At 62.0% G+C, this 112,825-nt stretch carries 100 protein-coding genes and 1 pseudogene (1 of these 101 cut by a window edge); 57 read left to right on the top strand and 44 right to left on the bottom strand.

All coding sequences use genetic code 11. The features are described 5' to 3' along the window. From Q5H89_RS15645 to Q5H89_RS15635, 3 genes are all read left to right on the top strand, one after another. Positions 1-835, top strand: the 3' portion of a protein-coding gene (locus Q5H89_RS15645; protein ID WP_305020282.1) for a HAMP domain-containing sensor histidine kinase. It extends 575 nt beyond the left edge of the window; only the last 835 of its 1,410 coding nucleotides appear in the window; its start codon lies off the left edge, out of view; its stop codon occupies positions 833-835. 243 nt (positions 836-1,078) lie between these two features. Beyond that, positions 1,079-2,710 (top strand): SulP family inorganic anion transporter, encoded by a 1,632-nt coding sequence (locus Q5H89_RS15640; protein ID WP_305020281.1) that lies wholly within the window; start codon positions 1,079-1,081, stop codon positions 2,708-2,710. A gap of 60 nt (positions 2,711-2,770) precedes the next feature. Further along, positions 2,771-3,562: a carbonic anhydrase gene (locus tag Q5H89_RS15635; RefSeq protein WP_369810667.1), complete on the top strand. Its 792-nt coding sequence runs from the start codon at positions 2,771-2,773 to the stop codon at positions 3,560-3,562. Between the two features lie 63 nt (positions 3,563-3,625). Here Q5H89_RS15635 and Q5H89_RS15630 read toward each other — a convergent pair whose 3' ends face one another. The 3 genes from Q5H89_RS15630 to Q5H89_RS15620 form a co-directional block, all read right to left on the bottom strand. Then, positions 3,626-4,594 (bottom strand): hypothetical protein, encoded by a 969-nt coding sequence (locus Q5H89_RS15630; RefSeq protein ID WP_305020280.1) that lies wholly within the window; start codon positions 4,592-4,594, stop codon positions 3,626-3,628. Positions 4,595-4,629: 35 nt separating this feature from the next. Beyond that, positions 4,630-7,308 carry a DNA gyrase/topoisomerase IV subunit A gene (locus tag Q5H89_RS15625; protein ID WP_369810671.1) on the bottom strand — a complete coding sequence of 893 codons (2,679 nt, stop codon included), beginning with the start codon at positions 7,306-7,308 and terminating at the stop codon, positions 4,630-4,632. A 504-nt stretch (positions 7,309-7,812) separates the two neighbouring features. Then, positions 7,813-9,726: a DNA topoisomerase IV subunit B gene (locus Q5H89_RS15620; RefSeq protein ID WP_305020278.1), complete on the bottom strand. Its 1,914-nt coding sequence runs from the start codon at positions 9,724-9,726 to the stop codon at positions 7,813-7,815. Between the two features lie 228 nt (positions 9,727-9,954). Here Q5H89_RS15620 and Q5H89_RS15615 point away from each other — a divergent pair, with 228 nt between their 5' ends. The 3 genes from Q5H89_RS15615 to Q5H89_RS15605 all read left to right on the top strand — a co-directional run bounded on the left by Q5H89_RS15615 (position 9,955) and on the right by Q5H89_RS15605 (position 13,378). Next, complete coding sequence (locus Q5H89_RS15615; RefSeq protein ID WP_305020277.1) at positions 9,955-11,199, top strand: AI-2E family transporter; 1,245 nt, start codon at positions 9,955-9,957, stop codon at positions 11,197-11,199. 109 nt (positions 11,200-11,308) lie between these two features. Further along, complete coding sequence (locus Q5H89_RS15610) at positions 11,309-11,770, top strand: ferritin-like domain-containing protein (protein WP_305020276.1); 462 nt, start codon at positions 11,309-11,311, stop codon at positions 11,768-11,770. A gap of 126 nt (positions 11,771-11,896) precedes the next feature. Continuing rightward, positions 11,897-13,378, top strand: a complete 1,482-nt coding sequence (locus tag Q5H89_RS15605; protein WP_305020275.1) for an exonuclease domain-containing protein — start codon at positions 11,897-11,899, stop codon at positions 13,376-13,378. 15 nt (positions 13,379-13,393) lie between these two features. Here Q5H89_RS15605 and Q5H89_RS15600 read toward each other — a convergent pair whose 3' ends face one another. The 4 genes from Q5H89_RS15600 to sdaAB all read right to left on the bottom strand — a co-directional run bounded on the left by Q5H89_RS15600 (position 13,394) and on the right by sdaAB (position 18,264). Next, positions 13,394-14,257 (bottom strand): phosphatase PAP2 family protein, encoded by an 864-nt coding sequence (locus Q5H89_RS15600; protein ID WP_305020274.1) that lies wholly within the window; start codon positions 14,255-14,257, stop codon positions 13,394-13,396. Positions 14,258-14,330: 73 nt separating this feature from the next. Then, on the bottom strand, positions 14,331-15,740 hold the full coding sequence (locus Q5H89_RS15595) for an efflux RND transporter periplasmic adaptor subunit (protein WP_305020273.1): 1,410 nt from the start codon (positions 15,738-15,740) through the stop codon (positions 14,331-14,333). A gap of 143 nt (positions 15,741-15,883) precedes the next feature. Then, positions 15,884-17,425, bottom strand: coding sequence for a TolC family protein (locus Q5H89_RS15590; protein ID WP_305020272.1), 1,542 nt, complete (start codon positions 17,423-17,425; stop codon positions 15,884-15,886). A gap of 161 nt (positions 17,426-17,586) precedes the next feature. After that, positions 17,587-18,264: an L-serine ammonia-lyase, iron-sulfur-dependent subunit beta gene (gene sdaAB / locus Q5H89_RS15585; RefSeq protein WP_305020271.1), complete on the bottom strand. Its 678-nt coding sequence runs from the start codon at positions 18,262-18,264 to the stop codon at positions 17,587-17,589. 182 nt (positions 18,265-18,446) lie between these two features. Between sdaAB and Q5H89_RS15580 the strand changes: the two genes are divergently transcribed. Continuing rightward, a complete protein-coding gene (locus Q5H89_RS15580) occupies positions 18,447-19,442 on the top strand; it encodes a tryptophan 2,3-dioxygenase family protein (RefSeq protein WP_305020270.1) in 996 nt (331 codons plus the stop codon). A gap of 590 nt (positions 19,443-20,032) precedes the next feature. Here Q5H89_RS15580 and Q5H89_RS15575 read toward each other — a convergent pair. From Q5H89_RS15575 to Q5H89_RS15565, 3 genes are all read right to left on the bottom strand, one after another. Further along, positions 20,033-21,661 carry an acyl-CoA carboxylase subunit beta gene (locus Q5H89_RS15575; RefSeq protein WP_305020269.1) on the bottom strand — a complete coding sequence of 543 codons (1,629 nt, stop codon included), beginning with the start codon at positions 21,659-21,661 and terminating at the stop codon, positions 20,033-20,035. A 158-nt stretch (positions 21,662-21,819) separates the two neighbouring features. Beyond that, positions 21,820-22,833, bottom strand: a complete 1,014-nt coding sequence (locus Q5H89_RS15570) for an MlaD family protein (RefSeq protein WP_305020268.1) — start codon at positions 22,831-22,833, stop codon at positions 21,820-21,822. Between the two features lie 140 nt (positions 22,834-22,973). Beyond that, positions 22,974-23,798: an N-acetylmuramoyl-L-alanine amidase family protein gene (locus Q5H89_RS15565; RefSeq protein WP_305020267.1), complete on the bottom strand. Its 825-nt coding sequence runs from the start codon at positions 23,796-23,798 to the stop codon at positions 22,974-22,976. A gap of 133 nt (positions 23,799-23,931) precedes the next feature. Here Q5H89_RS15565 and Q5H89_RS15560 point away from each other — a divergent pair, with 133 nt between their 5' ends. Beyond that, positions 23,932-26,901 carry a putative LPS assembly protein LptD gene (locus Q5H89_RS15560; RefSeq protein WP_305020266.1) on the top strand — a complete coding sequence of 990 codons (2,970 nt, stop codon included), beginning with the start codon at positions 23,932-23,934 and terminating at the stop codon, positions 26,899-26,901. 142 nt (positions 26,902-27,043) lie between these two features. On the opposite strand, the gene Q5H89_RS15555 is transcribed toward Q5H89_RS15560, so the two are convergent. After that, on the bottom strand, positions 27,044-27,580 hold the full coding sequence (locus Q5H89_RS15555) for a 2'-5' RNA ligase family protein (RefSeq protein WP_305020265.1): 537 nt from the start codon (positions 27,578-27,580) through the stop codon (positions 27,044-27,046). Positions 27,581-27,693: 113 nt separating this feature from the next. Beyond that, complete coding sequence (locus Q5H89_RS15550) at positions 27,694-28,812, bottom strand: hypothetical protein (RefSeq protein WP_305020264.1); 1,119 nt, start codon at positions 28,810-28,812, stop codon at positions 27,694-27,696. A gap of 118 nt (positions 28,813-28,930) precedes the next feature. On the opposite strand from Q5H89_RS15550, the gene Q5H89_RS15545 reads away from it, so the two are divergent. The 4 genes from Q5H89_RS15545 to Q5H89_RS15530 all read left to right on the top strand — a co-directional run bounded on the left by Q5H89_RS15545 (position 28,931) and on the right by Q5H89_RS15530 (position 33,349). Beyond that, a complete protein-coding gene (locus Q5H89_RS15545; protein ID WP_305020263.1) occupies positions 28,931-31,249 on the top strand; it encodes a hypothetical protein in 2,319 nt (772 codons plus the stop codon). Positions 31,250-31,290: 41 nt separating this feature from the next. Then, on the top strand, positions 31,291-32,025 hold the full coding sequence (locus Q5H89_RS15540) for a dioxygenase family protein (RefSeq protein WP_305020262.1): 735 nt from the start codon (positions 31,291-31,293) through the stop codon (positions 32,023-32,025). Positions 32,026-32,139: 114 nt separating this feature from the next. Beyond that, entirely contained in the window at positions 32,140-32,670 is a 531-nt protein-coding gene (locus tag Q5H89_RS15535) for a hypothetical protein (RefSeq protein WP_305020261.1), read from the top strand. Then, positions 32,645-33,349, top strand: a complete 705-nt coding sequence (locus Q5H89_RS15530) for a pirin family protein (protein WP_305020260.1) — start codon at positions 32,645-32,647, stop codon at positions 33,347-33,349. The genes Q5H89_RS15535 and Q5H89_RS15530 overlap by 26 nt, the downstream gene beginning before the upstream one ends. Positions 33,350-33,499: 150 nt before the next feature. Here the strand turns inward: Q5H89_RS15530 and Q5H89_RS15525 are convergent, their stop codons facing one another. Further along, complete coding sequence (locus Q5H89_RS15525; RefSeq protein WP_305020259.1) at positions 33,500-35,941, bottom strand: bifunctional YncE family protein/alkaline phosphatase family protein; 2,442 nt, start codon at positions 35,939-35,941, stop codon at positions 33,500-33,502. A gap of 269 nt (positions 35,942-36,210) precedes the next feature. Here Q5H89_RS15525 and Q5H89_RS15520 point away from each other — a divergent pair, with 269 nt between their 5' ends. Beyond that, complete coding sequence (locus Q5H89_RS15520; RefSeq protein WP_305020258.1) at positions 36,211-38,148, top strand: ABC-F family ATP-binding cassette domain-containing protein; 1,938 nt, start codon at positions 36,211-36,213, stop codon at positions 38,146-38,148. A gap of 87 nt (positions 38,149-38,235) precedes the next feature. On the opposite strand, the gene Q5H89_RS15515 is transcribed toward Q5H89_RS15520, so the two are convergent. From Q5H89_RS15515 to Q5H89_RS15505, 3 genes are all read right to left on the bottom strand, one after another. Beyond that, positions 38,236-38,568, bottom strand: coding sequence for a hypothetical protein (locus Q5H89_RS15515; protein ID WP_305020257.1), 333 nt, complete (start codon positions 38,566-38,568; stop codon positions 38,236-38,238). Positions 38,569-38,725: 157 nt separating this feature from the next. Beyond that, complete coding sequence (locus Q5H89_RS15510) at positions 38,726-39,625, bottom strand: alpha/beta hydrolase (RefSeq protein ID WP_305020256.1); 900 nt, start codon at positions 39,623-39,625, stop codon at positions 38,726-38,728. Positions 39,626-39,777: 152 nt separating this feature from the next. Then, positions 39,778-40,104, bottom strand: coding sequence for a cupin domain-containing protein (locus Q5H89_RS15505; RefSeq protein ID WP_305020255.1), 327 nt, complete (start codon positions 40,102-40,104; stop codon positions 39,778-39,780). A gap of 131 nt (positions 40,105-40,235) precedes the next feature. Here Q5H89_RS15505 and Q5H89_RS15500 point away from each other — a divergent pair, with 131 nt between their 5' ends. Both Q5H89_RS15500 and Q5H89_RS15495 read left to right on the top strand, forming a co-directional pair. Next, the gene (locus Q5H89_RS15500; RefSeq protein WP_305020254.1) at positions 40,236-41,579 is read left to right on the top strand and encodes a type IX secretion system plug protein; all 1,344 of its coding nucleotides are present in this window, start codon (positions 40,236-40,238) and stop codon (positions 41,577-41,579) included. A gap of 241 nt (positions 41,580-41,820) precedes the next feature. Further along, the gene (locus Q5H89_RS15495; RefSeq protein ID WP_305020253.1) at positions 41,821-42,069 is read left to right on the top strand and encodes a hypothetical protein; all 249 of its coding nucleotides are present in this window, start codon (positions 41,821-41,823) and stop codon (positions 42,067-42,069) included. 172 nt (positions 42,070-42,241) lie between these two features. On the opposite strand, the gene Q5H89_RS15490 is transcribed toward Q5H89_RS15495, so the two are convergent. Beyond that, positions 42,242-43,066 (bottom strand): polyphosphate kinase 2 family protein, encoded by an 825-nt coding sequence (locus Q5H89_RS15490; RefSeq protein WP_305020252.1) that lies wholly within the window; start codon positions 43,064-43,066, stop codon positions 42,242-42,244. Between the two features lie 174 nt (positions 43,067-43,240). Between Q5H89_RS15490 and Q5H89_RS15485 the strand changes: the two genes are divergently transcribed. Both Q5H89_RS15485 and Q5H89_RS15480 read left to right on the top strand, forming a co-directional pair. Next, positions 43,241-44,251, top strand: coding sequence for a membrane-binding protein (locus Q5H89_RS15485; protein ID WP_305020251.1), 1,011 nt, complete (start codon positions 43,241-43,243; stop codon positions 44,249-44,251). Positions 44,252-44,336: 85 nt separating this feature from the next. Further along, positions 44,337-45,161 (top strand): Fpg/Nei family DNA glycosylase, encoded by an 825-nt coding sequence (locus Q5H89_RS15480; RefSeq protein ID WP_305020250.1) that lies wholly within the window; start codon positions 44,337-44,339, stop codon positions 45,159-45,161. On the opposite strand, the gene Q5H89_RS15475 is transcribed toward Q5H89_RS15480, so the two are convergent. The 6 genes from Q5H89_RS15475 to Q5H89_RS15450 form a co-directional block, all read right to left on the bottom strand. Beyond that, entirely contained in the window at positions 45,158-45,433 is a 276-nt protein-coding gene (locus Q5H89_RS15475) for a hypothetical protein (RefSeq protein ID WP_305020249.1), read from the bottom strand. The two genes, Q5H89_RS15480 and Q5H89_RS15475, sit on opposite strands and share 4 nt — an antisense overlap. 136 nt (positions 45,434-45,569) lie before the next feature. Further along, on the bottom strand, positions 45,570-46,973 hold the full coding sequence (locus tag Q5H89_RS15470; protein ID WP_305020248.1) for a radical SAM protein: 1,404 nt from the start codon (positions 46,971-46,973) through the stop codon (positions 45,570-45,572). A gap of 34 nt (positions 46,974-47,007) precedes the next feature. Next, positions 47,008-47,553, bottom strand: a complete 546-nt coding sequence (locus Q5H89_RS15465; protein WP_305020247.1) for a YcxB family protein — start codon at positions 47,551-47,553, stop codon at positions 47,008-47,010. Between the two features lie 27 nt (positions 47,554-47,580). After that, positions 47,581-48,342, bottom strand: coding sequence for a prolipoprotein diacylglyceryl transferase (locus Q5H89_RS15460; protein ID WP_305020246.1), 762 nt, complete (start codon positions 48,340-48,342; stop codon positions 47,581-47,583). Positions 48,343-48,371: 29 nt separating this feature from the next. Beyond that, complete coding sequence (locus tag Q5H89_RS15455) at positions 48,372-48,596, bottom strand: hypothetical protein (RefSeq protein WP_305020245.1); 225 nt, start codon at positions 48,594-48,596, stop codon at positions 48,372-48,374. Positions 48,597-48,805: 209 nt separating this feature from the next. Then, positions 48,806-49,804, bottom strand: a complete 999-nt coding sequence (locus Q5H89_RS15450; protein ID WP_305020244.1) for an aldo/keto reductase — start codon at positions 49,802-49,804, stop codon at positions 48,806-48,808. Positions 49,805-50,170: 366 nt separating this feature from the next. Between Q5H89_RS15450 and Q5H89_RS15445 the strand changes: the two genes are divergently transcribed. The 4 genes from Q5H89_RS15445 to Q5H89_RS15430 all read left to right on the top strand — a co-directional run bounded on the left by Q5H89_RS15445 (position 50,171) and on the right by Q5H89_RS15430 (position 52,914). Further along, the gene (locus tag Q5H89_RS15445) at positions 50,171-50,653 is read left to right on the top strand and encodes a hypothetical protein (RefSeq protein WP_305020243.1); all 483 of its coding nucleotides are present in this window, start codon (positions 50,171-50,173) and stop codon (positions 50,651-50,653) included. Between the two features lie 99 nt (positions 50,654-50,752). Next, the gene (locus Q5H89_RS15440) at positions 50,753-51,439 is read left to right on the top strand and encodes an SCO family protein (RefSeq protein WP_305020242.1); all 687 of its coding nucleotides are present in this window, start codon (positions 50,753-50,755) and stop codon (positions 51,437-51,439) included. A 2-nt stretch (positions 51,440-51,441) separates the two neighbouring features. Beyond that, complete coding sequence (locus Q5H89_RS15435) at positions 51,442-51,873, top strand: c-type cytochrome (RefSeq protein WP_305020241.1); 432 nt, start codon at positions 51,442-51,444, stop codon at positions 51,871-51,873. Between the two features lie 42 nt (positions 51,874-51,915). Beyond that, positions 51,916-52,914 carry an enhanced serine sensitivity protein SseB C-terminal domain-containing protein gene (locus Q5H89_RS15430; protein ID WP_305020240.1) on the top strand — a complete coding sequence of 333 codons (999 nt, stop codon included), beginning with the start codon at positions 51,916-51,918 and terminating at the stop codon, positions 52,912-52,914. 171 nt (positions 52,915-53,085) lie between these two features. Here Q5H89_RS15430 and Q5H89_RS15425 read toward each other — a convergent pair whose 3' ends face one another. Continuing rightward, entirely contained in the window at positions 53,086-53,640 is a 555-nt protein-coding gene (locus tag Q5H89_RS15425; RefSeq protein ID WP_305020239.1) for a DUF2062 domain-containing protein, read from the bottom strand. Between the two features lie 167 nt (positions 53,641-53,807). Here Q5H89_RS15425 and Q5H89_RS15420 point away from each other — a divergent pair, with 167 nt between their 5' ends. Both Q5H89_RS15420 and Q5H89_RS15415 read left to right on the top strand, forming a co-directional pair. Beyond that, entirely contained in the window at positions 53,808-54,722 is a 915-nt protein-coding gene (locus Q5H89_RS15420; protein WP_305020238.1) for a YihY/virulence factor BrkB family protein, read from the top strand. An 80-nt stretch (positions 54,723-54,802) separates the two neighbouring features. After that, entirely contained in the window at positions 54,803-56,239 is a 1,437-nt protein-coding gene (locus Q5H89_RS15415; protein WP_305020237.1) for a DEAD/DEAH box helicase, read from the top strand. A gap of 90 nt (positions 56,240-56,329) precedes the next feature. Here Q5H89_RS15415 and Q5H89_RS23285 read toward each other — a convergent pair. The 3 genes and pseudogenes from Q5H89_RS23285 to Q5H89_RS15400 form a co-directional block, all read right to left on the bottom strand. Then, positions 56,330-56,518: pseudogene (locus Q5H89_RS23285) on the bottom strand (hypothetical protein); the annotation flags it as partial. A 192-nt stretch (positions 56,519-56,710) separates the two neighbouring features. Further along, positions 56,711-57,793: an SGNH/GDSL hydrolase family protein gene (locus Q5H89_RS15405; RefSeq protein WP_305020236.1), complete on the bottom strand. Its 1,083-nt coding sequence runs from the start codon at positions 57,791-57,793 to the stop codon at positions 56,711-56,713. A gap of 15 nt (positions 57,794-57,808) precedes the next feature. Beyond that, positions 57,809-59,803 (bottom strand): sialate O-acetylesterase, encoded by a 1,995-nt coding sequence (locus Q5H89_RS15400; RefSeq protein ID WP_305020235.1) that lies wholly within the window; start codon positions 59,801-59,803, stop codon positions 57,809-57,811. A 169-nt stretch (positions 59,804-59,972) separates the two neighbouring features. On the opposite strand from Q5H89_RS15400, the gene Q5H89_RS15395 reads away from it, so the two are divergent. The 9 genes from Q5H89_RS15395 to Q5H89_RS15355 all read left to right on the top strand — a co-directional run bounded on the left by Q5H89_RS15395 (position 59,973) and on the right by Q5H89_RS15355 (position 67,897). Continuing rightward, on the top strand, positions 59,973-61,274 hold the full coding sequence (locus tag Q5H89_RS15395; RefSeq protein ID WP_305020234.1) for a sugar MFS transporter: 1,302 nt from the start codon (positions 59,973-59,975) through the stop codon (positions 61,272-61,274). A 26-nt stretch (positions 61,275-61,300) separates the two neighbouring features. Continuing rightward, positions 61,301-62,311, top strand: coding sequence for a glycoside hydrolase family 43 protein (locus Q5H89_RS15390; RefSeq protein WP_305020233.1), 1,011 nt, complete (start codon positions 61,301-61,303; stop codon positions 62,309-62,311). A 32-nt stretch (positions 62,312-62,343) separates the two neighbouring features. Continuing rightward, positions 62,344-62,712 (top strand): low molecular weight protein tyrosine phosphatase family protein, encoded by a 369-nt coding sequence (locus Q5H89_RS15385; protein WP_305020232.1) that lies wholly within the window; start codon positions 62,344-62,346, stop codon positions 62,710-62,712. 27 nt (positions 62,713-62,739) lie between these two features. Further along, the gene (gene lpxD, locus Q5H89_RS15380; RefSeq protein ID WP_305020231.1) at positions 62,740-63,780 is read left to right on the top strand and encodes a UDP-3-O-(3-hydroxymyristoyl)glucosamine N-acyltransferase; all 1,041 of its coding nucleotides are present in this window, start codon (positions 62,740-62,742) and stop codon (positions 63,778-63,780) included. 129 nt (positions 63,781-63,909) lie between these two features. Continuing rightward, positions 63,910-65,307 (top strand): bifunctional UDP-3-O-[3-hydroxymyristoyl] N-acetylglucosamine deacetylase/3-hydroxyacyl-ACP dehydratase, encoded by a 1,398-nt coding sequence (locus Q5H89_RS15375; RefSeq protein ID WP_305020230.1) that lies wholly within the window; start codon positions 63,910-63,912, stop codon positions 65,305-65,307. A 111-nt stretch (positions 65,308-65,418) separates the two neighbouring features. Then, a complete protein-coding gene (lpxA, locus tag Q5H89_RS15370) occupies positions 65,419-66,225 on the top strand; it encodes an acyl-ACP--UDP-N-acetylglucosamine O-acyltransferase (RefSeq protein WP_305020229.1) in 807 nt (268 codons plus the stop codon). Continuing rightward, the gene (locus Q5H89_RS15365) at positions 66,225-66,851 is read left to right on the top strand and encodes an ABC transporter ATP-binding protein (RefSeq protein WP_305020228.1); all 627 of its coding nucleotides are present in this window, start codon (positions 66,225-66,227) and stop codon (positions 66,849-66,851) included. Before lpxA ends, Q5H89_RS15365 begins: the two co-directional genes overlap by 1 nt. Before the next feature lie 20 nt (positions 66,852-66,871). Next, positions 66,872-67,432, top strand: coding sequence for a Uma2 family endonuclease (locus Q5H89_RS15360; RefSeq protein WP_305020227.1), 561 nt, complete (start codon positions 66,872-66,874; stop codon positions 67,430-67,432). Between the two features lie 111 nt (positions 67,433-67,543). Next, entirely contained in the window at positions 67,544-67,897 is a 354-nt protein-coding gene (locus Q5H89_RS15355; protein WP_305020226.1) for a hypothetical protein, read from the top strand. A gap of 68 nt (positions 67,898-67,965) precedes the next feature. On the opposite strand, the gene Q5H89_RS15350 is transcribed toward Q5H89_RS15355, so the two are convergent. Together Q5H89_RS15350 and Q5H89_RS15345 are read right to left on the bottom strand one after the other, a co-directional pair. Further along, a complete protein-coding gene (locus Q5H89_RS15350) occupies positions 67,966-69,516 on the bottom strand; it encodes an aryl-sulfate sulfotransferase (RefSeq protein WP_305020225.1) in 1,551 nt (516 codons plus the stop codon). A gap of 163 nt (positions 69,517-69,679) precedes the next feature. Next, entirely contained in the window at positions 69,680-70,492 is an 813-nt protein-coding gene (locus Q5H89_RS15345) for a DUF4197 domain-containing protein (RefSeq protein ID WP_305020224.1), read from the bottom strand. A gap of 116 nt (positions 70,493-70,608) precedes the next feature. Between Q5H89_RS15345 and Q5H89_RS15340 the strand changes: the two genes are divergently transcribed. The 15 genes from Q5H89_RS15340 (at position 70,609) to Q5H89_RS15270 (ending at position 86,152) form a co-directional block, all read left to right on the top strand. Next, the gene (locus Q5H89_RS15340) at positions 70,609-71,874 is read left to right on the top strand and encodes a competence/damage-inducible protein A (protein ID WP_305020223.1); all 1,266 of its coding nucleotides are present in this window, start codon (positions 70,609-70,611) and stop codon (positions 71,872-71,874) included. A 49-nt stretch (positions 71,875-71,923) separates the two neighbouring features. Next, complete coding sequence (locus tag Q5H89_RS15335; RefSeq protein ID WP_305020222.1) at positions 71,924-72,430, top strand: hypothetical protein; 507 nt, start codon at positions 71,924-71,926, stop codon at positions 72,428-72,430. Between the two features lie 119 nt (positions 72,431-72,549). After that, a complete protein-coding gene (locus Q5H89_RS15330) occupies positions 72,550-73,899 on the top strand; it encodes an AMP-binding protein (RefSeq protein WP_305020221.1) in 1,350 nt (449 codons plus the stop codon). Between the two features lie 142 nt (positions 73,900-74,041). After that, positions 74,042-75,118: a 2Fe-2S iron-sulfur cluster-binding protein gene (locus Q5H89_RS15325; protein WP_305020220.1), complete on the top strand. Its 1,077-nt coding sequence runs from the start codon at positions 74,042-74,044 to the stop codon at positions 75,116-75,118. A gap of 99 nt (positions 75,119-75,217) precedes the next feature. Then, entirely contained in the window at positions 75,218-76,276 is a 1,059-nt protein-coding gene (locus Q5H89_RS15320; protein WP_305020219.1) for an AI-2E family transporter, read from the top strand. 80 nt (positions 76,277-76,356) lie between these two features. After that, entirely contained in the window at positions 76,357-77,313 is a 957-nt protein-coding gene (paaA, locus tag Q5H89_RS15315; protein WP_305020218.1) for a 1,2-phenylacetyl-CoA epoxidase subunit PaaA, read from the top strand. Positions 77,314-77,491: 178 nt separating this feature from the next. Further along, the gene (gene paaB / locus Q5H89_RS15310) at positions 77,492-77,779 is read left to right on the top strand and encodes a 1,2-phenylacetyl-CoA epoxidase subunit PaaB (protein WP_305020217.1); all 288 of its coding nucleotides are present in this window, start codon (positions 77,492-77,494) and stop codon (positions 77,777-77,779) included. A gap of 11 nt (positions 77,780-77,790) precedes the next feature. Next, entirely contained in the window at positions 77,791-78,585 is a 795-nt protein-coding gene (paaC, locus tag Q5H89_RS15305; RefSeq protein WP_305020216.1) for a 1,2-phenylacetyl-CoA epoxidase subunit PaaC, read from the top strand. Next, the gene (paaD, locus tag Q5H89_RS15300; protein ID WP_305020215.1) at positions 78,579-79,094 is read left to right on the top strand and encodes a 1,2-phenylacetyl-CoA epoxidase subunit PaaD; all 516 of its coding nucleotides are present in this window, start codon (positions 78,579-78,581) and stop codon (positions 79,092-79,094) included. Before paaC ends, paaD begins: the two co-directional genes overlap by 7 nt. A 156-nt stretch (positions 79,095-79,250) precedes the next feature. Then, complete coding sequence (locus Q5H89_RS15295; RefSeq protein WP_305020214.1) at positions 79,251-80,033, top strand: enoyl-CoA hydratase-related protein; 783 nt, start codon at positions 79,251-79,253, stop codon at positions 80,031-80,033. Positions 80,034-80,135: 102 nt separating this feature from the next. Further along, positions 80,136-81,296 carry a 3-hydroxyacyl-CoA dehydrogenase NAD-binding domain-containing protein gene (locus Q5H89_RS15290; protein WP_305020213.1) on the top strand — a complete coding sequence of 387 codons (1,161 nt, stop codon included), beginning with the start codon at positions 80,136-80,138 and terminating at the stop codon, positions 81,294-81,296. Beyond that, positions 81,293-81,739, top strand: coding sequence for a PaaI family thioesterase (locus Q5H89_RS15285; RefSeq protein ID WP_305020212.1), 447 nt, complete (start codon positions 81,293-81,295; stop codon positions 81,737-81,739). The genes Q5H89_RS15290 and Q5H89_RS15285 overlap by 4 nt, the downstream gene beginning before the upstream one ends. A gap of 49 nt (positions 81,740-81,788) precedes the next feature. Further along, complete coding sequence (gene pcaF, locus Q5H89_RS15280; protein ID WP_305020211.1) at positions 81,789-82,997, top strand: 3-oxoadipyl-CoA thiolase; 1,209 nt, start codon at positions 81,789-81,791, stop codon at positions 82,995-82,997. Positions 82,998-83,163: 166 nt separating this feature from the next. Continuing rightward, positions 83,164-85,227 (top strand): phenylacetic acid degradation bifunctional protein PaaZ, encoded by a 2,064-nt coding sequence (gene paaZ, locus Q5H89_RS15275; protein ID WP_305020210.1) that lies wholly within the window; start codon positions 83,164-83,166, stop codon positions 85,225-85,227. A gap of 169 nt (positions 85,228-85,396) precedes the next feature. Then, entirely contained in the window at positions 85,397-86,152 is a 756-nt protein-coding gene (locus Q5H89_RS15270) for an enoyl-CoA hydratase/isomerase family protein (protein ID WP_305020209.1), read from the top strand. A gap of 223 nt (positions 86,153-86,375) precedes the next feature. Here the strand turns inward: Q5H89_RS15270 and Q5H89_RS15265 are convergent, their stop codons facing one another. Further along, positions 86,376-86,852 (bottom strand): hypothetical protein, encoded by a 477-nt coding sequence (locus Q5H89_RS15265; protein WP_305020208.1) that lies wholly within the window; start codon positions 86,850-86,852, stop codon positions 86,376-86,378. A gap of 41 nt (positions 86,853-86,893) precedes the next feature. Then, positions 86,894-88,705 carry an ABC transporter ATP-binding protein gene (locus Q5H89_RS15260; protein WP_305020207.1) on the bottom strand — a complete coding sequence of 604 codons (1,812 nt, stop codon included), beginning with the start codon at positions 88,703-88,705 and terminating at the stop codon, positions 86,894-86,896. Between the two features lie 110 nt (positions 88,706-88,815). Between Q5H89_RS15260 and Q5H89_RS15255 the strand changes: the two genes are divergently transcribed. Further along, positions 88,816-89,487, top strand: a complete 672-nt coding sequence (locus tag Q5H89_RS15255; protein ID WP_305020206.1) for a porin family protein — start codon at positions 88,816-88,818, stop codon at positions 89,485-89,487. A gap of 240 nt (positions 89,488-89,727) precedes the next feature. Further along, positions 89,728-90,027 (top strand): hypothetical protein, encoded by a 300-nt coding sequence (locus Q5H89_RS15250; RefSeq protein WP_305020205.1) that lies wholly within the window; start codon positions 89,728-89,730, stop codon positions 90,025-90,027. A gap of 86 nt (positions 90,028-90,113) precedes the next feature. Here Q5H89_RS15250 and Q5H89_RS15245 read toward each other — a convergent pair whose 3' ends face one another. Together Q5H89_RS15245 and Q5H89_RS15240 are read right to left on the bottom strand one after the other, a co-directional pair. Beyond that, a complete protein-coding gene (locus tag Q5H89_RS15245) occupies positions 90,114-90,575 on the bottom strand; it encodes a hypothetical protein (RefSeq protein WP_305020204.1) in 462 nt (153 codons plus the stop codon). Between the two features lie 87 nt (positions 90,576-90,662). After that, on the bottom strand, positions 90,663-91,052 hold the full coding sequence (locus tag Q5H89_RS15240; protein WP_305020203.1) for a hypothetical protein: 390 nt from the start codon (positions 91,050-91,052) through the stop codon (positions 90,663-90,665). 469 nt (positions 91,053-91,521) lie between these two features. Here Q5H89_RS15240 and Q5H89_RS15235 point away from each other — a divergent pair, with 469 nt between their 5' ends. The 4 genes from Q5H89_RS15235 (at position 91,522) to Q5H89_RS15220 (ending at position 94,855) form a co-directional block, all read left to right on the top strand. Then, a complete protein-coding gene (locus tag Q5H89_RS15235) occupies positions 91,522-92,121 on the top strand; it encodes a hypothetical protein (RefSeq protein ID WP_305020202.1) in 600 nt (199 codons plus the stop codon). 19 nt (positions 92,122-92,140) lie between these two features. Next, positions 92,141-92,881, top strand: coding sequence for a hypothetical protein (locus tag Q5H89_RS15230; protein WP_305020201.1), 741 nt, complete (start codon positions 92,141-92,143; stop codon positions 92,879-92,881). 115 nt (positions 92,882-92,996) lie between these two features. Continuing rightward, on the top strand, positions 92,997-94,478 hold the full coding sequence (locus Q5H89_RS15225; protein WP_305020200.1) for a dihydrolipoamide acetyltransferase family protein: 1,482 nt from the start codon (positions 92,997-92,999) through the stop codon (positions 94,476-94,478). Positions 94,479-94,639: 161 nt separating this feature from the next. Next, on the top strand, positions 94,640-94,855 hold the full coding sequence (locus tag Q5H89_RS15220) for a hypothetical protein (protein ID WP_305020199.1): 216 nt from the start codon (positions 94,640-94,642) through the stop codon (positions 94,853-94,855). A gap of 20 nt (positions 94,856-94,875) precedes the next feature. Here Q5H89_RS15220 and Q5H89_RS15215 read toward each other — a convergent pair whose 3' ends face one another. After that, positions 94,876-97,017, bottom strand: coding sequence for a S9 family peptidase (locus Q5H89_RS15215; RefSeq protein WP_305020198.1), 2,142 nt, complete (start codon positions 97,015-97,017; stop codon positions 94,876-94,878). 194 nt (positions 97,018-97,211) lie between these two features. Next, positions 97,212-99,842, bottom strand: a complete 2,631-nt coding sequence (locus Q5H89_RS15210; protein ID WP_305020197.1) for a valine--tRNA ligase — start codon at positions 99,840-99,842, stop codon at positions 97,212-97,214. 175 nt (positions 99,843-100,017) lie between these two features. Here Q5H89_RS15210 and Q5H89_RS15205 point away from each other — a divergent pair, with 175 nt between their 5' ends. After that, positions 100,018-100,380, top strand: coding sequence for a hypothetical protein (locus tag Q5H89_RS15205; protein WP_305020196.1), 363 nt, complete (start codon positions 100,018-100,020; stop codon positions 100,378-100,380). 79 nt (positions 100,381-100,459) lie between these two features. Further along, on the top strand, positions 100,460-101,122 hold the full coding sequence (gene aat / locus Q5H89_RS15200; RefSeq protein ID WP_305020195.1) for a leucyl/phenylalanyl-tRNA--protein transferase: 663 nt from the start codon (positions 100,460-100,462) through the stop codon (positions 101,120-101,122). Between the two features lie 161 nt (positions 101,123-101,283). Here the strand turns inward: aat and Q5H89_RS15195 are convergent, their stop codons facing one another. Next, on the bottom strand, positions 101,284-101,634 hold the full coding sequence (locus Q5H89_RS15195; protein WP_305020194.1) for a 4Fe-4S binding protein: 351 nt from the start codon (positions 101,632-101,634) through the stop codon (positions 101,284-101,286). Between the two features lie 133 nt (positions 101,635-101,767). Between Q5H89_RS15195 and Q5H89_RS15190 the strand changes: the two genes are divergently transcribed. Then, positions 101,768-102,784 carry an acyl-CoA reductase gene (locus tag Q5H89_RS15190; RefSeq protein WP_305020193.1) on the top strand — a complete coding sequence of 339 codons (1,017 nt, stop codon included), beginning with the start codon at positions 101,768-101,770 and terminating at the stop codon, positions 102,782-102,784. Between the two features lie 93 nt (positions 102,785-102,877). After that, complete coding sequence (locus Q5H89_RS15185; protein WP_305020192.1) at positions 102,878-103,183, top strand: hypothetical protein; 306 nt, start codon at positions 102,878-102,880, stop codon at positions 103,181-103,183. Positions 103,184-103,373: 190 nt separating this feature from the next. Here Q5H89_RS15185 and Q5H89_RS15180 read toward each other — a convergent pair whose 3' ends face one another. The 8 genes from Q5H89_RS15180 to Q5H89_RS15145 form a co-directional block, all read right to left on the bottom strand. Further along, complete coding sequence (locus Q5H89_RS15180; protein ID WP_305020191.1) at positions 103,374-104,243, bottom strand: nucleoside phosphorylase; 870 nt, start codon at positions 104,241-104,243, stop codon at positions 103,374-103,376. Between the two features lie 169 nt (positions 104,244-104,412). Continuing rightward, positions 104,413-105,354 carry an oxygen-dependent tRNA uridine(34) hydroxylase TrhO gene (gene trhO, locus Q5H89_RS15175; RefSeq protein WP_305020190.1) on the bottom strand — a complete coding sequence of 314 codons (942 nt, stop codon included), beginning with the start codon at positions 105,352-105,354 and terminating at the stop codon, positions 104,413-104,415. Positions 105,355-105,459: 105 nt separating this feature from the next. After that, a complete protein-coding gene (locus Q5H89_RS15170) occupies positions 105,460-106,092 on the bottom strand; it encodes a NeuD/PglB/VioB family sugar acetyltransferase (RefSeq protein ID WP_305020189.1) in 633 nt (210 codons plus the stop codon). 68 nt (positions 106,093-106,160) lie between these two features. Further along, the gene (locus Q5H89_RS15165) at positions 106,161-107,447 is read right to left on the bottom strand and encodes a hypothetical protein (RefSeq protein ID WP_305020188.1); all 1,287 of its coding nucleotides are present in this window, start codon (positions 107,445-107,447) and stop codon (positions 106,161-106,163) included. Then, the gene (locus Q5H89_RS15160; protein ID WP_305020187.1) at positions 107,444-108,760 is read right to left on the bottom strand and encodes a DUF2851 family protein; all 1,317 of its coding nucleotides are present in this window, start codon (positions 108,758-108,760) and stop codon (positions 107,444-107,446) included. Before Q5H89_RS15160 ends, Q5H89_RS15165 begins: the two co-directional genes overlap by 4 nt. A gap of 3 nt (positions 108,761-108,763) precedes the next feature. Next, on the bottom strand, positions 108,764-109,186 hold the full coding sequence (locus Q5H89_RS15155; protein ID WP_305020186.1) for a hypothetical protein: 423 nt from the start codon (positions 109,184-109,186) through the stop codon (positions 108,764-108,766). A 75-nt stretch (positions 109,187-109,261) separates the two neighbouring features. Next, positions 109,262-109,906, bottom strand: a complete 645-nt coding sequence (locus Q5H89_RS15150; protein WP_305020185.1) for a LolA family protein — start codon at positions 109,904-109,906, stop codon at positions 109,262-109,264. A gap of 105 nt (positions 109,907-110,011) precedes the next feature. Next, positions 110,012-112,825: FtsK/SpoIIIE family DNA translocase (locus Q5H89_RS15145; protein WP_305020184.1), on the bottom strand; the 2,814-nt coding region annotated here is incomplete at its 5' end.

Below are 112,825 nucleotides of genomic sequence, written 5' to 3'. Positions count from 1 at the left end.
ACGGCGCATGGTGGGCGAGGTCGATGGCATTACGGCCACGGACTTGAGCCGGCGCCTGACCCAGGCCGAGGGTCCGGCCGATGAGCTAGGCCACCTAGCCCAGCGCTTCAACCGCCTGCTCGACCGGCTGGAGTCGGCTTTCGTGGGCCAGCGCACGTTTGTGCGCGATGCTTCGCACGAGCTGCGCGCGCCCCTCACGGCCCTCATCGGCGAGTTGGAGGTGGCTCTATTACCCGCCGAGCGCCCGCCGGCCGATTACCGCCGCACCCTGCAAAGCACCCTCGATGCTGCCCGCCAGCTCAGCAGCCTCACCAACGGCCTGCTGCAAATAGCCAGGGCCTCCGGCGACCCCTCGCAAGTACCCATGGCCCTGGTGCGCCCAGATGAGCTGCTGCTGCAAGCCCACGAGCAGATACTGCGCCGCCACCCCACCTGCCGCGTCGATTTGGAGCTGAGTGATGAGGTTCTGCCCGCGGTATGGGGCAACGAGGCCCTGCTGCTGGCCGCCATGCTCAACGTGCTCGATAATGCCTGCAAGTATTCGGCCGGGGCGGCTGCGCCAGTGCTGGCTAGCCTGCGCCTAGCCAGCACTGGCTACCTACGCCTGCGCGTGCAAGACCACGGCCCCGGCCTCAGCCCCGCCGATTTGGAGCAGGTATTCGTGCCCTTTTTTCGGGCGGCGGCGGTGCGCAACCTGCCGGGGCACGGCATTGGGCTGCCGCTCACGGCCCAGATTATGGCCCTGCACGGCGGCCTGGTGCGCGTAGACAGCCAGCTGGGCCACGGCACCAAGGTGTGGCTGGAGTGGCCGGCATCGCCGCTGGCGCTGGCCTAGCGGCGCGGCTTTTCACTGGTGTGGGGCAGCCATTGCCCCGCAGCGGCCAGGGCATACCGCTAGCCCGTCAGGGGGCACAAGATGGCGCTCCTGACGGGCTTTTAATTAATGGTAGCTAGCGCATTATACACTTTAATTTCTTTTTAATTTCACTTTAACTTCATCTTAATTACGCCCTCGTATTCTTGTGTCCCTATTCCCGCCCTAGCGGCTCGTCAGCCACTGCTTTTTATGCCCACTTCTATGCCTCAGGTCACTTCTATTCCGAGCCGCACTGGTGCGCCGGTAGCGCCCACGGGCGGAGTAGCTACTCCGCCCCCACCCAGCCGGTTTAGCACGCTGGGGCAAGATGCGCCGGCGGGGCTAGTGGTGTTTCTGGTGGCGCTGCCGCTGTGCCTGGGTATTTCGCTGGCGTCGGGGGCACCGCTGCTGGCGGGCATGGTGGCGGGCATCGTGGGCGGGCTGGTGGTGAGCGTGCTCAGCGGCTCGGCCGTGAGCGTGAGCGGGCCGGCGGCCGGCCTCACGGTAGTGATGCTGTCGGCCATTTCCACGCTGGGGTCGTGGCCGGCGGTGCTAGCGGCTACGGTGGTAGCGGGCGGCATTCAGCTGTTGCTAGGGGTGGCGCGGGCGGGTATCATTGCCCTGTACTTTCCGGCGGCCGTTATTCGGGGCATGCTGGCGGCCATTGGTATTATCCTGATTTTAAAGCAGCTCCCCCACTTTGTGGGTGCCGACACCGACTATTTCGAGGACATGGACTTTTTGCAGTTCAATGGCCTGAACACGTTCTCGGCCCTGGGGGCGGCCCTGCGGCATATCAGCCCGGGCTCGGTGCTGATTGGCGCATCATCGCTGGTGCTGCTCTTGCTCTGGGACAGCCCGCCGGTGCGCCGGCAGCCCTGGGCGCGGCTGGTGCCGGGGGCGCTGGTAGTGGTGCTGTCGGCCGTGGCCCTCAACCACCTGCTGCGCACCGTGGCCCCCGACTGGCAGGTGCGCCCGCAGCACCTGGTGAAGCTGCCCGTGGTAACGTCGCTCGCCCAGCTCACGAGCGAGATGACGTTTCCCGATTTCAGCGCGTTGCGCCGCCCGGCTACCTACGGCGTGGCCTTCACCATTGCCATTGTGGCCTCGCTCGAAACGCTGCTCAGCATTGAAGCCGTTGATAACCTCGACCCGCAAAAGCGCCACACGCCCACCAACCGCGAGCTGCTGGCCCAGGGCGCCGGCAACATTCTCAGCGGCTTGCTCGGCGGGCTGCCGCTCACGGCGGTTATCGTGCGCTCGTCGGCCAATATTGCGGCGGGCGGCCAAACCAAGCTAGCTGCTTTCCTCCACGGCATTCTGCTGCTGGTGAGCTTGTTATTCTTAGGCAAAGTCCTGAATATGATACCGCTGGCGGCCCTGGCGGCGGTGCTGCTGCTGGTGGGCTTCAAGCTGACCAAGCCAGCGCTCTACCGCCAGCAGTGGCGGCTGGGCTGGGCGCAGTTTGGGCCGTTTATCATCACCATTGCGGCGGTGCTGTTCACCGATTTACTTAAGGGCGTGAGCATTGGGCTGGTGCTAGGCTTCTTCTTCATTCTGAAGGACAACGCTAAGGCCGGCTCCTACCTGCGGCGCGACGAAACGGCCGATGAGGAATCTGACCTGCTGCACCTGCGCCTGCCCGAGCACGTATCTTTTCTCAACAAAGCCAGTATTGTAACCACCCTTGAGCAGCTGCCCACCGGCAGCCGCGTAGTGCTCGACGGCACCCGCTCCGATGTCATCGACCAGGATGTGCTGGAGGCCATCGAGGCTTTTCGGCAGGCGGCGCCGGCGCGGGGCATTGCCCTGGAGCTGCGCGGCATTAGGCCGGTGGTGCTGGGTGGCCACTAGGCCACCTTATCGGTTTTTCGCTTCGTAATTTTCTTATCTTTTCCGCTTCTTCCCTGCTTTATGGCTGCTACTTCGCTTTCGCGCCCTACCTCTTCCTCGACGGGCATCGCCGATATTCTGGCCAATAACCGCCAGTGGGTGGCGACCAAAAACGCCGAAGACCCCGAGTTTTTCAAGCGCCTGGCCGACGGCCAGAAACCAACCTACCTGTTCATTGGCTGCTCCGACTCGCGGGTGCCGGCCTCGGGCATCACGGGCACGGGGCCAGGCGAGATGTTTGTGCACCGCAACATCGCCAACATGGTGGTGCACGCCGACATGAACCTGCTGAGCGTGCTGCAATACGCCGTAGAAGTGCTAGGGGTGCAGGACATTCTGGTGGTGGGCCACTACGGCTGCGGCGGCGTGGCCGCGGCGGCGGCCAACAAGCAATATGGCCTGATTGACAATTGGCTGGTGAACATCCGCGACGTGGTGCGCCTGCACGAAACCGAGCTGCTGCGCATCACCGACGAAAAGCAGCGCCTGCGCCGCCTTGTGGAACTCAACGTGATAGAGCAGGTGCAAAACCTGACCAAAACCAACATCATCCAGAATGCCATGCGCGGCGATAACCCGCCCCGCCTGCACGGCCTCGTCTATGACATCGCCGACGGCGTGCTCAAGGACCTGCAAGTGAATGCGGCTAACACTATCAGCCGGCTAGCCCACATTTACAGCACCGAGGTGAAGCCGCTGGCCGATGCCGGCCAAGCGCCCGAGCCGCCCACCAAAGAGGAAGATTCGAGCAGCTACGAAGGTCCGCAGCACGACCCTGGCCAGCAATCGACCCCGGAGCTAGCCACCGCCTGAGCGGGCTAGCTAGCTGATTTTGAACACCACGGCCCGGCTATGATGATAGCCGGGCCGTGGTGTTTATTGGTCATTTGCGCTCGTGGCGGGGCGTGCGGGCAGGTGCTCGTACCAGCGGGCGTGCAGGCGGTCGCGGCGGGCGGCGGCGCGCAGCAGCGGTGGCAGTAGCTGCTGGCACAGGCGGTTCATGGTCAGGTCTTCGCTCGTGTAGGTGGGCAGCTTAATGGCTTCCTGCAGCACGGCAATGGCGCGGCGGCGGCGGCCCTGGTACTTATACATGCGCGCCAGGTCGTAGCAATACTGAATGCGGCCGGGGTCGAGCTGGCGGGCTTTTTCCAGCGCATCCATCGCCTTCTTCGACGTAGCGCCCTGCGGATAACCGCCCAGGAAAATGCGCGAAAACGTTTTTTCGAGCACATTGTAGTGCGCCACGCGGTAGTACCAGCGGCCCAGCAGCTGCCAGGCCTCGGGCAGGTCGGGCCGGCGCTCGGCAGCCAGAAACACGTGCGAGCGCAGCTGTTTGAACAGCCGCAGGCGGTCGCGGGCGCTTATCAACCCGGCCTCGCTGAAGAGGGCTAGCGCCATCGCATAGTTGCTCTCGCCGCCCTCGGGCTGCAAGGCCAGGGCGCGGTCGGCGTACTGGTGGGCGGCGTCGAAATACGCTTTTTTGCGGGTTTCATCCGAGTAGCGGTTGCCGATGCTCACGCTGAGCACGGCGGCCCGCCACAAGCTCTCGTAGTGCTGGCCATTCAGCTTGAGCGCCGCCTGGTACTGGGCCAGCGCCTCCGAGTCCTTGTACTGGCTTTGCAGGCTGGCAGCCTGGCGCAGGTGCTGGCGCAGGGCCACCGAGTCGGGCGCGGGCGAGGCATTAACCTTCGGCTTGGGCCGGGGGCCTAGCTCGGCAGCTTCGGGCGTGGCGGGCGGCGAGGGCTGCGACGTAGTAGTCGATTTCTGCGCCCGGGCCACGGGCAGGCCCCCTAGCCCCCCCAGGCTCAGCATTGCTACTACTACTATCGGGCGAACCACAGCCATAGCGTTATCAACGGGCTAGCCAGCAAGCTAGTGCCTTAAAACAAACCGAGCTGCGCCTTGGGCCGCCGCAGCAGCGCCTGCGACTGCGCCACTTCCTCGTCGGTTATTTCTACGTTCACGTTGGCCGGGGGGGCGGCCTCGGCTTCAGGGCTAGCCTCGCTCCCGCCCTCGGGCTTGGCGGGGCCGCGCTTTTTGGCCTCGCGGCGCACGGGCTCGGGGCCTTCGTCGGTGAGCAGGTTCAGGCCGTGGATTTTGAAGTAATTTAGCTTGTTACCCATTGCCTTCCAGCCTTTTACCTCAATAAACTGGTCTAATCGAATTTTCTCGTTTTCCTTGTCGGCCTTTTTATCACGCTGCACTTTCACTTCCACCTCGGGCTCGGCAAAGGTGCTGGCGGCCAGCAGCTTCGAGCCCTTGCTTTCGGAAATAAACGTAAAGCGCTTATCCAAAGTCGTCGTTTCGATGTGGAAGCGCTTGACGTAGTGCAGCTTGGCTTCGCCATCCACGTACACGGCGCTGACCACCGTATCTGGCTCCAGCTTGCGCAGTATCAAGATGTTAGGCACGTCGAAGTGCGTGGCCGTGGAGGGCGCCGTCAGCTCATACGAGCCATCTTTGTACACCACCAGCACCACGTGCTCGGTATCGAAGGCACCCAGGTAGCGGCCGTGCCCGGTGTGATTGAGCTTGCCTACCACGCTGTCGAAGAACACCTCGCGCCCGCCCAGCGTGCTGTCGCCCAGCGACTTCTGGGTTATTTTCTTAATCGGCTGCTTGGTCACGATGTTGCCCATCGAACCCTTGCCTTTGATGGCCAGCTCGGCAAAATCAAACTCAAACTGCTTGACCCTGGCCGGCGCCTTGTCCGAGAGCTGAATGGCGACGGTTTCGCTTTCCGAGTTAGGATTTGCCGTGAGGTACAGCGTTTTCGTGCCCTTAGTACCCTTGGTGAGGTCATACGCCTTGTCGCGCGTGATGCCCGACACCAGAAAGCGCTTGGCAAAGCTGATGCCGCTAGCCCCGTCCACGTACACCATGTTGTACACCAGCCGGTCGTCGTTCTTATTATAGACGCCCACGTGCAGAATGTCCTTGCCCACGAAGGTCTTCTCCGCAATTTTGGTCACCACAAACGTGCCGTCGCGCTTGATGGCGATGATGTCGTCGAGGTCCGAGCAGTCGCAGATAAACTCGTCTTTCTTCAGGCCGTAGCCCACGAAACCATCCTGGCGGTTCACGTAGAGCTTCTGGTTGGCGATGGCCACTTTCTGGGCCGTCACCACATCGAAGGTGCGCAGCTGGGTTTTGCGCCCGCGCTTCTCGCCATACTTTTTCAGCAGGCTTTCGAAATACCCAATGGCGTAGCGCGTGAGATTGGCCAGGTTGTCGGCCACCTCGGCTAGCTCGGCGTCGAGCTTCTGAATATATTCCTCGGCCTTGAAGCCGTCGTATTTCGAGATGCGCTTGATGCGGATTTCGGTCAGGCGCGTGAGGTCGTCCTCGCTCACCGGGCGCCGGATAACGAGGCGCGTATCGCTAGTCTTCATTTTCTCGCCTTCCACCCGCACAAACTTCCTGAGGCCCGCGTCGATGGTTTCAAGAATCTGCTCCCAGGTTTCGCACTCCTCTATTTTGCGGTAGATGCGGTTTTCGATGAAAATCTTCTCCAGCGAAGCGCTGTGCCACTTTTCCTCTAGTTCCTGCTGCCTGATTTCCAGTTCACGCTCCAGCAGGCGCACGGTTTTGCCGGTGCTCAGGCGCAGCATGTCCTCCACACCCACGAAGCGCGGCTTGTCGTCGATGATGACGCAGGTATTGGGCGAAATCGAAATTTCGCAGTCCGTGAAGGCGTACAGCGCGTCGATGGTGAGGTCGGGGCTGATGCCAGGCGGCAGCTGCACCTGAATCTCCACCTCGGCAGCGGTATTGTCTACTACCTTCTTAATCTTGATTTTATTCGCCTCGCTCGCCTTCACAATGCTCTCCATGAGCGCCGTGGTGGTGGTACCGTACGGAATGTCGCGGATGATGAGCAGCGTCTTGTCAATCTTCTCAATCGTGGCCCGCAGCCGGATTTTGCCGCCCCGCTGCCCACTCTGGTAGTTGCTGATATCGGCCAGGCCGCCCGTCGGGAAGTCGGGGTAGAGCCGGAATTCGCGCTTGCGCAGCACGTCGATGCTCGCCTGGCACAGCTCGCGAAAGTTGTGCGGCATAATCTTGGTGCTCAGGCCCACGGCAATGCCTTCCACGCCCTGCGCCAGCAGTAAAGGAAACTTTACGGGCAGCGTGGTGGGCTCGCGCTTGCGGCCATCGTAGCTCATCTGCCACTCCGTAATGTCGGGGTTGAACACGACTTCGAGGGCAAACTTGCTGAGGCGCGCCTCGATGTAGCGCGGCGCGGCCGCCGAGTCGCCGGTGCGCACGTCGCCCCAGTTGCCCTGCGTTTCGATGAGCAGGTCTTTCTGGCCCAGGTTCACCATTGCGTCGCCGATGCTGGCATCGCCGTGCGGGTGGTACTGCATGGTTTGGCCAATCACGTTAGCCACCTTGTTGAAGCGGCCGTCGTCCATCTCGTTCATGGCGTGCAGGATGCGCCGCTGCACGGGCTTCAGACCGTCTTCCACGGCGGGCACGGCCCGCTCCAGAATCACATAGCTAGCGTAGTCCAGAAACCAGTTCTGGTACATGCCGCGCACGTTGTTGAGGTCGTGAATGACCTCGCCGGGGGCAAACTTACTTTCTTCCTCCGCCTCTTCGGCCGCTTCCTGGGGCGAGTCGGGCTCGGCTTCCGTCTCCGTAAAGTCTTCGTCAACAAGCTCTTCCTCTGCTCCAAACAGTGTTTCGGCTACCTGCTGCGTGGCGGCGTGGGCCAGGGCTTCGTCGGCAGCATCCAGGTCGGGCGGAGCCGCAGCGCTCAAGTCAAAGCTTAGCGAGTCGCCCGGCTGCAAGTAGTCGGGTTCGGAAGCATCGGGTGCGGTAGAGTCAAAAATAGCCACAGGAAAAAACGTAAAATCGGCAAGCTGCCGTCAAAAGTACCGTAAAAATTGGCGCTAAGCACCATTTTAGCAAGGCTGCCCCCCAGCAGAAAGTTCCCAATAATATTAGCCAACCCGCAACCGGCAGAGACTAAACCAACTGGTAAAAACCCCGACGGGTGCGCGAAAAGCCCCCGCCCGGTAAGCGGACAGGGGCAGTAATTTCGGGGCTAGCCGACGCACTTACGCCAGCGCGATTTCGGCCACCGGCAGCACGTCGCTCGTCACCAGGTCTTTTTCCAGGCGCAGGTTGTCGATGATGAATTCCTGGCGGGCAGGCGTATTCTTACCCATGTAGTAGGCCAGCACCTGCTGAATGGAGCGGTCGGATTGCAGAATGACGGGCTCCAGCTTGATGTTCTCGCCAATGAACTTGCCGAACTCGTCGGGCGAAATCTCCCCTAGCCCCTTAAAGCGCGTTACCTCGGGGTTGCGGCCCAGCTTGCGCATGGCCTCCTGCTTTTCGCTTTCGTTGTAGCAGTAGATGGTTTCCTTCTTGTTGCGCACCCGGAACAGCGGCGTTTCGAGAATGTACACGTGGCCGTTGCGCACCAAATCGGGGAAGAACTGAAGGAAGAACGTGAGCAGCAGCAGCCGGATGTGCATACCATCCACGTCGGCATCGGTGGCCACTACCACGCGGTTGTAGCGCAGGCCTTCGAGGCCTTCCTCAATATTGAGGGCGTGCTGCAAGAGGTTAAATTCCTCGTTCTCATACACAATTTTCTTCTTGAGGCCGAAGCAGTTGAGCGGCTTGCCGCGCAGGCTGAACACGGCTTCCAGCTCCACGTTGCGGCTCTTGGTGATGCTGCCGCTGGCCGAGTCGCCCTCCGTAATGAAGAGCGTAGTGAGCTGTTCTTTTTCGGCGCCATCCTTCACATTTTCGCCCAAGTGGAAGCGGCAGTCACGCAGCTTGCGGTTGTGCAAGTTGGCCTTTTTGGCGCGCTGGTTGGCTAGCTTTTTCACGCCGGCCATATCCTTGCGCTCGCGCTCACTCTGTTCGATGCGCTTGCGCAACGCCTCGGCGGCTAGCGGGTTTTTGTGGAGGTAGTTATCGAGATGTTCCTTCACAAAGTCCAAAATGAAGCCGCGCACCGTGCGGCTGCCCTCCGGCTCCATATTGATGCTACCCAGCTTGGTCTTGGTCTGGCTCTCAAACACGGGCTCTTGCACCCGTATTGAAATCGCGCCAATAATACTGGCCCGGATATCGGCCGCGTCGTATTCCTTTTTATAATGCTCGCGCACGGTCTTTACCACCGCCTCGCGCAGGGCTGCCAAGTGGGTGCCGCCCTGGGTGGTGTACTGGCCATTCACAAACGAGTAATACTCCTCGCCGTAGTCGTTGCCGTGGGTGAGGGCTAGCTCGATGTCTTCGCCTTTGAGGTGAATGATGTCGTAGCGGCGGGTATCGGCGTCGGTTTTATCGCGCAGCAGGTCGAGCAGACCATTATCTGACACGAACTTCTGCCCGTTGTAGTAGATGGTGAGGCCCGCGTTGAGATAGCAGTAGTAGCGAATCTGGTTTTCGAGAAACTCCGGGATGAAGCGGTAATTCTTGAAAATCGTATCGTCGGGCTGGAAGGTAATGAGCGTACCGTTGCGCTGGCTGGTTTTGATGGGCGCCGGGTCGTTCAGCAGCTGGCCCTGCGAGAACTCGGCCGCCTTGAGCTGGCCTTCGCGCACGCTCTGCACTACAAAGCTGCTGCTGAGCGCATTCACGGCCTTGGTACCCACCCCGTTGAGGCCCACCGACTTCTGAAAAACCTTGCTGTCGTACTTGCCGCCGGTGTTGATTTTGCTCACCACATCCACCACTTTGCCCAGCGGAATGCCCCGGCCGTAGTCGCGCACCTGCACCCGGCTTTCTGAGATTTTAATCTCGATGGTGCGGCCGTAGCCCATCACGTGCTCGTCGATGCAGTTATCAATTACTTCCTTGACCAGCACATAAATACCGTCGTCGTAGGCCGAGCCATCACCGAGCTTGCCGATGTACATGCCCGGCCGCAGGCGAATGTGCTCGCGCCAGTCGAGCGAGCGGATACTGTCTTCGTTGTAGTTGTGGGCGGGGGCAACGGGTAGGGTGGCACTCATAAGAATAATTCGGGATGGGCCCAATGGCCAGGTAAAATAACGCCAAAAATAGCAGCTCGCCCGCATTCACTCAGCCAGCCAACTTAGTTTTCTCAGCCAATTTCATTAGCTAACAGCGGGGTGCCTGCCCTGGTTCGCCCTAGCCACGGCCCAACGCGCCGGGCCCGTTTGCGTAAGCGGGCCAACCACCACTGTTTCAATAATTAGCCCCCTAGCTTATCCACCCCAATGTTACCTCCTGCCAATCAGTTTAATACCCCGCGCAACGTACCGTCGCCGACGCTCAATCACGCGCCCGCCCAGGTAAAGCAGTCGCCGATAGTGCACTATTCAATGCTGCTCGTGGGGCTATCGCTGCTCGTATTTGTGCTGCACAAGCTCGACGATTTGTTTCTGCCGCTCATCTACGCAATTCTGCTGTCGCTGCTGCTCATGCCGTTCGTGACGAAGCTCGAGAAGTGGAAGTGGCCGCGGATACTCGCCATCGCAACGGCCATTCTGGTAGTTTTGGTAAGCATCGTGCTCCTGTTCGGCTTTTTTGGTATGCAGATAGTGGATTTGCGCAGTGAGCTGCCCCTTATTCAGGAAAAGCTAGGGGTCCTTTTTGACCAAACGCAGCAGCAGCTAGCCCAGAAGTTTCACTTCAAGCCCATGAGCCACGAGCAGGTAATCGACAGCTCGCTTGATGCCGTGCAGAAGCAAGGCAGTAAGTACCTGACTTCCACGCTAAGTACCACGCTGGGCGTGCTGAGCACCGTGACGCTGGTGCCTATTTACATCTTTTGCTTTTTGTATTACCGCGACCACCTGCGGCAGTTCATGTTCCGCTTTGTGGAGCCCGACAAGCGCACCACAGTGCTGCACACCGTCGATAATATTCAGCACGTAGTGCAGGGCTATATGACTGGCTTGCTGACGGTTATCGCCGTAGTGTCGGTAATGAATGCCGTAGGGCTGCTGCTGCTGGGCGTGAAGTATGCCCTGTTTTTCGCCGTTTTTGCCTCGGTGTTGGCAGTCATTCCCTACATCGGTATCACGGTGGGCTCTATTATTCCGGCCCTCATCACGTTTGTCGAAACTGGCTCGGTGGCCCACGGGCTAGGGGTAATTGGCGTGTTTATGTTCGTGCAGGTTATTTCCGACAACATCCTCTCGCCCCTCATCACGGCCTCGAAAGTGAGCCTAAACCCGCTCACGGCCATTATTGCCCTCATTTTGGGCGCACAGCTGTGGGGCACCCCGGGTATGATTTTGAGCGTGCCGCTATCGGCCGTTATCAAGGTGGTGCTCGATGCCAACAAAAACACCGAGGCCTGGGGCTTTTTGCTGGGTGATGTGAGCGACGGCGAAACCACCACGAAAGACCCCAGCGACGACCGGGGCTTCCTGGCCAAGCTCTGGGACCAGGTGCGCGGCAAGCGCCCGCCACTAGCCCCCGAGCCGCAGCTGCCGCGCATGCCCGGCGTCCGCTAGGCCAGATTAGGCACGCAACCCTGGCCGGGCAGTTACGCGTATAGCCCGCAGCTGCCAGCTAGTATCTGGCATTCTTTCCTTTCCACAACTTCCCTAAGCTTTAGAAATCATGGCTAACGAAACCATCTCCCGCGCCCTTACCGACATCCTCAACCTGAACCGCACTTCGGTAAAAGGCTACCAGGAAGCTGCTGAAGAAGTAAAAAGCGCTGACCTTAAGTCGAAGCTGAGCGAGTTTTCGCAGCAGCGTGCTGGCTTTGTGTCAGACCTCGAAGGCTACGCCAAGCAATATGGCATCGATGCCAAAGATGATAACACGATTGAGAGCCTGGCCACCGATGCCGCCGCCGCCGTGCACCGCGGTTGGATTAATATTAAGTCGGCCATCACGGGTCAAAACGATTCGGCCGTGCTCGAGGCTGCCGAAACCGGCGAGGCTTCGGCCCTGAAAGCCTACGAAACGGTGCTGTCGTCGAACGACGTGCCGGCCGGCGCCAAAACCGTATTCCAGCAGCAGCACGATGCCATTCTGCAAGCCAAAAACTGGCTGACCCAGAACAAGAGCAAGTAATTGCTAGCCTCTTAAGAAGCGAAAAGGCCCGCCGGAGCAATCCGGCGGGCCTTTTTTTGCGGCCGGGCGGCAACTAACCCCGTCCCTAACTTTGTTAGCACTGCTCGCCCTCCTACTCCTGCGCTTTTGTACGCCATCATTGACCTTGAAACCACCGGCGGCCAGCCGGCCAACGACCGCATTACGGAGCTTGCCATCTTCGTGCACGACGGCCAGCGGGTGGTTGACTCCTACACTACGCTCATCAATCCCGGCCGGGCCATTCCGCCCTTCATCACCCAGCTCACGGGCATTACCAACGACATGGTATCCGATGCGCCGCGCTTTCACGAAGTGGCCCGCAAAGTGGTGGAAATGACCGAGGGCTGCGTGTTTGTGGCCCACAACGTGCGGTTTGATTATTCTTTTCTGAAGAAAGAGTTTGCTGACCTGGGCTACAACTACTCGCGCAAAACGCTGTGCACGGTGCGCCTGAGCCGCTCGCTCATCCCGGGGCAGCCTAGCTACAGCCTCGGCAAGCTGTGCCAGAATATTGGTATTCCGCTCGAAGGGCGGCACCGCGCCGCCGGCGACGCCGAGGCCACGGCCATCCTCTTCGACCGCCTCCTCAAAATAACCCAGGCCAGCGACGCCCAGGAGGCCAGCGATGCCGACGCCCTGGCTAGGGTAGATGCCCTGGCCCCCGCTGGCCGCAGCGCCACCGCCCCGGAAAAAAAGCCCAGCCCGCGGCGCGTGGCCGCCATGGCCCAGGCCATCAAAACGGCCCTGCTGCCGCCGCTCATCACCCCCGAAAAAGTGGCCTCGCTGCCCCAGGAAACGGGCGTGTATTACTTCCACAACGAGGCTGGCGAGGTTATCTACGTGGGCAAAAGCATCAACATTTACAAGCGCATTCAGCAGCACTTTGCGGTCGATGTAAAATCGCGCAAGAGCCTGGATTTCAAGAATTCCATCGCCGACATTACCTGGGAGCTGACGGGCTCGGAGCTGGTGGCGCTGCTCTACGAGTCGCACCTCATCAAGCAGCTCAAGCCGGCGTATAACCGGGCGCAGCGGCGCTCGGTGTTCCCGGCCGGCATCTACCTCAAAACCGACGACAACGGCTACAAGTGCCTGTACTACGGCCGCGCCGACGCCCGCAATTCGGAGATTCCCATCATCGCACTTGGCAATCAGTACAAGGCGCAAGGCTTTCTCTACCACAAGGTTGCCAAGTACAACCTATGCCAAAAGCTGTGCGGACTTTATAAAACCCAGGGCGCGTGCTTCGACTACCAGGTGCACCGCTGCCAGGGCGCCTGCGTGGGCCAGGAAGCCCCCGAAACCTACAACCTGCGCGTAGATGCCGCCATCGACAGTATTACGTATGAACACGAGTCGTTCGTGGTAATCGGCCCCGGCCGCCGCGCCGAGGAGAAGTCTTTAGTCGTGATTGAGAACGGCCGCTACGTAGGCTTCGGCTACGTGGATGAGACATTTACGGCGCGCAAGCTGCGCGATTTTCGCGACGCGGTGCAGCCCTACGCCGATAACAAGGATGTGCAGCAGATTATCCGCAACCACGTGCGTACCAAGCGCAAAGGCGAGCAGGTGAAGGTGTTTGGCTAGCAGGAAAGCAGTGGGCTACCTGGCCTGCCAGCTCAGGTACACCCCTAGCCCATTGCCGGGCAGCATGGTGGGGCTGAGCTGCCACTCGCCCTTAGCTGGTAGTGGCGGGGCTAGCCCCACGCCGGGCCGGTCGGCAGGGTGGCGGCCCCAGCGGTGGCGGTGGCTGAGGTAAGCCAGGTGCGCGGCCAGAATGCCGTAGCCCGCGCCCGCAAACACGTCCGATTCCCAGTGCTTGTTGTTCAGCATCCGAAAGGCGCCCACGGTGGTGGCCACGGCGTAGGCACCCACGCCGTACCACTGGCTTTTATCGCGCAGCTCGGTGTGCACAATGCTGGCGGCCAGAAACGCCTGCGCCGTGTGGCCCGACGGAAACGAGCGGTAATCAGAGCCATCGGGCCGCAGGTGGTGGGTGGCGCGCTTGGTTATTTCGACCATGCCCAGCATCAGCAGCTCCGATTTGGCTACGATGAGCGCCAGGTTCACCCGGTCGTTGCGGCCATCTACGCCAAAGGCCAGCACGGCCCCCAGTTCGAGGTAGGGCGCGTACTGCCCGTAGTCGTCGAGGTGGCTGCTGAAGTTGGGAAAGTTGCGCTGCAAGTCGGCCTGGGCCCGGCGCGAGGAATAAAACCCGTGGTCGTCGTACACGCTGATACCGTAGCCAATGAGCACGGCCGGCACCACGCTGGCCCGCACCAGCTTGCTCCGGTACCAGGGCTGGCGCGCAACACCAACCGGCGTTTGGTACTTGTGCAGCGTGGTGTCGGCGGCCGGGGGCAGCGTTTGGGCGTGCGCCAGCCCACCCGCACAACTTAGGCCTAGCACTACTATTTGCCCACGCATTGCCCGCACTCCCGACCTGAAACGAGTAGAAAACCCCATAGTAAAAACAAAAAAGAGCGGACCAACTTACGTCGGCCCGCTCTTACGCAAAACGAAGCAAATGGGCTATGCCCTACTTGCCTCCGTTGTCGGCCAAGGCCTCCTTGCTGAGGCTAGCGGCATCTTTCACCACCACGTTGGCGCCGTCTTTCAGCGTTTTCGACACGGCCCGGAACGGGCCGCTGGCCACCTGCGTGCCCGCCGGAATACCGCTCACAATTTCAATATTCTGAAAGTCGCTGATGCCGGTTTTAACGGGCGTCAGCACGGCTTTGCCATTTTTTACTACAAATACTACCTCTTGAATGGTCGCCTTGGGCGCCGGCTTATTAGCATCGACCACCTGGGCCGTGCCCGTAGCCCGGCCGCCGGGGCCACCGCGGCCGCCAGCAGCTTCCGTTTTGGCAGCGGCCGAGTCCGAGCGGGTCGTCACGGCGGCCAGCGGCACGCTCAGCACGCCGCTCTTGCGGTCGGCAATGATGTCGACCGAGGCCGTCATGCCCGGCCGGAAGGGCACTGTAACGTGCCCGTTGGCACCAGTTTTCACAAGGTGCTTATAGCTGTCGGGCAGCAGGCGCACGCGCACCTCAAACTCGGTCACGGCTTCGGCCGTGAGCGCGTCCTTGGCCGTGTTGGCGATGGCCGTCACGATGCCCTTAAACTTCTCGTTTTGCGTGGTGTAGGAGTCCACTTCCACATCGGCCGAGTCGCCGAGCTGCACCCGGATAATATCGTTCTCGTTTACGCTCACCCGCACCTCCATATTGTTGAGGTTGGCAATGCGCATGATTTCGGTGCCCGCCATCTGGGTGGTACCCACCACGCGCTCACCCTTCTTCACGTTCAGCTTGCTGACCGTGCCGCTCACCGGCGCGTAAATGGTGGTTTTGTTGAGGTTTTTCTGGGCTTCCTGCAAGCCAGCCTGGGCCGAGCGCACAGTGCTCTGGGCCGCCGTAATCTGCGCCCGAATGGCCTTTAGCTGCTCCTGCGACGCATTGTACGCGGCCTGAGCGGCCTCGTAGTCCGACTGCGAAATCACCTTTTGCTTGTACAGCGAAGCCTGGCGGCGGTAGGTAAGCTCGGTTTGCCTGGCGTTGGCAGTCTGCTGCTCCAGCTGGGCCTGGGCCTGGCCCACGTTGGCGCGCTGGGTGCCCACGGCGGCACTCTGCTGGCTCACCATGGCCAGGTAGTTATCGGGCCGAATGCGCAATAGCAGCTGGCCTTTCTTTACCGAGTCACCCTCCTGCACATACAGCTCAATGATTTCGCCCGATACGTCGGGCGAGATTTTCACCTCGGTTTCGGGCTGCACTTTACCCGAGGCACTCACCTTTTCCACAATGGTGGCCGGGCCGGCCGTAGCGGCCGTAATCTCGGTGCCGGTGGGCTTGCCTAGCCAGCCCTTTTTCTTGGCCACCGTGTAGCCCCCGATGAGCACCACTACCAGAACGGCCAGAATGATAATGAGTCGATTATTCTTCATAAAACAGGTCTGTCATGCTTATCCGGCGTCCGCTTGCCGAAGCATCTTGCGTGCAGCAGTAATCTTAAGGGGAGGAATGATGCCCGCGAACTGCTTCGGCGAGCGGACGCCAGATAAGCAGGACGGGTAGTTTTTGGTGCGGCCTACAGCGCCAGCGGCTTGCCCTGATAAAAGTCCAGCACTTTGCGGCGGAAAATAAACGTGTACTTGGCTTGCAACTGATTGGAAACCGCGTAGTTGAGGTTATTCTTGGCGACATTAAACTCCGTGCCGCTAAGCAAACCGTTGTTGAAGCGAATTTCGGAGTTGCGCTGGGTGAGGGTGAGCGCAGCCACCTGGCGCTTGGCGGCGGCGTATTGCAGCTGGGCGGCGCGGGCATCGGCGTAGGCCTGCTCAATGCTCTGGCGCAGCGTGAGGCGGGCCTGCTCGGCCTGGAGCTGGGCCTGCTCGGCGGCAATAATGGTGCGCTGCACGTTGGTGCGCACCTGCAAGCCGTTGAGAATGGGCACGCTAAGCGCAAACTGCACCTGCTGGCCCAGGTTCTGGTTGAGCTGGTCCCAGTAGCCCTGGGGCAGGCTCGTTACGTTGCGCTGGTAAGTTATCACGTTCAGCGGCGTGAGCGGCGCGCCCGGCGTGCCGGGGTTTTGAACGAAGAAGGTGGTGCGCCGGGCCGTCGAATCGCCGCCAACCTGCGTCACGGTGCGGGCCGACGAAAAACCCGAGAACACACTACCAGCCAGAATCAGGCGCGGGTAGTAGGCCCCGCGCGCCAGGTCGATGGTGCGGCCGGCGCTGAGCACCCGCAGGTCGGCGGCCTTGATTTCGGGCTGGCGGGTGGCCGCCCCCTGGTACACCTCGTTGGTATTCAGCGCCAAGGCGTTTTCCTCGTCGGGGTCAGGCAGGTCAGGCACCTCAATCTGGAAATCGGGGTTAGCGGCCGGGTCCAGGTTGAGCTGTTGCAGCAGGTTGAGGCGGGCAATAGTGGCCTGGTTTTGCGCGGTGGTCACGTTCAGCTCGTCGGTAGCCAGCTGGCTCTGGCTGTCGACCAAGGTACTTTCCGGAATGCTGCCGGCTTGCAGCAGCAGCTTGGTGCGGGCAATCTGCTCCTGGTCGCGCTGCACGTAAAACTGGTTGGCGCGCACCAGCTCCTGGGCCAGCACCAGCTGCAAAAACAACGAAGCCACGTTGAGGCTCAGGTCGTTGCGGGCCTTCTGCACATCGGCCTCGCTAGCCTGCAGGTCGAGGGCATTGCGCCGAATGGTATTGCGCAGTTGAAAACCCTGGAACAGCACCAATTGCGAGTTGCCCGAGAAGTTATTAGAGCGCACCGTCTGGCTCTGAAACTGATAAGTAAGCGGGTTAACGCTGGTACCGTACTGCCAGGCCTGCGACGCACTCAGGTTGGCCGTAGGCAGCAGCGCTGCCTTGCTCTGGCGCAAAACCTGGGCGTTATTAAGCACCGTGAGCTGGTTGATGCGCACCCCAATATTATGCGCCAGGGCATAGTCGATGGTGCGCTGAAGGCCCCATGGCCCGGTTGCGGCGGCGGCGGGGCTAGCCAGCGCGGCGGCCGGGGCCGAAGCCGGGCGGGCCGGCTGGGTAGTTTGGGCCGCCAGCGGGCTGGCAGCTACCAAGCTGGCCAGGCCCAGCGCGGCCCGGAGCAGGCGGGTACTTAGTGCAGTCATAGAAAGGATAAAGAGCTGGGCGTATTCACTCAACGGAGGCTAGCGACTAGCTAAAACGTGGCAGGCCTGCAAATATTTCTCGCAGTAATCGGCCGGCCGGGGCCGGGCATTACAGGCCTTCACCCTATTTTCACCGTTTGGCTGGGCGAAAGTAGGAAGCCTTAGTCCAGCGTAGGAATGTAGGTGATGCGCTGCACCCACTTGAGGTGGCGTAAGTACCCTAGCGTGAGGTCGTTGATGGGGCTATCCATTTCGATAAATTGCCGGGCGGCCTCGTTTTTACCCTTGCGCGACACAAACATGGTGGCAATGTTGCAATCGTCGTGGGCAATCACGGAGGCAATGAAGGCAATGGAGCCCGGCACATCGTTCGCATCCACAATGAGCGTGTGCAGCGCGCCCGAGAAGTCGCAGCCAAAGCCATCTACTTCCACAATGCGAATAACGCCCCCACCCCGGCTCTGGCCGATAACCTCCACGCGGTGGCCGTCGGCGCTGGTCAGGTTGAGCTTTATAGTGTTGGGGTGCAGCGTAGAGGCGTTGCCCACGCTCTGAAACGTATAGGCTAGCCCCGCCTCGGCGGCGTGGTCGAAGGCCGTGCGAATGCGCGTATCGTCGGTGCCGTAGCCCAGCAGCCCGGCCACAATGGCGCGGTCGGAGCCGTGGCCCTCGTAGGTGCGGGCAAACGAGTTGTAGAACGTGATAACCGCCTCGGTGGGCAGCGCGCCCAGAATGCGGATGGCCGCCCGCGCAATGCGCACTACGCCGGCCGTGTGCGACGAGCTGGGCCCTATCATCACGGGCCCTATCATGTCAAAAATGCTGGATTTTTCGGCCACCGGAAAAGGAATTATGAAGTATGCGTTGTGAAGTATGCATTGGCAAAGCGGGCCCGAAACCGGCCCTGCTACCTATTCTCTATCTCATACCGCTCAACGCCCCAAAAGTAGCGGGCTAGCGGCCATTGGCCCGCGCCCGGCTGGCCCTGCCGATATTTGCGGCCCTTATCTCTCCCCCGCCGATGGCTCCTTCGCCCGTTACCGCTGCCTCCGTCGAGGCCGAGTTTTCGCCCGCCGTGCTGGCGCAGCTGCGCCGCCTGCAAGCCCGCTACGCCCCCGATGGCCAGGACCTGGCCGCCTACCTCGAAGGCCTGTACCACGCTGACTACGTGAATTATTGGGACTACATCGCCCTCGACACGCTACTGAGCCTGCAGCGCCCGCTCACGAAGTTTCCGGACGAGAAAATCTTCATCATCTACCACCAGATTACGGAGCTTTATTTCAAGCTCTGCCTGCACGAGTACGAGCAGCTAGGGGCGCTGGCCGAGCCCACCCTCAGCGAGGTGGTGCTGCGCCTGGGCCGCGTAAACCGCTATTTCGAGAACCTCATCGACTCGTTCGACGTGATGGTGGATGGCATGGAGAAGGCGCAGTTTCTGCAATTTCGCATGAGCCTGATGCCGGCCTCGGGCTTTCAGAGCGTGCAGTACCGCTTTATTGAGCTAGCCAGCACCGCCCTCGAAAACCTGGTGCCCGCCGAGAAGCGTCGCCTGCTCGGCGATGCGCCCACCCACGAGGAGTTTATGGGCTGCATCTACTGGCAGGCCGGCGCCACCGTAGAAGAAACCGGCGCCAAGGCCCTGACCCTGGTGGAGTTTGAGCGCAAATACACCCCCGAGCTGGTAGCCCACGCCCGGCACTACGAGCACCGCAATGCCTGGGCCGTGGTGCAGCGCCTGCCCGAGGCCGACCGCCGCCACCCGCGCCTGGTGCGGGCCCTCAAGCAGCTCGATGTGAATGTGAACGTGAACTGGCCGCTCATGCACTATAAGTCGGCGGTACGCTACCTCCAGCGCGACCCTACCGACGTGCCCGCCACCGGCGGCACCAACTGGCGCAACTACCTGCCTCCTAAGTTTCAGCGTCGCATTTTCTACCCCCAACTCTGGACGGCCCAGGAGCTGGAAGAGTGGGGCAAGGGCTGGGTCGAGAAGGTACTGGAGGAGGTGGGCTAGGTATTTCTTGTACACTAGCGCGCGTTTAGCGCAGTGTAACTCGTGCTTTTTTTACGGGGGAGGCTGTGCCGCCCGTAGTACGGGCTAGCCACACTTGGCTGGCTAGGGCGATGCCAGCTTGCCGCTGGCGCGGCAGTGGAGGTATAACCTCCACATCATTGTCGGCACGAGTTACGCTGCGCTAAACTCGCGCCAGTGCAGCGCGATTATTATGAGTTGGTAAACCGCTTCCATTGCATAGTCCAAAACAAAAAACTGTCTTTCCAGAACGTAAACTCGCCCGTAGCTGAATTCCAGTCTTACCTATAGCCAAACGTGTAAAAAAAGTAGCTAACTCTTATTTGAAAATCCATCCAACCGCTTCCATTGTAGTGCTCTTGTCCAATTAATCGATTTATACAAGAAGCAATTGCTACGAAATCTGATGTTGAATACTTATCGGTGGCAGAGATTATCGCTACTGTTGCAGAAACAGCTTCGTATTCTCTCGTCCACCAAGGATGTCCGTCCCATTCCTGCGTACAGTGCTTAAAATAATCGACTATAACAAGTAGATTTTTTCTCGCTTTTCGTTGGTTGTTCGTCATGGCTCACACCTGAATAACCCCCACGTTATACGCCTTCTCAATCGGCGCGTGGTTTGCGGCTGAAATGCCCTCCGAAATCACCTTGCGGGTTTCGAGCGGGTCAATCACGGCATCGACCCAGAGACGGGCGGCGGCGTAGTAGGGCGATAATTGTTCCTCGTAGCGGGCCTTAATGCGGTCGAGCAGCTCTTTTTCGGCTTCGGGGGTAATGACCTCGCCCTTGGCTTTGAGGCTAGCCACCTGAATTTGGAGCAGGGTGTTGGCGGCCGCGGCGCCGCTCATTACGGCGAGTTGGGCGCTGGGCCAGGCCACGATGAGGCGTGGGTCGTAGGCCTTACCGCACATGGCGTAGTTGCCGGCGCCGTAGCTGTTGCCCACGATTACCGTGAACTTGGGCACCACACTGTTAGCCATGGCGTTCACCATCTTGGCGCCGTCCTTAATGATGCCGCCCTGCTCGCTGGCCGAGCCCACCATGAAGCCCGACACGTCGTGCAAAAACACGAGCGGGATGCGCTTCTGATTGCAGTTCATGATAAAGCGGGCGGCCTTGTCGGCCGAGTCGGAGTAGATGACGCCGCCCATCTGCATGCCGGTTTTCTTGCTTTTGACAATCTTGCGCTGGTTGGCCACAATGCCGACCGCCCAGCCGTCGATGCGGGCTAGCCCGCAGATGAGCGTCTGGCCATAGAGGTCCTTATAGGGCTCAAACTCGGAGTTATCGACCAGCCGGTTGATAATTTCCATCATGTCGTAGGGCTTGGCGCGGTCGGCGGGCAGCTGGCCGTATAGCTCGCCAGGGTCCAGCCGGGGCGCGGCGGGCGTGGCGCGGCTGAAGCCGGCTGAGGGCTGCGCGCCCAGCTTGTCGAAAATATTGCGGATGTGGTCGAGTGCCTCTTCGTCGGTGTCGAACTTGTAGTCCGTCACGCCCGAAACCTCGGAGTGCATGGCCGCGCCCCCTAGCGCCTCGTTGTCGATGGTTTCGCCGATGGCCGACTTTACCAGGTACGAGCCGGCCAGAAACACCGAGCCGGTGCCGCTCACTATCATGGCCTCGTCGCTCATGATGGGCAGGTAGGCGCCGCCCGCCACGCAGGGACCCATGATGGCCGAAATCTGCACGATGCCCATGCTGCTCATCACCGCGTTGTTGCGGAAAATGCGGCCGAAGTGCTCCTTATCGGGGAAAATCTCGTCCTGCATGGGCAGGTACACGCCCGCCGAATCGACGAGGTAGATAATAGGCAGCTTGTTTTCGATGCTGATTTCCTGGGCCCGCAGGTTTTTCTTGGCCGTGATGGGAAACCACGCGCCGGCCTTCACGGTGGCATCGTTGGCCACCACCACGCACTGGCGGCCCTGCACGTAGCCGATAACTACCACCACGCCGCCGCTAGGACAGCCGCCCTCCTCGGGGTACAGGCCCTCGCCGGCGAAGGCGCCTATTTCGACCTGCGCCGCGCCCTTGTCGAGCAGGTAGCTGATGCGCTCGCGGGCGGTGAGCTTGCCCTTGGCCTTGTGAGCGGCAATGCGCTTCTCGCCGCCGCCGAGGGCTACCTTGTCCAGCTTTTTGCGCAGCTGGTAGGTGAGTTGCTTGAGGTGGTCTTCGTTGCGATTGAACTCGATGTTCATAACCTAAAACTGGGTGGGAAAGGGTGTGGCGCGGCCGCCAGGCAACCGCGAGCGTGATAGTTGGGTGCACAACAAGCGCGGCCCCGCAGAGCCCACGCTACAAAAAAACCCGCCCTTGGCGGGGCGGGTTTCAAAGATACTAGGCGGGCCAGCAGCGCTTACGGGTTGGTAAGGGCCGGGGCCGTGGTCACCTTTTTGGTTTCGGTGGTTACCGAGCCGTCGGGGTTCTTGGTGGTTTCCTTTTTGGTTTTGTCTTTGCCGCCGCCAAACACCGAGAAGTGCACGTAGCGCTTGGGGTTGGCCTTCATGTCCGAAATCAGCGCGTTGGAGCTGGCGGCCGTGGCGTTGAGGTTGTTATAGAGCAGCGTGTCGTTGATGAGCTTGCCGAGCGAGCCGGTTTTGTCGTTCAGGGCCGTGCTTACGCCTTTTAGCGAAGTCTGGGCCTCAACTAAGGTTGCATTCAGGTTGCGCAGGGCCGGGCCCACCGGAGCCGTCTTAATAGAGTCAGACAGCTGGGTAAAATTGTTAGCAATACGGTCGAGCTTAGCAGTGCTTTTGTTGAGGGCAGCGCTCATCTGGGCCAGGTTGCGGGTAATCTGGTTGATATTGGCCTGATTCGCAGCAATGAGGTTTTGCAGCGCCTCGGTGCTCTGGCGAGCGCCCACCAGCGTGCCCTGGATGTTGGTTTGCGCATCCTTGTTCAGGAAGCCGTTGATGTGCGAAAGCGTCGAGTTCACGGTATCGAGCAGGATGGTAGCGCGCTGCTGCACAATGTCGGTAATGCTGACGGCGGTGGTCGTTTTCAGGGTTTCGCCGCCGCTGTACTCCTTGCTGTTCTTGCCCAGCAGCAGGGTAATGGTTTTCGAGCCTAGTAGCGAGCCGCTAAGGCCGGCTTTGGTCGAGTCGCCGAGCGTAACGCCCTTTTCCAGCTCCAGCGAAGCCTTAATAGAGTTGTTGTTCTCGGGTTGCAGCTCCAGGTTTTTCACCTGGCCCACTTTAATACCATTGAGGATAACCGGGGCGCCCACGTTGAGGCCGCTCACGTTGGGGTAGATGGCGTAGTACGTGCGGTCGCTCGACAGCAAGTTGCTGCCGCGCAAGAAGTTAAACCCTACAGCCAGGGCGATAAGGGCCACCACGGCCAACAGGCCCACTTTTATTTCTTTAGACACAGGAAGGTAGATTTAGGGCTGAGATAGGCCAACTGTTAGAGGGAGAATGGCCCCGAAGGGTTGCGTCGGCGGGCCTGTCTGATGCCCTTAACGGCAAACCCGGGCCGGATGTTAGGCTAGCTCCTACGCGCGGCTGGGGCTTACTCGGCGGGCGTGCCTTCCAGGTCGCGCTTATACTCGCGAAAAGCCCGGTAAATACCGCCCGCAATGGCCTGCTGGCCCGCCCGGGTATCGAGGTAGCCTTCCTCGCTGCGGTCGGTCAAAAACCCGGCCTCCACCAGCACCGAGGGCATTGTGGACTTCCAGAGCACCAGAAAGCCCGCCTGCTTTACCCCGCGCGAACTACGGCCCACGCTGGTGCGAAACTGCCGGTCGATGCGCTGGGCCAGCCGCAGCGAGTTGGTGATGTAGGCGCTCTGGAAAAGTGAAAATAAGATGTGCGACTGCGGCGAGCGCGGGTCGAAGCCGTCGTAGCGCTGCTTGTAGTTTTTCTCTTGCAGAATAACCGAGTTCTCGCGCTGGGCCACGCCCAGGTTGGCGTCGGTTTTGTGCAGGCCCATCGTCCAGACCTCGGTGCCGCGCGAGCCCTTGGGGCCGGCGTTGCAGTGCACCGAGATGAAGAGGTCGGCGTGGTTGCGGTTGGCGATGGCGGCGCGCTCGTCCAGCTCAATAAAAACGTTGGTTTTGCGCGTATAGATGACCCGCACATTGGGCATGTTATCCTCAATCTGCCGGCCCAGGTCTTTGATAATGGCCAGGGCCACGTCGGCCTCGTGGGCATCTACGCCATTGCAGCCGATGTCTTTGCCGCCGTGGCCGGCGTCGAGCACCACCGTGCGCAGGCGGTAGCGGGTGTCTTCGGCGGGTGGGCGGGCCACCGAGTCGGCGGCCAGGGCACGCCGGGGCCGGGGGCTGGCCAGGGTATCCTGGGCATTAAGCACCGGGCACGACGCACTCAGCAGCATACAGGTAAGCGCAATAATCCGCACGTCAGTCGTTGGGGAAAAAACCAGGCTGCTGGCAACCCTTTGCAGGGCTAGCGGCCTCTTATCTTTGTAGTAAGCCTCAAAAGTAATTCGCTCGGTGGCTTTATTAAATTTGCTTTTCTCCAACGTTCTCTTTTCGGGTGTTTTTGGCCTTCGGCGCGGGGCGCTGGCGGGTCTAGTGGGCCTGTGCTTCTGGCTGCTGGGCGGCGGGCTGGCCGCCCACGCCCAGACCACCACCGACTCGACCCGCGCCAATACCCGCCGGGCCGGCTCGGTGCCCACCCAGCCGGTGCGCAACCTCAACTACGACCGCAACGCGCCGCAGAGCCCGCCGCCGCCGGGCGAAAAAAACATCGGCCAGCCCGCCGTGCCCGGCGTGTCGCGCCGGCCGGCCCCTAGCCTCACCCCCGACAGCACCGGCCTGCTGGCCGACACCAGCCGCCGCGTGCGCGACTCGCTGAACGTAGTGATTCTGAAGCGCCGCAGCCAGGTCGAAACCACCGTGAAATACGCCGCCAAGGACTCCATTCAGTTCGACGTGACGACCAAGATTGCCAAGCTCTACAACAAAGCCAACGTGGACTACGGCAAGATGAGCCTGAAGGCGGCGCTCATTACCCTCAACTACGGCACCAACACGGTGCAGGCCGTGGGCCGCCGCGACACGGTGAAGCACAAGATGGCCGACCTGCCGCTCTTCAAGGATGAGGCGGGCACGTATTCGGCGGGCAACATCAACTACAACTTCAAAACCAAGAAGGGCAAAATTGCGGAGGTAGTAACCCAGCAGGGCGAGGGCTACATCCACGCCGAGGTGGTGAAAAAGCTGCCCGACAACGACTTCTACGGCCTGCACGGCCGCTACACCACCTGCAATCTGGAGCACCCGCACTTCTACATCGAGGCGGGCAAGATGAAGGTGATACCGGGCCAGAAGGTGATTACCGGGCCGTTTCACATGGTTATTGCCGACGTGCCGCTGCCCATCGGGCTGCCGTTTGGCTACTTTCCTACGCCGCACGCGGGGCGCGGGTCGGGCTTTATTATCCCCACGTTTGGGCAGGGCCAGCAGCGGGGCTACTCGCTCACCAACGGCGGCTATTACTGGGCGCCCAACGACTACATTGGCCTGCGCGTGACCGGCGACTTTTACGCCGGCAATGCCGACCGCATCGGCGGCTACGGCATTGGCACCGAGCTTACCTACCGCAAGCGCTACAAGTACCAGGGCAGCTTCCGCTTCACCTATGCCAACGCGCCGGTGTCGCCTATTCTCACCACGACAACGACTGCGAACTCGGATTACCTCTACTCCAACTCGGTGAATACCTTTTGGATAAGCTGGAGCCACTCGCCCACCCCGCTGCCCGGCGGCGGCGTGTTTTCGGCCAGCGTGCAGGCGGGTAGCTCGTCGTATAACCGCGTGAATACGCTCAATGCGCGGCAGCTGCTGTCGGCCACGTTCAACTCGACCATCAGCTACAGCAAAACCTCGCGCCGGCTGCCGCTTAACTACGCCATTCAGCTCTCGCAGAGCCAGAACGTGCAAACCGGCGTGATGGATTTCACGCTGCCCAACTTCAACCTGGGCCTGGCGCGGCAGTACCCGTACCAATTGTTTACCAAGCAGGCCAAGGGGGCCTGGTACGAGCAGTTTGCCGTGAGCTACAACCTGGTGGCCCAAAACCGCATCAGCAGCCTGGTACCGGCCCGCTCGCTGGCCGCCGATGTGCCCCTGCTAGGGGGCAGCACCACGGCCTACAACATCCCGGTGAGCTTTGCCAACGCTGGCCGGCTGCTGCGCAATGCCCAGAACGGCTTGCAGCATCAGTTCCAGATTACGCTGCCCGGGTTTGCCCTGCTAGCCCGCCACATTCAGGTGCAGCCCTCTATTAATTATGGCGAAACCTGGTACCTACAGCGCCTGCAGTACAGCTACCTGCCCCGCGTGCGAGCCGTGAAGGTCGATACCATTTCGCCGAGCTTCGAGCGGGCGTATTCGTACTCGGGCAATATCTCGGCTAGCACCAATTTCTACGGCACGGTGCAGTTTAAGGGCGACCATTACGTGAAGGCCATTCGCCACAAAGTGGCCCCTAGCATCAGCTACGCCTTCTCGCCTGACCTTTCGAAAAATCCCAACGAGGTATTTGTGGGTGGGGAGCTGAATAATTTCACCTCGCTGCAATCGGCCTATAGTAGCCGCATTCTCGACCCGCGTCAGTTTTCGCGCTACCAGGGCGTGTATGGCGTGCCGAGCAGCGCCAAGGTGAGCCAGGTGGCCTTCACGGTGCAGAACCAGATTGAGATGAAGGTGCGCAACAACCGCGACACTACCGGCACCGACCCGTACAAAAAAGTGAGCCTGGCCGACGGCATCGACCTGGCCCTGGCCTACAACTTTGCTGCCGACTCGCTCAAGCTTTCCAGCCTCAACCTGGGCTACCGCGTGCAGGTAGCCAAAAAGCTGAACGTGGTGATTAGCAGCGCCTTCAGCTTCTACCAGCGCGACTCGACGGGCCGCCTCATCAACCGCTACCTGTTCGAGCAGAGCAAATTCAGGCTAGCCCGCCTGCTCAATGCCAACCTCAGCCTGGGCTACCAGTTCAACCCGGCGGCCCGGCCCAAGAGCAAGGCTAACATTCCGCGCGCCGTGGCCCCTAGCAACGACCCGGTGCTGGGCTCGCCGCTGCAACAGCAGGTGTATGCCGACTACATTGACTTCGACATTCCGTGGGAGGCCACGGTGAGCTACACGGCTTCGTATACCACGGCCGGGGCGCCCATCCGGCCCACGCTGTATGGCTTCGTGCCGCTGCTCTCGGGCAACTCCATCACGGCCAGCGGCTCGGTTAAGCTCACGCCTAACCTGCGCCTGAGCACCAGCCTCAACTACGATTTGGTGAACAATACCTTCGTGTACCCCACCGTCAACTTTTACCGCGACCTGCACTGCTGGCAGATTTCGGGCCTCTGGATACCCGTGGGGCCCTACCGGGGCTACAATTTCACCATCGCCGCTAAAAGCAGCCTGTTGCAAGACCTGAAGCTGAACCGCAACAAAACGATTCTGAACCGCTAGGCCGGCTAAACTAAAGCGTCCGTCATGCTGAGCTTGCCGAAGCATCTTGGCCGCATCGTTGAACGGTGCGGTAGAGATGCTTCGGCAAGCTCAGCATGACGGACGTCTTATTAAGACAAAAGAACGTCTTCCTATTGCTGCCTTACTGCCCAAACTCAAACACCACCTCGCGCACAAACATGTCGCCCTCGGGGCGCAGAATAGTGAGGTTGCTGATTTCGAGTTCCAGGTTGAAAGTCTGGTTGTTCAGGAACTGGAGCACGGGGCCTAGCAGCTCGGGGGTGGTATCGTGCAGGGCCAGCGACACGTGGGGCAGCCACAGGTCGGGGGCGCTGAACTTGTCGGTGCGCGAGCAGAGCGGGGCGGCCAGCTCCAGCACCCGGTGGTGCAGCTGGTTGAGGTCGTCGGAGCGCAGTACCGGAATGTGAATCACGGGGTTATCGCCCGGGAACATGCCTAGCCCGGTGGTGTGCGCCACAAAGGTTTTGGTGGTGCGGGCTATCTCGTGCAGGCCCTGCTTGAGCAGCTCCAGGTCGGCGGGCTCCACTATCTGGTAGGTGAGGTGCGGCTCGGGGGTGGCCTGCACATCGGTCAGGCCGAATTCCTTTTCCAGGCTCTTGATGAGGGCATTGATATGGTCGGAAGCCGGCGAAGGCAGCAGCGAGGTAATGGCGAGCATGAGGCGAAAAACAAGGCGGAAAAGGCACGGCGTAGGGCTAGCCTACGCTTTCGGGTCTAAAGCTACTGGCCCGGGCGGTTGTTGGGCGCAGCGCGGGCGCCCGGCAACATTGCTTATAAACTAAGTTTTTGAATTCTGAAGGTGGTCACGGGCGGGTTCTGGGATGCTTGCAGCGCATTCAGGTGCGAATAGAGCACATAGCTTGCGCTAACGGCCGTGCTGATACCGGGGCCGCTGGCCGTGCGCCGGGCTAGCGTGGTAGGATAAGGCGATGTGCCGCCGGTAGCAACATTGTTGGTGCCGGTGGTAGTAACACTGCCAAAATCATCGGCCGTAGTCACTTTATACACTTTACCCTGGGCATTGCACACCACAAGCAGGTTGGTATTATCGAGCAGCTGCAGGCCATCGTCGCCGCTTAGGTCGAGGCCGGCAGGCAGGGCCACGGTAGTAAGGGTGCCTGGTACGGTGGTAGTAGCCGCGGCCGTAGAGCCGGGCACGGTAGTAACCGGAATTTTAAGCAGCTTGCCCTCGTCCGACTTGGCTACCAGCAGGTAGCCGCTAGGGTGGTATACGATGCCATTGAGGCCAAATTTGCCAGCCGGCGCACTCAGCGCGCTGCTGCTGAGCCATACCGAGGCAGTGCCCTTGCCCCCGGCGAAGGCAATTTTATAAATAATGGGCGCGTAGCTGTCGGTTACATACGCATTGCCCTGCGCATCGATGGCGATGTCGTTGGCAAAGTGAGCGGTATAGGTGCTTGGCGACACGGCACTGAGATTTATAAAGTCCATTAGCGTGCCGGTACTGCGGTCGAAAATAGCCGTGGCCGCTAGCTTGTTCTTCGTAGCATCCTTGGTGCGGTCTTTATTATAACCGGGGTCGGACACGGCGGCCAGCAGGCGGTTGCGCGAAGCATCGAGGTTGAGGCCAATAGTCGAAATCAGCTGGTCGTTGTCGGCAAAGATGGTATAGGTACCCGTATTGGTGGTATCCGTTGCGGCAATATCGCCCGTTACCTGGCCAATACTACCCGTCGTTTCGGAGCTTACCAAAAAGCGGCCACTCTGGCTATCGTACTGTGTACCTTCGGGATATAGATTTGGCTGCACAAATTTGATGTACGCGGGCAGCGTGGCGCTGGCGCCTGTATCGCTGTCTTTTTTACACCCACCGGCCACTAGTAGCAACAACCCAACCCCAGCGCGGGCCGCAACATAAGAAGAACGCATACGCTAAAAACTAAGGTAAAAATGAAGCTGGCTGCTGTACGTTCGCGGGGGGGCAGGGTTGGGGCCGGCACAACCCTGCCCCGGGGCTTTGCCGTTAGCAACGCTTAAGCTTATTGCCGTGCCCGATTCCCCTACCCCTTCTACCACCCAGCCTGGCCACTGGGGCCGATGGGTTTTGCTCGGCCTGGCCGTGCTGCTACTAGCCGCGCTGGCCTGGCTGAAATGGGGGCTCGACCCCTGGCTGCGCGGCAAGCTCGAAGCGCAGGTAGCTACCCAAACGCACGGGCAGTATACCCTGTCGGTGGCTAGCCTGCGCACCCGGCTGCTAGCCCGCAGCCTGCACCTGGACGGCCTGCGCCTACGCCCCACTACTGCCAACCTGGCCGATACGCTACCCCGCCTCACGGCCCGGCTGGCTAGCCTCGACCTGAGCGGCGTGGGCCTGCTCGCCCTGCTGCGCGGCCGCACTGTGCCCATCGATAGCCTCACCCTCGATTCGCTGCGCCTTGAGGTGGCGGCCCTGGCCCGGCGGCCCGCGCCGCACCCTGGCCCGCCGCTGTACCAGCAGCGGCCGTTGCGGCTGGGCTATGTGGCTTTGCGCCACGTAGGCGGGCACGTTGGGCCGGCTGCTGCCCCCATAGGCGAGCTGGCCGATGGCCAGATAAGCGCCCGCGACCTCTTATTTACTCCGGCCGGCGCAGCCGATACGCAGCGCCTGGCTTTTGCCGCCAGCTGGCAAGCCTTGCTACGCGGGCCGGTGGGGCGGCTGGGCGGGCACACCATTGCGGCACATATAGTTGATTTTTCGAGTACCCGGCAGCAGCTAGGGCTCGACTCGCTGCGCATTGTGCCGCCCGCGCCCGGCCAGGGCAAGCCGGGGGCCGTGCGGGTGTTTTTTACCATGCCCCGCGTGCGCATGGTGGGTTTGCGCGCCGCTACCTGGCAGCACCAGCACCGCCTGCGCGCCGATTCGGTGCGGCTCAGCCAGCCGCGCCTCACGTTTCGGCCGCCAGCCCAGGCGCCGCCGCCGCTGTGGCAGCTGTTGCGGCCGGTGTTTCGGCGGGCCGATGTGCGGCAGCTAGCCATCGACGATGGCTACCTGGCCGTGGTGGGTGTGCAGGAGGCGCCGGCGGTGCGCCACGTAGTTGGCGTGGCCAGGGGCCTGCGCATCGATTCTACTTCGCAGCAGGCCCCGGCGCGCCGCGTGCTGTACGCCCAGGGCTGGACGGGCCACACCGGCCGGCTCACGGCCACGTTTGCCGCGCCGCTCTACCCGGCCAGCATCGAGCACGCGTTTGTGGATACCGACCACCAGGCCCTGCGCCTGACCACGCTAGCCCTGCGCCCCACTCTCAGCCCGGCGCAACTTAACCAGCGCAGCGGCTACCAGAGCACGCAGCTCACGGTGCGCATGGATGAACTGCGGGCCCAGGGCTTCGATTTCCGGCAGCTATCGGCCAACAGCCACGTGCACATTGCCCGCGTCATTGCCGAGCGGCCGTATCTGCTGGCCAGCAGCGATGGGCGTGGGCCCATCAACCACCATCCGTCGTACCTCACGCCCGAGAACATGCGCCACGTGCGGGCCCACCTCGATGTGCGCCAGCTCGACCTGCGCAATGGCACTATTGAAGCACGCTACCGCAGCGCCCGCACGCCGCTGGTGGGCACGTTCAGTATCAACCGGCTGAATGCTACGCTGCGCAACGTGAGCAACGACCCTGGCCGCATGAGCCTGGCGCACCCGCTCACCGGCACGGCCTCGGGCTACTTGCAGAACGCGTGCCGGGCCGAGGTGCAGCTTACTACCTCGCTGCTCGACCCGCGCGGCCGCCAGCACCTGCGCGGCAGCTTTGGGGCGGCGCCGTTCAGCATTCTGAACCCCATTCTGACGCCCACGCGCCTGGTGAATTTCAAGAGCGGCCGCGCCCAGCGCATCGACTTCGACGAATACCTTGACCGCCAGCGCATCAGCGGCACGGTGCGGGCGCGCTACACCAACCTGCGCCTCAATTTTCTGGGCTACCAGGAGGGCGAGGTCAAGAAAACCTTTTTCGGGCGCATCAAGAGCGGGCTGGTCAATGTGGTGGTGCGCGACCAAAACCCCCGGCCCGGCGGCCGCTTTGTGGTGGGCGCTATTCAGACGCCCCGCGAGCTGGAGTTTTCGGTGTTCACCGCCTGGCGGCAGGGCCTCATTGTGGGCTTTCTGCACAGCGTGGGGGTGCCCAAAAAGCTGGCCGATAAGTACGGGCAGGCGGGGGGCGGCACCCCCCTGCCCTCGCGCACCGATGCCCCTAGCCAGCCGGCTACCGCCGCCGCCGCGCCGCCGCCGGCCAGGCGCGGGCCCGGCCGGTGGCTGCACGGCGCTATCCGTCGAGTGAAGCGGCTGGCTAAGCGATTGCAAAGCAACGTAAAGGGGCAGCACGGAGAGCTTTGAGGCAGTTATTCATTTCGCCTCCATCTTTCCTGCCCCCGACCATGGAACGTAAGTATTTCCTGAAAAGCCTGTTAGCCGGTGCTGTTTCAGCCCCTGCCCTGCTCGCCGCCTGTGGCAAAGACACCGTGACGCCCAGCACCTCGGGCAGCACTACTACCGGCACCACCACTACCACCACCGGCGGCTCGAGCAGCGCCAACTGCACGGTGGCGCCCACCGAAACTGAGGGGCCGTTTCCCACGCACACACCCGCTTCCTACGTACGCGCCGACATCACGGATGGCAAAACGGGCTACAAGCTGACCGCCAAAATCACCATCACGAGCAGTAGCGCCAGTTGCGCGGCCCTGGCCGGCGCGCTGGTCGATATCTGGCACTGCGACGCCGAGGGCAACTACTCGGAGTATGGCGGCACGAGCATGCAGAGCACCAACTACACGAGCGTGCACTTTTTGCGCGGCCGCCAAACCACCGACGCGGCCGGCCTGGTCACGTTCACGAGCATTTTTCCGGGCTGGTACTCGGGCCGCGCCACGCACATCCACGTGCACGTGTACAACGCCAGCGGCACCTCGCTCAAGGTGACCCAGATTGCCTTCCCCGAGGGCACGGGCACGGCACTAGCCCTCGTCAACGGCTACGCCAAGGGCATGAGTGGCTACACCTACAACAAGAGCGACGGCGTATTCAGCGACGACACGGCGGGCATCGAGATTGCCACCGTCACGGGCAACCTCACCGATGGCTTCGTGCTCACGATGAATATTGCGGTATGAGTTTCGGCTGTCATTGCGAGGAGGCACGACGAAGCAATCACAGCCAGATAGCTCATTGTACTGCGATTGCTTCGTCGTGCCTCCTCGCAATGACACCTTTTGTTAGCTAGCCCCATGCCTACCCGCCGCATCACGCTCTGCTACCGCAAAATCATCGACGCCAGCGCCACTAGGCCCTGGGACAAGCTGGTGCTCGATGACAGCTACCGCGAGCTGCGGATGCAGGCGCAGTATTTCAACCAGGAAAAGAAGTACCGCACCTTCGGCGAGCTGGTGCACTACGTGCCCGGCGCCGAGCGCCTGCACGGCCTCGTGAGCGGAGCCATTATCGGCTATTTGCAGCAGCTAGGGGGCGTGGTGCCCGATGTGCTTGATAACCTGGGCCGGCGCTTTTTGAAGTTCGATAAGTTTCAGTTTGAAGTCATCAACTCCGACCTGCTCGACCCTGGCAAGCACCAGGTAGCGGTCAATTTCTTCAGCGAGCCGCTGCTGTGGCACGATACGGTGGGGCCTTACCTCATTGCCGCGGCCGAAGCGGCTGGCGATGCCCCGGCCGTGGTGCACACGTTTCAGCTGCAGCCCTACCTGGCCATTCATTCCCTCCTAGCCCCCGCCGCCGATGCCCGCCCCGACGACGCCCGGTAAAATCTTCCTGGCCGACCAGCGAGGCCTCGTCGAAACCAGCGACTTCCGGCGCTACTGCACCTTCAGTTTTGGCACATTTCAGCACGCCCACAAAGAGCCGCTAGGCCGCCTGCTGGCGCTGAACGAGGAATTGCTGGCCGGCGGCGCCACCCTGGCCCTGCCCGTGGCCGAGGCCGCGCACGTGCTGCTGCTACCCATTACGGGGGTGGTGGAGGTGCGGCTGCCCGGCGGCCAGCTGCTACCCGTCGAAACCGAGCAGCTGCAAGTGCTTACGCTGCCGGCCGGCCGCACACTGCACCTGCAAAACCCGTTTGCCAGCGATGTTATCCGCTTCGTGCACGTGTGGCTGCGCGCCCCGGAGGCAAACGAGGTGACCGTTGGCGCGGCGGCCGGGTTTAGTGCCGAGGCCATTGCCAACCGGCTAGCCCCGCTGTTGCCGCCCGGGACGGGCCTACCGTTTGCGGTGCGCCTGGGCCGTTTCGCCGGCCGGCACGAAGTAGCGCACGCGGTGCCGCCCAGCCAGCTTTTTTTCGCCTTTGTGCTGGCCGGCGCCTTCGAGGCCGAGGGCCGGCTGCTGCACGAACACGACGGGCTAGCCCTCTGGGAGGCCCCCGCGCCGATCGAAATCGAAGCGCTTAGCAACGACGCGCTGCTATTGGTGCTGGATGTAGCGCAGTGAGTACGCCCATGTCACGGGTAACCTCACCCCCGGCCCCTCTCCTTGGGGAGAGGGGAGCCTGACGTTCGCTCACGTCCGCTGCCGACTGGCTCCCCTCTCCCCAAGGAGAGGGGCCGGGGGTGAGGTTACCCGTTGAACGAGCGTACTTACTCAGTCGTCATCCTCCTCGCGCTTGGGCGTGAGCTGCAAGAAGGCGCCGCGGCGGGGTGCGGGCATGGTCGATTGCTCGCCTTTCACGGCCTTCCACACCACTTCATTCAGGTCGAGGTCGGGCACCGAGTCTTCGTGGGCGAAGTCGAATTTGGCCGAGCGCTCGGCGCTGTGGTTCCAGGCGGTGTTGCGGGTGTCGAGCGGAATCCGGTTGGCTTTAGCCTCGTACCGGGCCAGGTTGGGCTGGGCCTGAAACACGCCGAACAAGGGCCTAGCGGCGGCATCGTACTGGCTCATGGGTGGCAGGCCGAGCAGCAATTCGATGGTGCGCATCACGCCGGCGGTGGTGTAAAGCGTGTGGTCAACGTAGCTGCGCTTCACGTGCGGGCCGATGACGAAGGCCGGCGAGCGGTGCGCGTCGATGTGGTCGGAGCCATTCTGGGCGTCGTCTTCGAGCACGAAAATCACTGATTCGCCCCAGATGGGGCTAGCCGCCAGGTGCTCCACGAGGCGGCCCAGCGCCAGGTCATTGTCGGCCACGGCGGCCAGGGGGCTCACCTTGCCCAGGCGCTGGCCGCTGGTGTGGTCGTTGCTGAGGCGAATGGTGCTGAACTGCGGCACGGCATTGCGGGCTAGCAGCGAGTCAAAATCCTGCGCCCACGCCCGCTCGCGCACCTGGTCGGTAATGTCCATGTCGAAGCCCGGCGACCGCGGGCAGGCGTGCCCGCGCAGCGACTTGAGCGACGTTTTGGCGTAGTCGGCAAATTCGCCGTAGGTGCGGTAGCTGAGGCCGGCACGCTGGCAATAATCCCAGATAAAGCCATCGCGCGGGTAGGCTATTTTGCGGGTGCCCTCAAAGTCGTAGGTGCCGCCGCGCCCGCCGTAGCTGATGGGCCACGACTTCTCCACGTAGTCGGTGGCGTAGGCGGCGGTGCTCCAGTTGTGGCCGTCGGCACTCACCTCAGCGTTCACGTAGAAGTTGTCGAGCAGCACAAACTCGCGGGCCAGCGCGTGGTGGTTGGGCGTAATTTTCTGCCCAAAAATGCACAGCGCCGTATCGCCCTCACCCTCCTTCACATCGCCCAAAATCTGGTCGTAGGTGCGGTTTTCCTTGATGATGTAGAAGACGTGCTTAATGGGCGACGGCTCGCCCACGCGGCGCGGCACGGGGTTGCCGGCCACCCCTAGCGCCTGTTTTTCACTGTCTTTGGTGAAGGGCGTATTATCGTACACCTGCCGGGTGTAGGTTTTGAGCCGGGCCGCGTCGGGCGCCGGCATAAAAAGCAGCGTGCCCTTAAACAGGCTGCCGATGTACTGAAACTCCTTGTGCACGCCGCCCGACTGGTAGCCGCTGTCATCATTCTTGCGCAGTGGGTGCGGCCCGTTGGGGTTAGCCAGGCTGGTGAGGCCCTTGCCGCTGGCAACCATGATTTTGCTGCCCTGCACCCGCACGCAGGTAGGGTACCAGCCCGTGGGGATAAAGCCCTGGCTGGCGCTGTGGCCCGGCTGGCGCACGTCGAACACGGCCAGGCAGTTGTTGTCGGCGTTGGCGATGTAGAGCGTCTTCTCATCGGCCGAGAGGGCTAGCCCGTTGGTAGTCGAGCCGGTGAGGCGCGTGGGATACAGCGAGGTGGAGATGGTTTCGAGCACCTTCCACGCCTTGGCATCAATAACCGATACGGAGTTATCGTTGGCATTGGCCACGAATAAATAGCGCCCGTTCTTGCTTTGAATCAACTCGTTGGGGTGGCTGCCGGTGGCTAGCTCGCCGCGCACGCGGCCGGTGGCGCGGTCGTAAGCCAGCAGCTTATCGCCGCCCCACAGCGTGATGTACACCGTTTTCCCATCGGCCGAGAGCAGGCAGCCGTAGGCTTCGTGCCCCAGCCCAACGCGGCTAAGCGTGCGCTTGGTTTTCAAATCCACCACGTACAGCGCGTTATCCTCCTTCGTTACGGTGTAGAGGCGCTGCCCGGCCGCATCCACGGCAATGCCGGTGGGGCTGATTTTGGCCTTGGGCCAGGCCGGGCCGAGGCGCAGCGTATCGGGCGCGCCCAGCTTGCGGCCCGCCGTGGGGTAGCTCAGAATGATGTTATCGTTGCCGCCCGAGGCATACAGCCGGTCGCCCTTCTGGCTGAACGCCAGCCCGTACCACGCCTTGGCTATGGGCCGCGTGTCGAGCAATTTCTCGGTACCGGGGTCGATGAGCTGAATACTCTGCTGGCCCTGGCCGTTGTTGGTGACGGCCAGCAGGTTGCCACCCGGTGCCAGCTGCATGTTCAGCGGCAGGTCGCCGAGCTGCAGCGGCCGGCCGGCCGGCGTGAGGCTCCAGCCATTGGGCAGCAGGATTTTCTCGGCGTGCAGGTTGGTAGTGGGGCGTTGGGCCTGCACGGCGGGGGCTAGCGGCAGCAGGGCCAGGGCGGTGGCGGCCAGAAAAAGCTTCATACGAACGGGTAGTAGCTGAAAACCCAAAGGTCGGGGCGGCAAGTTATCATCTTGTGTCCAATGAGTTTCGGGCGGGTTACGGCCGAAATTTTTCGGGGCGGCCCAGTGTTTTATTCCGGTAGCAGCAACGGGCCGCCCGCGCCTGGCTTATGCGGATAGCCTTGGCTAGGCCGTACCTTTGCCCTGCCGCTAGTGTAGGCCGGCCGGTAGTTTAGCCCGCGCCCCGCACTACGCTTTATTCGCCTTTAGTGGCCCTAGCCGGCCCCGCCATGATTTCAATTTCCGACCTCGACTTCCATTTCGGCTCGCGCACCCTCTACGACGGCGCTAGCCTGCACATCAAACCCAAGGACAAGATTGGCCTGGTGGGCCTCAACGGCACCGGCAAATCGACGCTGCTGCGCCTGCTCGTGGGCGAGTACAAGCCCGACGGTGGCTCCATCTCGATGAGCAAGGAAGTAAGCCTGGGCTTCCTCAACCAGGATTTGCTGAGCTACGACTCGCACGAGTCCATTTTGCTGGTGGCCATGCAGGCCTTTGCCGAGGCGCTGGAGTTGCAGAAGAAAATCGATGAGATTCTGCTCAAATTTGAAACCGACTATACCGACGACCTAGTCGATAAGCTAGCCAACTTGCAGGAGCGCTTTGAGGCGCTGGGCGGCTACACCATGCAGTCGAAGGCCGAGGAAATTCTCGAAGGCCTGGGCTTCTCGACCGACGACTTGCAGAAGCCGCTCAAGACCTTTTCGGGGGGCTGGCGCATGCGCGTGATGCTGGCCAAAATCCTGCTGCAGCAACCCTCGCTGCTGCTGCTTGATGAGCCCACCAACCACTTGGACTTGCCCTCGATTAAGTGGATTGAGAACTACCTGGCCGGCTACGAAGGCGCGGTTATCATCGTGAGCCACGACCGCGAGTTTCTGGACGGCACCACCAATACCACCGTGGAAGTGAGCGGCGGCAAGCTCAACCCGTACGCCGGCAACTACTCGTTCTACCAGGAAGAGAAGGTGTTGCGCACCGAGATTCAGCAGGGTGCCTACGACAACCAGCAGGCGGCTATTAAGCAAGCCGAGCGCTTTATCGAGCGCTTCAAAGCCAGCGCCAGTAAGGCCAAGCAGGCCCAGAGCCGCGTGAAGGCCCTCGATAAGCTGGAGCGCATTGAGGCCGTGGCGCCCGACGCGGCTAGGGTCAATTTCAAGTTTACGTTCTCGCAGCAGCCCGGCCGCCACATTTTGCGCATGGAGCACGTGGGCAAGAGCTACGGCGACAAGCTCATCTTCCGCGATACGCACGTGCACATCGAGCGGGGCGATAAAATCGCGCTCATCGGGGCCAACGGCAAGGGCAAATCGACGCTAATGCGCTTGGTAGCCGGCGCCGAAACGCCCACTGCCGGCCGCCATCAGCTGGGCCACAACGTGATAATGGCCTTCTACGCGCAGCACCAGCTCGAAAGCCTGACCGTGGAGAACGAGATTATCCAGGAGATGAACGAAGCCGGTTCGAAGCGCAACGAGATGGAATTGCGCGGCGTGCTAGGGTCGTTTTTGTTCACGGGCGACGATGTGTATAAGAAAATCAAGGTGCTGAGCGGCGGCGAGAAAAGCCGCGTGGCGCTGGCCAAAACTCTGATTTCGGAAGCCAACTTCCTGCTGCTCGACGAACCGACCAACCACTTGGATATGCAGTCGGTCAACATCCTCATCCAGGCACTGGAGCAGTACGAGGGCACGTTTATCGTCATCAGCCACGACCGCTACTTCGTGGAGAACGTGGCCACCAAAATCTGGTACATCGAGGATTATCAGCTCAAGGAATATCCCGGCACCTACCACGAGTACGAGCAGTGGCAGGACGAGCGCGAGAAAGCCGCCAAAAAAGCCGGCCTGCCCAGCCCCTCCGCGCCCAACCAACGGTCAGCGTCAGCTAAACCCGCTCCCAAGCCGGCCGCCACAGCCGAGCCCGTGCCCACGGTAAATAAAACCCCCTCGCCCGACCAGAAAAAGGCGCTGAAGGAGCTGGCCGAGGTTGAAGCCAACATCGACAAGATGGAGAAGGAGCTGGCCATCTACGAAAAGCAGCTGGCCGACCCCAAAATCTACCAGAACACCGCGCAGCTCAAGGACACGACCGTGAAGTTTGAGCAGGTGAAGAAGGAGCTAGCCAAGCTGAACGACCGCTGGGAGATACTGGCCGAGATGTAAGCCTAGCCAGTATGTGAAACGCCAAAAAGGCCCGTTGGTAGCTGCTAGCTACCAACGGGCCTTTTTGGCGTTTCGAAAGTAAGATGTTTATTTCAAATTGGTTACGCCTTTAATGAATTGAACACCACCGAAGATAATTGCGCCCCAAAAGACGAAGCCGATGTGGGCCATTGTGAGGGCCGTGCCCCCCACGCACCACAGGCCGCCGTGCAGCATGTCTTTTTTGGCCTGGGCGTTTTTTGCCGCACGAATGGGGCCTTCCAGCTCTTGCACTACGGCGTTGGCGCTGTCGGCGGGCAGGCCTTTCAGCAGGAGTAGGTGCTCGACTTCGGCGCCTTTTTTGCCGCTGGCCAATAGGTTGGCGGCGTACTGATACAGGTAGTCATCAACCTGGTGTTCGGTAGTCTGGCTTACTTCCATCTTGTTTTTTGCAGATAAAGGTACATTTTAGTGCATTGACATTCAATACCCTGCCAATGTACTAGCGCAGCGCTACTTATCCCAACTGCCGCCCACCTTTCTTGGCCTCTGCGGCCGCTGGCTAGGGTCCTCCGGTCCCCCATAGCTATTACCGGAATTAATGATTGTCCAGAAAGTCGAAGATTTTCTGGTAGGCGTCTTTCAGTTCGTTCGCATTCGGGCTGTGCTGCCCTTCGGGCACAAATAGCACCTCGTTTTTTTGCGGCTCCTGCTTGAGCAGCGCCACAAACTTTTCGAACGTGACGGGCGGCACCTGGTCGTCCTTACCGCCTTGCCAGATAAAAAACGGCGGGTCGTTTTTGTCGAAATAGGTGATTGGTTCGAATTTTCGGACGTATTCTTTGGGCGCATACTCCGTGGTTTCGGGGAAGAGCGCGACGCCGATTGCCTTCATCACCGGCACCTCGTTGCGCATAAAAACCTGCTCTACCACGTCTAATCCATCAACCGGCCCCGAGAAATTAACTACCCCGGCGATTTTAATTCCGCCGGCTAATTTGGGCGTATAGGTTAGGTCGTTGGCCGTTACCGCCACCAGGCTGGCAATGTGCGCGCCGGCCGAAAAGCCCGTTACCAGCACCCGGTCCAGATTGAGGTGATACGTGGCATTGTTGGCACGCAAAAAATTCAGGGCGTAAGTCAGGTCCTCCGTGGCCACCGGCACACCCCGCTTGATGCGGTAATTCATATTGACCACATTCAGCCCCTTTTTCAAGTACGGCTGAATGTAGCGCTCCTCCCGCGCCTTGTCGCTGATATAATACCCGCCGCCGTGCAAGAAAACGACGGTGTAATTTTTGTTTTTCAGGCTCTTCGCCGTGGGCGAAAGGTAAATATCCAGGGCTTGCTCTTTGTCGGCACCGTAGGCTACGTCTTTCGTTACGCGGTAGGCAGCCTGCACCTGGGCGGGCGTTTTATCGGCCACGGCGGCCAGCTGCACCGAGCACGCGCTGAGCAGCCCCGCGGCCAAACTGAGGCAAAGGAAATTTCTAGTCATCGAATTACTGAATAGCGGCGCGCTTTTGGGAAGTCGGGCCGCGGCGTGGTAAGCCAGCGCAACAGCGCGGCTGCCCGCAACGACGCGGCGCGCCCCGAAAGGTCGCATCACCAGGCTTTTTCGCCGCCCCTACGGCAAACGTGCCCGCTAGCCTACTTGCCCGAGTTCCAGACCAGAATGGTGCAGCCACCCGAGCCGCCAGGGCTGCTGGCGTGGTGCTCGGTGCCGGGCGGGTAGTAGAGGTAGGAGCCGGCCGGAAACGCGCGGCCGTTTTCCACCCCGGGGTCGCAGTACACGCCGGCCACCACGAACACTTCGTCGGGGGTGCAGTGGGCGTGGCTGGGGTAAGTGTGGCCCGCCTCAATTTTGATGAGCACCCGCTTTTCGCCGGGCTCGGCTCGCAGCAGGGTGCGGCTAACGCCTTCGCTGACTTGCTCCCATACCTGGCCCTGCGGCGCGGTGGCGGCTACTGCTTCCATTACGTGTGGGGTTGAAATACGGCTTTTTCAGCTCAACCGCCTGGCTGGGCGAAGGTTTGGGACCGCTAGGCCAGCCCGCCGGCGCCGGGCGCCGGGCCCTTACCCACGCGGCTGGCCCGTACTTTCGTGCTATGCGCTTTCGCCTTCTCTCCTACCCCACGCTGCTGCTGGCCGCAGGCTGCGTGCCGCTCGGCACCCCCATCACCAACCCCAACGCGCCCGCCAGCCAGCAGCAAAAGCCCGCCGAATACTACGCCGACCGCACCCTGCGCTACCAGGACTACATCTACGACCCTAGCGTGCGCAGCGTGCAGTGCTACGTGCCCACCACGCAGGTCAACGATGTGCTGCTGCCGCCCATCGTGCCCATCACGCAGGAGCAGCCCGTGGTGCTGGAGTTTGACGTGCTTACCGAGCGGGCGCCGCGCCTCACGGCCAGGCTCATTCACTGTGACCTGAACTGGGCGCCCTCGCAGCTGACGGACATGCAGTTTTTGAGCGAGATAAACGAGTTTACGCTTACTAATTACCAAACGTCGGTCAATACCAAAGTGCCGTACTACCACTATACCTTGCAGATGCCGCGCGTGAAGCTCAGCGGCAACTACCTGCTGGTGGTGCAGAACCAGGCCGGCGTGCCGCAGCTTTCGCGCCGGGTACTGGTGTATGAAAACCAGGTAGTTGCCACCATCGAGCAGGGTATTCTGGCGGGGGGCCTCGATGCCCGCTACGCGTATCAGCAGCTCAATTTTGCCATCAACTACAGCGCCGTGGACCTGGTGAACCCGGCCGCCGAGGTGAAGGCCGTGCTGCGCCAGAACTTCCGCTGGGACAACGCCCGCTACAACCTCACGCCCACCTTCGTGCGCGACGCCGAGCGCCGGCTTGAGTACCAGTACATCAACTACGAAAACGCCTTTCCGGGCCTGAGCGAGTACCGCTACTTCGATGCCCGCTCGCTGCAAGCCAACGGCCTGGGCGTGGCCAGGCTCTTGCGCCAAAGCAACCCCACCCAGGTAGAGTTGCTCGAAGAAACCACCCGCAACGGCCTGGCCTACAACCAGTACGTAGATGCCAACGGCCAGCGCGTGTTCGAAAACCGGGAGTTTGGCAACGGCGCCTATAATGGCGACTACGCGCAGGTGACCTTCAACCTGAAGGCGCCGCAGCCCGCGCCCGGCCCGGTGTATGTGTTTGGCGCGCTCAGCGACTGGCAGCTGCGCGACGAGTTCCGGCTCACCTACGATTCGGTGCAGCAGCGCTACACCGGCCGGGCGCTGCTCAAGCAGGGCTACTACAACTACAGCTACGCCGTGGCACCCAAGCGCGCCGGCACCCCGCCCGACGAAGTGTACTTCGAGGGCACCCACCAAGAAACCGAAAACCAGTACGACCTACTCGTGTACTACCGCCCGCCGGGCACCCGCACCGACCTGCTCATCGCCTACCAGGCCATCGACCTGAACAGGCGCTAGCCCCCGCCTAGCACACCTGCCAAAACCGGGCGGCCCCACAATCCGGGCGGCCCGGTTTTCGCGTAAATGAGTCAGTATACGAACAATTGTTAGCCAGCTGAATTAGTAGACTTGGCAGTATGGCCTGCTTATGCTAACTTGCATAACTTTCACCCTTTTAGTTCAATCTATCGAGAGATTTTACGCTTGTTTATTTTTGCCAAAATTTTTAGCTTTTCGCTTTTTATCTGTATCTTTGGCTATGCGTAACACTCAGCTCCCGACCCCCCTGCCCGTGCAGCAATTCGCCCGCTGCATCGACGATACTGCCCGCCCCGCCGGCTACATCGGCGACTGGCCCCAGGCCGGCCGCGTGTACCCGGTGCAGGTGCGGCCCCACGTGCGCACCGGCCAGCCCCACGTGCACGTGCTAGGCTTCTACGCCGAGCGCCCCTACGGCGCTTTCGCCCCGCACCGCTTCGAGCAAGTGGCTACTCTCTGGATGAACTAAGCCTGCTTCGCTTACTACAAAGCCCGCCCTGCTAAGCAGAGCGGGCTTCTTTTTTTATTGTCATGCTGAGCCTGCCGAAGCATCTCTGCCGCACCGCTAGGGTTACTACCTTGATGATTCGAACGAGATGCTTCGGCAAGCTCAGTATGATGGCATTCTAATCATCTATTATCTATTCAATTATCTGCGCTGCCACATCGAAGGTGGCGGCCGGCGGCTGGGGGTTCATCTCGGCCAGGGCAGCCACTACGAGTTCGGCAATGGCCTGGTCGCGGGCGCGCTTGTCGTTGGCCGGGATGACGTACCACGGGCACTCGGGCGTGGAGGTGGCGGCCAGGGCCTCTTGGTAGGCCACCTGGTAGGCGTCCCAGAGCTGGCGCTCTTTGAGGTCGCCGGGCTCAAATTTCCAGCGCTTTTTGGGGTTATCGAGGCGGGCCTGCAGGCGCTTGGCCTGCTCCTCCTTGGAGATGTGGAGGAAGAACTTCAGCACGCGGGTGCCGTTGCGGGTCAGCAGCTGCTCGAAGTGCCTGATGTCTTCGTAGCGCTGCTGCCAGGTAAAGGGCTCGATGAGGCCGTGCACCCGCGTCACGAGCACGTCCTCGTAGTGCGAGCGGTTGAAGACCCCAATGTGGCCGCGGCCGGGCGTATGCTGGTGAATGCGCCACAGAAAGTCATGGTTCAGTTCCTCGCTGCTAGGCTGCTTGAAGGCCGCTACCTCCACCCCGGCCGGGTTCACGCCCGTGAGCAGGTTGCGGATGGTGCCATCTTTGCCACCCGTATCAATGGCCTGAAATACGAGCAGCAGGCTCTGGCGGTGCTCGGCATACAGGTTTTCCTGGTAGTCGCTGAGCTGCTTTTGCAGCACTTCCAGGCGCTTCTCCACCTTCTTTTTGTGGTCGAACGGCGCATTACCGGCCGGGTCGATATCGGCGAGGCGGAATGGCGTATTGGGCCGCACAAGCACGGCGGGCGTAGTAGCGGAGGTGGCTGAAGCCATAGGAGAAGGGTGGAAAAAACGACTGGGGCTAGCCGCTCCGTTATTAAACGAAAAAGGTGCTTCCTAACGTTGTATTACCAGCCCGGCCGCCCGCCACGCCGCCGCCGGAAGCGCGATTTTTTTGGCGCTGAAATTGCCTTATTCCGCTGTTCCTTTCCCGTTTTCACCATGACTATGCTTTCCCGTTCTTTTCGCCGGCTAGCCGTTGTGCTGGGAGTACCGGCCCTGCTGCTGGGCGCCGCCACGATGCCCGCCAGCGCCCAGGCCTCGGCCGCTCGCGCCACCGATATGCCGGCTAGCCAGGCCGAAGGCATCATCCGCGAGATTACCGACGCCGTGGGCTTGCAGCCGCGCTTCGAGTTGCGTGCCACCACGGAGGTCGACAACGCCGCGGCCGTGGTGTACGGGGGCAAGCGCTACCTGCTCTACAACCCCCGGTTTTTGGCCGCCGTGAACCGGGCGGGCCATACCGACTGGGCGGGTATCAGCATCCTGGCCCACGAAATGGGCCACCACCTCAACGGCCACACGCTGCGCGCCGGTGGCTCGCAGCCCGATGACGAGTTGGAGGCCGACGAATTTTCGGGCTTCGTGCTGCGCCGGCTAGGGGCTAGCCTAGCCCAGGCGCAGGCCGCTATGGCCGCCGTATCGCCCGAGGCCGGCTCGCCCACGCACCCTGGCCGGGCGCCGCGCCTGGCGGCCATCAGCCGGGGCTGGGGCCGGGCCACGGCCCAGATTGTGGCCAGCACCCGGGCAGGCAGCGCGCAGCCCTCGGCCCAGCCTATTGCCATTGCGCCGCGCCCGGTGCGGCAGGCTAGCGCGCCGGCTCGCTATGAAGTAGCCAGCGATGACGACGATACCAACAGCGCCGCCGTGGCCCTGGCGCGCGGGGCCAGCAATGCGCCGGTGCGCGTGGTGGGCCAGCTCACCTTCCGCGATAACCCCGATGTGCCGTTCTACCTCACCAGCGCCCTGAACGTGGTGCGCCTGGCCGACGAAAGCAGTACCGATGAGGACGGCGCCGTGCGCGATGCCCAGGTGGTGGGCCACCTGCGCCGCACCGGCAACGCCGCCTTTCCGTTCATCCTCGAAGATGGCCGGCAGCGCCCGCTCTACGTGACGCCGCGCGGCGATGTCTACGACAAAGAAGGCCAGCGCGTAGCCAAGCTGCACGACCCTTCGTAAGCTCCACAGCTTTCTTCCGTAAAACGGCAGGCTAGCGCAAGGTAGCCTGCCGTTTTCATTGGCTTTTACCTTCACATTTGACCCGATGCCCGAACTACCCGAAGTCGAAACTTACCGCCGATTTATTGACGAAGTAGCCGTGGGCCAGACGATTACCGGCCTCACCGTATTTGATAAACATGTGCTGGCCGTGCCCGAAGACGAGCTGCGCGCCGCCCTGCTAGGCCGCACCATCACGGGCACCGGCCGGCTGGGCAAAAACTGCTTTGTAGAACTAGACAACGGCCGCCTGCTGGTGCTGCACTTCGGCATGACCGGCGATATCGGCGCCTACCGCGACGCGCCCGATGCCCCGCGCTTCACCCGCGTGGCCTGGCAGCTGCGCGATTCGGGCCTGAACCTGGCCTTTATCGACCCGCGCAAATTCGGCCGCATTCGGCTGGCCGACAGTGCCGAAGCCTACCAGAAAGCCAAAAAGCTAGGCCCCGACGCGCTGCAAATAACTGCCGCCGAGCTGTACCAGAAACTCAGCCGCCGCCGGGTATTCATCAAGCCGCTTCTGCTCGACCAAAGCCTCACCGCCGGCCTCGGCAACTGGATTGTGGATGAGGTATTATTCCAGGCCAAAATTCACCCCGAGCGGCTGGGCAATTCCATTTTAGAAAAGGAAGCGGGAGCGCTGCACAAGGCCATTCAACTGGTGCTCACGACGGCTATCAAGCACGAGGCCAATTACCGGCATTTTCCGGCTAGCTTCCTCATCCACGCCCGCGAATGGGACGACTCGGCCACGCCGGGCAGCGATGCGCACACCTTTTGCCCCCGCCACCCGAAGGTGAAAATCGAGAAATTTTACGTGGGCGGCCGGGCCACGTATGTATGCCCGGTGTGCCAGCCAGCGCCGGGCTAGTGGCTGGCTATCAGCAGAAAGCAGGCCCCGAGGCCAACCAGTAGCACTACCAGGCCCGCCAGTAAGAAAGCCGGCACGTAGTGCATCTGCTTGCTCAAGCCCATGATGATGGCCGCCACTACGTTAATGAGCACTAGGCCGGCAATTACGAAGGGAAGGAGGTCTGTACCGCCCTGCACGGCCGCTACCACCAATAGCAATAAGTTTAGGAGGATGGGCCAGCCAAAACCGCGCGGCTTGGGGTCTGGAGTGGGTGGCGGGCTAGGCTGCATGGGCGAAGCAATTAGTTTGAAATACCTAGGCCGCTATGGCCGCACTGATATAACATCAGCAACAGCACTAACACTACCAAGGCGCAGCCTAGCAAGCAGCCAGGCACGAAGGATTCCTTTTTCTTTTCCGGCTCCATTAGATACCAACTCTTTCGCTACGCAATTCTTCGAGCCGCGCCAGCTTTTCCTGGTCGCGGTAAAAGATATTCATCGTCTCGAAGGGAATAATTTTTAAATCCTTGCTCACAATATGCACGCAGGACTTTTTGACGGCCCGCACGTCGAAATTCCAGGCGTCCATGAATTGCAGAATAATTATCCGGAATAAATTATCGTAGCCCAGATTGGGCGCCGACACCTGCGGCAGGCAGCACAATAACTGGTTGATTTCGGGCACTACCGTATCCACGGTATTGGCAGTGCTGAATAATTTGAGCATGTGCTGGCGCAGGCGCGGGTCGCGCTCATACACGATGGTGTTGCCGCCGCTCTGGAGCAGGTCGGCGGGGTCGACGTAGCGCGTGAGCGGAAATACCTCGCCGTCGAGCTTCAGGGCGTAGGCCATGGCTAGGGCGTCGGGATTGCAGGGCACCGGCAGCAGGTCGTCGGCCGTGAAAACCGGGCTCTGGTCGATGATGCCCTGGCGCACTTCGGTAAGCGAAAATGAGTCGGTTTCGGGGTTGAAATTGTCGAGCCGGCCGGCGGCCTGCGTGGGCTGAAACGTGACGCCGCGCACGCAGCGCTGCTTCAGCGCGTAGTCGATGATGTCGCCCATCTCGTCGTCGTTGAGACCCTTTTGCAGGGTCACGACGAGCGTGGTGCTGAGGTTGTACTTGTTGAGGTTGGCGATGGCCTGCTGGCGCACCTCGCGCAGGTCGCGTCCGCGCATGGTCAGCAACACGCTTTCGCGGAAGGAATCGAACTGCAAATACACCTCAAACGCGCCCGCGTAAGTGGCTAGCCGCGCCACAAAAGCTTCATCCTTAGCTAGCCGCACGCCGTTGGTATTCACCATCAAGTGCTTGATTGGCTTGCGCTTGCACATATCCAGAATTTCCCAGAACTGCGGGTGCAGCGTGGGCTCGCCGCCCGAAATCTGGATTACGTCGGGCTCGCCCTCGTTGGCCACTACCAGGTCCACCATCGCCTCTATTTCGGCTAGGGTGCGGTGGCGGCCGTGGGTGGGGCTGCTTTCGGCGTAGCAGGTGGGGCAGGTGAGGTTGCAGCGGTCCGTTACCTCAATCACGGTGAGGCAGCTGTGCTGCTCGTGGTCGGTGCAGAGGCCGCAGTCGTAGGGGCAGCCGTAGTGCGTGGCCATGTTGAAGCGGCGCGGCGTTTCGCTAGGCTTCACATAGTTGCGGATGCTTTTGTAGTACTCGATGTCGGTGGCAATGCGCACCTTCTGCCGCCCATGCTCGGGGCAGCGCTTGAGCATGTACACGGCCCCGTCCTCAAAGACAATTTTGGCCTCGATGCGCCGCAGGCACTGCGGGCACAAACTCAGGGTGAAGTCGTAGTAGGTGTACGGGCGTTCGGGCATATGTAAGTTGACGTTGGCTTTACTTGTCAATAAATTATTTCCACTGCCAGTTGAGTTCTTCTTGGTAAGGGATGCTGTAGCGCCTGGCAACGGCTTGTAATTCTGCCTTTACTTCTGCTGTATCGGCCATTTGGCTTTTAGGTAGCAATAAAGCCGAACTAGTATCTGTTTTCAAGTAAAATGCAGTTGGCACCTCTACAATTTCGGTTAAGCCAGCCAGGCTTATACTGCCTTCGGATAACTCATTTTTAGACCACAATTTTTCGTCATCTAATTGTATTGCAACGGTCTTACCAATTCTATTTAAATAGTTTTCGCGTATGTATTTCTGATAATGTCTCTTATATAAGCGTCTCAGGTAAAGCGGATAGAAGATTGCCGCCAGCGCTGCGGCCACAAAAAAATACCAAAAAAGGGCGACATCCCTTTTCATATAGAATAACCAAGCCATTGACAGGAAAGCGACCACTGCCCAAATGCGCCTTTTTAACCTGCTCTTTTTTATTCTATCGGATTTGGATGCTAAGTAAAGCTGATGATTTAAAAAATCATTTTCATCCAGTGTGTAGGTAAGCTCCATTTTAGAAATAAAAACTCAAGAAATTTATTACGCAAGGCGCTGCTTGTAATCGGCTGCCTTGCGCACCCACAGCCAAACATAATACCCTAGCCCCACTACGCAAGCCCACTGTATTGCCGTGAGGCCCAGGCCCGGCAGCGCCACTGTGGGCTTGAGAAACTCTATAAACAGGCGAAAGAGTAAATACCCGGCTAAAAATAGCTCGAAGCGGCGGCCGTTGGGCAGCGGCTGGCGGCGCTCCAGCAGCCAGAGCAGGCTAGCCAGCAGGACTAAAAACCCAATTTCGTACAAGTTGGTGGGGTGGCGCCGCACGCCGTCGCCAAAATTGATGCCCCAGGGCAGGCGCGTGGCGGTACCGAAGGTACCGTCTTCGAGGCCGCTGAAGTGGCAGCCGAGCCGGCCGATGGCTAGCCCCAGCGCGAGCGGATACACCATAAGGTCGCCGCTGCTGGTTTTTATACCCAAGTATTTTTTGGTCAGCTCCACCCCTAGCAGGCCGCCCAGAAAGCCGCCCACGATGGTTTTGTTAGTGGCGTAGTAGAGCCAGCCGCCGGGCGGGTGCAGGAGCAGTTCGGGGTGTTCGAGCAGGCCGAGCAGGCGCGAGCCTAGCAGTGCGCCGGCGGCGGCGCCCACGAATATCCACTGCCGGCCCTGGTCGCTGATGCGGTCCTGGGTGCGGGCGCGCAGGGCCGTGTAAAAGCGGTAGCCCAGCGAGTAGGCCAGCACCTCGCACAGCAGGTGCACGGGCAGGTGCAGCGGGCCCCAGGCCAGCTCAACGGGGTAGTGCATGGGGGCGAAGATGCGACTGGCGGCACAATCTACCGCACCCGCAGCACTTCGCTTCGCATTATCTCGGGCAGCATGTTGAGCTTGCTCTCTATCTGGTAGCCACTCTCGCTTACGCTGGTTATGCGCACCGTGAGGCGGGCATGACGAGGCATTGCGGGGTATTTCACAAAAACTGACGCCTCCGGGATAAGCTCGTAGGTGCACTCATCGAGCCACTTCACCGCGTAAGTTGTTTGCTGGGTGGAGTTACTCATTAATTCCGTCTGCCTTGTTGCAGTGCGGGTGATGAGCGTCGTCACCCCATTCGGGCTCGCCATTCGAAAGGTACCCGTATGCACGGTTTTGCACGCGGGCGGCGCGGCGGCAGGCAGCGCCGTGCTTACGGCCAGTGCTAGAAATAAAAGCTGGGTCATACTGCAAGACTACGAAACCACGGCGGCTCCGTAGCCTCGCAGCATCTACCCTAGCGGCCCACCATCCCCATCATGGCCTCGGGGTAGCGGGTGCCGGCGGCGGCGCCCAGCGGCAGCAGCTCATCTAGGTGGCGCCGCTCGTCGGCGCTGAGCTGCACATCGAGCGCGCCCACGTTTTCTTCGAGGTACTTCACGCGCTTGGTGCCGGGAATAGGCGCCAGGTCATCGCCCTGGGCCAGCACCCAGGCCAGGGCCAGCTGGCTGGCGGTTACGCCTTTGGCCTGGGCCAGGTCGCGCAGGTGGCTCACCAGCTTGAGGTTTTTGTTGAAATTCTCGCCCTGGAAGCGGGGCGAGTGGCGGCGGTAGTCGTCGGGGGCGAAATCCTCAAACTTCTGAATTTCGCCGGTGAGGAAGCCCCGACCCAGCGGCGAGTACGGCACCAGGCCGATGCCTTTTTCGCGCAGCAAGGGCAGAATTTCCACTTCCACGTCGCGGCTCCAGAGGCTGTACTCAGTTTGCAGGGCCGAAATGGGGTGCGTGGCGTAGGCGCGGGCAATAGTGTCGGGGCCGGCTTCGCTGAGGCCCAGAAAACGCACTTTGCCTTCTTCCACGAGGCGGCTCATGGCGCCCACGGTTTCCTCGATGGGCACGCCAGGGTCTACGCGGTGCTGGTAGTAGAGGTCAATGTGGTCGGTGCCCAGGCGCTTGAGGCTGCCCTCGGCCGACTGCCGCACGTACTCGGGCCGGCCGCTGATGCCGCGCTTGCTAGGGTCGTTGGGGTCGCGCACGATGCCGAACTTGGTAGCCAGCACTACCTTATTACGGCGGGTTTTGTCTTCGTTGAAAAAGCGGCCGAGCAGCTCCTCGTTGGTGTAGGGGCCATACATGTCGGCCGTGTCGAAGAACGTGACGCCCAGCTCCAGGGCGCGGGCCAGGGTGCGCAGGCTTTCGGCATCGTCGGGCTGGCCGTAGAAGTCGGACATGCCCATGCAGCCGAGGCCGAGGGCCGAAACCGTGAGGCCGGCGCGGCCAAGTTGGCGGGTTTGCATATGCGTGGAAAAGTTGGGGGTGAAAAGGGAAAGGTGGCTGATAAACCGCCTGGCGCGGGGTTTTGATTTTTTCGGGGTCTGGTTTCTGCCCGTTGCGGCCGCGCCTACCTGCCGCCCCGGGGCCCCGGGCATACGCTGCGGGCGGCCCGGGTGCCACCCCGGGAAGCCGCACATGCGTCCCGGTCTTCTGCGCTATAGCCTCGGTCTTCCGCACCTTCGCCCGGGTCCTGCGCACTGTTTGCTCAAACTACCGCACTGTTGCCGCGCTGCTCCGAATCCAGGTTTTACGTAGTTCCGTCCAAGTTTTAGCCAGCTGGCGGCTCGCCCTAGCTCGCCGCGCTTCCCGGCCCGCCGTACCTTTGCCGCATGAAAAAACTGCTGCTTTTGCCGCTGGGTGCGGCGTTTGGATTGCTAAGCCTGGCCCTGCCGGGCTGCAACAACCAGCCCACCACTACTACCGCTACCCCCGACGCTGCCTCGCCCGCCGCCCAGGCCCAGGTGCTCGATAGCGTCATAAACCATCACCACGAGCTGGCCATGAACCAGACCGAGCAGCTCTTTGCCCTGCGCGACCAGCTGACGAAGGCCAAAGTGCCCGCCAAGGCGCCCATTATGGCCAAAATGCAGGCCGCCGACCGCGCCATGATGACCTGGATGCACACCTACCAGCCCCCCGACAGCACGGCCCCCGCCCCCCAGCGCCTGGCCTACCTGCAAGACCAGCAAAAGCAGCTCACGGCCATCGAGCAGCAGCTGCGCACCGTCCTCGACTCGGCCCAGGCCACGCTAGGCCGGGCCACCCAGCCCAAGGCGGCGGCGCCCACTGCCCCGGCTCCCCAGCCCAAATAACCTGCCCGGCGGGCCCGCCTGCGGCGAACGCCGGGGCGCCCCGCGCGGTTTAGTAGCCAGGCCGGCTGCCGGCCGTTTCGTTGCCTTGTTTTGCGCGTTATGCTTTTAAAATATCTGCCCCTCGTGGGCTTGCTGGCCCTGGCCGGCTGCGGCACCAACACCCCGGCCAATGACACCGGCATTGCCGATGTGCACCTCGATAGCGAGGAAGCGACCTCGGCCACCCTGCCCTACCTCGGGGCCGAGGGCAAAAAGCCGGTGCCCGCCTTCAGCCTGCCCGACCAGGAGGGCAAGCTCGTGTCAAATAAAAGCCTGGCGGGCAAGGTCTACATCACCGATTTTTTCTTCGCCACCTGCCCCGGCATCTGCCCCAAAATGCAGAGTGAGCTGCTGAAAGTGTACAAGCAGTACGGCCAGGACCCCAACGTGGCGTTCCTGTCGTTCACCATCGACCCCGAGCACGATACCCAGCCCGTGCTGGCCGACTACGCCCGCCGGCTAGGGGTAGCGGCGCCGGGCAGCACCTGGCGCTTTTTGCGCACCCCCGACCGCCCCGCCGCCTATAAGCTGGCCAATAACTACCTGGCCGCCGCCCAAACCGACCTGAAGGCCCCTGGCGGCATTGCCCACAGCGGCGCGCTGGCCCTCGTAGATGACCAGGGCTACGTGCGCGGCACCTACGACGGCCTCAACCCCGAGCAGGTGGCCCTGCTGCTGCGCCAGCTGCCGGTGCTGCTAAACGAGGTGAATGGCCGCAAGGCCACCGCCGCCACTGCCGCCCACTAGATATGCGTTTTCCAACCGCCACCGCGCTTGTTTTGCTGGCTTTGCTAGGCCTGCCTTCGTGCTTCAGCAGTACCAAGCACCAGGGCGAGCGGCTGTATGTGCAGCACTGCGCGGGCTGCCACGGCGAGCAGGGCGAGGGCATTGGGCAGCTCGTGCCCCCGCTGGCGGGGTCCGATTACCTGGCCCAGCATTCCGGCCAGCTGGCCTGCATTGTGCGCTACGGCCTCAACGGCCCCATTGTGGTGAAGGGCGTGGCCTACAACCAGCTTATGCTGGGGGTGCAGGACACCACTACTCACCACCAGCTGTCGCCGGCGCAGGTCACCAATTTACTTAATTTTATTGAGGGGCACTGGGGCAACCACCCCGGGCCGGCCGGCGTGCGCACCATTGCCGGCACCGAGGCCGAGCTGCGGGCCTGTGCCCCGCGCTAGGCTACCTTTACCTTTGCTTACCACGCTAATCTTTCCAGTGCAATGGGTCTCTTCGACTTTCTAAAAAAACCTGAATCGGCGCCCGCCACCCCCGGTGCTCCCACCCCCGGCGCCACCCCGGCCGCTGCCAACGCCGCGCCCGCCCAGGAAGCGGCCCCCGCCAAAAGCGGCCCCCGCTACCAGGGCTCCAAGTACGTGGCCCCGGCCGAGCCTACGCCCCAAATTCCGCCCATGCCGCCCATGCCGGCCGGCTTGCAGGGCCAGGGCCCGCTAGCCCAGCCCGAGGCGCCCGAGTTTCCATTCGAGCCCCAGAACATTCTGGAGCACCTGCTGCTGCTAGCCCCTATCGACGAGAACGCCCGGCCGGCCTTCTACCAGGCGCTGCTGCAGGAGAATATCCTGATGGTGCTGGCACCCGACGACAACGTGGGCACCGGCGAAGTACAGCTTACCGAAGGCCAGCAGATTCAGCTGCAAGTATTGCAGGATGGCCGCCTGCCCATCTTCACTTCCGAGGCGCGCCTCAGCGATGGCGGCATGGATGCCAGCACCATTGCCTGGACGCCCATTCCGGGCCAGGCGTTTTTTGCCATGACCCAGGGCCAGGACTGCGTGCTGAACCCCTTTTCGCCGGCCGGCAAGCTGCTGCCCGCCGCCGAAATTCAGGCCCTGCTCATGGGCCAGCTTGGCCAGGGCGGCGGCCTGCCCGCCGATGCCCAGGTAACCCTGAGCGCCCCCGAGCTGCCCGAGGGCCTGGGCGAGTCGCTGGCCCGGTTTGGGGCCGATAATGCCGACATCCGCGCCATTTACGTGGCCCAGATGCAGCTGGCCGGCGACGACAGCCAGCCCCCGCGCCTGCTGCTGGGTTTCGACACCATCAGCCACGACCCCGACTTTATGCAGCAGCTCGGCCCTGCTCTCGAAGGCCGCACCGGCACGTTCCAGCACGTCGATTTGATGCTGCTCGACCTGACCTCGCAGGAGGGCGTAAACCCCTACTTCCAGCAGCCTGAGGTGCAGCCGATTTACACGGCTTCGTAGGCTGATTTTCGGCTAGCCGCTAACTGAACCAAGCACGTCCGTCCTGCTGAGCTTGCCCAAGCAGCTTGCTCGCACCGCCAGGGTTACTACTCCTAACGGTGCGGGCAAGCTGCTTGGGCAAGCTCAGCAGGACGGACGTTTTTTTATATGCTCTTTTAGTGCAGCCCGTCGTTAGGCCACCACTATTATCTCTTCGGCTTCCTCCTGGCGGGCAATGAAGCGCTTAAACAGCGGCCGCAGGCCAAAATACAGGGCTAGTACTACCGGCACGGCGGCCACGGCCCAAATCATGAGGGCACCCAGCTCGGCGCGCCACAGCAGGTGCAGCACGTGGCCCCAGCCGTCTACTTTCACCATTTGTTTGATTTGGGCCATGCTCAGGTGTGCTACCTCGCGGCCCTGGCCCAGCAGCGTGGCGCCCCAGCGCAAAAACGGCAGCAGCAGAATGAGTTGCACCGGGCTAAGCACGTGGCACACCAGCTGCATGGCCGCCACGTTGAGCTTGAGGCGCAAAGCCACGGCCGTGCTCACGAGGGTGGTAATGCCAAAGGTGGGCGCCAGCCCGAAGGCCACGCCCAGGCCCGCCGTGAGGGCCAGGCTGCCGGGGGCCAGCCCCGCCTTGAGCAAGCTCATGAAGGGGTCTATCAGGCGGCGCTGAATCCAGGTGCGGGGCGGGGGCTCGGGCACGGCCCGCACCCCGGTAGCAGAGATGGAAGTTATAGTCATGCGTAACTAGCCGCGGAAAATGCGTGTTAGTAGCGCACCCACTGCCGAGGGTAGCAGCGGGCCGGGCTACCCGGCGGCTGCCCCCTTGTACCCCGCCAGGCGCAAAATGTTGTCGGCCCGGCGTTAAGTTTCTCTTAGTGAAGGATTCTGCTTCCTCTTCTGCCCCCGTGCCCCATCGCTTTCCGTGGTGGGTCGAGTTCTGGCTCTTGCTGCGCCGCGCTGCCCGCGAGCTTGGTGCCAACGACCCCCTGCGGCTAGGGGCGGCCACGGCGTTTTTTACCTCGTTTGCGCTGCCGCCCATTCTCATTATTCTGGTGCAGCTGCTAGGGTCGGTGTATTCGGCGCGGGGCGCGCGGGCCATGCTGCTCACCAAGCTCGGCGAGGTGATTGGCAGCACCGCCACCGGCCTGGTGGCCCAAACCGTGCACAACGTGGCCCACGCGGGCCGCAACCGGCTCATCACCTGGCTGGGCTTCGCGTTTCTGGTGTTTATCGCCACTACGCTGTTTACCGTTATTCAGCACTCGCTCAACCAGTTGTGGCGCGTGCGGCCCCGGCGGCAGCTCAGCCAGGTATCGGTAGCTGCGCGCGAGCGCCTGCGCTCGGCAGGCGTGCTACTGGCCACGGCGGGGCTGTCGGTGCTGGCCTTTTCGGCCGATGCAGCCCTGGCCTTATTTGCCGATTTTGTATCCGATTTCGATGTCACCTTTGCCTTCTACGTGGTGTGGGTGCTCAATTTTGTGGTGAGCCTGCTCATTCTGGCGGTGTGGTGCGGCTTCGTATTCCGCACGCTCAGCGCGGCCAAAGTGCCCTGGCGGGCGGTGCGGCGCGGGGCGCTGCTCACGGCCGTGCTCATCGAGCTGGGCGAGCGGGTGCTGGGGCAGCTACTGGTGGGCCGCGACCTGGGGCCCATCTACGGGCCGGCCGCCAGCTCGGTACTGGTGCTGCTGTTTGTGTTTTACTCGGCCATGATTTTCTACTTCGGCGCGGCCTTTACCTGGGCCTACGCCCACCACGTGGGGCTCGATATCCGGCCCAAGAAAACGGCCGTGCGCTACCGCCTGGTGAATGTGGCGGAGTAAGTATAGGGGAAGCTTTCGCCTGCCAGTCGTGGAAAAGGCAAGCGGAAGCTTCCCCTACACGCCGGTCGTACCTTTGCCGGATGCAAGCTGACCCCGCCGCTCCGGCCTCGTTTTCCGATTTCAACCTCTCGCCCGAACTTTTGCAAGGTCTGGCCGAGCTGAATTTCACCCAGCCCACGCCCGTGCAGGCGCTGGTGCTGCAGCCCGCCCTCGACTTGCAGGATGTGGCCGGCCAGGCGCCCACCGGCTCGGGCAAAACTGCCGCCTACGGGCTAGCCATCCTGGCGCAGGTTGACCCTGGCGCCAAGGCCGTGCAGGCCATTGTGCTGGTGCCGGCCCGCGAGCTGGCGCTGCAAGTGCGCGACGCCCTCAAGAGCCTGGGCAAGTACCTGCCCGCCCCCGGCCTGCGCGTGGCCGCCCTCTACGGCGGCCATCCCATGCGCGATGAGGTGCAGACCTTGCAGCAAACGCCCCACGTGGTAGTGGCCACGCCCGGCCGCCTGCTCGACCACCTGGAGAAGCGCCACATCATTCCTAACCAATTGAAGGTATTGGTGTTGGATGAGGCCGACAAGCTGCTCGACTTGAAGTTTCAGGAGGAGATGGCCACCATCATCAGCCGCCTGCCGCGCCGCCGCCAAACGCTGCTGTTTTCGGCTACCATGCCCGACAAGGTGCTGGCCCTAGTGCGCGAGTACCTCACCCGCCCCCGCATGCTGACTGCCGCCGGCGGCCTCAACGGCGAAATTACCGGCGATGCCCTGCCCGCCTCGCTCACCCTGCGCGGCCACGTGCTCAATGCCGTGGAGGAAAAACCCGCCGCCCTTTACCACCTCTTGCAGCAGCCCGAAACGGGCCAGACGCTCATCTTCGCCAATACCCGCGACAAGGTGGAGGAGCTAGCCCAGTTTCTGCGCGGCCGGGGCGTGGCCGCCGAGGTGCTGCACGGCAAGCTGCCCCAGCCCGAGCGCGACAAGGCCCTGATGAAGCTGCGCAATAACTCGGCCCAGGCCCTGGTAGCTACCGATGTAGCGGCCCGCGGCATCGACGTGCCGGCCCTCGATACGGTTATTCAGTACGACCTGCCGCACGATGCCGAAACCTTCCAGCACCGCGCCGGCCGCACGGCCCGCGCCGGCGTGGCCGGCACTGCCCACCTGCTGGCCACCCCGCCCGAGCAGGCCCGCGTGCAGGCCTGGCCCAGCGCCCAGGGCGCGCAGTGGGCGCGCCTCAAGCCGGCACCGCTGCCGCCCGCCAACGCCGCCAGTAAGCTGCCGCGCCCCGAAACCGTGACGCTGCACGTGACGGCCGGCAAAAAGCACAAAGTGAGCGCCCACGACCTGGTTGGCGCCTTTGTCAAAGTGGGTGGCCTCGACCACCACACCGTGGGCCGCATCGAGGTATTCGACTTTTACTCTTACGTGGCCGTGCCGCGCAAGCAAGCCGCCGAGCTGCTGGAAAAGCTGAACGGCGCCAAAGTGAAGGGCGTGAAAGTGCGCGTGACGGAAGTGGCGTAGCGTAAGGCGCATAATTTCCTTGACAGTCAGGCGGCTGATATAGCGGTTTTCGGCGAGGTTGGCGGGCGCGTTCAGCACCTCGCGGGTCCAGTATTGCGCCTTCCAGGGCGAGGGCTGGTGCGTTTGCCTGAAGCCCCGGATTTTGTCGGCCCCGTACTAGGAGGCCCAGCCGTTGCCCATTTTGCCGGTTTGGGGCAGCCAGCAGCTCATGCCCCAGGGCCGCGTGATGGCCGGATACGTGTTGCCGTTCGAGAACTCGGGCTTCGCGTTGGTGCCCATCAGGGGGTTCACGAGGTCGGCGGGGCTAGCCGCCTGCGCAAAGACGTGCAATGGTGCCAGCAGCGCCAAACCAAGCAGCAAGGAGGGCAACTTACTCATTAGCAGAAATTTAACGAGCTGAATAGCCTCTTAACGCACGTTGCATTCGCCTGGCGGGGCCTGGCGGCTTATCAGCTAATGCCCACTTTGCTTTCACCAGTGCAGCGTCTGTCTTAAATAGGCCGTCAGCTCATTGCCAATCAGCGCCTGCTCGGCCAGGCTGGGGTGGGCGCCGCAACCGCTGGTGTAGCGGCGGGCGAAGAAAAACTTGTCGATATTCTGCTCGCCGCCGGCCTGGGCGGCCGCCACCACGCCCGTGAGGTAGCGCCGCAGCACGGCCGTGAGGCGGGCGTCGGCCATGGGGCTGGTGAGGCACACGAAGCGGGCGCGCGGGTAGTCGGCGCGCAGGGTTCTGAGAAAAGCCAAGTAAGCCCCGCAAAACTGCACCGAGTCCTGCACGCCGTCGTTCTGGCCCAGGCAGATGGTGACCACGTCGGGCTGGTAGCGGCGCACATCCCAGGGCCGGCCGCCCACGCGCAGGTCGATGGTGCCAAACTCCTGGGGCATCAGGTTGGGCTTATTGCAGCAGCTGTGTATCAGGCCAATACCCGACTCGGCGGTGAGCTGCCACTCGGCCCCCAGGGCGCGGGCGGTGCGCGGGCCGTAGGCCTGGTAGGCGTTGTGCTGGTCGTACCACTCGCCCTTGCCACAGGCAATTTCGGCCATATCGGCGCCGTAGCCGCAGGTAATCGAATTGCCGATAAACTCGATTTTGTGCGCCGGCCGGGCGGGAGGCGGCAGCAGCCGGGCGCAGGTCAGGCCCGCAAACTCGATGTACCCCTGCCCCGCTTCGGTGTCTTTGCAAATAACGAGCGTGTGGACGGTGTTGGGCAGGTTTTCGGCTACTACCAGCGTGGTGGCCGGGCCCGTGAGCTTGCGGCGCGACTGCTGGCCATCAAGCACTAGCTGCACGTAGTTCTGGCTCTTGCCGTTCAGCAGCTCATCGGCAAGCTGCACCGTGCACGAGGGGCCCTTAAAGCGCACCGTAATGTATACGCCCGGCGCCCAAAAGCGCGGCTTGCGGGCCTGGCCGAAATCGACGCGGCCCGTGTACTGAATATTCGGATTGTCGGCGGCAAAAAACCGGGGCGCGGGCGCCGCGTGGCTAGCCCCCCGCCCGGGCAGGCCAGCCAGCAAGGCAGCCAGCAGCAAGGTGGCGCTACTTACTATGCTCATCATTAATCAGGTAGCTTATTTTTTGCCAGCCGTAACGCCCGGCCAGGTATCGGTGCGGAAGGGCAGGGCCGGCAGGCCTTCCTTATTGATGAGGTTGCCGTTGGGGTTGTCGGCCCAGTCGTAGCGCACGGCCACGGGCTGCGGCACATCGGGGCTTTGCACCGCTACCTCGCTGCCCACCACCCTGGCCGTGGCCCAGTGAAAAACATGGTCGGCGCCCGCCACGGCAAAGCCCTGCAAAGCTGCGCCGCCTTTCGCGGCCAGCCCGGCGCCTGGCTGCCCGAATTTCAGCCGAATACCCGAGCCGGCCGGGCTCATGCCGGCATAAGCAGGGCCGCTGTAAACCAGCTTGTTATCGCCGTAGGCCACGTGCCCGGCGGCCAGGGCCAGGCGGCGGCCCACCTCCTGCTTGTTGTGGGGGTGAATGTCGGCGGCCTCGCCAATGTCGATGGCGGTGGCTAGCCCGGTGTGCGGCACCTGCAAGGCCAGGGCCTGCGCCTCGCGCAGCTCAGCCCAGGCCGACTCCGTGGGCGCGGGCCGGGCGGCCATGTAGCCCGCCAGCTGCACCAACAGAAAAGGCAGCTCGGGCTGGCCAAAGCAACGGCGCCAGTCGGCAATGAGCGCCGGGAACAGCGTGCGATACTGCTCGGCACGGTCGGCATTGCTCTCGCCCTGATACCATATAACGCCTTTAAGAGCAAGTGGTTGAAGCGGCGCAATCATCCCGTTGTAGAGCGTGGTGGGCGCGTGCTCGGCCCCGCCGGGCGCGGGCGCCACGGGCTGGTCTTGCGGCAGCAGGCCCACCTGGTACTGCCAGGGGCCGGCCAGCGGCAGCGATTGGCCAGCCCCGCGCAAAGCCAGCTCGGTGGGCTCGCCGGTGATGCCGCCCCCGCCGCCGGTATCCACCACGCGCACGGCAATAACGTTGCGGCCCGGCCGCAGCAGCCCGGCGGGTACCGGGTAGCTGCGCGGGCGGTCGTAGCCGCTGGCGTAGCCCACGCGCACCCCATTTACATAGGTGCTGTCGGCGTCGTCAATCTTGCCCAGCGCCAGCGTAAGGGGCTGGCCGGCCAGGCGGGCGGGCAGGTCAATTTCCTTCCGAAACCACACCACGCCGTCGTAGGTGGCCAGCCCCGGCGTGGCCTCCCAGCTACCGGGCACCGGCATGGTAGGCCAGGCGCGGGCGTCGAAGTCGGGCGCGGCCCAGGTGCGGCCGCCGGGCAGGTACCCTTTGTCGTACTGCCGGATGTTGCGCAGCAGCTCGCGCTGCCTGGCTTCGTAGGCCCGCTGGTCGTCGCTCAGGTTGGTGGTTTTGCCGGCGAAGCCGGCCACCTGCGCCCCAAACTCGGGAAAGGCGGCCAGCCCCTCGGCGCTAACCCAGCTCTCGGCGGGCGTGCCGCCCCAACTGCTCACGAGCAGGCCTAGCGGCACCCGGTATTTTTTGTATAAGTCGCGGCCAAAAAAGTACGCCACGGCCGAACACTGCGCCACCGTGGCCGGGCTGCACACCTGCCAGCCGCTGCCCGCTACCTCGGCCTGCGGGCGGTAGGCCACGGTTTGGCTCACGGTAAAGAAGCGGATAGCGGGCCAGCTGGCAGCCGCAATTTCCTGGTCGGCCTGCTGCACCGGCTGGTAGCCGCCGGGGTGGTCCTTCACCGGCATCTGCATGTTCGACTGGCCCGAGGCCAGCCACACGTCGCCCACCAATACATCGGCCAAGTCAATGGTATTCTGGCCTTTAACAGTGAGCACATACGGCCCGCCGGCCGGCGTGGCGGGCAGCGTAGCCTGCCAGCGGCCGCTGGCATCGGGTGGGCTAGCCACGTAGGTTTTACCCCGAAACGTGACGCTGACCTGCTCGCCCGGCGCGGCCCAGCCCCACACGGGCACCGGCCGCCCGCGTTGCAGCACCATGTGCGAGCCCACCAGCGCCGGCAGGCGCACGGTGGCGTGGGCGAGCGGCGCAGCCAGCAGCAGGCTAGCGGCAATCGGCAATTTTTTGGAAAACATAGCGAGGGTGGGCAAAGAACGAAGGCTGCGAAGGTCGGGCCGGCGGTCGAAATTACGCAGCCGTTTTTTCGGCGAATATCACTGCTAAAACGTTTTTTTCAACCACTAAGCGTCATGTCTGTGGCTACGGCTAATATCTTCGGGGCATATTCCTCCTTTTCCCGCCCACATGGCTGCTCCCCTTATCTCTTCGCCGGCCGCGGCCAGCGGCCCGGCCTTATCGGCCGGCCCGGCCCCGCGCTACACTTCGGCCCTCAGCGCCGTCACTACGCTCTTCTTTTTGTGGGGCTTCATCACGTCGCTGAACGACATCCTCATCCCGTACCTGAAAGCTATTTTTCAGCTCAGCTACACCCAGGCCAACCTCATCAACCTGTGCTTTTTCGGGGCGTATTTTCTAATGAGTATTCCGGCCGGGCTCCTGGTAGAGAAAGTAGGCTACAAGCGCGGCATGTTATTAGGCTTTGGCGTGGCGGCACTAGGGGCATTCCTATTTTACCCGGCTGCCGACCAGCGTTCCTACGGCTTGTTTTTAGGCGCGCTGTTCGTGCTGGCCTCGGGCATCACGCTGCTGCAAGTGGCGGCCAACCCCTACGTGGCTATTCTGGGGCCGCCGCAGTCGGCCTCGGCGCGGCTCACGCTCACGCAGGCCTTCAACTCGGTGGGCACCACGCTTGGGCCGGTGCTGGGCAGCGTGTTTTTGCTGAGCCGCCTGCCTAAGCTCACGGATGCCACTTCGGCCGCCAGCATTGATGTGCGCGCCGTGCAGCTCCCCTACCTGGTTATCGGGGGTATGCTACTACTTATTAGCTTGATGCTGAGCCAGGTAAAACTTCCTCAGATAACACCTACCGAAAGCGACACTTCGGCCAGCACCCGTACCAGCGCCTGGCAATATCGGCACCTCTTGCTAGGGGTGCTGGGCATCTTCACCTACGTGGGGGCCGAGGTAGCCATTGGCTCACACTTAGTTAGCTATTTTGCCCTCCCCTCGGTGATGAGCATGGAGCCGGTGGAAGCCGGTAAAATGGTGGGCTTTTACTGGGGTGGTGCTATGGTCGGCCGCTTCGCTGGCGCGTACCTACTCAATAAATTCTCGCCGGGCAAAGCGCTGGCCTTCACCGCGCTAGGAGCCATCCTTCTCGTTGCTATCTCGGTGGGTGCCACGGGCTCGGTAGCCATGTGGAGCGTGCTGGCCGTGGGCCTGATGAACTCCATTATGTACCCTACCATCTTCACGCTGGCGGTGGCCGGGCTGGGCCGCCACACCGAGCAGGCCTCGGGGCTGCTGTGCACAGCCATCGTGGGCGGGGCCGTGGTGCCGGTGCTTTTCGGCGCCATTGCCGACGGGCCGGGTCTGCGCTGGGCCTTTGTGCTGCCGGTGCTCTGCTACGCCTACATCGGCTGGTATGGCCTGCGCGGCAGCCGCCAGGAAGCGGCCGTTGTTACGCCTCCCATCGCCTTCACCTAAGCCCTGGCTAGCCCAGCTTTTCGCTTATGCTTCTGAAAAAAGCCCTGCTTACCCTAGCCGGTGGGCTAGCCTGCCAGGTAGCCCTGGCCCAACAGCCGGCCGCCCGCGCCGGCAACCCCGTTTTTCCGGGCTGGTACGCCGACCCCGAGGCGGCGATTTTTGGCTCGCAGTACTGGATTTACCCCACGTACTCGGTCCCGTTCGACCAGCAGGTGTACCTCGATGCCTTCTCTTCGCCCGACCTTGTGCACTGGACCAAGCACCCGCGCATCATCGACACGGCGGCCGTGAAGTGGGCGCACCGCGCCATGTGGGCGCCCGCCATCGTGGCCAAAGGCGGCAAGTACTACCTGTTTTTCGGGGCCAACGACTACCACCCCGAGAAGCCCAACGAGCCGCCGGGCGGCATTGGCGTAGCCGTGGCCGACAAGCCGGAAGGGCCCTTTAAGGACCTGCTCGGGCACCCGCTGGTGGGCACCATAGAAAACGGCGCGCAGCCCATCGACCAGTTTGTGTTTAAGGACGCCGACGGCAAGTATTACCTTATTTACGGCGGCTGGCAGCATTGCAACATCGCCCGGCTCAAGGACGATTTTACGGGCTTCCTGCCCTTCCCCGATGGCAAGGTGTTCAAGTCGATTACCCCCGACAAGTATGTAGAAGGGCCGCTGATGTTTCGGCGCCAGGGCAAGTACTACTTTATGTGGAGCGAGGGCGGCTGGACCGGCCCCGACTACTCGGTGGCCTACGCCGTGGGCGACTCGCCCTTTGGCCCGTTTCGGCGCGAGGGCAAAATCTTGCAGCAGGACTTGAAGGTGGGTACCGGTGCGGGGCACCACGCCGTTATCAACGTGCCGGGTACCGACCGCTGGTACATCGTGTACCACCGCCACCCGCTCGGCGACCCCAACGGCAACCACCGCCAGGTGTGCATCGACGAAATGCATTTCGATAAGCAAGGCCACATTCTGCCCGTCAAAATCACCAATCAGGGCGTAAGTGCTCAGCCGCTTAAGGCCACGGCAGCTCGCCGCTAGGCCTGTTAGCTTTCCCTTAGCCACCATTTCCTTTGCCCGAAATTCCCGCGCCCCTCCCCCGCCAGCTGCTGTTCATTTGCAGCCAGAACCGCTGGCGCAGCCTCACGGCCGAAGGGCTTTTTGCCAACCACGCGCACCTGCTAGCCCGCTCGGCGGGCACCGAGCCGGGGGCCCGGGTGCGCGTGGCGGCCGGCCACCTGGGCTGGGCCGACGTCATTTTTGTGATGGAGAAAAAGCACGCCGACCGCCTGCGCGCCAAGTTTGGCCCCGCGCTGGCGGGCAAGCCGGTCGTGAACCTGCGCATTCCCGACGACTACCGCTTTGAGGACCCCGCGCTGGTGGCGCTGCTGCACGCGCGGCTAGCCGCCTATTTTGGCCAGCCGCTGGCCGCCATCCGGTAAGCGCCCGGCCCGTACTTTTGCCGCCCTATGAAGTTCACCGTTGGTCAGATTGCCCAGGTGGTGGGCGGCGCCGTGGAAGGCGACGCCGACGCCACCGTTTCGAGCCTGGCAAAGATTGAAGAAGCCGGGCCCGGCGCGCTCGCGTTTTTGGCAAATGCCAAGTACGAGCAGTTTTTATACACCACCCGCGCTACGGCCGTGATTGTCAGCCCCGAACTGCCGCTGCGCCAGGCGGTGGCCGCCAGCCTCATTCGGGTGGCCGACCCCTACTCGGCTTTCACCAAGCTGCTCGAATTTTATGCCCAGGCCACGCGCATGGGCAAGCGCGGCGTGGAGCAGCCCAGCTTCCTGGCCGAAAGCGCGACCATCGGGCCGGGCCACTACCGCGGCGCTTTCTCCTACGTGGGCGAAAATTGCGTTATCGGCGAAAACGTGCTCATTTTTCCGCACGCCTACATCGGCGACCGGGTGCGCATCGGGGCCAATTCAATCATCCACGCCGGGGCCAAGATTTACGCCGACACCGTTATTGGTGAGCGCTGCGTTATCAAGGCCGGCGCCGTGGTGGGCACCGATGGCTTCGGCTTCGCGCCCCAGCCCGACGGCTCGTACCGGGCCATTCCGCAGATTGGCAACGTGGTGCTCGAAGACGACGTGAGCATCGGGGCCAATGCCACCGTGGACTGCGCCACGATGGGCAGCACGCTCATTCGCCGGGGCACCAAAATCGACAATCTGGTGCAGATTGCTCACAACGTGGAAGTGGGCCAGCACACCGTTATCGCCGCCCAAACCGGCATTTCGGGCTCGGCCAAGGTGGGCGACTACTGCGTGCTGGCGGGCCAGGTGGGCATTGTGGGCCACATTGCCCTAGCCAACCGCACCACCATCACGGCCCAGAGCGGCGTGCAAAAATCAACCAAGGAAGAAGGCCAGGTACTGCAAGGCTATCCCGCCTTCGGCCTCAAGGAAAACCAGCGGGCCACGGCCGTGTACCGGCGCCTGCCCGAGCTGGAGCGCCGCCTCGTGGCCCTCGAAAAAAGCCAGTCAGCGCCGGATAAGTCTTAGCTTTGTAGCCGGTTCGTTTTTCGCTGCTTGTTTTTCGTTTTTCGTTGCCTGAAATACGCTTTTATAAGTGGCTGATTCAGTACCAACGAGAGGCGAAAAACGAAAAACGAAAAACGAAAAACGACCAATATGAACGACAAGCAACACACCATTAAGGCCCCCGTAACGGTGCGGGGCATCGGGCTGCACACCGGCGCAGAGGCGACCATGACCTTCTGCCCCGCGCCGGTGGGCCACGGCTACAAGTTTCAGCGCGTCGATTTGCCCGGCCAGCCCCTTGTGGATGCCGACGTCGACAACGTGGTAGACCTCTCGCGCGGCACCACCATTGAGCAAAACGGCGCCCGCATCAACACCGTGGAGCACACGCTGGCTGCCCTGGTAGGCTTGCAGCTCGACAACGTGCTCATTCAGCTCAGCGGCCCCGAGCCGCCCATCATGGATGGCTCCTCGGCCGAGTTTATCAAGGCCCTCAACGAGGTGGGCTTTGAGGAGCAGAACGCGCTGCGCAACTACTACGAGATTCCGGACACTATCCGCTACGTGGACAATGCGCGCGGCGTGGAGATTGCGGCCCTGCCGCTGGCCGACTACCGCCTCACGGTGATGGTGGACTACAACTCGCCGGTGCTGGGCTCGCAGCACGCCACGCTTACGGATATCAAGCAGTTTAGCGACGAGATTTCGTCGTCGCGCACGTTCTGCTTTTTGCACGAGCTGGAGTACCTCTACAAGTCGAACCTCATTAAGGGTGGCGATTTGAGCAACGCCATCGTGGTGGTAGACCGCGCCGTGAGCGAGGACGAGCTTGACGAGCTGGCCGCCATGCTGGGCAAACCCAAGGTGTCGGTAAAAAAGGAGGGCATCCTCAACAACGTGGACCTGCGCCACAAAAACGAGCCCGCCCGCCACAAGCTGCTCGACCTCGTGGGCGACCTCGCCCTGGTGGGCCGGCCGCTGAAAGGCCAGATTCTGGCCGCCCGCCCCGGCCACGCCGCCAACGTGGCCTTCGCCAAGCGCATCAAAAAGAAGATGCTCGAAGACCGCACCAGCGCCGTGCCGGTGTATGACCCTAGCCGCGAGCCGGTGATGGACATCAACCGCATTATGCAGGTGCTGCCCCACCGCTACCCCTTCCTGCTGCTCGACAAGGTGATTCACCTCGACGCGCAGATGGTGACGGCCGTAAAAAACATTACCATGAACGAGCCCTTTTTCCAGGGCCACTTCCCCGGCAACCCCGTGATGCCCGGCGTGTTGCAGATTGAGGCCATGGCCCAGACCGGCGGCATCCTGGTGATGAACACCGTGCCCGACCCCGAGAACTATTGGCAGTATTTCCTGGGTATTGAGAATGCGCGCTTCCGCAAGAAGGTGCTGCCCGGCGATACCGTCGTGTTTCACTGCGTGCTCACGGCGCCCATCAAGCGCGGCATTGCCAAGATGAAAGGCCAGGCCTTCGTGAACGGCAAGGTGGTGTGCGACGCCGAGATGAGCGCCGCCATCGTGCGCAAAGACAACGTTTAGTTTAATTATGAATTATAAATTATGAATTATGAGCCGGCCCAATACCTGCGGCTATCGTGCTCATTATCACATAATTCACAAATCGTAATTCATAGCTCATAATTCTAAAAAATGATTTCTCCCCTCGCCCATATCCACCCTGCCGCCCGGCTAGCCCCGGGAGTTACCGTCGAACCGTTCACTACCATTTACGGCGATGTGGAAATTGGCGAAAATACCTGGATTGGGCCCAACGTGACCATCATGGACGGGGCGCGCATCGGGGCCAACTGCCAGATTTTTCCGGGCGCGGTGGTGTCGGGCGTGCCGCAGGATTTGAAGTTTGCCGGCGAGGTAACCACGGCCCACATCGGCGACTACACCGTGCTGCGCGAGTGCGTGACCGTGAACCGCGGCACCGTGGACCGCGGCCGCACGGTGGTGGGTAGCCACTGCCTGCTGCAAGCCTACGTGCACATTGCCCACGACTGCCTGGTGGGCAACCACTGCGTGATTTCGAACGCCACCCAGATGGCCGGCCACGTGCAGGTGGGCGACTGGGCCATTATCGGCGGCACCACGGCCATTCATCAGTTTACCAACATCGGGGCGCACGCCTTTATCGCCGGGGGCTCGCTGGTGCGCAAGGACGTGCCGCCCTTCGTGAAGGCCGCCCGCGAGCCGCTCACCTACGCCGGCGTCAACTCGGTGGGGCTGCGCCGCCGCGGCTTTACGGAAGAGCAGGTTAACGGCATTCATGAGATGTACCGCACGCTGTACCTCAGCGGCTTACCCATGACGGAGTCGCTGAGCCGCATCGAAGTAGAGCTGCCGCCCTCGCCCGAGCGCGACGAGATAACGCAGTTTGTGCGCTCGGCCGCCCGGGGCATCATCAAAGGGCCTAGCCGCGGCAGCTCGGCCGAGGATAGCGCCGACTAATGCGGCTCGATGCCCAAAACCTGGGCCGCCGCTACGGCCGGCAGTGGGTTTTTCGCGGGTTGAGCCATGCCTTCGAGCCCGGCTCGGCCACGGCCATTCTGGGGCCCAATGGCGCGGGCAAAAGCACGCTGCTCAGCATACTGGCGGGCCAGCTGCTGCCGAGCGAGGGCACGGTGCGCTATGAGTCGGCCCCCGGCGGCAAGGCGCTGCCCGTGGCCGAGGTGCCGCGCCTGCTAGCCTACTGTGCGCCTTATCTGGAGCTACCCGAAGACTTCACGCTGCTGGAGCTGCTGGCTTTTCACACCAGGCTCAAGCCGTTGCGGCCGGGGGTGTCAATCACCGATTTGCTGGAAATCATGTACTTGCACAAGGCGCGGCACCAGGCGGTACGCACGTTTTCGTCGGGCATGAAGCAGCGCCTTAAGCTGGGGCTGGCCCTCTACGCGGCCACCCCGCTGCTGCTGCTCGACGAGCCTACCACCAACCTCGACGCCCAGGGCGCGGCCTGGTACCTGGAGCACGTGGCCAGGGTGCGCGACCCTAGCCGGCTGGTGGTGGTTTCGTCCAACGTGCCGGCCGAGTACGGCTTTTGCGACGCCCAGGTGCGCATCACCGATTTTCAATAGCTAGTAAAAGTATTTTTTCTATGCTTAGCCACGCGGAAAAAGCGTATTTGGCGGCCGAGCGGCTAGCCCCCGGCCGCAGCGAATACCTCGATGGCCGGGTGTTTCCGCTGCCCGAGCCCACGCCCGAGCACCTGCTTATTGCCGAAAACACGGCCCTGCTGCTGGCCGGCCAGGTACAGGGCCGCGACTGGACGGTGCTGGGCAGCGCCACCCGCGTGCACGCGCTGGGGGCCGGCCTGTTCTCTTACCCCGACGTGGCGCTTGTCTGCGGCAATGTGCTGCGGCTAGCCGATGAATACCGCGATACGCTGCTGAATCCCACGGTCTTATTCAAGGTGCTGCCGCACCCCATGCCGGCGCATTTTCAGGAGCTATTTGAGGCTTACTACGCCATTCCGACGGTGCAGCACGTGGTGCTGCTAACGGAGTTTGCGGCGCGCGTGTCGCTGGGCTCGCGCAACGAGGAAGGGAATTTGGACGTGTCGGGCTTTACGGGGCTGGATGCCGTGCTGACGATTCCGGATGTGGAGGTGACGCTGCCGCTGGCCGACCTCTACCAAGGCGTGGCGCTGCGGGCCTAGCTGTTTATTTTCGGCCCGAGCAGGCACGGTAGCCAACCCATTTCGGCCCCGCCCGTATCTTCGCTCTACGTTCCAAAACCCATTCAATTACTCTCTACTGCCCTTTTTGCTATGCGACAGTACGATAACCTGGACGACGACGACCTCGCCGACGACGATAACCTCGACGCCTTTGCCAGCACCGGCGGCGCCAAAACCAAGGGCTCCAGCGAGGACCAGCTCTCGGCCAAATACGCCGACTACCTGATGTGGCGCGATACGGGCTCCTCGCACGACGAGGCGCTCGACCTCGCCTCCATGACCGAAGACGAGTTTGAGACGGCCGAAGCCGCCGAAGACCCCGATGGCGCCAGTGGCCTGGCCCCGCTCGAAGATGACGACGACCTCGATGCCGATGACGACGATGACTTCGGCGGCAGCTCGCGCGGCCGGGGCCGCGGCGACGACTACGACAGCGACTACTAGGCGCTGCCACTACTTACGACCCCGAAAAAGGAGGAGCTGCCAGCGCAGCTCCTCCTTTTTTGCTTCACTCAGGGGTAAATGCTTTCGCGCTGGGCGCGGTGAAAAGCAAAGCCATTGGCGGGGGTTAACTGCATCTCAAACAGCACCTGCTTGCTGGCGTAGTCCAGCTCGATGATTTTGCCGCCCTGGCCGGTTGCGTTAGGCACCTGGTAGCCCGGGCAGAACAGGAGGTGGTTGACGGCCGGCAGGTACTGCACCCGCGACACGATGGCCGAGAACGTGTCGTCGCCGCGCTCCTTGCCGTAGGTCCAGATTTGCTGCACCGTGCGGGCCGCCGGGTCGAGGCGGTACACCACCGCCCGGCTGTAGTGCGTGGGCGCGTTGCGGATAAAATTGCGGTTGGTGCCGTTGTCAAACAGCAGCAGGTCGCCGCTGGGCATCAGCTGCACCGAGTGCTGGTACCAGTTCCACTCAAAGTCCGGGGCGTTGGCCGAGCCGTTGACCACGGCCGTATCGGCAATGGCCTGGCCGCCCGCGTCGAGTGGCGTCAGGAGCAGCTGCTTCAGGTCCTGGCCCTGGTGGTTGGGGCCCCAGCCGCGGTGCGGGGCCAGCAGCCACTGCACGTGGTTGTCGTAGGTCAGCTTCACCACGCCCTGGTAGCGGCCCGACACGATGATGGTATTATCGGAGGGGTCGTAGAGCACGGCGTTGGCGTGGAGCCAGTCTACGGGGTCCGCCTCCAGGGCGTGGCGGTTTTCGTTGAGGCTCTGCTTGAGGTCCCATTCCTGCACCACGCGGTTGGCGTGGCGGTTTATTTCAATTACGTAGTCCTCGTCGGTGGCCGTGCCGTCGGGGTGGGTGCTGCCGGTTTTGTTCGCCGTCACCAGGAAATTACCGTCGGGCTTCTCGTACAGCTCGTGGTGAAAGGTGTAGCCCGCCATGTTCCAGCGGTTGATGATGGTGCCGTACACATCGACCTCGAACAGCTGGCTGGTCGTCTTATCACCAAAGCAAAAGTTGCCATTGCGCAGCCGGCTGATGCCACAATCGTAGGAAAGCTGCTCAAGCTCCGGCAGGCTGCGGTAATCGAGCAGCCAGCGCACCTCGCCGTAATTATCCACGATGAGGGGCATTTGTGGGTTGGAAGCGCTGAAATTGCTCACCAGGGTAAAATCGCCGCCCAGCGGGCCGCCCGTCGGCGCCGTCGTAACGAGGCTAGCCGGCATATCGGGCGGCAGCGCGGCAGTTTGAATAAGGAGAGCCGTATCGGCCAGCACCGCGCCGCCAGGGTCTACCAGCTGCACCGTCACGTTGTTGGCATAGTTGGGGTACAGGCCCAGCACGGGCACCGTGTGCATGGTACCTTCGTCGGCAAACTGCTGCGTGAGGTCGGAGGCCGCGCCGTGGCGGCCGTGCACCACCAGCCGCAGCCGCCCGCTCTGGCGCGAGGTAAGGCTGAGCCGGGCCGTGAGCGGCGCGTAGCCCGAGGGGTTGAGCGTAAGCGACCCGGCCCCGAAAGAAAGGTGCAGCGTTTCGACGGGGGCCGGCGCGGGCGCGGCTTCCCTGTGGCAACTGGCCAGCGCTAGCAAGCCCAACGCTAAAGCGTATGTAATTTTCATGAAATCAACATTTTGTGAATTTCTTAACCTTTGGATTGCAAGTCAAACGCCGGGTTTAATGCACGCAAAAAAGCCCTAGCTGCCGGGCAGCTAGGGCTGGACTATTAGCTAGGCCTTATAGTGCTCACCCCAACCGAGTTGGCGACGGGTGGGCGGCCAAAAATTATTTTGCGCCAAACACGCGCTTGAGCAGCGCCGTGGACTGCGCGGCCGGGTTCTGGCGGATTTTGGCTTCCTGCTGGGCCAGCAGGATGAAGAGGCCGTCCACGGTTTCCTTCGTAACGTAGTCGGTGAGGTTGGTGCTGGCCGGCGTCATGAGTGGAATCTTGTTGTAGCGCTCGATGAGCTTGGCGTAGGCCGCATTGGCGCCCACCTGGTCGAGGCTCTGCACGATGCTGGGGCGCAGGGCGGCGTTGAGGGCGGCCTCCGAGTTTTTGCGCAGCAGCTGGGTGGCAGCATCCTTGCTGCCGCTGGTCACGAGCGAAAGCGCATCGGTAAGCGTAAGCTGCTGCAAGGCATTGAGGAAGATGTCTTTGGCCGCAGGCGAAGCGGCTTCGGCCGCCCGGTTCATGAGGTTGGTGGCCTGCTCTACGGCCTGCCGGCCCAGCGGCAGCGACCCTAGCGTGGTGGCCACGAGCTGCGCATCGGGCGGAAATTGAATGCGGATGTCGTCGTTCAGATTAAAGCCGTCGGGCTCGGAAGCGAAGGCCACGGCCTTGGTAATGCCGGTGGTGAGGGCCTCACGCAGGCCGCTGGCGGCTTCGGCCTCGGTGAGGGGCGCTACTGGCGCGGGTGCGGGCGCCGGAGTAGTGGCCGTGGCTTTGGTAGTGGTGGTGGTCGTTTTTTTAGCTGGCGCCGCTTTTACCGGCGCTTTTTTTACGACGGTGGTTTTCTTGGTGGTCGTGGCTTTTTTAGTGGTTTGGGCCAGGGCCGGGGCGGCGCTGCACAGGGCCAGCGCCAGGAGTAGGTTTTTCATCGGGCAGAAAAAGAAAAAGGTGGGGCGCAAAACCGGATGGCTCGTATAGCTGTCCTGCAAGCACCCCGCCGCAAAGGTCTTTACAAAACCTTGCCAAACTATTCTATTGCTTTTCGATGGACGTTGAAATCATGACAATCGGCGACGAGCTGCTCTACGGGCAGGTCGTGGATACCAATTCGGCCTTTATGGGCCAGCAGCTAGGCCGGCTGGGCCTGCGCGTGCGCCAGATAACGAGCGTGAGCGACCGCGCCGACGAGATAGTGGCCGCCCTCGACCAGGCCCGCCAGCGCGCCAAAGTCATCCTGATGACCGGCGGCCTCGGCCCCACCAAAGACGACCTCACCAAGCACGTGCTGGCCCGCTACTTCGGCCGCGAGCTGGTAGAGCACGCGCCTACGCTGCGCCACGTGGAGGAGATTTTCAGGCGCTTCAACCGACCCATGCTCGACGTGAACCGCCAGCAGGCCATGGTGCCCGAGGGCACTGAAGTGCTGCACAATGCCGTGGGCACCGCGCCCGGCATGTGGATAGAAGACGGTGGCACGGTGTTCATCAGCATGCCGGGCGTGCCCTTCGAGATGAAGCGCCTGATGACGGACCAGGTGCTGCCCAAGCTGCAAGCGAAGTTTCAGCTAGCCCCCATCGAGCACGTGGTGGTGATGACGGCCGGCCTGGGCGAGTCGTTTCTGGCCGAGAAAATCAAGGACTGGGAAAGCGCCCTGCCGCCCAACGTGAAGCTGGCCTACCTGCCCAGCCTGGGCAGCGTGCGCCTGCGCCTCACCGGCACTGCCGATGGCCAGCCCGACCTGCGCGGCCGCATGCTGGCCCTGCTGCCCGCGCTGCGCGCGCGCATCGGCGAGTACATTTTTGCCGAGGAAGATTCGCCGCTCGAAGTAGTAGTCGGCCAGATTCTGAAGGCCAAAAACTGGCAGCTCGGCACCGCCGAAAGCTGCACCGGCGGCGCGGTGGCCCAGCGCATTACCAGCGTGCCGGGCAGCTCGGCCTATTTCCGCGGCAGCGTAGTGGCCTACGATAACGACCTCAAGGAAAGCCTGCTAGGGGTAAACGCCGAAACCCTGGGCCAGCACGGCGCCGTGAGCGAGCCCACGGTGCGCGAAATGGCCGAGGGCGCCCGCGCCCGCCTGGGCTGCGATGTGGCCCTGGCCACCAGCGGCATTGCCGGCCCCGGCGGCGGCACGCCGCTCAAGCCGGTGGGCACCATCTGCATTGCCTGCGCCACGCCGGCCGGCACCGTGAGCCGGCAGATTAACATCGACCGCGGCCGGCAAACTAATATTGAGTATACCACCCAGTCCGTGCTGATACTGCTGTGGCAGCAGCTAGCCGGCCACCAAAAAGCCGAGCTGCTGAAGGTGTGAAGCAGTAACCCAGCACGTAGCTTAGTGGCCAGGCTTTTACTTACGCCTCATGGCTGATTTGATGAATGTGCTGCCCCATGCGCCACTGCTTCTTGCGTTGGCAACCGCTCCGCTTGGGGGTAAAATTCTTATCGGCCTGCTTATTCTGTTTTTAGGCTTGGCCCCTTCCCTAGGTGGCACGGCCCTGGAAATCAGTGCTGACTGCCGGCAATACAGAGCGTACTATTCCCTGTTTGGGCTGAAATTTGGGCGCTGGCAACCACTGCCGCCCGTTGTAGGAGTAACACTTAAGTATTTCTCCACCGTTTCCACTAGGCGTTCAAAATATAGTTGGAATGCCACCACCTCACATCACGAAGAAATAGTAGTTCTTCTATCAGTCAGAAACTCCGTCACCGGGATGACTATCGAGCGCTTCAGCGCCGACGACGTCAATACCGCCATTGATTTCGCGCACGATATGGCTGACCGCTTCAACGTGCCGGTTAACCAGTACCTGCCGCCGCACCTGTACCAGCCCTTACCCCCGGCTACCGGCAGCCAGGGGCCCGCGTAGGCTGAACGCGCCTGGCCAAGGCGGTAAAAAAGCGCAGACGCGTGAAGTTGCCTCGCTTTATAACTAACGTTCGTTAGTTTTGCATCGTTAGTAGGCTTCCCTCCCACCCTAGCCCCGCCATGCTCTTTCAACCCGACATCGAACGGCTGCCGCTGCCGCAGTTGCGCGCCCTGCAAAACGCCCGGCTCAAGGAGCAGGTAGCTTACCTGGCGGCGCGGGTGCCATTTTACCAGCGCCGGTTTGCCGAGGCGGGCATCGACCCGGCCACGTTTCGCGGGCTGGAAGACCTGACCAGGCTGGGCTTTACCAGGAAGGCTGATTTTCGGGATAATTACCCCTTCGGCCTCTTCGCGGTGCCCGAGGCCGAGGTAGCGCGGCTGCACTGCTCCAGCGGTACCACGGGCAAGGCTACGGTGGTGGGCTACACGGCCGGCGACCTCGCCATTTTCTCCGAGGTAGTGGCCCGCTCGCTGGCCGCTGCCGGCTGCCGGCCGGGCATGAAAGTGCAGAATGCCTACGGCTATGGCCTGTTTACGGGCGGGCTAGGCCTGCACTACGGCGCCGAGCGGCTGGGCCTCACGGTCATTCCGGTATCGGGCGGCAGCACCGACCGGCAGCTGCAGTTGCTCCAGGATTTTCGGCCCGAAATCATCTGCGCTACTCCCTCCTACGCCCAGGTTTTGGCCGAAGAACTGCACCGGCGCGGCATCGCCCCGGAGGCCATCAACCTGAAGCTGGCCGTGCTGGGGGCCGAGCCCTGGAGCGAGGCTATTCGCACACAGGTGCAGGATGGCCTGCGCGTGGCAGCCACCAATATCTACGGCCTGAGCGAAATACTAGGCCCCGGCATCTCGCAGGAAGATGTGGACGAGCGCGGCACCGGCAGCTACATCTGGGAAGACCACTTTTACCCCGAAGTAGTGGACAAAGACACCGGCGAGCCGGTGGCCGAGGGCGAGCTGGGCGTCTTGGTTTTCAGCACGCTAACGAAGAAGGCCCTGCCCATTCTGCGCTACTGGACAGGCGACATCACCAACATCTACTACCACCACTCGGTGAAGCGCACCCACGTGAAGATGGGGCCCATCCGGGGCCGGGCCGATGATATGCTCATCATTCGCGGGGTTAATTTCTTCCCCACGCAGGTCGAGGACATCATCAGCGGGCTAGCCCACCTCAGCCCCCACTACCAGGTGGTAGCCACCCGGCGCGGCAGCCTCGATGAGGTAGAAGTGAACGTGGAGGTAGCCGAACCCTTATTGCGCGAGTTGGGGCTAGCCACGACCGCGCTCACCGCCGCGCATGTAGCCGAGCACGACTGCCTGCGCCAGCTCCAGGGCCAGTTTGCCAAAAAAATCAAGGACAATATCGGCCTCAGCATGCGCGTAAACCTGCTGGGCTGTGGCCAACTACCGCGCAGCGAGGGCGGCAAACTGAACCGGGTGAGGGACCTGCGCGAGTTGAAGTAGAGAAAGTAAAAATCATTGGTCATGCAGAGCGTAGCGAAGCATCTCGCTCGCTGCCCTAGCCCCAACCGTGCAGACGAAGCGAGCGAGATGCTTCGCTGCGCTCTGCATGGCCAATGAGTATTGCCAAAATAAGCATTTGTAAATGAGCCGTTTCCATAAGTTAAAAATCAAGAGCATCACCCGCGAAACGCCCGACTGCGTGTCGCTGGCCTTTGAGGTGCCGGCCGAGCTGCGCGAAACCTTTCGCTACCAGCCGGGCCAGTACCTCACGCTGCGCCGCGAGCACGGGGGCGAGGAGCTGCGTCGCAGCTACTCCATTGCCAGCAGCCCGCTCGATGACGAATGGCGCGTGGCCATCAAAAAGGTGCCCGGCGGCCGCTTCTCGACCCTGGCCGTGGAGGACGGCCTGCGCCCCGGCGACACCCTCGACGTGCTGCCGCCGCAGGGCCGCTTCACGCCCACGCTGCACCCTGGCCAGGCCCGGCGCTACGCGCTGTTTGCGGCCGGCAGCGGCATCACGCCCATCCTCAGCATTGCGCGCACGGTGCTGCTGACGGAGCCGGGCAGCCAGGTGTATCTGGTGTACGGCAACCGGGGCCGCAACTCCATTATTTTCAAGGAACAGCTTGAGGGTCTGAAGAATACCTTTATGGGCCGGCTGAGCGTGTACCACATCCTGAGCCGCGAGCAGGGCGAGAGCGACTTGTTTTACGGCCGCGTAGACCAGGCCAAAACGACGCAGCTGCTGCGCCAACTTATCCCGGCCGCCAGCCTCGACGAGTCCTTCATCTGCGGCCCCGAGGAAATAATACACGGCGTGCGCCAGGCCCTGGCCGAGGCCGGCGTGGCGCCCGAGAAAATTCACTTCGAGCTGTTTGCCTCGGCGGGCGGCGGCGCCAAAACTGCCGCCCCACCCCGCCCGGCCGGCGAGGATGACCAGAAAAGCCAGGTAACCGTGCGCCTCGACGGCCGCGCCTACCGCCTCGATATGTCGTACTACGGCGATACGGTGCTTGATGCGGCCCTGGCCGCCGGCATCGACGCCCCGTACTCGTGCAAAAACGGCATGTGCAGCACCTGCCTGGGCCGCGTTACGGCCGGCACCGCCGCCATGGACGTTAACTACTCACTCTCCGAAGCCGAAGTAGCCAAGGGCTACGTACTCACGTGCCAGGCCCGGCCTACCTCGCCCGAAGCAACGGTAGACTTTGACCAATAAGGGCCCTGCGTGGCTACCGCCCAGCTTTTTGCGTAAGCTTCACCTCAGAGCCTGTCGCTTTCGGTAGAGTATATCAGCTAGCCTTCTTTTTTCCTGCGCATGAATCAGCCCTCCGCTCCTGTTACCGCTGCCTACGTTTACCGCGTGCTGGCGGCGCTCGGCCTTATTGTGCTGGTGCTCGGGCTATTGGGCTTGCTGGGACTGGCCTTTGGCGTGTTTTTGCGGCTACTGGCGGCCTTGCTGATTGCCTTGCCGCTGCGGGCGGGGGCCGAGTGGCTGAACCGCCGTACGGGCCTGCCCACGGGGCTAGCGGTGGCCCTGCTGTCGCTGCTGGTATTGGCGCTGCTAGGGGGCATGGGCTGGCTGTTTTCGGCTAAAATCGGCGCGCAGGTAAGCACCTTGCAGCAGCAGCTGCCCGAGGCCATTCGCACGGCGCAGGCCCGCATCAGCACCACTGAGTGGGGCCGGTGGCTGGCCGGCGAAAACTTCGATTATCGCAAAATAATGGGCGGCACCTCGGAGTGGCTGGGCCGCGCCACGGGCATCTTTTCGACCACCTTCAGCATCCTGGCCGATGGCTACGTCATCCTGTTCCTGACCGTGTTTCTGGTTATTCAGCCCAAAACCTACCGCGCCGGGCTGGTGCTGCTGGTGCCCAAGGCCGGCCGCGCCCGCGCCAACGAAGTACTCGATAAAATCAGCAGCACGCTCGTGAGCTGGGTGGTGGGCCGGCTGGCCTCCATGCTGTTCGTGGGCGTGCTCACGGTGCTGGGGCTCAGCTTTTTGGGCATGCCGCTGGCGGGCGTGCTAGGGTTGTTTGCGGGCCTGGTCACGTTTATTCCCAACATCGGGCCGGTGGTGTCGATGGTGCCGGCGCTGCTGCTGGCGTTCTTCAACGGCGGGCCGCACATGGCCTTGTATGTGCTGCTGCTGTACCTGGCGGCCCAAACGCTGGAAAGCGCGGCCGTGTCGCCGGTGTTGCAGCAGCGGCTCATTTCGCTGCCGCCGGCGCTCATTCTGGTGGGGCAGCTCATCATCGGCTCGTTTACGGGGCTGCTGGGCCTCACGCTGGCCACGCCCATTATCGCCATCATTACGGTGCTGGTGAAGATGCTGTACGTGCAGGATGTGCTGGGCGATGACACGGCTAAGGTGTAGCCGCCGGGCTAGCCCACTTTGTTGCGCAAATTTTCCTTACCTTTGAAAAACTAACACTTGTTAGTATTCGTTGTCTGCTTATGGAAACCCTCGCCCAAGACCTCACGCCCGAAGCCCAGTTTCAGGCCCGCATCGACGCCGACATCCGCATCGAGCCCAAAGACTGGATGCCGGAGGCCTACCGCAAAACGCTGATTCGGCAGATTTCGCAGCACGCGCACTCCGAGCTGGTGGGCATGCTGCCCGAAGGCAACTGGATAACGCGGGCGCCCTCGCTCAAGCGCAAGTCCATTTTGCTGGCGAAGGTGCAGGACGAGGCGGGCCACGGCCTGTACCTCTACAGCGCCGCCGAAACGCTGGGCACCTCGCGCGACCAGATGCTGGCCGACCTGCACTCGGGCAAGGCCAAGTACAGCAGCATTTTCAACTACCCCACCCTGAGCTGGGCCGATATGGGCTGCGTAGGCTGGCTCGTGGATGGCGCCGCCATCCTCAACCAGGTGCCGCTGTGCCGCACCTCTTACGGCCCCTACGCTAGGGCAATGGTGCGCGTGTGCAAGGAGGAGAGCTTTCACCAGCGCCAGGGTTTCGAGATTATGCAAACGCTTTGCGAGGGCGCGCCGGTGCAGAAAGAGATGGCCCAGGAGGCCCTCAACCGCTGGTGGTGGCCTACGCTGATGATGTTCGGGCCCAAAGACAGCGAGTCGCCCAACACCGAGCAGAGCATGAAGTGGCGCATCAAGCGCTTCACCAACGACGAGCTGCGCCAGAAATTCGTGGATATGATGGTGCCCCAGGCCGAGTTTCTGGGCCTTACCGTGCCCGACCCCGCCGTGCAGTGGAACGAGGCGCGCCAGGCCTACGACTTCGGCGAGGTGAACTGGGATGAGTTTTGGGCCGTGGTGAAAGGCAACGGCCTCTGCAACCACGAGCGCCTGCAAGCCCGCGTGCAAGCCCACGAGGAAGGCGCCTGGGTGCGCGAGGCCGCGCTGGCCCACGCTGCCAAGCGCAAGGCCCGCGAGGCCGTGGCGGCCTAATAATTAATGAACCTAGCGGGGCGCCTCGCCGCCGGCCCCCTCTCCGAAAAGGAGAGGGGGAGCTTGACGAATACCAACGACTGCACTCGTTCGCTTGCAATCGGCTCCCCCTCTCCTTTTCGGAGAGGGGGCCGGGGGGTGAGGCGCCCCGCTAGGTTTGCCAGAAAGTAAATAATCAATGAACAACTCCGAATGGCCTCTGTGGGAGGTCTTTATCCGCAGCAAGCAGGGCCTCGACCACAAGCACGTGGGTAGCCTGCACGCCGCCGACGCAGCGATGGCCATGCAAAACGCCCGCGACGTGTACACGCGCCGCCTCGAAGGCGTGAGCATCTGGGTGGTCGAGTCGACTCACATCCACGCCTCCAACCCCGATGAAGCGGCCGAATTTTTTGACCCGGCCGCCGATAAAGTGTACCGGCACCCCACGTTCTACGACGTGCCGGACTCTATTAAACACATGTAAATCTGCGGCTTATGCTTCCCACCCAGCCCGAACTAACTGCCGCTTCTACTGCCACCGCTAGCCCGCTGTTTCCCTTCGTGCTGCAGCTGGCCGATACCAGCCTCATCCTGGCGCACCGCCTCTCGGAGTGGTGCGGGCACGGCCCCGTGCTGGAGCAGGATTTGGCGCTGGCCAACATCGCCCTCGACCTGCTGGGCGAGGCCCGCAGCTACTACCAATACGCCGCCGAGCTGGAGGGCCAGGGCCGCGCCGAAGACGACCTGGCCTACCTGCGCCCGGCCGTGGAGTACCGCAACCCGCTGCTGGTAGAGCAGCCCAACGGTGACTTTGCCCACACCATCGTGCGGCAGTTTCTATTCGATAATTTTCATTATCAACTGCTTAAAGGCCTGAAAGACGGCCCCGATGCCCGGCTGGCCTCCATTGCCGAGAAGTCGCTGAAGGAAGCCGCCTACCACCTCAAGTGGAGTTCGGAGTGGATGATTCGCCTCGGCGACGGCACCCCCGAAAGCCGCCGCCGCCTCGACAAGGCCATTGCCACGCTCTGGCGCTTCGCCGGCGAGCTAACTACACCCACCGCCACCGAAACCCAGCTGCAGGAGCTAGGCCTGGTGCCCGACTACGCGGCGCTGCGGCCCGCCGTGCAGGCCCACACCGCGCACGTACTGGCCGAGGCCACCGTGCCGGAGCCGGCCCCGCCCTTTGCGCAGCTAGGGGGCAAAAGCGGCCGGCACTCCGAGCACCTGGGCTACCTGCTGGCCGAGCTGCAATACCTGCAACGCACCTACCCTGGCCTCACGTGGTAACCGCTTCTGCCCTCCCCCCGACGGAAGCCCGCATCTGGCAATTGCTGGAGGAGGTGAGCGACCCGGAAGTGCCCGTACTCAGCATTCTGGACCTGGGCATTGTGCGCGCCGTGGCGGTAGCGGGCGAGCACGTTACGGTTACCATCACGCCCACGTACTCGGGCTGCCCGGCCATGAGCGCCATCGCCACCGACATCCGGCTGCGGCTGCTGGCCGAGGGCTACACGCAGCTCATCATCAAAAATCAAATCAGTCCGGCCTGGACTACCGACTGGATGAGCGCGGCCGGCCGCGCCAAGCTGGAGGAGTACGGCATTGCGCCGCCCATCGACGGCACGGCTACCGGCCACATCCTCAACCTGTTTGGCCAGGATACGGCCGTGCGCTGCCCGCTCTGCAAGTCGGCGCACACGCACCTAGTCAGCCAGTTTGGCTCTACGGCCTGCAAGGCGCTGTACCAGTGCGACGACTGCCGCGAGCCGTTCGATTATTTCAAATGCCACGCTTGATACAACCTCACCCCCTAGCCCCCTCTCCTTGGGGAGAGGGGGAACTAGTTTTTGGTTTTAGCATAGAAGCTAGATTTAGAACTAGTGCTAGTTCCCCCTCTCCCCAAGGAGAGGGGGCTAGGGGGTGAGGTTACCCACCAGAACATCCAAAATTTCATGTCCGACACCTCCCTGCTCTACACTTTCGCCGAGGGCGTGGCTACGCTCACGCTCAACCGGCCCGACGTTTTCAACAGCATCAACAAGCCGCTGGCCCTGGCTGTGCAGCAGCACCTGCGCGAGTGCCAGGCCGATGCCGCCGTGCGGGCCGTGGTGCTCACGGGTACCGGCCGTGCCTTTTGCGCGGGGCAGGACCTGGCCGAGATTACGGGGCCAAATGCGCCCGATGTGTCGGAGATTGTGGAGAAGCACTACAATCCGATTGTGCTGCTCATCAGAGAGTTGGAGAAGCCCGTAATCGCGGCCGTGAACGGCGTGGCGGCTGGCGCGGGCGCCAACCTGGCCCTGGCCTGCGATATCGTAGTGGCTAAGGAGTCGGCGGCTTTTATTCAGGCATTCAGCAAGATAGGCCTGGTACCCGACAGCGGCGGCACCTATTTTCTGCCGCGCCTCGTGGGCTTGCAGCGCGCCAGTGCGCTCATGCTCACCGGCGACAAAGTGGGCGCTGCCGAAGCCGTGCAGATGGGCATGATTTACAAGGCTTTCGCCGACGAAAGCTTTGACCAGGAAGTAGCCCGGCTAGCCCACAAAATGGCCAGCCTGCCCACCAAAGGCCTGGCCTACACCAAGCAGCTGCTCAACAGCTCCTTCACCAACGACGTGGCCCAGCAGCTGCGCGCCGAGGGCGACTACCAGCTGCGCGCTGGCCACACCACCGATTACCGCGAGGGCGTAGCGGCCTTTCTGGCAAAGCGCCAGCCCACCTTCACCGGCCAGTAGCCTGTTCGCTTTTCGTTGGTGGTGGTTAGCTTTTCGCTTGTAAACAACGGCAGCCGCGACACCACAACGAACACCCAACCACTGACAACGACCAACCAACGAATGATTATTGGAATCATCGGCAGCGGCGCGATGGGCGCGGGCATTGCGCAAGTGGTAGCCACCGCCGGCCACCCGGTGCGCCTGCTCGACCAAAACGCGGCGGCTCTCTCCAACGCCACGGCCAGCATCGCCGCCAGCCTCCGCAAGCTGGCCGAAAAAGGCAAGCTCACCCCTGAGGCCGCCGAAGCGGCCATCGGCCGGCTGCACCCTACGGCCGACATGCGGGACTTTGCCGATTGCGGCCTGGTTATCGAAGCCATTGTGGAAGACCTGGTGGTGAAGCAGCAGGCTTTCAGGCAGGTAGAAGCGCTGGTGGCGGCCGACTGCGTGCTGGCCAGCAATACGTCGTCGCTCTCCATCACCTCCATTGCGGCGGCTTGCCAGCACCCCGGGCGCTTCGTGGGCATCCATTTTTTCAACCCGGCGCCGCTTATGCAGCTGGTCGAAATCATTCCGGCAGTGCAAACGCGGGCGGGGCTAGCCGACGAGATGAAGGCGCTGGTGGCTGGCTGGGGCAAGCGCCCGGTGCTGGCCCAGGATACGCCCGGCTTTATCGTGAACCGCGTGGCCAGGCCCTTCTACGGCGAGGCTATCCGGATTTTAGAGGAAGGCATCGCCGACACGGCGACCATCGACTGGGCGCTGACCGAGCTGGGTGGTTTTCGCATGGGGCCGTTTGCGCTGATGGATTTTATCGGCCACGACGTGAATTACCGCGTCACCGAATCGGTGTTCACGGCCTTTTTCTACGACCCGCGCTACCGGCCGTCGTTCACCCAGCGGCGGCTGTTTGAGGCCGGCTACTACGGCCGCAAGGCGGGGCGCGGCTTCTACGACTACGCGGCCGGGGCTAGCCAGTCCGCGCCCACCCGCGATGCTGAGTTGGGCCAGCGCATTGTGCAACGCGTAGTGGCCATGCTCATCAACGAGGCGGCCGAGGCGCTGCACCTGCGCGTGGCTTCGGCCGCCGACCTGGAGCTGGCCATGACCACCGGCGTCAATTACCCCAAAGGCCTGCTGGCCTGGGCCGACGAGCTGGGGCCGGCCACGGTGCTGGCTACCCTCGACGGCCTCTACCACGACTACCACGAGGACCGCTACCGCGCCAGCATGCTGCTGCGCCGGCTAGCGGCCTCCCACCAGCTATTTCTTCCGGCATGAGTGCTCCTGAAAACCCGGCCCGCCAGGCCCACCACGCGGTGCAGCAGTGGCTTACCACCCGCGACCCGTTTAGCGCGTGGCTAGGGGTCATTATTGAGGAAGTGCGGCCCGGCTACTGCCGCCTGCGCCTGCCGGTACGCCCCGAAATGCTCAACGGCTTTGGCATGGTGCACGGCGGCGTCACCTTCGCGGCGGCCGACACGGCGTTTTCCATTGCCTGCAACACCCACGGCCGCCAGAGCGTGGGCCTCACCGTCACCATCGACTACCTGGAGGCCGGCCGGCCCGGCGATACCATCACGGTGGAGGCCACCGAGGCCAGCCTCAAGCACCGCGTGGGCGTGTACGAGGTCAGCATTCGCAACCAGAACGGCCTGCGGCTAGCCCTCTTCAAGGGCACGGCCTACCGCACCAGCCACGAAAATGTAGCTGCTAATTCCTAACGAATGTCATGCAGAGCGCAGCGAAGCATGACAACGATTTATATTCATCATGAATCAGGCTTATATCATTGACGGCGTGCGCACGCCCATCGGCAACTTTGGCGGCTCCCTGGCCACCGTGCGGCCCGATGACCTCGCGGCCCACGTTATTCGTGCGCTGCTGGCCCGCCAGCCGGGCGCCGACCCGGCCGCCGTGGCCGACGTTATCCTGGGCTGCGCCAACCAGGCCGGCGAAGACAACCGCAACGTGGCCCGCATGGCCGCGCTGCTGGCCGGCCTGCCCACTACCGTGCCGGGTGAAACCCTGAACCGCCTCTGTGCCAGCGGCTTGTCGGCGGGTATCGCGGCCGCCCGCGCCATTCGCAGCGGCGACGGCGACCTGTTTGTGGCCGGCGGGGTCGAGGGCATGACCCGCGCGCCCTTCGTTATGTCAAAGCCTTCCAAGGCGTTCGGCACCGACTCGCAGCTGGCCGATTCCAGCTTCGGCTGGCGCTTCATCAATCCCGCCCTGCAAGCGCAGTACGGCACCGACGCGATGGGCGAAACCGCCGAAAATCTCGTGGACCAGTACGGCATCAGCCGTGGCGACCAGGACAAATTTGCCCTGGCCTCGCAGCAAAAAGCCGCCGCTGCCCAGCGCAGCGGCCGGCTAGCCCAGGAAATTGCGCCCGTGCCCCTTGCGCAGCGCAAGGGCGAGCCGCTGCTTTTTGCCGAAGACGAATTTCTCAAGCCCAACACCTCTCTCGAAGGGCTAGCCCAGTTGCGCCCCGCTTTCCGCCAAGCCGGCGGCACCGTGACGGCCGGCAACGCCTCGGGCCTCAACGACGGCGCCGCCGCCCTGCTGCTAGCCTCCGAAGCCGGCATCAGGCAGCACAATCTCACCCCCAAAGCGCGCATCGTGAGCATGGGCGTGGCCGGCGTGGAGCCGCGCATCATGGGCATCGGCCCGGTGCCGGCTAGCCAGCAAGCATTGCAAAAGGCCAGCCTCACGCTGAATGACATCGATATTATCGAACTGAATGAAGCCTTTGCGGCGCAGTCGCTGGCCTGCATCCGGGCCTTTGGCCTGGCCGACGATGACCCGCGCCTCAACCCCAACGGCGGCGCCATCGCGCTCGGCCACCCGCTGGGCATGAGCGGCGCCCGCCTGCTTAACACGGCTGCCCTGGAGCTGCACGCGCAGCAAAAGCGCTACGCGCTGGTGGCCATGTGCATCGGCGTCGGCCAGGGCTACGCCGTGATTATTGAGCGCATGTAAATCAACTCATTACGTCTGTCATGCTGAGCGCAGCGGAGCGGAGTCGAAGCATCTTGTTCGCTTCGTTGCCAGACTCAGGAGTTAGTATCCTTACCAAGGTGCTTCGACGCCGCTTTGCTGCGCTCAGCGCGACAGACGCTCATTTCTGCCTCTTTCCTATCTAGTTATGACGCCCACCCTCGAAAACTACACCCTCGGCCGCTGGACGCCCGGCGCTGCCGACCCGCACGAATTGCGCGACGCCAGCACCGGCGAGGTCATCGCCCTGGCCAACACCGAAGGCTTTGACTTTGAGCAGATTCTGGCCTACGGCCGCCGCGTGGGCAACCCGGCCCTGCGCCGCATGACCTTCCACGAGCGGGGCCGGATGCTCAAGGCCCTGGCCTTTCACTTGCAGGAAAAGAAGGAGATTTTCTACGAGCTGAGCTACCGCTCGGGCGCCACCCGCGCCGACTCCTGGATTGACATTGAGGGCGGCATCGGCAACCTGTTTGCCAATGCCTCGCTGCGGCGCAAGTTTCCCGACAAGCCGTTTTACGTGGAGGGCGAGCCGGTGGGCCTGAGCAAGGGCGGCACGTTTATGGCCCAGCACCTGCTGGTGCCCCGCGAGGGCGTGGCCGTGCACATCAACGCCTACAACTTCCCCATTTGGGGAATGCTCGAAAAAATTGCCGTGAACCTGCTGGCCGGTATGCCGGCCGTGGTGAAGCCCGCCGTGCCCAGCGCCTACCTCACCGAGGCTGTGGTGCGCGAGATTATCGCCAGCGGCATCTTGCCCGAGGGTGCCTTGCAGCTCGTGGTGGGCTCGGGCCAGGGCATTCTCGACCACGTTACGTACCAGGATGTGGTCACCTTCACCGGCTCGGCGGCTACCGGCGCCCGGCTGCGCGCCCACCCGCGCATCATCAGCGAGGCGGTGCCCTTTACGCTGGAGGCCGACTCGCTCAACGCGGCCGTGCTAGGCCCCGACGCCACGCCCGGCACGCCCGAGTTTGACCTCTTCATCAAGGAAGTGCGCAAGGAAATGACGGCCAAGTGCGGGCAGAAATGCACGGCCATTCGCCGCGCCATCGTGCCCGCCAATTTGCTCGAAGACGTGCAGATTGCCCTCGGCAAAGCCCTGGCCCAGACCACCATTGGCCACCCGCAGGCCGAGGGCGTGCGCATGGGGGCGCTGGCTGGCCGCGAGCAGGCCGAGCGCCTGCGCCAGCAGGTGCGCCAGCTCGCCAAAACTACGCCCATCGTGTACGGCGACCTCGACAACGTAGAAATCCTGGGCAAGGAGCGCGGGGCCGACGCGGCCAGGGGCGCGTTTATCTCGCCCATCGTGCTGCGCAACGACAAGCCGTTTGAGCACCTGGACAGCCACGAGCTGGAAGCTTTCGGCCCGGTCGTGACGCTCATGCCCTACCACGATTTGGGCGAGGCTACGCGGCTCGCCAACCTCGGCAAGGGCTCGCTGGTGTGCTCGCTGGCCACCAACGCCCCGCGCACGGCCCAGGAGTTTGTGCTAGGGGCGGCTACCCACCACGGCCGCATCCTGGTGCTCAATGGCGAGATGGCCAAGGAAAGCACCGGCCACGGCTCGCCCCTGCCGCAGCTCGTGCACGGCGGCCCCGGCCGGGCCGGCGGCGGCCAGGAAATGGGTGGCATCCGGGGCGTCGAGCACTTCATGCAGCGCGTGGCGCTGCAGGGCTCGCCGAGCATGCTCACGGCCATTACGGAGGTGTATCAGACGGGTGCCAAGCAGGTAGAGTACGACAAGCATCCCTTCCAGCGTTACTTCGAGGAACTGGAAATCGGCGAGACGTACACCACCCACAAGCATACCGTAACGGAGGCCGACATCAGTGCCTTTGCCGGCATTTCGGGCGACAATTTCTACGCCCACATCGATGCTACCTCGCTGGAAGGCACGCTCTTCACCGGCCGCGTGGCCCACGGCTACTACGTGCTTAGCAAAGCGGCCGGCATGTTTGTAGACCCCCGCAAAGGCCCGGTTTTGCTCAACTACGGCCTCGACGAGTGCCGCTTCACCAAGCCCGTGTACCCCGGCACCACCATCGGCGTGAAGTTGACGGTAAAAGAAAAAATTGGCCAGGAAAAGCGCGACGAAACCGATATCGCCAAAGGCATCGTGCGCTGGCTCGTCACCGTGACCGACGAAACCGGCGACACGGTGGCCGTGGCTACGATTCTGACGATGGTGAAAAAGAAGAATCAGCAGTAAGTAAAACCCACCCAAACGCGTTCGTCATGCTGAGCCTGCGAAGCATCTTGCTAGCACCGCTAGGGATTACTAACCCAAGAATGCGGGCAAGATGCTTCGGCAGGCTCAGCATGACAGCCGTTTTTAATAACCCTGTGAAGCCTCGCTTTACCCGGCGAAACCTTGCACTATGAGTAATTTCACCGCCGGCCACGTTACCGCCACTACCGATGCCGCGGGCATCGCCACCGTCACGTTCTTTCACCCGGCCCACAACTCGCTGCCCGGCGCTATTCTGGCCCAGCTGGCCGAAACCATCACCCGGCTAGGCCAGGAAGAAGCTACCAAAGTCATCATTCTGCAAAGCGAGGGCGAGCGCACGTTTTGCGCCGGCGCCAGCTTCGACGAGCTGCGCGCCGTGGCTGATGCGGCGCAGGGGCTGGTTTTCTTTTCGGGCTTCGCGCACGTTATCAATGCCTGCCGCACCTGTCCCAAGCTCATCATCGGGCGGGTGCAGGGCAAGGCCGTGGGCGGCGGCGTGGGGCTAGCCGCCGCCACCGACTACTGCCTGGCCACCACCCACGCCGCCATAAAGCTCAGCGAGCTGGCCGTGGGCATCGGCCCCTTCGTAGTCGGCCCGGCCGTGGAGCGCAAAATCGGCACCTCCGCGTTCGGCCAGCTCGCCATCGATGCCACGCAGTTTCGCCCGGCCGAGTGGGCCGCCCGCCACGGCCTCTACGCCGAGGTATTGCCCGACCTGGCTAGCCTCAACGCGGCCGTGCAGGCCCTGGCCCAGCGCCTGGCTGCCTCCTCGCCCGAGGCCATGCGCGAGCTAAAGCAAGTGCTCTGGGCCGGCACCGCGCACTGGGATACGCTACTTGTAGAGCGCGCCGCCATCAGCGGCCGGCTGGTGCTGAGCGAGTTTACGCGGGCGGCAATTGGGTAGGTTAACCAGCGCTACGCGGCTACATCTTTGGCCCGTTGCACGGTTATTTTACCTCACCCCGGCAAGTCCCTAAAAAGACGAAACCCCGGCTGTTGGCGCAACCGGGGTTTCAAAAAAGCAGGTGGTCAAGCACCTAACTTCTTTCTCCAACATGAGAGACAAACATGCAAAGGCGGATTTTGAACTTCGGTTCAGCTTCCGCATACTATATATCATTCTTGTACTAAGCCTCTAACAAGCACTTCATAATATTAACGCAGTAACCTATTTCTTTTCTGTACCGAGACCAAGAAGGTACTGGCTTATTGCCGTGAAAAATATTATTTCGGTACCTGTAAACTACGAATAACAAAATGTAGAGCTTGTTTTCTGCACTTAGTTTGTTTTTATCAACAGACAATAATAAACTTATTTCCTCTGCCTTTTGGTCGTGTCTTAGGTTTTTAAATCTGGCTTTGTCTTGATAAGCTTCAAAAAAGAAAATAAATTCAGTCTCTAACGCAAACAGAATTTTATCTAACTCCTTTACCGAGTGATTCTTAATATTACCAACTTTAACGAATCCGCCAAATAACTTCTGTTCAAAAATAGTCCATATAATCAAAAATCCAGGCACATCTTCGTCCTTAAAATAACTTTCTATCTTCTCTTCGCTTATCTTGTAATAAGCTGCTAGCCAATTTTTTGTATTTGCAATCATGAGGCTACTGGCTCTTAGAGGATAATATTGCTATTGCAAAGTTACAGCGCCGTATCCAGCACCTCATCACCATCATCGGCCATCGTTTTGGCTAGCTTCTCGATATTGAGGCTGCGGGCCGAGGCGTCGAAAATCTCGCGGTAGGTGCCGCGCTTCTCGTAAAGCTCCATGTGGGTGCCGCTTTCCACCATCTCGCCTTTTTTCATCACGTAGATGCAGTCGGCGTCCACAATCTGGGCGAGGCTGTGGGAGATGATAACCACCGTGCGGCCCTGCTTAATAGCGTCGAGGCTGTTTTTAATTTGCTCGGTGGCAATGGCGTCGAGGCTAGCGGTGGGCTCGTCGAGGAAGATGATGGGCGGGTTTTTGAGGAAGAGCCGGGCGATGGCGATGCGCTGCTGCTGGCCGCCTGAGAGCTGCTGGGCGTCGCTGCCGTAGCCCTTAGGCAGGTCCAGAATCTGGTCGTGGAGGTAGGCCTGGCGGGCGGCGGCTTCTATCTCAGCCTGGGTGGCGTTGAAGTTGCCGTAGCGGATATTTTCCTCAATGGTGCCCTTGAAAATGTGGTTTTTCTGGAGCACCAGGCCAATTTGCTGGCGCAGGGCGGGCGTGTCGTACTCGCTCAGCGGCTGGCCGTCGAGGAAGACGCCGCCGTTGTCGGGGCGGTAAAACTCGCAAAGCAGGTTGATAATCGTGCTTTTGCCGGCGCCGCTGAGGCCCACCAGGGCGGTGGTTTTGCCGGCTTCGATGGTCAGACTTACATCGTGCAGGGCGGCCGTGCCGCTAGGGTACGTGAAGTTGACGTGGCGCAGCTCGAAGCGGCCGTAGAGGTGCGCGGGGCGCAGCGGGCCGGGGCGCTCGGTCTGGTCGTCGGCGTCGAGGATGGCGAAAAAGCCCTCGGCGTAGGTCAGGGCCTCGTTCATCTCGTCGTAGATGCGGTGCAGCTGCCGGATGGGCGCCGATACGTTGTTAAAGAGCAGCACGTGAAACATGATAGCGCCTATGCTCATCTGGCCGGCTAGCACCAGGTAGGCCGTGAGCACGATGATGGCCACCACGCCAATCTGCTCGAAAAACGACTTGAGGCCGTCGTAGCGAAAGTTGGTCTTGCGGGTTTGGAGCTGGGCGGCTTCCAGCTTGTCTTGCACGGCCAGCTGCTTGTCGCCCTCGTAGGCTTCGCGCACGAAGCTCTTGATTACCACAATGCTGTCGATGATGCTGATGAGGCCGTGGTTTTTTTCCTCGCGCAGGGCGCGCAGGTGGCGGCGGGTGCCGTTGAGGCGGTCGGCCTGCCGGTAGCTCAGCCAGAAGTACACGGGCAGGATGGACGTGGCCACCAGCCCCACCCACTTATTGGCCAGAAACATGACTACCAGCGCCACGATGGCGTTGGCGAAGAGCGGCAGAATATCGATAAAGAAGTTCTGCACCAGCTTCATCAGGCTCTCCACGCCGCGGTCGATGCGAGTCTGGAGCTTGCCGGTTTGGTTTGCTCCTTCCGAGAAAAAGCCCAGCTCGTAGCCCAGAATTTTGGTCACGGCGGCCTCGGCCAGCGCCCCTGACACGCTGATGCGGATTTTTTCGCCGTAGTATTTCTGGCCGAAGGTGATGGCCGTATTCAGCAATTCCTTGCCTAGCAGAAGGGCGCTCACCCAGATAAGCATCTGCCAGCCCTGGGCTAGCCCTAGGCCGCGGTTCAGCAGCCCCTGCACCGTATCGACGGTGTAGCGCAGCACAAACGGGTTGACCTGCGCGGCCAGCGAGCCCACCAGCGTGAGCAGCAGCGTGCTGATGACCAGGCGGCGATAGGGCCGCACGAAGGGCAGCAGGCGCTGGATTATTTGCCAAAGACTCATGGAGACAATAGAAGTGGGGGCGAAAGAGTTAGACGGCTAGCATCCGGGTGGGGTTATTTGCTGGCTGGCCCCGCCCAAACCGATTTCTAACCTGAACCGTATCTCGCACCATGAAAAAACTACTTATCGGCGCTGCGGCAGCTACGCTGCTGGCAGTAGCAGCCGCCCCGGCGGCCCGTGCCCAATCTGTCCTCTTCGGCCTGAAGGCCGGCGCCAACCTCTCGAACCTCTCGGGCGACCTCGTTAACCAGAGCCAGTACAACAACCGCTTTGGCTTTCACGGCGGGGTGATGGTCAACTTCGGGCTGGCCAATGATTTGATTTCGATTCAGCCCGAGGTGCTGTACTCGCAAAAAGGCTTCAAGTATGCCGACCAATCGTACACGGTGCTTGGCAACACCTACCGCAACACCGGCAGCGTGCGCTACGACTACCTCGATGTGCCCGTGCTGGTGCGCCTCAAGGTGAGCGGCGTGTTTTTTGAAGTGGGCCCGCAGTACAGCTACCTGATGAACATCTCGACCGACCGCACCCAGACTGCCAACGGCAACGTGGTGGGTACGGCCGGCTCGGGCACCACCAACCTCGACAACGTGAACCGCAACGAGCTGGGCTACGTGGGCGGGCTCGGCTTTCAGTCGAGCCAGGGCTTCTTGCTAGGGGTGCGCTACAACGGCGCTTTCACCGACTTTGCCAAAGACGGCTACAGCAACAACGACTTCCGCAACGCCCGCAACTCGGCGTTTCAGGCCTACGTGGGCGTGCTGCTCGGCGGCAAATAAGCTCGCCACCTTGATTTACCAGGCCGCTTGCCCTTTGGGGTAAGCGGCTTTTTTGGGCCGCGTCGGGGCCAGGGCATTGGCAGAGGCAAAGCCCCCGCTGGTCGAGTAAAGTGCCGCTCCCCGCTAGCGCCGGGGCGCGGCTGTACTAATTCGGGCCAGGCCGCAGTTTAAGAGGTAGTAGCAAGGTGCTACCCGTGGCCCGGGCCACGCCGTCAACTACCTTTTCTTCTGCATAAACCGATGACACGCTTTGCTTTTTTGGCCGGCTTGCTGCTGCTGCTGGCAGCGGCGGCCCCGGCCACCGCGCGGCCGGCCTACCGGGCTAGCTGGCCGTTCTGGCTCTCGAAGCCCGAGCGCCACGGCAGCCGCAAGCTCGCCGGCGACTACACCCACCACTACGGCACCTACCGCAACCACAGCCGCCCGGATGGCGGCGGGCTCTTCGGCTTCCTGCATGGCAATGGCCGCGCCACGGCCCGGCACAAAGGCCCGATGCGCGCCCACAAAAGCAGCCGCCGGCGCACTACCGGCTTGTTTTAAGCCCGCGCTGTAGCACTAAAGAAAGCGGCCGGCCACTTGCGTGGCCGGCCGCTTTCTTTAGTAGCAGCTTAGTGGCCAGCTACGGGCTAGGCGTCGGTTTTGGTCTTGATTTTCACTTTGCCGTCCTTTTCCTTCACCTTGCCATCTTGCGCAGGCATGGCGCCGGGGCCGCCGCGCTGGCGGCGGCTGGCCTCCATGGTTTGCATTTGGGCAAACTGCTCGGGGGTCAGAATGGTCTTGAGCTGGTCGTCGTATTTGGCGCGGCTCGCCTGCATTTGGGTGCGCAGCTGGTCGCGGTCGGCGGTGCCGGCCTGCATCTGGCCGCGCATGGCCATCATTTCCTGGCTGCGGGCCAGCAAAATGGGCTGCACCCGGGCCGCCTGGTCGGCGCTGAGGCCTAGCTGCCGGGTAAGACCCTCGGTTTGGCGGGCAGCCATTGCCTCGGGGTTGAGCTGGGGGCGGCCACCGGCCTGGTCGGGCGTGGTTTGGGCCGAGGCCGCCGTGGCCGATAGTGCTAGGGCCAGCAGCGGAAGCAGAAACTTTTTCATGGGTAATGAGCTGAAAAAAGGAAGGATAAAAGCCAGGGCCGACCCCAACCAGGGGTTAGAGGCCGGCCCGACCCGGAGGTTTAAGGCTTAGCGGCGGTACTGGGCTTCCCAGCGGGCACGCTCCTGGGGCGTTACGCGGTGGTTTTGGGCGTAGCCGTAGTTGTGGCCACGCTCCCAGTCGCGGCGCTCGCTTGGGCTCACGCGGTGGTCGCGGTCGAAGCCGTAGTTCTGGTTGCGGTCGAAGTGGTCGTTGTCGCGGCCGCGGTTGTCGTTGCGGTGCTGAGCCTGGTAGCGGGCTATTTCTTCGCGGCTCACGCGGTGGTTGCGGTCGTAGCCGTAGTTGAAGTCGCGGTCGCCGGGGCGCTGCTGCTCGTAGCGGCCATCGCGGTCGTGGCTGTCGAGAGGAGCGGCGGCGAAAGCGCTGGGGCTGGCGAGCAGGCTAGCGGTAGCGAGGGCGGCAAACAGGAAAGATTTCATGACGGTGGAAAAAAGAATGCTGGAGGAAAGGAGAAAGAAACCAACCGCGCCGGCGGCCTGGGCGCCGGCGGCCTGGGCGCCGGCGGCTGGTTGACTATCCCTTTGCAAACGAGTGGCCGAAAAACGGCCTGGCGATGCCACTGGCCCCTTTTTACCTCCAAACCCCGACCAACGCCCCGATTGTACCGCTTGAAACCGGCCCTGGCCTCCGTGCCGGCGCCCCGGGCAGCGGCCCCGGCAGCCCGGCTCGGTTTCCCGACTTTCCCGCAAAACTTCCCGGTAGGCCGGGGCCGCCCCCTGGCGCTCCCGCAAAACTCCCCAGAACGCAGGCCTTACTTCCCGGCTAGCCCGCCCAGCACCCCGGCCCACCGGCCTGGCCCCCCGGCTAGGCTACCTAAATACCCGCGTGCTTTAAAATAGAAGAATTGGGACGTAGTATTGCTTTGCCTTTTTACTTTTCTTTTTTGTCGTGAGCGATTTTATTCCGCAGGCCTTGGGCGACTTTGCCCAGTGGGTGCGCCTTCAAACCACCAAACGGGCTGGCTACGCCCCCACCCTCGGCTACTCGGAAGCCGAAACCACCCAGCACAACGCCGCTGACCAAGCTGTGCTCGCCAGCATCGGGGCAGCTGAGGCCGCTATGAGCCAAGCCCGCGCCGCCGTAGTGGCCCGCGATGCGGCCATCGATGCCTACACCACTGCCACCCGCGCCGCCATTGCCCGCGCCAAAACCCACCCCGCCTACTCCGCAGCCATAGGCCAGGATATGCAATGGCTCAGCAGCCCCGCCTCGGCCCAGAGCGTCAGCCTCAAGCCTTCTCTCCAGCAGCGTCCCTCGGCCGAGGGCCTGCGCCTCGACTGGAGCAAGCTGGGCCAGGATGGCGTGCAGGTTTTCCGCCGCCCGGCCGGCTCTGCCGACTGGGGCCGCCCACTAGCCTTCGACACCCGCTCGCCCTACATCGACACCGAAACCGGCCTGCACGGCCGCTACGAGTACTGCGTGCACCTGATGAAGGACGACAAGCCTGTGGGCGAGCGCTCGGACGTGGTGGAGGTGGTACTGGGGTAGTTTAGTCAAATCGACGCGTATGGAACCACCCGCAGAGCTACCTCTCCCCGAAGAAGTCACAGTATCACTAGGCTGCCAGCAACTTGAATTTGTAGCTGAGAAGTCTAAAAATTACCTGCAACAACAGGATGAAATAATTAGGCATCGCCGGCAAAATGCTGGAATGTTTGTAACGCTGCTTACGGCCTTGCTAACGTTTTTTTTCAGCCAAGCTTTGCCCTTCAGCTGGTGGAGGTTGTTGGTGCTGCTGCCGCTACTAGGCTCGGCGGCCTACACCTTTTGGTTATTCTTCAGCGTAATGTTAGAACGCGAGGCAGCTAGCGGATTAGACCCTGCTGAATTTAACGAGGTTATCCGTAAAAGCTACGAAGATGTTCTACTCCTCGAAATTGCTGCCAACCAGGCGGCGATTACTATAAATGGCCAAGAGCTTACCAACTCCCATACTGCTTACAATCGGGCCGTTCTATGGTCCGGCATTACAGTTGCCTGGACGTTGGTTAGCTGTCTACTGCTTAAATTCGTTTTCCCTCCTCCTGATTCTCCACCTCAACAACTTGCCGTAACATGCCAGCAGTACTTGAAAGAAAAGCCGCTACGCAGCGCAAAAATTATCAGCTCCCCATCGTTGAGCGTAGCCGCATCGTCCGTCTTGGGGAAGGACTCTCTAGTTCAGATGACACCGAATCCGGCCATAAAAACAAAACAGGTGACAAGCCCAAACCGCAAGGCAACAAATAAATCAGTTTCGCCACCTTAGCCAAACGCCCCCGCCCGGCCTGCCGGTGCGGGGGCGTTTGGCTTCTGCCTACCTTTGTGGCCCGAAACTCCCTCCCACCCCACCCTACGTTTTTAAGACCCCCAGCCCCCTGATTATGGCCCGAGTGGAAATGACGATGCCCAAGATGGGCGAATCCATCATGGAAGGCACCGTGCTGAAATGGCTCAAGCAAGTTGGCGACGCCATTGAGCAAGATGAGTCGGTGCTGGAAGTAGCGACCGATAAGGTAGATACCGAAGTACCCGCCCTCTACGCCGGCACGCTGGCCGAAATTCTGGTGCAGGAAGGCCAGGTGGTGGCCGTGGGCGCGCCCATCGCCCGCATCGAAACCGATGCCGCCACTGCCCCGGCCCCCAGCGAGAACACCGACGACCTCGAAGAAGCCAGCGCCAACCCGCCCGTGCAAGAAGATGTGCGCCCGCTGCACGAGGCCCCGGCCGGCGACGAAGGCGTGCCCTACCTGCCCGGCCCCAACAACCCGGTATCGGCCCCGGCGCCGGCCAGCGCCGGCCTGCCCGTACAGGAAGGCCGCTTCTACTCGCCGCTGGTGCTCAGCATTGCCCGCGAGGAAGGCATCAGCATGAGCGAGCTGGAGCGCCTGCCCGGCACCGGCCAGGAAGGCCGCGTAACCAAAAAGGACATTCTCGACCACGTAGCCGCCGGCAAGCCCTCGCTGCAGCCAACCGCGGCGGCCCCTGCCGCCCCGGCGCCCCAGCCAGCTGCGCCCGCCCCCAAGCCCGCGCCTGTCCCCGAAACGAAGCCGGCCCCCGAAGCCAAGCCCGCCGCGCCCGCGCCCAAGGCTAGCCCCGCCCCCGGTGCCAATGGCCAGGCGGCCCCCGCCAGCAAGCCCGCGCCCTCGGTATCGGGCGGCCAGGAGCTGATTGAGATGGACCGGATGCGCAAGATGATTGCCCAGCGCATGGTGGACTCGAAGCGCATTTCGCCGCACGTCACGAGCTTCGTGGAGGCCGACGTGACCGAACTGGTGCACTGGCGCAACAAGCACAAGGATGCCTACAAGAAGCGCACCGGCGAGAACCTCACCTTCACGCCGCTTTTTGTGTGGGCCGTGGCCCGCGCCATCCAGGATTACCCGCTGATAAACGTGTCGATTGATGGCGACTACATCATCAAGAAGCGCGACATCAACGTGGGTGTGGCGGTGGCGCTGCCCAGCGGCAACCTCATCGTGCCGGTCATTCACAACGCCGACCAGCTCAACCTCAACGGCCTCACCAAGAAGGTGAACGACCTGGCCGCCCGCGCCCGCATCAACAAGCTCACGCCCGCCGACCTCGAAGGCGGCACCTACACGCTCAGCAACGTGGGCTCGTTTGGCAACGTCATGGGCACGCCCATCATCATGCAGCCGCAGGTGGCTATCATGGCCGTGGGTGCCATCAAGAAGAAGCCCGCCGTGATTGAGACGCCCCAGGGCGACCTCATCGGCGTGCGCCACTTTATGTTCCTCAGCCACAGCTACGACCACCGCGTGGTCGATGGCTCGCTAGGCGGCATGTTCGTGCGCAAGGTAGCCGATTACCTAGAGCAGTTCGACCCGAACACGGTGATATAACGGCTAGCCATTCAACAAATTAAAAATCGTTTGTCATTGCGAGCCCGCGAAGCAATCGCCCCAGAACGATACCCTGAGTCGTTCGGATGCGATTGCTTCGCAAGCTCGCAATGACAAACGATTTTTAATTTGGTAATTCATTCGCTCGAGTATTTCTCATCGTGAAAAACATCCTCTTTATCGTGACCCTGGCCATTGCGCTGGGCCTGATTTTCTTTCTTTACTGGCAGCTCACCGTTACGCAAAACGCGCTGAAGGATGCGCAGGTGAAGGTAGAAGCCTGCCAGCAGGTCACCTTCCAATTGCAGGCCCAGCTAAGCGCCGACGAAAAAAGCGCGGCGGCCCACTCGACCACCGCGCCTTCCGTATCGCGCTAGAAATTCAAGGGCTAGCCCACTTACATCGTCGTTTTCGGTCCTAGCAGCAGGAACAGGAACGCGTATTGCCGCGCCACGTCGTGCAGCGCCTTGAAGCGGCCCGAGGCGCCGCCGTGGCCGGCTTCCATGTCGGTGTGCAGCAGCAGCAGGTGGTTGTCGGTTTTGGTGGCGCGCAGCTTGGCCACCCACTTGGCGGGCTCGAAGTACTGCACCTGCGAGTCGTGCAGGCCCGTGAGCACGAGCATGTTGGGGTAGTTCTGGTCCTTTACGTTGTCGTAGGGCGAGTACGAGAGCATGTAGTCATAGTACTTTTTCTCGGCGGGGTTGCCCCACTGGTCGTACTCGCCGGTGGTGAGCGGAATGCTGGCGTCGGACATGGTCGTGACCACATCCACGAACGGCACGGCCGCAATCACGCCCTTGTAGAGGTCGGGGCGCATGTTTACTACCGCGCCCATCAGCAGGCCACCCGCGCTGCCGCCCTGGGCAAACAGCTTGGCGGGCGCGGTGTACTTATTCTTAATGAGGTAGAGCGAGCAGTCGATGAAGTCGGTGAACGAGTTTTTCTTGTGTAGCATGCGGCCGTCCTCAAACCACTGGCGGCCTAGCTCCTGCCCGCCCCGGATGCTGCACAGCGCGTAGGCAAAGCCCCGGTTGAGCAGGCTCAGGCGCGCCGAGGAGAAGGTAGGGTCCATCGACAAGCCATACGAGCCGTAGGCGTATTGCAGCAGCGGGCCGTTGCCGTCCTTCTTAAAGCCTTTTTTGTAGACGATGGTCAGCGGGATTTCCTTGCCGTCGCGGGCTTTCACAAACACGCGCTCCGTTACGTAGTCTTCCTTGTTGAAGCCCCCTAGCACCGGCTGCTCCTTCAGCAGGGTCAGCTTCTGAGTGTCCATGTTGTAGTCGTAGGTGCTGGTGGGCGTGGTAAACGACGTGTAGGTGAGGCGCAGCGTGGGCGTATCAAACTCGGGGTTGGCCCCGATGAACGTGGTATAAGCCGTTTCGCGGAACGGGATAATCTGCCCGATTTCGGTACCCAGGTTAATTACGCGCATTTCGCGCAGGCCCTCGGCGCGCTCGTTCAGCACGAGGTAGTTTTTGAACAGTTCCATCTGCTCGATGAAGACATCTTCGCGCTGCGGCACCACGTCTTCCCACTGCGCCTTATTGGTGTTGCTGAGCGGCGTGGCCATCACCCGGAAGTTGGGCGCCTCCCAGTTGGTGAGCACGTAGAACTCGCCGTTGGCGTCCTGCACCTCGTAGAGGTGGTCGGGCTCGCGCTTCAGGAAAACCTTGAACGCGCCGGTGGGCTTGCCAGCCTCCAGGTAGCGGTATTCCGACGACAGCGAGCTGTGCAGCGTGATGCCGATGTACTGGCGCGACTTGCTGCGCGCGATGTTGACGCCGAAGGTGTTGTCCTTTTCCTCATATACCAGCACGTCGTGGCTAGGGTCGGTGCCGAGCGTGTGGCGGTACACCTGGTAGGCCAGCAGCGTACCCACGTCCTTTTTGGCGTAGAAAACGGTTTTGTTATCGGCCGCCCACACTGCCGAGCCGGCCGTATTGGCAATCTTCTCGGGGTAGAGCTGGCCGGTTTTCAGGTTTTTGAAGCGTAGCGTGTAGAGGCGGCGGCTCACGCTGTCGGTGCCGTAGGCCAGCGTCTGGTTGTCGTCGCTCACCTCGTAGCCCCCAATGGCGAAGTAGGCCTTGCCCTGGCCCATCTCGTTGCCGTTGAGCATAATTTCCTCGGGCGCCGTCAGGCTACCTTCCTTGCGGCAGTAGAGCGGGTACTCGCCGCCGGTTTCGTAGCGGGTGTAGTAGTAGTAGCCGTGGTCGCGGTAGGGCACCGAGGCATCCTGCTCCTTGATGCGGCCCTTCATCTCAGTGAAGAGCTTCTCTTCCAGCCCTTTTACCGGGGCCATCTGCTGGTCGGTATAAACGTTTTCCTGCCTGAGGTAGCTGAGTACCTGCGGGTTGTCGCGCTCGTTGAGCCAGTAGTAGTTATCGGTACGGGTGCCGTGGGGCGAGGTCAGCTGCTTGGCCTTAACGGTGGCAATGGGTGGAGGAGACATGGGGGAAGAAGTGGACGCCGCCTGGCCCTGCGCCGATAGGGCGGCTAGGGTCGTCAGGTAGCCAATCCAAAGCGTAGATAGTATTTTCATTCGGACAAACTATTGAGTAATACCTACAAAGAAACGCTGGAAACGATAAGTACGCAGCTTCTTGCAACGCCATTTAAGCGCCACACCAAAGGCTGTTTCAGCCCGTGCTATGCGGCTTAAGTTTATCAGAACGCCCGTTTTACCCGATAGTTATCAGGCAGAACGGGCGTTCTGTTATTCGGCACAAGCCTTGTTTACAAGGCTTTCAGGGCTTGCTCCAGGGCCGCGATTTTTGCCTCGGCATCGGCCAGCTTCTGGCGCTCGCGCTCCAGCACATCGGGCTTGGCATTGGCCACGAATTTCTCGTTGCCCAGCTTCTTATTCACCGAGTCGCGGAAGCCGATGGCGTATTCCAGCTCCTTCTCCACGCGGGCGCGCTCGGCGGCGGCATCTACCTGCATGTCGAGCGGGATAAAGAACTCATTGCCGCCCAGCACGAAGCTGACCGCGCCAGCCAGCGCCTCCTGCGTAAAGGACAAGCTGCTGAGATTAGCCAGCTTACGCACCAGTGAAGCGTAAGCCAGAATGGCCGCTTGGTCGTCGGTTTTCACGGCTAGCTCCAGCGGCTTCACCGGGCCTAAGTTCTTCTGATTGCGCACGTTGCGCACGCCGGCCACGATGGCGAGGGCCTTGTCCATTTCGGCCAGGGTGTCGGCGCTGTCGGCGGGCGCTAGCACCTTAGGCCAGTGGGCCACGCACACATAGTCTTTGGGGCCGCGCTCGGCCAGCTCGTGCCACAGCTCTTCGGTGATGAAGGGCATGAACGGGTGCAGCAGCTTGAGCAGCGTTTCGAGGAAGCTCACGGTGGCGCGCAGCGTATCGGCATCAATCGGGTGCTGATAGGCGGGCTTCACCATTTCGAGGTACTGCCCGCAGAAGTCGTCCCACACCAGCTTGTACACCGTCAGCAGCGCGTCGCTCATCCGAAACTTGTCGAAGTGCTCATCGAGCACCGCTATGGTTTCGGCCAACTTGGCCTCAAACCAGCTCACGGCCTGCACATTAGCGAAAGGCAATGAGTTGTCAACCTCCCAGCCTTTCACCAAGCGGAAGGCGTTCCAGAGCTTGTTGTTGAAGTTACGCCCCTGGTCAATCAGCTTCTGGTCGTAGAACAGGTCGTTGCCGGCGGGCGACGAGAATAGCATGCCCGTGCGTACCGCATCGGCCCCAAAGTCGCGGATGAGGTCGAGCGGGTCGGGCGAGTTGCCGAGCTGCTTGCTCATCTTGCGGCCTTGCGCATCGCGCACAATGCCAGTCAGGTACACGTTCTTGAACGGCACTTCCTTGCGGTATTCCAGCCCGGCCATAATCATGCGCGCCACCCAGAAAAACAGGATTTCGGGGGCCGTCACGAGGTCATTGGTCGGGTAGAAGTAGTTGATGTCGGCGTTGTCGGGGTCGTCGAAGCCGTCGAACACCGAGATGGGCCACAGCCACGACGAAAACCAGGTATCGAGCACGTCCTCGTCCTGGCGCAGGTCGCTGGCTTGCAAGGCGTTGTTGCCGCTCTGCTCGCGGGCCAGCTCCACGGCTTCGGCCTCGTTCTGGGCCACTACAAACGAGCCATCAGGCAGGTAGTAGGCCGGAATGCGCTGGCCCCACCACAGCTGGCGCGAGATGCACCAGTCGCGCACGTTCTCCATCCACACCCGGTACATGTTCTTGAACTTGGGCGGGTGCAGCTTGATGGTGTCGTTTTCCACCACTTCAAGGGCGGGCTTGGCGAGGTGCTCCATTTTCAGGAACCACTGCAAGCTCAGCTTGGGCTCAATCACGGCCCCGGTGCGCTCCGAGGTCTGCACGATGCTGGCGTACTCCTCGATTTTATCGAGCAGGCCGGCTTCCTGCAAATCCTTCACGATGTTGCGGCGGGCCGCAAACCGGTCCTGCCCCACGTACAGCTCGGCTTTCTCGTTCAGCGTACCGTTATCGTTCAGAATATCAATAACCGGCAGGTTGTGTTTCAGGCCCAGCTCGTAGTCGTTCAGGTCGTGGGCGGGCGTCACTTTCAGCGCGCCCGTGCCGAAGTCCACCGTCACGTACTCGTCCTGAATAACCGGGATTTCGCGGCCCAGCAGCGGGATGCGCACGCGCTGCCCGGCCAGGTCCTGGTAGCGCGGGTCGGTGGGGTTCACGGCCACGGCCACGTCGGCCATCACCGTTTCGGGGCGCGAGGTAGCCACCGTGAGGAAGCGGCCGGGCTGGCCCACCACCTCGTACTTGAGGTGGTACATCTTGGCCTGGGTGTCCTTCGGAATCACTTCCTCGTCCGAGATGGCGGTGCCGCCCAGCGGGTCCCAGTTCACCATGCGCACGCCGCGGTAAATCAGGCCCTTGCGGTACAAGTCTACGAACACGCGCAGCACGGCCTCGGTCAGTTTGGGCTCCATCGTGAAGCGCGTGCGGCTCCAGTCGCAACTGGCACCGAGCTGCTTGAGCTGCTCCAGGATGATGCCGCCGTACTTCTCCTTCCAGGCCCAGGCGTGGGTCAGGAAATCCTCGCGGCTCAGGTCTTTCTTATTGATACCCTGCTCCTTGAGCATGGCCACTACTTTGGCCTCGGTGGCGATGCTGGCGTGGTCGGTGCCGGGCACCCAGCAGGCTTCCTTGCCCTGCATCCGGGCGCGGCGCACGAGCACGTCCTGGATGGTATTGTTGAGCATGTGGCCCATGTGCAGCACGCCCGTCACGTTGGGCGGCGGAATGACCACGGTGTAGGGCTGCTTGCGGGGGTTGGGTTTGGCTTGGAAAAAGCCCTGCTCCTGCCAGCGCTGGTACCATTTGGCTTCAACGTCAGCGGGCGAGTAAGTTTTGGCTAGGGACATGTGGTCGGGGGTCTGCTGCTAAGTAGCAAAAGTACGGCGGGGTTGGCAGGGTGCGGAGATATGTCAGTACATAGACGAAGGCTGTAAGTTGTTAATTTGTGCATTGCCATAAAAATTACACCTTGAATTAGACATGATACAAAAACCATCCTCGCTCCACTTAGCGCTCCTAGCAATGGGCCTTGCCTTCAGTTCTTGTAGCGCTAAGCAAGAAGAACTCAGTGGGATATATATCATAAAAGGCTTAAATAATAATCTTGATACACTCAAAATACTACGTAATGGCACCTATGTGAGAACCTTATATGCTCAAAGCGACCGACGCCTACTATTTAAAAATGAAGACAAATGGAGAACCGATGGTGACAGGATACTTCTTTATAATTTTCTCCCCGATGAGGACGACAAATACCTGCCCAAAGTAGTCCTTGGCCCAGGAGCTATGCTCTGTGACTTGCCTGTGAGAAGACAATTTGGAAGAGTAGTTTCTATTGAGGCTCCACGTGATATTGACGAAGCTTTTTATGAGAAACTTTAGCGATGCAGTGTTATAATACCCTTACTGCCATTCACTGAAAAGCAATTTCAATACTACTAAAAAGCAGGTTTATTTCTTAATGACCCTCACCTTCCCCCCACCCACCGCCGCGCGCGACGACCTCGACGGCCTGCTGCTGCTCGGCGGCCAGCCCACTGTCGAAAACCTGGTGGCGGCGTATGCGCAGGGCATTTTTCCGTGGCCGGTGCCGGGGTGGCCGCTGGCCTGGTTTTGCCCGCCGCGCCGGGGCATTTTGCGGCTGGCTAGCCTACACGTGGGCCGCAGCCTGGCGCGGGCGCAGCGGCAGTCGCCGTGGCGCATCAGCTTCGACACCGCGTTTGGGCAGGTGATGCGGGCGTGCCAGGCCCAGCCGCGCCCCGGCCAGGAGGGCACCTGGATAACGCCGCAACTGGTGCGCGGCTATACGGAGCTGCACGCCGCTGGCCACGCCCACAGCGTGGAAGTGTGGGAGGGCGACGAGCTGGTGGGCGGCCTCTACGGCGTGGCCGTGCTAGGGGTGTTTGCGGGCGAAAGCATGTTTCACCTTCGGCCCAATGCCTCGAAGCTGGCCGTTTTAGCTTTATCTGAGCACCTGCGGGCGAAAGGGGCTAGCTGGTTTGATATTCAGCAGCTGACGCCGCACATGGCGGCGCTGGGCGCGGAGGAGGTATCGCGAAAGGAGTTTCTGGCGCTGCTGGCGGTTGAGCAGGATGCTAGCCGACGGCTCTTCAATCTCAACTAAACCAAAAACGTCCGTCATGCTGAGCTTGTCGAAGCATCTTGCTAGGGCACGGAAGGAATAGTACCCTTACGCAACCAGCCAAGATGCTTCGGCAAGCTCAGCATGACGGACGTTTTGGTGGCACGCAGCCAAACGCGGACTACAAAGTCCGCGCTACTGCTTTACGCGGCCTTGTGCAGCCACTGCTGCTTCTGGGTGAGGCGCTCGCGGCTTTCGCGGTGGTCGGGGTCATCGACGCAGCAGTCTACGGGGCACACGGCGGCGCACTGCGGCTCCTCGTGAAAGCCCACGCACTCGGTGCACTTATCGGTTACGATGTAGTAATACTCGTTGGAAACCGGCTTTTGGGGGTCGGTGCCGCCGGCGGTTTTGCCGTCGATGGTCTGTACTTCCTTCAGCGTGGTGCCATCGGCCCAGCGCCACTGGGCGCCGCCCTCGTAAATGGCGGTGTTGGGGCATTCCGGTTCGCAGGCACCACAGTTGATGCACTCGTCGGTTATCATGATGGCCATTGCCGTCGTCTCCTTATGCTAGTGAGTAATTTTGCTTGGTCAAAGCTGCCCGGCTGTACGTAAACGCGCCGGAACTGGCCGCCTTGAACCCTCAAAAGTACGGCCCATTCCGGCTCGCTGCTACTCCTTTCTTATGCTGAATCATTCTGCCCGTCTGGCGGCCTTCGCGGCGCTGGGCCGCCGCCTCGCTAGCCTCTCCGAAGACGAACTGACCGACTTGGCCGCCCGCGCCCGCAACCGCAACGCCTGGTTCGACCTGCCTAATGTGCGCGCCGCCATCACGGGCATTGCCCACCTGCTGGCCGAGCCCGCGCTAACCCGCTGGGCCGGCCGCTACCCCGCCGAGCCCACCGAGCCCCGCAAAGTGGGCGTGGTGATGGCCGGCAACATCCCGCTCGTGGGCTTCCACGACCTGCTGTGCGTGCTGCTGAGCGGCCACACGCTGCTGGCCAAGCCTAGCAAAGACGACACCGTGCTTATGCTCTGGGTCGCCAAAGAGCTGACCGATATTGAGCCGGCCTTTGCCGAGCGCATCCAGTTTGTGGAGCGCCTCAATGCGGCCGATGCCTTCATTGCCACGGGCTCGGACAATACGGCCCGCTACTTCGAGTTTTATTTTAAGAGCCGGCCGCACCTTATCCGGCGCAACCGCACCAGTCTGGCTATTCTCACCGGCCGCGAAACGCCGGAGGAGCTAGCCGAGCTTGGCCCCGATATTTTCCAATACTACGGCCTGGGCTGCCGCAACGTGAGCAAGCTCTACGTGCCGGAGGGCTACAATTTTGTGCCCCTGCTCGATGCGCTGCAAACCTGGCACGGCGTGCTCAATCACCACAAGTACCAGAACAACTACGACTACAACAAGAGCATTATGCTCGTGAATGCGGTGCCGCACTTCGACAACGGTTTTCTGCTCTTGACCGAGCAAACGGCGCTCGTTTCGCCCATCTCGGTGGTGCACTACAGCACCTACACCCAGGAAATCGACTTGCTCGACCAGCTTACCGATGTGGCGGCCCAAACGCAGTGCCTCGTATCGGCCGGCGGGCGCTACCCGGGCTCCTTCCCGCTGGGCCGCGCCCAAAACCCCGGGGTGGGCGACTACGCCGACGGCATCGATACCATGGAATTTTTAGCGGCCGAATTGTAAACCGAACTGGCCCGAAGTTGGTACAATAAGGGAGCTTACCCTTACGTAAAGAGGCTTTCCCGCACTTTCTCTCACCTACCGCTGCTACTACCTATGTTCGCCCCCACCACCAACCAGCCGGTTGAAACTGTTGAAAAAGAGAGTCTTCCAACCCTGCGCTTCGCCCCTGAAGACGTGCTGGCCGACAAAGCCGCCCGCGAGCGCCGCCGGGCCGATGCCGAGCGCGCCGCCCGCCTCGGCAATACCTACCAGGGCAAGCTCGATATTTTCTTTCAAACCGCCGACGGCCAACCCAAGCGCGTGCAAACCACCGTGTGGGGCGCGCACCCCGAGTACCTTAGCCTGAAAGCCGGCATTACGCTGCCCCTGCGCGCCGTGCTAGGGTTCGACTTCTACTAAATCACGGATTACGCGGATTTTAGCGGATTGCCCGGATTTTGTGGACGGTGCTAGCCCCTTTTTCCAGCGCAAGAGTTGCAACAAAAAAGGCTACCCATTTGGGTAGCCTTTTTTGCTTTGAACTGAGGATGCGGAAGCTGCGCCGTCCACAAAATCCGGGCAATCCGCTAAAATCCGCGTAATCCGTGATTTAGAGGAGGGCAAGCGTGCGAGCGATGAGCGTGTCTACTACGTCGCCGGCGTTTTTGGCAAACTCGCCGGTGGCGCGGTTGGCCACAATGGCGTTGAGGCTCAGCACCTCATGGCCCAATAGCTGGCCTAGCGCGTAGTAGCCAGCGGTTTCCATCTCGAAGTTGGAGAGGCGGAAATCGCCCTCCGGGCTCTGGTGGCGGAAGTTTTGGAGGCGCTGCATGTAGTCGCCCGAGCGCAGGTCGAGGCGCAGGCGGCGGCCCTGCGGGCCGTAGAAGCCGGGGCACGTCACGGTATTGCCGATGAGCAGGTCGGCGGCCAACTGCTCGCGCAGCAGGTCGGAGCCGCGCACCACGTAGGGCGCGAAGGGCAGGCCCAGGTGCTGCTGCAAGTCCCGGGCAACCTGGGTTTCGAGGCCGGTTTCCACAAACGGGTAAAACTGCATGAGTGAATCGAGGCCGATGGCGTGCTGCGTGGCCAGCAGCGAGCCTACCGGCACGTCGGCCTGCAAGCTGCCGCTGGTGCCTAGCCGGATGATGCGCAGGTTCATGCGCTCCTCTACCGGGCGCACGGTGCGCGAGAGGAAGTCGATGTTAACGAGCGCATCAAGCTCATTCATCACGATATCAATGTTGTCGGTGCCCATACCCGTGCTCAGCACCGTGAGGCGCTTGCCGCGGTAGTAGCCCACGTGGGTTACAAACTCGCGGTGCGTGCCCTCAAACTCGATGGAGTCGAAATGCCGGCTCACCTGCGCCACCCGCGCCGGGTCGCCCACAGTCAGAATGGTATCGGAAATATGGTCGGGCAGCAGATTCAGGTGGTAAATCGTGCCGTCGGGGTTCAGGATAAGTTCGGATTCGGGAATCATGGGCAAAGTTCTTGTCTTGCTAGTGCCAAACTAAACGTCATGCTGAGCGCAGCGGAGCGGAGTCGAGGCACCTCTGCCGCTTCGTTGCTAGCATTAGGAGTTAGTTCACCAAGCAAGATGCTTCGACTCCGCTCCGCTGCGCTCAGCATGACGACTAAAAAAAGATGAATTAACCCCGATACGAGGCTAGCCCCTGCGCGGGCGTGTAGTGGTTGCTGATTTTCGGATACGTGCCCGTACCGTCGTAGGGGCGCTTGTCGGGGTGCGTAGCGCAGGTTTCCGAGCAGGCGCCTTGCAGGGTTTCGCCGCAGCTTTCGCAGAGCGGCAGGTGGGCGTTGCAGTGCGGGTTGGCGCAGTTGATAAGCCTGGCCGAGGGCTGCTGGCAGTGGTGGCAGCGCGATATCACGCTAGGGTTCACGCGGTTGACATCAACTGCCACGCGGCCATCGAACACGTAGCACTGGCCTTCGAAGTCTTCGCCGCCCGCCTCAATGCCGTACTTGATAATGCCGCCGTGCAGCTGGTACACGTTCTCAAAACCTTGCTCCAGCAGGAAAGCAGTGGCTTTTTCGCACTTCACGCCGCCGGTGCAATAGGTCAGAATTTTCTTATCCCTGAACTCTTGCAGGCGCTCGACGCGCTCGGGGAAGTCGCGGAAATTCTCGATATCCAGCGTTACGGCATTTTTGAAGCGGCCGAGATTGTACTCGTAGTCCGAGCGCACATCGACCACCACCACGTCGTCGCGGTCCTTCAACTCCTTGAATTCCTGCGGGCTGAGGTGCTGGCCGGTTTTCTCGTGCGGGCGCACGTGGTGCAGGCTGCTGTGCACGATTTCGGGCTTTACCCGCACGTGCAGCTTCTGAAACGCGTGGCTAGCCACCTCATCCACCTTAAACTCCAGCGCCGCAAAGCGCGGGTCGGCCTGCACGGCGGCCATGTAGGCGGCGCACGCCTCGCGGGTGCCCGACACGGTGCCGTTCAGGCCCTCAGCGGCCACGATAATGCGCCCGCGCAAGTCCAGGCCGAGGCACAAGCGGTGGTGCTCGTCGCGAAACTGCTCGGGGTTGTCGAGCGGCGTATAGCAGTAATAAAGAAGGACTTGATACATTTTTCAATTAAAAATTATGAATTAGAAATTATGAATTGAGGCCTGAGCCACTCACTTTTTATGTGGCAAACAGCTATTTTTAATTCATAATTTTCAATTTCTAATTTAAACCTTAGCCGCCGGGTTGCCGAATACCGTTTGGCCGGCCGGCACATCGGCCACCACCACCGAGCCGGCGCCTACGCGGGCCTTGTCGCCTACTTTCACACCGGCTACCAGCACGGCGCCCGCGCCCACAAAGGCATTAGCGCCCACGCTAGCCCCCACGCCTACCTGGGCGCCGCTGCCCAGTTGGGCGTAGTCGCCCACGGTAGCCTGGCCTTCCACCACGGCATTGGGGCCAATCAAAACCCCCTCGCCAACCTTAGCATTAGCAGCCACCACGACATTGGGGCCCACGTAGTTGCCGTGCCCCAGCTCGGCGTGCGGCGACACGCTGGCGCGCTGGTGAATGCTGTTGACGGGCACCACTTCGTACTCCTCGCGCAGCATCTTGGTGAGGCTGCGGCGGCTGGCGGCATCTTCGGTAGCCACGAAGACTTCGCACTTCTTGCCCAGCAGCTTCAGCAGCTCGCCGTCGTCGGTGTTGCCCATCACGGGTACGTCGAGCAGCTCGGTGTTGTGCAGCTTGGGCTCATCGTCGAGCAGGCAGTACACCACCACGTCGTTTGATAAGAAAGCATCCAGCGCGGCAGTGCCCACGGCTTGCGCGCCGAGAATGATAACAGGGTTTTCCATAAGTAGGCAAAGGTACGAACAGGGCTACGGAAGGCGAGCCGCCTGGCTGGCCCGGGTGCCGCTGCCGCTCAGAGCCCCAGCTTCTTTAACAAGCCACGGGCGTAGTCGTTTTGCAAAACCAGCAGCAGCAGCCACGGCAGCAGGGCCACGCGGTAGCGGCTCAGGGTGCCCAGGTTGGGCGTGCTCAGGCCGATAAAGGCGGCCAGCAGCAGGCAATACAGCCCTAGCACTACCACCAAAGCCACCGGCAGCCGGCCCGCCCGGCCCCGCCCGGCCGCTACCAGCGCCAGGCCCAGCAGGGTGCACAGCAGGGCGTTTTCCAGCCCCACGCCTACGTACTGCAACCGGGCCGACTCGCCGGGCCAGGGCCGCACCAGCACCTGCGCGGCGGCCAGCGGCGCGTGCCGCACGAGGCCCGCCGGCGTGGGCTGCCAATCGGCGTATTCGAGGTGCGGCCGGCCCGCCGAGGTGCGCAGGCCATAGCGGTAGTTAGCGCCTACCTCCCGGCTGAAGTAGCTGAGAGCCACGTGCTGCCCCCCTAGCGCCAGCGCCCCCCCGCTTGCCAGGGCCAGCCCCAGCAGCAAGCCACCAACCTGGGCCAGCCCACTGCGCCCCAGCCAGTGCCGCCGGGTGGCCAGGCGCACGGCCGCCAGCGCCAGCAGCCCCCCGAGCAGCGGCAGCGCAAAGAAATACCGCATCCGCACCATCAGCCAGGCTAGCAGGAGGAAAAGCGCCGCCCGGCCCACTGCCGGCCAGAAACGCGGCCGGTCCTCGCCATAAAGGGTGGGCAGCGCCAGGGCTACCAGGCCCGCCCCGGCCCCCACCACCAGCGTTTCTTTAGTGAAGCCGGCCGTCCACCACACTACCGAGGGCCAGGCCAGCCAGGCCACGCCGGCCGCCGCCGGGGCCAGCCGAAACGTTTGGCTGACTGCCCGCACCACGGCCCAGCAGGCTACAAAGGCCAGCAAACTGAGGTACAGCCCGTTCAGCCACAGCGCGCCCCCCGAGGCAATGCTCAGCAGCGCCAGCACTTTGTAGTAGAAGAGCGTACCCGACCATTGATAGAAAGCAATGTGCTGGCTACTTACCTGAAAGCTAGCGCCTTGCAGCGTGGCCCACACCTGGCCAGGCCGTTCCCGGAAAAAAGCTCCCAGCAGCCGGCTCCACTTGGCCGCGCCCACCAGGTCGGGGCTGGGCCACTGGCTGCTGATGGCCGTGAGCAGCAGCCGCCACCCCAGGGCGGGCAGCAGCCAGCGGCGCAGGGGCGGCCCAGCCCGGTGGTATTCGCCCCGCAGCCAATAAGCGAACGTACTGGCCAGCAGCCCGTTCAGCAGCACCATTACGAGCAGCCTCATTGCACGATGCGCAGGCGGGCCTCTGCCCCACCCACCAGCCGCCCGCCAATGGCGCAGTGCAGGCAGCGCCGGGGCTGGCAGTAGCCTTTGTGCAGGGCTAGCAGCCCCTGCGAATCGGCCGCCGTGCGGTGCTCGAAGCCCAGGTCGGCGTAGAGGTCGGTGTATTGGTTGTGCTCGGCCGGCAGCTCGGTGAGGAGTGCCACGCTGCTTTCGACCAGCGCCGGCTGGCCCACGTGGCGGGCGTAGGCCACGCGCAGGGGCACCACTACGTTGATAATCAGCAGGTCGATACTGCTCTTACCCAGGGCGGGCACTTTGCCGGCCCGGCCGGGCCGGAAGTGCTGCCGCCAGTAGTCGGGCGCCGGGGCGCCGGCAAAAAACTCGCTCAGCGCCGCCACGCTGCCCGCCGTGAGCAGGGCATCGAACAGGGCCGGGCGCCGGTGCAGCAGCCCCACCAGCTGCCCTAGCCGCACGGCCGGAAAATTGGCGGGCCGCAGGCGCAGGTAGTTCCACTCGTGCGGGGCCAGCGCGGCCTCGGCCAGTCCATACTTGTGGCGCAAAAACTCGTGCTCCTGCCGCCGGTCGGCCAAGTAGGTATCGCCGGCAGTTTCCTCGTTTTCCAGCAAAAAGCCGGCTTGGCCGAAGAGTAGCGCTTCAAGCTGGCGCACATCGTGGCGGTGGCGGCGCAGCACGGGCAGCGGCACGGCCTTGGCAAGCCGGGCCAGCGGCTCACTATTTTTCTGAAAGCCGAAGGCCGCCATCAGGGCGTGGTAGGCGGTGGCCTCCCAGTCGTGGCCCAGGTGGGCGTGCAGCTCGGCCAGGGTATCGGCTTTGTGCTCTACGCGCTCCAGCAGAGCGCGCTCGGTCATCATAGTGCGCATTAGCATAGGCACCTGCCCTAGCAGCGGCGCGCAGGGCAACGGGGCGGCCGGGGGCGCGGCCAGCAGGGCCTCGTAGCGGGCCAGCAGGCCGGGGGCCAGGCGCGGGGCTAGGGCCAGCGCCGGAATGAGGCTGCCATTGGTGCGGTGCACGTCGGCATCGGCCGTGAGCACTACGTGCAGCACCACCTGGTCGTACTTGGCATCTACCTGGTGGTTATGCCGTTGCCAGTCGGAAGCGCGCAGGTGAATCTCGACGGCGCCGTTCCACTCCACATCGCCCAGGCGCAGGCGGGCATTCAGGAAATCGGGGCCGGCGTCGGCGTTGCGCTGGCCGGGGCGCAGCACCTGAATTTCCTCGCCAGCCGTCGTGCGCAGGTCTGCCTTGTCAAAGTATTGATGCTGCCAGACGTAGTGGAGGAAATCTTCACGCATATATTATTCGGCTAGCGCTGACAATCTATCCCAACTCATATCATCCCGTAGAATTTCAGCGAAGACAAACGTTTTATCATTCACTGATACATAAGGCTGGAAATAATACTCCGTTTCCTGCGGCAGCAAATGCTTCATTTGTAAGGCGTCCTGCTGTTCAGCTTGTCCATTCGGCCGATAAAGAACGTCTGTACAAACTACTCCTCCTAGAATGGACTTAAACTTTAGTCTAACTTTTACTACTGCTTCTAAGGCTACTGTTAATTCTCTTGCGTCAGGATGCTCCTCTTCCCAATCCAATATTAGTTGGCGCACATGGCCTTCATTGTCAAGAATAACTGCAAATGGCAGCAAGCCTCCTGTTTCACGCATGAGATATTGCGCTTGCTCTGAAACAATTTTAATAAGCCTCAATCTTTCATCCATCCTGCAAGGATAATGAAAAAGGCCCATTTCTGAAGAAACGGGCCTTTTTGGCTGATTAGTATTAAAACAGACATTCTAGCGCAGGTCCACCACTTTCACGCCCTTGTGGGCGTTCTTGTCAAAGGCAAATGAAGTAGCCGACACCGGCACGTTCGGCTTAAAGTTCTTGAGGGTGAACGTGGTGCGCGTGCCGTTTTTCTTGAACGTCTTCACGCTGTGGATGGCTTTATCGGCCGTGCCCACGATGAGCTGCACCTTAAACACGTCGTTTTTGCGGTCTTCCGGCGATAGCTCGATGAGGTCACTGGCTACGCCGCCATCCTTCAACGACTTCACGTAAGTGTATTTATAGCCTTTCTTGTACATGGTATACATCTGGGCCGGCGACATATCCTGGTTGGTTGGGTCCGACTCCGTGATGTTGACCTCGTTCTCGTTTTTGAGGTACGTCCAAGTCGTTTTGCCATCGTTGATGACTTCCTGGCCGCTGGTAGTGAGGTGGTACTTCTGGCCGCTCACGGTCACATCGCCGGTCAGGTTTTGCTTAAGCTTGGCGGCGGGGTTTTCCAGTGTTTGGGTAAAGCTGGCCTGAAACGACTTGAGGGCCGTGTACTTAGCGCTTACCGCGTCGAGAATTTTTCCGGCTTTGGGGTCTTGCTGAGCGGCGGCGGGCAAGGCGAGGCTAGCGGCCAGCGCCAACAGGGAGAATTGCTTGGTCATGGGAAAGAAAAAGCCCGGCAGTTTGACGCCGGACCAAGCCTGATACGCAAAAGCGGGGCCAAAGATTGGCCGCCCCGGCGAGGTAAAGCGCCGGGGCGGCGGCATTTATTTCGGCAAGGTGTTCAGCAGCTGCTCCAGCTGATACTCATCGGGGATGAGCACGGCGCGGGCCTTGCTGCCCTCAAACGGGCCCACGATGCCGGCCTGCTGCAACTGGTCCATGAGGCGGCCCGAGCGGTTGTAGCCCAGCTTCAGCTTGCGCTGAATGAGCGAGGTAGAGCCCTGCTGGTGCAACACAATGCAGCGCGCCGCTTCGGCAAACATGGAATCGCGCTCGCTGGGGTCTAGCTCTTCCTGGCCGCTGCCCTCGTCGCCGTCGGCGCCGGCCACCTCGGGCAGCAGGTAGGCGTCGGCGTAGCCCTGCTGCTCGCCAATAAAGTCGCAGAGGCGGTCCACCTCGGGCGTGTCGATGAAGGCACACTGCACCCGGATGAGGTCGGAGCCCGCCGAAAACAGCATGTCGCCCTGCCCGATAAGCTGGTCGGCTCCGCCGGTGTCGAGGATGGTGCGCGAATCGATTTTGCTGGTTACCTTAAAGGAAATCCGGCACGGGAAGTTGGCCTTGATAATACCCGTAATGACGTTTACACTAGGCCGTTGCGTAGCCACAATGAGGTGAATACCAATGGCCCGCGCCAGCTGCGCCAGGCGCGCAATGGGCGTTTCGACTTCCTTGCCGGCCGTCATCATGAGGTCGGCCAGCTCGTCGATTACCAGCACGATGAAGGGCAAAAAGCGGTGGCCTTTGCGCGGGTTCAGGCGGCGCTCGATAAACTTGGCGTTGTACTCCTTGAGGTTGCGGCAGCCGGCTTCCTTGAGTAGGTCGTAGCGCCGGTCCATCTCCATACACAGCGAGTTCAGGGTGTTCACCACCTTTTTGGTATCGGTGATGATGGCCTCCTCGGTGTCGGGCAGTTTGGCCAGGAAGTGCCGCTCAATCTTGTTGAAAATACTGAGTTCCACCTTCTTCGGGTCAACCAGCACGAATTTGAGTGTGGCCGGGTGGCGCTTGTAGAGCAGCGAGGCCAGTATCACGTTCAAACCCACCGACTTGCCCTGGCCGGTGGCACCGGCCATCAGCAAGTGGGGCATTTTGGCCAGGTCGGCCACGAAAACCTCGTTGGTAATGGTGCGGCCAAAAGCCACCGGCAGGTCCATTTCGGTACGGGCGAACTTCTCGGAACCCAGCACCGAGCGGATACTCACCATCTCCTTCTTGGTGTTCGGCACCTCAATACCGATGGTGCCCTTGCCCGGAATGGGCGCGATAATGCGAATACCTAACGCGGCCAGGCTCAAAGCAATATCATCTTCCAGGCTCTTGATTTTGGAGATGCGCACGCCCGCCTCGGGCACAATCTCATAGAGCGTAACCGTGGGCCCGATGGTGGCCTTGATGCTGGCGATGGTGATGCCGTAGTGCCCCAGCGTTTCCACGATGCGGTCCTTGTTGGCTTCGAGTTCCTCCTTGGTTACCTGGGCCTTGGCCACGCCGTAGTCGTTGAGCAGCTCCAGGTTGGGGAAGAGGTAGCGCGAGAGGTCGAGCGTGGGGTCATAGTTGACGTCGGGCATGGCGTCGGCATTCTCATCCTCGTCGGCCACGGCCGCGATGGCGGCCCCGGCGTTGGGGTCCAGGTCGTCGCGGCTGGGCACGGTTATCTCCAGCTTTTGGCTGAGCGCGGCCGGGCTGGGGCTAGCCACGGCCGGCGCGGGCAGCGGCCCATCGGCCAGGTCGGCCAGCGAAAGCGGCGTGGGGATGCTAGCCACCATAGGGGCAGCAGGTGCCATTTCGGGCTCGGCCTCGGGCAGCTCGAACGAGAATGCAGGGCCAGCGGCAGCGGCCAGCGGCACCGCTACTACTGGCACAGCCGGAGCAATGGCCAGCGCCGTGGCCGCCGCCGGGCCGGGGCTAGGCGCGGGGTAAACTTCCTCGTCGGCTTCGTCGGCGGGTGCCTCTACCACCTCAAAACTGGTGCTGGCTGGCACCGGTGCCTTAAGGGGGCTAGGGCGCGGAGCAGGCTCAAACTCGGGTTCGCGGGTGGGCACGGGGGCAGCTTCGGGCTCGGGGGCGCGGGATGCAGGCGCTTTGGCCGGGCGGTTGGCTACCGGGGCGGCAGCCGGGCTTTCCTCCTCTATTTCCTCGCCTTCAATGTCTTCGTCATCCTTACCGCTCAGGCTGAGGTTGAGGGTGGTGATGTTGAAGAAAAACACCACAAACATGATGAGCCCGAACGCCAGCAGCAGCACCGTGCCCCAGCCAATGAGCGAATCGAGCCACAGCGCCAGCTCGTAGCCCGCGCCGCCGCTTAGCCAGTCGAGGCGATGGGCCTGCGCCGCACCGGGCAGGCTGGCATCGGCGCCGGGCTGGGCCAGCTGCACCACCACGTAGCCCAGCAACGCGCTGACCCACAGCATAGTAAAGAACCCTAGCGCCAGCACGTAGCTCACCGAGCCCGCCGCACGGCGAAACACAATTTTGTAGCCCAGGAAAAAAACGATTGGGATGAGTGCGTACGATGCCAGCCCGAAGCCCCGGTAAATGAGCTTTTCGGCCAGCCAGGCCCCTAGCAGCCCCAGCCAGTTGCCCGATTCCTGGCCGGCTTCCTTCACCGGCACGCTGCCCAGGGCGGCCACCACGCTCTGGTCGGCGCGCCCGCTCAGCAAAAACGAGGTAAAGGCAATAGTGAGGTAGAGCGAGCCCAGCAGCAGCCCGAAGCCCACGAGCAGGTGAAACCGGCGGTCGCGCACCAGCGCCGTAAGCTGGCTGAGGCCGGGCACCGGGCCGCGTGGCCCGGTGGGCCTGGCGGCGGGCTGGGGCCGGCGGCCAGCGGCGGCGGGGGCCTTGGCGGGGCTGGCGGC

It is taken from the genome of Hymenobacter cheonanensis, from assembly GCF_030581075.1.
Classification (GTDB): Bacteria; Bacteroidota; Bacteroidia; order Cytophagales; family Hymenobacteraceae; genus Hymenobacter.
This window is presented reverse-complemented; position numbering and strand designations above follow the sequence as displayed.

Bases quoted from the DNA above. Each gene is read 5' to 3' on its own strand.
- paaB (WP_305020217.1), top strand. From the start codon at position 77,492: ATGAACAACTCCGAATGGCCTCTGTGGGAGGTCTTTATCCGCAGCAAG.
- Q5H89_RS15400 (WP_305020235.1), bottom strand. From the start codon at position 59,803: ATGTTTTCCAAAAAATTGCCGATTGCCGCTAGCCTGCTGCTGGCTGCG.
- Q5H89_RS15610 (WP_305020276.1), top strand. From the start codon at position 11,309: ATGGCTAACGAAACCATCTCCCGCGCCCTTACCGACATCCTCAACCTG.
- Q5H89_RS15635 (WP_369810667.1), top strand. From the start codon at position 2,771: ATGGCTGCTACTTCGCTTTCGCGCCCTACCTCTTCCTCGACGGGCATC.
- Q5H89_RS15290 (WP_305020213.1), top strand. From the start codon at position 80,136: ATGATTATTGGAATCATCGGCAGCGGCGCGATGGGCGCGGGCATTGCG.
- Q5H89_RS15295 (WP_305020214.1), top strand. From the start codon at position 79,251: ATGTCCGACACCTCCCTGCTCTACACTTTCGCCGAGGGCGTGGCTACG.
- Q5H89_RS15505 (WP_305020255.1), bottom strand. From the start codon at position 40,104: ATGGAAGCAGTAGCCGCCACCGCGCCGCAGGGCCAGGTATGGGAGCAA.
- Q5H89_RS15485 (WP_305020251.1), top strand. From the start codon at position 43,241: ATGCTTTCCCGTTCTTTTCGCCGGCTAGCCGTTGTGCTGGGAGTACCG.
- Q5H89_RS15230 (WP_305020201.1), top strand. From the start codon at position 92,141: ATGGAACCACCCGCAGAGCTACCTCTCCCCGAAGAAGTCACAGTATCA.
- paaA (WP_305020218.1), top strand. From the start codon at position 76,357: ATGGAAACCCTCGCCCAAGACCTCACGCCCGAAGCCCAGTTTCAGGCC.
- Q5H89_RS15185 (WP_305020192.1), top strand. From the start codon at position 102,878: ATGTTCGCCCCCACCACCAACCAGCCGGTTGAAACTGTTGAAAAAGAG.
- paaC (WP_305020216.1), top strand. From the start codon at position 77,791: ATGCTTCCCACCCAGCCCGAACTAACTGCCGCTTCTACTGCCACCGCT.
- Q5H89_RS15430 (WP_305020240.1), top strand. From the start codon at position 51,916: ATGGGTCTCTTCGACTTTCTAAAAAAACCTGAATCGGCGCCCGCCACC.
- trhO (WP_305020190.1), bottom strand. From the start codon at position 105,354: ATGTATCAAGTCCTTCTTTATTACTGCTATACGCCGCTCGACAACCCC.
- Q5H89_RS15640 (WP_305020281.1), top strand. From the start codon at position 1,079: ATGCCTCAGGTCACTTCTATTCCGAGCCGCACTGGTGCGCCGGTAGCG.
- Q5H89_RS15210 (WP_305020197.1), bottom strand. From the start codon at position 99,842: ATGTCCCTAGCCAAAACTTACTCGCCCGCTGACGTTGAAGCCAAATGG.
- Q5H89_RS15525 (WP_305020259.1), bottom strand. From the start codon at position 35,941: ATGAAGCTTTTTCTGGCCGCCACCGCCCTGGCCCTGCTGCCGCTAGCC.
- Q5H89_RS15455 (WP_305020245.1), bottom strand. From the start codon at position 48,596: ATGAGTAACTCCACCCAGCAAACAACTTACGCGGTGAAGTGGCTCGAT.
- Q5H89_RS15520 (WP_305020258.1), top strand. From the start codon at position 36,211: ATGATTTCAATTTCCGACCTCGACTTCCATTTCGGCTCGCGCACCCTC.
- Q5H89_RS15450 (WP_305020244.1), bottom strand. From the start codon at position 49,804: ATGCAAACCCGCCAACTTGGCCGCGCCGGCCTCACGGTTTCGGCCCTC.
- Q5H89_RS15530 (WP_305020260.1), top strand. From the start codon at position 32,645: ATGCCCGCCCCGACGACGCCCGGTAAAATCTTCCTGGCCGACCAGCGA.
- Q5H89_RS15435 (WP_305020241.1), top strand. From the start codon at position 51,442: ATGCGTTTTCCAACCGCCACCGCGCTTGTTTTGCTGGCTTTGCTAGGC.
- Q5H89_RS15475 (WP_305020249.1), bottom strand. From the start codon at position 45,433: ATGCAGCCTAGCCCGCCACCCACTCCAGACCCCAAGCCGCGCGGTTTT.
- Q5H89_RS15285 (WP_305020212.1), top strand. From the start codon at position 81,293: ATGAGTGCTCCTGAAAACCCGGCCCGCCAGGCCCACCACGCGGTGCAG.
- Q5H89_RS15375 (WP_305020230.1), top strand. From the start codon at position 63,910: ATGAACGACAAGCAACACACCATTAAGGCCCCCGTAACGGTGCGGGGC.
- Q5H89_RS15555 (WP_305020265.1), bottom strand. From the start codon at position 27,580: ATGCTCGCCATTACCTCGCTGCTGCCTTCGCCGGCTTCCGACCATATC.
- paaZ (WP_305020210.1), top strand. From the start codon at position 83,164: ATGACGCCCACCCTCGAAAACTACACCCTCGGCCGCTGGACGCCCGGC.
- Q5H89_RS15260 (WP_305020207.1), bottom strand. From the start codon at position 88,705: ATGAGTCTTTGGCAAATAATCCAGCGCCTGCTGCCCTTCGTGCGGCCC.
- Q5H89_RS15205 (WP_305020196.1), top strand. From the start codon at position 100,018: ATGGGCCTTGCCTTCAGTTCTTGTAGCGCTAAGCAAGAAGAACTCAGT.
- Q5H89_RS15165 (WP_305020188.1), bottom strand. From the start codon at position 107,447: ATGAGGCTGCTCGTAATGGTGCTGCTGAACGGGCTGCTGGCCAGTACG.
- Q5H89_RS15360 (WP_305020227.1), top strand. From the start codon at position 66,872: ATGCTTAGCCACGCGGAAAAAGCGTATTTGGCGGCCGAGCGGCTAGCC.
- Q5H89_RS15320 (WP_305020219.1), top strand. From the start codon at position 75,218: ATGAATCAGCCCTCCGCTCCTGTTACCGCTGCCTACGTTTACCGCGTG.
- Q5H89_RS15490 (WP_305020252.1), bottom strand. From the start codon at position 43,066: ATGGCTTCAGCCACCTCCGCTACTACGCCCGCCGTGCTTGTGCGGCCC.
- Q5H89_RS15620 (WP_305020278.1), bottom strand. From the start codon at position 9,726: ATGAGTGCCACCCTACCCGTTGCCCCCGCCCACAACTACAACGAAGAC.
- Q5H89_RS15160 (WP_305020187.1), bottom strand. From the start codon at position 108,760: ATGCGTGAAGATTTCCTCCACTACGTCTGGCAGCATCAATACTTTGAC.
- Q5H89_RS15245 (WP_305020204.1), bottom strand. From the start codon at position 90,575: ATGAAAAAGTTTCTGCTTCCGCTGCTGGCCCTAGCACTATCGGCCACG.
- Q5H89_RS15465 (WP_305020247.1), bottom strand. From the start codon at position 47,553: ATGGAGCTTACCTACACACTGGATGAAAATGATTTTTTAAATCATCAG.
- Q5H89_RS15590 (WP_305020272.1), bottom strand. From the start codon at position 17,425: ATGACTGCACTAAGTACCCGCCTGCTCCGGGCCGCGCTGGGCCTGGCC.
- Q5H89_RS15190 (WP_305020193.1), top strand. From the start codon at position 101,768: ATGCTGAATCATTCTGCCCGTCTGGCGGCCTTCGCGGCGCTGGGCCGC.
- Q5H89_RS15265 (WP_305020208.1), bottom strand. From the start codon at position 86,852: ATGATTGCAAATACAAAAAATTGGCTAGCAGCTTATTACAAGATAAGC.
- Q5H89_RS15215 (WP_305020198.1), bottom strand. From the start codon at position 97,017: ATGAAAATACTATCTACGCTTTGGATTGGCTACCTGACGACCCTAGCC.
- pcaF (WP_305020211.1), top strand. From the start codon at position 81,789: ATGAATCAGGCTTATATCATTGACGGCGTGCGCACGCCCATCGGCAAC.
- Q5H89_RS15345 (WP_305020224.1), bottom strand. From the start codon at position 70,492: ATGAAAAACCTACTCCTGGCGCTGGCCCTGTGCAGCGCCGCCCCGGCC.
- Q5H89_RS15330 (WP_305020221.1), top strand. From the start codon at position 72,550: ATGCTCTTTCAACCCGACATCGAACGGCTGCCGCTGCCGCAGTTGCGC.
- Q5H89_RS15270 (WP_305020209.1), top strand. From the start codon at position 85,397: ATGAGTAATTTCACCGCCGGCCACGTTACCGCCACTACCGATGCCGCG.
- aat (WP_305020195.1), top strand. From the start codon at position 100,460: ATGACCCTCACCTTCCCCCCACCCACCGCCGCGCGCGACGACCTCGAC.
- Q5H89_RS15365 (WP_305020228.1), top strand. From the start codon at position 66,225: ATGCGGCTCGATGCCCAAAACCTGGGCCGCCGCTACGGCCGGCAGTGG.
- Q5H89_RS15510 (WP_305020256.1), bottom strand. From the start codon at position 39,625: ATGACTAGAAATTTCCTTTGCCTCAGTTTGGCCGCGGGGCTGCTCAGC.
- Q5H89_RS15340 (WP_305020223.1), top strand. From the start codon at position 70,609: ATGGACGTTGAAATCATGACAATCGGCGACGAGCTGCTCTACGGGCAG.
- Q5H89_RS15225 (WP_305020200.1), top strand. From the start codon at position 92,997: ATGGCCCGAGTGGAAATGACGATGCCCAAGATGGGCGAATCCATCATG.
- Q5H89_RS15255 (WP_305020206.1), top strand. From the start codon at position 88,816: ATGAAAAAACTACTTATCGGCGCTGCGGCAGCTACGCTGCTGGCAGTA.
- Q5H89_RS15440 (WP_305020242.1), top strand. From the start codon at position 50,753: ATGCTTTTAAAATATCTGCCCCTCGTGGGCTTGCTGGCCCTGGCCGGC.
- lpxD (WP_305020231.1), top strand. From the start codon at position 62,740: ATGAAGTTCACCGTTGGTCAGATTGCCCAGGTGGTGGGCGGCGCCGTG.
- Q5H89_RS15595 (WP_305020273.1), bottom strand. From the start codon at position 15,740: ATGAAGAATAATCGACTCATTATCATTCTGGCCGTTCTGGTAGTGGTG.
- Q5H89_RS15395 (WP_305020234.1), top strand. From the start codon at position 59,973: ATGGCTGCTCCCCTTATCTCTTCGCCGGCCGCGGCCAGCGGCCCGGCC.
- Q5H89_RS15390 (WP_305020233.1), top strand. From the start codon at position 61,301: ATGCTTCTGAAAAAAGCCCTGCTTACCCTAGCCGGTGGGCTAGCCTGC.
- Q5H89_RS15550 (WP_305020264.1), bottom strand. From the start codon at position 28,812: ATGCGTTCTTCTTATGTTGCGGCCCGCGCTGGGGTTGGGTTGTTGCTA.
- Q5H89_RS15195 (WP_305020194.1), bottom strand. From the start codon at position 101,634: ATGGCCATCATGATAACCGACGAGTGCATCAACTGTGGTGCCTGCGAA.
- Q5H89_RS15445 (WP_305020243.1), top strand. From the start codon at position 50,171: ATGAAAAAACTGCTGCTTTTGCCGCTGGGTGCGGCGTTTGGATTGCTA.
- Q5H89_RS15540 (WP_305020262.1), top strand. From the start codon at position 31,291: ATGGAACGTAAGTATTTCCTGAAAAGCCTGTTAGCCGGTGCTGTTTCA.
- Q5H89_RS15615 (WP_305020277.1), top strand. From the start codon at position 9,955: ATGTTACCTCCTGCCAATCAGTTTAATACCCCGCGCAACGTACCGTCG.
- Q5H89_RS15250 (WP_305020205.1), top strand. From the start codon at position 89,728: ATGACACGCTTTGCTTTTTTGGCCGGCTTGCTGCTGCTGCTGGCAGCG.
- Q5H89_RS15580 (WP_305020270.1), top strand. From the start codon at position 18,447: ATGGCTCCTTCGCCCGTTACCGCTGCCTCCGTCGAGGCCGAGTTTTCG.
- Q5H89_RS15500 (WP_305020254.1), top strand. From the start codon at position 40,236: ATGCGCTTTCGCCTTCTCTCCTACCCCACGCTGCTGCTGGCCGCAGGC.
- Q5H89_RS15355 (WP_305020226.1), top strand. From the start codon at position 67,544: ATGCGACAGTACGATAACCTGGACGACGACGACCTCGCCGACGACGAT.
- Q5H89_RS15495 (WP_305020253.1), top strand. From the start codon at position 41,821: ATGCGTAACACTCAGCTCCCGACCCCCCTGCCCGTGCAGCAATTCGCC.
- Q5H89_RS15240 (WP_305020203.1), bottom strand. From the start codon at position 91,052: ATGAAATCTTTCCTGTTTGCCGCCCTCGCTACCGCTAGCCTGCTCGCC.
- lpxA (WP_305020229.1), top strand. From the start codon at position 65,419: ATGATTTCTCCCCTCGCCCATATCCACCCTGCCGCCCGGCTAGCCCCG.
- Q5H89_RS15630 (WP_305020280.1), bottom strand. From the start codon at position 4,594: ATGGCTGTGGTTCGCCCGATAGTAGTAGTAGCAATGCTGAGCCTGGGG.
- Q5H89_RS15335 (WP_305020222.1), top strand. From the start codon at position 71,924: ATGGCTGATTTGATGAATGTGCTGCCCCATGCGCCACTGCTTCTTGCG.
- Q5H89_RS15325 (WP_305020220.1), top strand. From the start codon at position 74,042: ATGAGCCGTTTCCATAAGTTAAAAATCAAGAGCATCACCCGCGAAACG.
- Q5H89_RS15515 (WP_305020257.1), bottom strand. From the start codon at position 38,568: ATGGAAGTAAGCCAGACTACCGAACACCAGGTTGATGACTACCTGTAT.
- Q5H89_RS15460 (WP_305020246.1), bottom strand. From the start codon at position 48,342: ATGCACTACCCCGTTGAGCTGGCCTGGGGCCCGCTGCACCTGCCCGTG.
- Q5H89_RS15155 (WP_305020186.1), bottom strand. From the start codon at position 109,186: ATGGATGAAAGATTGAGGCTTATTAAAATTGTTTCAGAGCAAGCGCAA.
- Q5H89_RS15425 (WP_305020239.1), bottom strand. From the start codon at position 53,640: ATGACTATAACTTCCATCTCTGCTACCGGGGTGCGGGCCGTGCCCGAG.
- Q5H89_RS15415 (WP_305020237.1), top strand. From the start codon at position 54,803: ATGCAAGCTGACCCCGCCGCTCCGGCCTCGTTTTCCGATTTCAACCTC.
- Q5H89_RS15535 (WP_305020261.1), top strand. From the start codon at position 32,140: ATGCCTACCCGCCGCATCACGCTCTGCTACCGCAAAATCATCGACGCC.
- Q5H89_RS15180 (WP_305020191.1), bottom strand. From the start codon at position 104,243: ATGATTCCCGAATCCGAACTTATCCTGAACCCCGACGGCACGATTTAC.
- Q5H89_RS15480 (WP_305020250.1), top strand. From the start codon at position 44,337: ATGCCCGAACTACCCGAAGTCGAAACTTACCGCCGATTTATTGACGAA.
- Q5H89_RS15350 (WP_305020225.1), bottom strand. From the start codon at position 69,516: ATGAAAATTACATACGCTTTAGCGTTGGGCTTGCTAGCGCTGGCCAGT.
- Q5H89_RS15150 (WP_305020185.1), bottom strand. From the start codon at position 109,906: ATGACCAAGCAATTCTCCCTGTTGGCGCTGGCCGCTAGCCTCGCCTTG.
- Q5H89_RS15565 (WP_305020267.1), bottom strand. From the start codon at position 23,798: ATGCTGCTGAGTGCGTCGTGCCCGGTGCTTAATGCCCAGGATACCCTG.
- Q5H89_RS15405 (WP_305020236.1), bottom strand. From the start codon at position 57,793: ATGAGCATAGTAAGTAGCGCCACCTTGCTGCTGGCTGCCTTGCTGGCT.
- Q5H89_RS15470 (WP_305020248.1), bottom strand. From the start codon at position 46,973: ATGCCCGAACGCCCGTACACCTACTACGACTTCACCCTGAGTTTGTGC.
- Q5H89_RS15575 (WP_305020269.1), bottom strand. From the start codon at position 21,661: ATGAACATCGAGTTCAATCGCAACGAAGACCACCTCAAGCAACTCACC.
- Q5H89_RS15170 (WP_305020189.1), bottom strand. From the start codon at position 106,092: ATGGAAAACCCTGTTATCATTCTCGGCGCGCAAGCCGTGGGCACTGCC.
- Q5H89_RS15600 (WP_305020274.1), bottom strand. From the start codon at position 14,257: ATGGGGTTTTCTACTCGTTTCAGGTCGGGAGTGCGGGCAATGCGTGGG.